Annotated in this window: 99 protein-coding genes, 3 tRNA genes, 3 rRNA genes, 1 pseudogene and 3 riboswitches (2 of these 109 running past the window's edge); of the genes and pseudogenes, 66 read left to right on the top strand and 40 right to left on the bottom strand. The window is 63.2% G+C overall.

All coding sequences use genetic code 11. The annotated features are described in order from the left end of the window. The 6 genes from HQN78_RS12500 to cheD all read left to right on the top strand — a co-directional run. Positions 1–422: the final stretch of a chemotaxis protein CheW gene (locus HQN78_RS12500; protein ID WP_235084158.1), read on the top strand. It extends 1,588 nt beyond the left edge of the window; only the last 422 of its 2,010 coding nucleotides appear in the window; its start codon lies off the left edge, out of view; the stop codon is at positions 420–422. Between the two features lie 18 nt (positions 423–440). Further along, positions 441–947: a chemotaxis protein CheW gene (locus HQN78_RS12495; RefSeq protein ID WP_227107169.1), complete on the top strand. Its 507-nt coding sequence runs from the start codon at positions 441–443 to the stop codon at positions 945–947. A 10-nt stretch (positions 948–957) separates the two neighbouring features. Continuing rightward, positions 958–3,306: a methyl-accepting chemotaxis protein gene (locus HQN78_RS25850; RefSeq protein WP_370646528.1), complete on the top strand. Its 2,349-nt coding sequence runs from the start codon at positions 958–960 to the stop codon at positions 3,304–3,306. 20 nt (positions 3,307–3,326) lie between these two features. Continuing rightward, a complete protein-coding gene (locus HQN78_RS12480; RefSeq protein WP_235084157.1) occupies positions 3,327–4,160 on the top strand; it encodes a CheR family methyltransferase in 834 nt (277 codons plus the stop codon). A gap of 75 nt (positions 4,161–4,235) precedes the next feature. Then, positions 4,236–5,309: a chemotaxis response regulator protein-glutamate methylesterase gene (locus HQN78_RS12475; protein WP_235084156.1), complete on the top strand. Its 1,074-nt coding sequence runs from the start codon at positions 4,236–4,238 to the stop codon at positions 5,307–5,309. After that, complete coding sequence (gene cheD / locus HQN78_RS12470) at positions 5,306–5,914, top strand: chemoreceptor glutamine deamidase CheD (protein ID WP_107798341.1); 609 nt, start codon at positions 5,306–5,308, stop codon at positions 5,912–5,914. Before HQN78_RS12475 ends, cheD begins: the two co-directional genes overlap by 4 nt. 103 nt (positions 5,915–6,017) lie before the next feature. On the opposite strand, the gene fdxA is transcribed toward cheD, so the two are convergent. Next, on the bottom strand, positions 6,018–6,341 hold the full coding sequence (gene fdxA / locus HQN78_RS12465) for a ferredoxin FdxA (RefSeq protein WP_235084155.1): 324 nt from the start codon (positions 6,339–6,341) through the stop codon (positions 6,018–6,020). Between the two features lie 137 nt (positions 6,342–6,478). Between fdxA and gluQRS the strand changes: the two genes are divergently transcribed. From gluQRS to HQN78_RS12450, 3 genes are all read left to right on the top strand, one after another. Continuing rightward, positions 6,479–7,366, top strand: a complete 888-nt coding sequence (gene gluQRS / locus HQN78_RS12460) for a tRNA glutamyl-Q(34) synthetase GluQRS (protein ID WP_235084154.1) — start codon at positions 6,479–6,481, stop codon at positions 7,364–7,366. Positions 7,367–7,789: 423 nt separating this feature from the next. Then, positions 7,790–9,130: an amino acid permease gene (locus HQN78_RS12455; protein ID WP_227107177.1), complete on the top strand. Its 1,341-nt coding sequence runs from the start codon at positions 7,790–7,792 to the stop codon at positions 9,128–9,130. Between the two features lie 141 nt (positions 9,131–9,271). Then, positions 9,272–10,024 carry a M15 family metallopeptidase gene (locus HQN78_RS12450; protein WP_235084153.1) on the top strand — a complete coding sequence of 251 codons (753 nt, stop codon included), beginning with the start codon at positions 9,272–9,274 and terminating at the stop codon, positions 10,022–10,024. A 43-nt stretch (positions 10,025–10,067) separates the two neighbouring features. Here HQN78_RS12450 and HQN78_RS12445 read toward each other — a convergent pair whose 3' ends face one another. Next, positions 10,068–11,750, bottom strand: coding sequence for a dihydroxyacetone kinase family protein (locus HQN78_RS12445; protein ID WP_235084152.1), 1,683 nt, complete (start codon positions 11,748–11,750; stop codon positions 10,068–10,070). A gap of 245 nt (positions 11,751–11,995) precedes the next feature. Continuing rightward, positions 11,996–12,087, top strand: a riboswitch (glycine riboswitch). A 14-nt stretch (positions 12,088–12,101) separates the two neighbouring features. Beyond that, a riboswitch (glycine riboswitch) is annotated at positions 12,102–12,198 on the top strand. A gap of 41 nt (positions 12,199–12,239) precedes the next feature. Here HQN78_RS12445 and gcvT point away from each other — a divergent pair. The 4 genes and pseudogenes from gcvT to HQN78_RS12425 all read left to right on the top strand — a co-directional run. Next, positions 12,240–13,328 carry a glycine cleavage system aminomethyltransferase GcvT gene (gcvT, locus tag HQN78_RS12440; protein WP_235084151.1) on the top strand — a complete coding sequence of 363 codons (1,089 nt, stop codon included), beginning with the start codon at positions 12,240–12,242 and terminating at the stop codon, positions 13,326–13,328. Between the two features lie 73 nt (positions 13,329–13,401). Beyond that, positions 13,402–13,788 (top strand): glycine cleavage system protein GcvH, encoded by a 387-nt coding sequence (gene gcvH / locus HQN78_RS12435; RefSeq protein WP_107798347.1) that lies wholly within the window; start codon positions 13,402–13,404, stop codon positions 13,786–13,788. A gap of 123 nt (positions 13,789–13,911) precedes the next feature. Beyond that, positions 13,912–16,764: an aminomethyl-transferring glycine dehydrogenase gene (gene gcvP / locus HQN78_RS12430; RefSeq protein ID WP_235089739.1), complete on the top strand. Its 2,853-nt coding sequence runs from the start codon at positions 13,912–13,914 to the stop codon at positions 16,762–16,764. Between the two features lie 170 nt (positions 16,765–16,934). Then, a pseudogene (locus HQN78_RS12425) lies at positions 16,935–20,297 on the top strand (EAL domain-containing protein); the annotation flags it as partial. Between the two features lie 63 nt (positions 20,298–20,360). On the opposite strand, the gene HQN78_RS25845 reads toward HQN78_RS12425, so the two are convergent. Beyond that, positions 20,361–21,137 carry a substrate-binding periplasmic protein gene (locus HQN78_RS25845; protein WP_370646609.1) on the bottom strand — a complete coding sequence of 259 codons (777 nt, stop codon included), beginning with the start codon at positions 21,135–21,137 and terminating at the stop codon, positions 20,361–20,363. 187 nt (positions 21,138–21,324) lie between these two features. Here HQN78_RS25845 and HQN78_RS12420 point away from each other — a divergent pair, with 187 nt between their 5' ends. Both HQN78_RS12420 and HQN78_RS12415 read left to right on the top strand, forming a co-directional pair. Beyond that, positions 21,325–22,908 carry an ABC transporter substrate-binding protein gene (locus tag HQN78_RS12420; RefSeq protein WP_235089736.1) on the top strand — a complete coding sequence of 528 codons (1,584 nt, stop codon included), beginning with the start codon at positions 21,325–21,327 and terminating at the stop codon, positions 22,906–22,908. 647 nt (positions 22,909–23,555) lie between these two features. After that, a complete protein-coding gene (locus HQN78_RS12415) occupies positions 23,556–24,206 on the top strand; it encodes a TetR/AcrR family transcriptional regulator (RefSeq protein ID WP_107798352.1) in 651 nt (216 codons plus the stop codon). A gap of 138 nt (positions 24,207–24,344) precedes the next feature. Here the strand turns inward: HQN78_RS12415 and HQN78_RS12410 are convergent, their stop codons facing one another. Next, positions 24,345–25,766, bottom strand: a complete 1,422-nt coding sequence (locus HQN78_RS12410; RefSeq protein ID WP_235089732.1) for a sensor histidine kinase — start codon at positions 25,764–25,766, stop codon at positions 24,345–24,347. After that, positions 25,767–26,432, bottom strand: coding sequence for a response regulator (locus HQN78_RS12405; RefSeq protein ID WP_107798354.1), 666 nt, complete (start codon positions 26,430–26,432; stop codon positions 25,767–25,769). 123 nt (positions 26,433–26,555) lie between these two features. Between HQN78_RS12405 and HQN78_RS12400 the strand changes: the two genes are divergently transcribed. From HQN78_RS12400 to HQN78_RS12390, 3 genes are all read left to right on the top strand, one after another. Continuing rightward, entirely contained in the window at positions 26,556–27,647 is a 1,092-nt protein-coding gene (locus HQN78_RS12400) for an ABC transporter substrate-binding protein (RefSeq protein ID WP_107798355.1), read from the top strand. Between the two features lie 101 nt (positions 27,648–27,748). Next, positions 27,749–29,494: an iron ABC transporter permease gene (locus HQN78_RS12395; RefSeq protein ID WP_235089731.1), complete on the top strand. Its 1,746-nt coding sequence runs from the start codon at positions 27,749–27,751 to the stop codon at positions 29,492–29,494. Further along, positions 29,487–30,557, top strand: coding sequence for an ABC transporter ATP-binding protein (locus tag HQN78_RS12390; protein WP_235089730.1), 1,071 nt, complete (start codon positions 29,487–29,489; stop codon positions 30,555–30,557). The genes HQN78_RS12395 and HQN78_RS12390 overlap by 8 nt, the downstream gene beginning before the upstream one ends. A 293-nt stretch (positions 30,558–30,850) precedes the next feature. Here HQN78_RS12390 and HQN78_RS12385 read toward each other — a convergent pair whose 3' ends face one another. After that, entirely contained in the window at positions 30,851–31,936 is a 1,086-nt protein-coding gene (locus tag HQN78_RS12385) for a porin (protein ID WP_227107201.1), read from the bottom strand. A gap of 677 nt (positions 31,937–32,613) precedes the next feature. Here HQN78_RS12385 and HQN78_RS12380 point away from each other — a divergent pair. Further along, positions 32,614–33,891 carry an O-acetylhomoserine aminocarboxypropyltransferase/cysteine synthase family protein gene (locus tag HQN78_RS12380; RefSeq protein WP_235089728.1) on the top strand — a complete coding sequence of 426 codons (1,278 nt, stop codon included), beginning with the start codon at positions 32,614–32,616 and terminating at the stop codon, positions 33,889–33,891. Positions 33,892–33,938: 47 nt separating this feature from the next. On the opposite strand, the gene HQN78_RS12375 is transcribed toward HQN78_RS12380, so the two are convergent. The 3 genes from HQN78_RS12375 to HQN78_RS12365 are packed head-to-tail and all read right to left on the bottom strand — an operon-like array spanning position 33,939 to position 35,941. Then, positions 33,939–34,391: a BLUF domain-containing protein gene (locus HQN78_RS12375; protein ID WP_235089727.1), complete on the bottom strand. Its 453-nt coding sequence runs from the start codon at positions 34,389–34,391 to the stop codon at positions 33,939–33,941. Positions 34,392–34,437: 46 nt separating this feature from the next. Further along, positions 34,438–35,367, bottom strand: coding sequence for a hypothetical protein (locus HQN78_RS12370; protein WP_235089726.1), 930 nt, complete (start codon positions 35,365–35,367; stop codon positions 34,438–34,440). A 1-nt stretch (position 35,368) separates the two neighbouring features. Next, positions 35,369–35,941, bottom strand: coding sequence for a LemA family protein (locus tag HQN78_RS12365; protein WP_235089725.1), 573 nt, complete (start codon positions 35,939–35,941; stop codon positions 35,369–35,371). A 129-nt stretch (positions 35,942–36,070) separates the two neighbouring features. On the opposite strand from HQN78_RS12365, the gene HQN78_RS12360 reads away from it, so the two are divergent. After that, on the top strand, positions 36,071–36,943 hold the full coding sequence (locus HQN78_RS12360; protein ID WP_235089724.1) for a Rossmann-like and DUF2520 domain-containing protein: 873 nt from the start codon (positions 36,071–36,073) through the stop codon (positions 36,941–36,943). On the opposite strand, the gene pncB is transcribed toward HQN78_RS12360, so the two are convergent. From pncB to HQN78_RS12345, 3 genes are read right to left on the bottom strand one after another with little or no spacing between them, the layout of a single operon-like run. Continuing rightward, entirely contained in the window at positions 36,932–38,131 is a 1,200-nt protein-coding gene (pncB, locus tag HQN78_RS12355) for a nicotinate phosphoribosyltransferase (protein ID WP_255701250.1), read from the bottom strand. The genes HQN78_RS12360 and pncB overlap by 12 nt on opposite strands. A 16-nt stretch (positions 38,132–38,147) precedes the next feature. Then, positions 38,148–38,852: an SAM-dependent methyltransferase gene (locus tag HQN78_RS12350; RefSeq protein WP_235089721.1), complete on the bottom strand. Its 705-nt coding sequence runs from the start codon at positions 38,850–38,852 to the stop codon at positions 38,148–38,150. After that, a complete protein-coding gene (locus tag HQN78_RS12345) occupies positions 38,849–39,430 on the bottom strand; it encodes a nucleoside triphosphate pyrophosphatase (RefSeq protein ID WP_235089720.1) in 582 nt (193 codons plus the stop codon). The genes HQN78_RS12350 and HQN78_RS12345 overlap by 4 nt, the downstream gene beginning before the upstream one ends. Positions 39,431–39,537: 107 nt before the next feature. On the opposite strand from HQN78_RS12345, the gene HQN78_RS12340 reads away from it, so the two are divergent. From HQN78_RS12340 to HQN78_RS12285, 12 genes are all read left to right on the top strand, one after another. Beyond that, positions 39,538–40,041, top strand: coding sequence for a DUF177 domain-containing protein (locus tag HQN78_RS12340; protein ID WP_107798365.1), 504 nt, complete (start codon positions 39,538–39,540; stop codon positions 40,039–40,041). Positions 40,042–40,087: 46 nt separating this feature from the next. Then, complete coding sequence (gene rpmF / locus HQN78_RS12335) at positions 40,088–40,267, top strand: 50S ribosomal protein L32 (protein WP_011136965.1); 180 nt, start codon at positions 40,088–40,090, stop codon at positions 40,265–40,267. Positions 40,268–40,324: 57 nt separating this feature from the next. Continuing rightward, positions 40,325–41,362 carry a phosphate acyltransferase PlsX gene (gene plsX, locus HQN78_RS12330; protein ID WP_107798366.1) on the top strand — a complete coding sequence of 346 codons (1,038 nt, stop codon included), beginning with the start codon at positions 40,325–40,327 and terminating at the stop codon, positions 41,360–41,362. A gap of 5 nt (positions 41,363–41,367) precedes the next feature. Further along, on the top strand, positions 41,368–42,327 hold the full coding sequence (locus HQN78_RS12325) for a beta-ketoacyl-ACP synthase III (RefSeq protein ID WP_107798367.1): 960 nt from the start codon (positions 41,368–41,370) through the stop codon (positions 42,325–42,327). A gap of 130 nt (positions 42,328–42,457) precedes the next feature. Continuing rightward, on the top strand, positions 42,458–43,387 hold the full coding sequence (gene fabD / locus HQN78_RS12320; RefSeq protein WP_107798368.1) for an ACP S-malonyltransferase: 930 nt from the start codon (positions 42,458–42,460) through the stop codon (positions 43,385–43,387). Between the two features lie 52 nt (positions 43,388–43,439). Further along, on the top strand, positions 43,440–44,177 hold the full coding sequence (gene fabG / locus HQN78_RS12315; RefSeq protein ID WP_107798369.1) for a 3-oxoacyl-ACP reductase FabG: 738 nt from the start codon (positions 43,440–43,442) through the stop codon (positions 44,175–44,177). 106 nt (positions 44,178–44,283) lie between these two features. Beyond that, positions 44,284–44,523, top strand: a complete 240-nt coding sequence (gene acpP, locus HQN78_RS12310) for an acyl carrier protein (protein WP_019103041.1) — start codon at positions 44,284–44,286, stop codon at positions 44,521–44,523. 177 nt (positions 44,524–44,700) lie between these two features. Next, positions 44,701–45,942 carry a beta-ketoacyl-ACP synthase II gene (gene fabF / locus HQN78_RS12305; protein WP_107798370.1) on the top strand — a complete coding sequence of 414 codons (1,242 nt, stop codon included), beginning with the start codon at positions 44,701–44,703 and terminating at the stop codon, positions 45,940–45,942. Positions 45,943–46,068: 126 nt separating this feature from the next. Beyond that, positions 46,069–47,361 carry an aminodeoxychorismate synthase component I gene (locus HQN78_RS12300; protein WP_235089719.1) on the top strand — a complete coding sequence of 431 codons (1,293 nt, stop codon included), beginning with the start codon at positions 46,069–46,071 and terminating at the stop codon, positions 47,359–47,361. Further along, positions 47,361–48,173 (top strand): aminodeoxychorismate lyase, encoded by an 813-nt coding sequence (gene pabC / locus HQN78_RS12295; protein ID WP_235089718.1) that lies wholly within the window; start codon positions 47,361–47,363, stop codon positions 48,171–48,173. The genes HQN78_RS12300 and pabC overlap by 1 nt, the downstream gene beginning before the upstream one ends. Before the next feature lie 198 nt (positions 48,174–48,371). Continuing rightward, complete coding sequence (locus tag HQN78_RS12290; protein ID WP_107798373.1) at positions 48,372–49,553, top strand: dicarboxylate/amino acid:cation symporter; 1,182 nt, start codon at positions 48,372–48,374, stop codon at positions 49,551–49,553. 258 nt (positions 49,554–49,811) lie between these two features. Next, positions 49,812–50,684, top strand: coding sequence for an EAL domain-containing protein (locus tag HQN78_RS12285; protein WP_107798374.1), 873 nt, complete (start codon positions 49,812–49,814; stop codon positions 50,682–50,684). A gap of 132 nt (positions 50,685–50,816) precedes the next feature. On the opposite strand, the gene HQN78_RS12280 is transcribed toward HQN78_RS12285, so the two are convergent. Beyond that, on the bottom strand, positions 50,817–51,086 hold the full coding sequence (locus HQN78_RS12280) for a DUF4936 family protein (protein WP_235089716.1): 270 nt from the start codon (positions 51,084–51,086) through the stop codon (positions 50,817–50,819). Positions 51,087–51,179: 93 nt separating this feature from the next. On the opposite strand from HQN78_RS12280, the gene HQN78_RS12275 reads away from it, so the two are divergent. Beyond that, complete coding sequence (locus tag HQN78_RS12275; RefSeq protein ID WP_235089714.1) at positions 51,180–52,082, top strand: prephenate dehydrogenase/arogenate dehydrogenase family protein; 903 nt, start codon at positions 51,180–51,182, stop codon at positions 52,080–52,082. A 3-nt stretch (positions 52,083–52,085) separates the two neighbouring features. Next, positions 52,086–52,838, top strand: coding sequence for an SDR family oxidoreductase (locus HQN78_RS12270; RefSeq protein WP_235089712.1), 753 nt, complete (start codon positions 52,086–52,088; stop codon positions 52,836–52,838). On the opposite strand, the gene HQN78_RS12265 is transcribed toward HQN78_RS12270, so the two are convergent. After that, positions 52,822–53,724 carry a LysR family transcriptional regulator gene (locus tag HQN78_RS12265; RefSeq protein WP_235089710.1) on the bottom strand — a complete coding sequence of 301 codons (903 nt, stop codon included), beginning with the start codon at positions 53,722–53,724 and terminating at the stop codon, positions 52,822–52,824. The genes HQN78_RS12270 and HQN78_RS12265 overlap by 17 nt on opposite strands. A gap of 101 nt (positions 53,725–53,825) precedes the next feature. Here HQN78_RS12265 and HQN78_RS12260 point away from each other — a divergent pair, with 101 nt between their 5' ends. Next, complete coding sequence (locus HQN78_RS12260) at positions 53,826–55,088, top strand: MFS transporter (protein WP_235089709.1); 1,263 nt, start codon at positions 53,826–53,828, stop codon at positions 55,086–55,088. Between the two features lie 229 nt (positions 55,089–55,317). On the opposite strand, the gene mnmA is transcribed toward HQN78_RS12260, so the two are convergent. The 3 genes from mnmA to HQN78_RS12245 are packed head-to-tail and all read right to left on the bottom strand — an operon-like array spanning position 55,318 to position 57,420. Next, a complete protein-coding gene (gene mnmA / locus HQN78_RS12255) occupies positions 55,318–56,394 on the bottom strand; it encodes a tRNA 2-thiouridine(34) synthase MnmA (protein WP_255701237.1) in 1,077 nt (358 codons plus the stop codon). Further along, positions 56,391–56,939 (bottom strand): hypothetical protein, encoded by a 549-nt coding sequence (locus HQN78_RS12250; RefSeq protein ID WP_235089708.1) that lies wholly within the window; start codon positions 56,937–56,939, stop codon positions 56,391–56,393. The genes mnmA and HQN78_RS12250 overlap by 4 nt, the downstream gene beginning before the upstream one ends. Positions 56,940–56,967: 28 nt before the next feature. Further along, positions 56,968–57,420, bottom strand: coding sequence for an NUDIX hydrolase (locus HQN78_RS12245; RefSeq protein ID WP_235089707.1), 453 nt, complete (start codon positions 57,418–57,420; stop codon positions 56,968–56,970). Positions 57,421–57,527: 107 nt separating this feature from the next. Here HQN78_RS12245 and HQN78_RS25840 point away from each other — a divergent pair, with 107 nt between their 5' ends. Then, positions 57,528–57,728, top strand: coding sequence for a bacterioferritin-associated ferredoxin (locus tag HQN78_RS25840; RefSeq protein WP_019103980.1), 201 nt, complete (start codon positions 57,528–57,530; stop codon positions 57,726–57,728). Between the two features lie 163 nt (positions 57,729–57,891). Further along, the gene (gene bfr / locus HQN78_RS12240) at positions 57,892–58,368 is read left to right on the top strand and encodes a bacterioferritin (protein ID WP_107798382.1); all 477 of its coding nucleotides are present in this window, start codon (positions 57,892–57,894) and stop codon (positions 58,366–58,368) included. A gap of 83 nt (positions 58,369–58,451) precedes the next feature. On the opposite strand, the gene HQN78_RS12235 is transcribed toward bfr, so the two are convergent. Beyond that, positions 58,452–60,068 (bottom strand): YdgA family protein, encoded by a 1,617-nt coding sequence (locus HQN78_RS12235; protein ID WP_107798383.1) that lies wholly within the window; start codon positions 60,066–60,068, stop codon positions 58,452–58,454. Between the two features lie 222 nt (positions 60,069–60,290). Between HQN78_RS12235 and HQN78_RS12230 the strand changes: the two genes are divergently transcribed. From HQN78_RS12230 to HQN78_RS12205, 6 genes are all read left to right on the top strand, one after another. Continuing rightward, on the top strand, positions 60,291–61,472 hold the full coding sequence (locus HQN78_RS12230) for a fatty acid desaturase (protein WP_107798384.1): 1,182 nt from the start codon (positions 60,291–60,293) through the stop codon (positions 61,470–61,472). Positions 61,473–61,620: 148 nt separating this feature from the next. Further along, positions 61,621–62,484, top strand: coding sequence for a class I SAM-dependent methyltransferase (locus tag HQN78_RS12225; RefSeq protein ID WP_233246648.1), 864 nt, complete (start codon positions 61,621–61,623; stop codon positions 62,482–62,484). 78 nt (positions 62,485–62,562) lie between these two features. Continuing rightward, positions 62,563–63,939: a cystathionine beta-synthase gene (locus HQN78_RS12220; protein WP_235089706.1), complete on the top strand. Its 1,377-nt coding sequence runs from the start codon at positions 62,563–62,565 to the stop codon at positions 63,937–63,939. Positions 63,940–63,998: 59 nt separating this feature from the next. Continuing rightward, on the top strand, positions 63,999–65,144 hold the full coding sequence (locus HQN78_RS12215; protein ID WP_227107242.1) for a PLP-dependent aspartate aminotransferase family protein: 1,146 nt from the start codon (positions 63,999–64,001) through the stop codon (positions 65,142–65,144). A 57-nt stretch (positions 65,145–65,201) separates the two neighbouring features. Continuing rightward, entirely contained in the window at positions 65,202–65,549 is a 348-nt protein-coding gene (locus HQN78_RS12210; protein WP_107798387.1) for a RidA family protein, read from the top strand. Positions 65,550–65,738: 189 nt separating this feature from the next. After that, positions 65,739–66,956, top strand: a complete 1,218-nt coding sequence (locus tag HQN78_RS12205) for a M23 family metallopeptidase (RefSeq protein WP_235089705.1) — start codon at positions 65,739–65,741, stop codon at positions 66,954–66,956. Between the two features lie 4 nt (positions 66,957–66,960). Here the strand turns inward: HQN78_RS12205 and miaA are convergent, their stop codons facing one another. From miaA to HQN78_RS12180, 5 genes are all read right to left on the bottom strand, one after another. Next, entirely contained in the window at positions 66,961–67,938 is a 978-nt protein-coding gene (miaA, locus tag HQN78_RS12200) for a tRNA (adenosine(37)-N6)-dimethylallyltransferase MiaA (protein WP_235089703.1), read from the bottom strand. Positions 67,939–68,153: 215 nt separating this feature from the next. Next, a complete protein-coding gene (locus HQN78_RS12195) occupies positions 68,154–68,414 on the bottom strand; it encodes a cyclic nucleotide-binding protein (protein WP_107798390.1) in 261 nt (86 codons plus the stop codon). 23 nt (positions 68,415–68,437) lie between these two features. Continuing rightward, entirely contained in the window at positions 68,438–70,147 is a 1,710-nt protein-coding gene (gene betA / locus HQN78_RS12190; RefSeq protein WP_235089700.1) for a choline dehydrogenase, read from the bottom strand. 49 nt (positions 70,148–70,196) lie between these two features. Next, entirely contained in the window at positions 70,197–71,666 is a 1,470-nt protein-coding gene (locus HQN78_RS12185; RefSeq protein WP_235089697.1) for an aldehyde dehydrogenase family protein, read from the bottom strand. Between the two features lie 55 nt (positions 71,667–71,721). Continuing rightward, positions 71,722–71,931 carry a hypothetical protein gene (locus tag HQN78_RS12180; RefSeq protein WP_235089695.1) on the bottom strand — a complete coding sequence of 70 codons (210 nt, stop codon included), beginning with the start codon at positions 71,929–71,931 and terminating at the stop codon, positions 71,722–71,724. Positions 71,932–71,991: 60 nt separating this feature from the next. Between HQN78_RS12180 and HQN78_RS12175 the strand changes: the two genes are divergently transcribed. Further along, positions 71,992–73,800, top strand: coding sequence for a PAS domain-containing protein (locus HQN78_RS12175; RefSeq protein ID WP_235089691.1), 1,809 nt, complete (start codon positions 71,992–71,994; stop codon positions 73,798–73,800). A 233-nt stretch (positions 73,801–74,033) separates the two neighbouring features. Continuing rightward, positions 74,034–75,560, top strand: coding sequence for a DMT family transporter (locus tag HQN78_RS12170; RefSeq protein WP_235089689.1), 1,527 nt, complete (start codon positions 74,034–74,036; stop codon positions 75,558–75,560). A 94-nt stretch (positions 75,561–75,654) separates the two neighbouring features. On the opposite strand, the gene sbcB is transcribed toward HQN78_RS12170, so the two are convergent. The 3 genes from sbcB to HQN78_RS12155 all read right to left on the bottom strand — a co-directional run bounded on the left by sbcB (position 75,655) and on the right by HQN78_RS12155 (position 78,759). After that, positions 75,655–77,070 carry an exodeoxyribonuclease I gene (sbcB, locus tag HQN78_RS12165; RefSeq protein WP_235089686.1) on the bottom strand — a complete coding sequence of 472 codons (1,416 nt, stop codon included), beginning with the start codon at positions 77,068–77,070 and terminating at the stop codon, positions 75,655–75,657. An 81-nt stretch (positions 77,071–77,151) separates the two neighbouring features. After that, positions 77,152–77,940, bottom strand: a complete 789-nt coding sequence (locus HQN78_RS12160) for an enoyl-CoA hydratase-related protein (protein WP_235089683.1) — start codon at positions 77,938–77,940, stop codon at positions 77,152–77,154. A 30-nt stretch (positions 77,941–77,970) separates the two neighbouring features. Continuing rightward, positions 77,971–78,759 (bottom strand): alpha/beta fold hydrolase, encoded by a 789-nt coding sequence (locus HQN78_RS12155; RefSeq protein WP_235089681.1) that lies wholly within the window; start codon positions 78,757–78,759, stop codon positions 77,971–77,973. A 648-nt stretch (positions 78,760–79,407) separates the two neighbouring features. On the opposite strand from HQN78_RS12155, the gene HQN78_RS12150 reads away from it, so the two are divergent. Then, positions 79,408–80,586, top strand: a complete 1,179-nt coding sequence (locus tag HQN78_RS12150; RefSeq protein WP_107798400.1) for an ABC transporter ATP-binding protein — start codon at positions 79,408–79,410, stop codon at positions 80,584–80,586. A gap of 115 nt (positions 80,587–80,701) precedes the next feature. Next, positions 80,702–81,991 (top strand): FAD-binding oxidoreductase, encoded by a 1,290-nt coding sequence (locus HQN78_RS12145; RefSeq protein ID WP_235089679.1) that lies wholly within the window; start codon positions 80,702–80,704, stop codon positions 81,989–81,991. A gap of 55 nt (positions 81,992–82,046) precedes the next feature. On the opposite strand, the gene HQN78_RS12140 is transcribed toward HQN78_RS12145, so the two are convergent. Further along, positions 82,047–82,298 (bottom strand): hypothetical protein, encoded by a 252-nt coding sequence (locus HQN78_RS12140; RefSeq protein WP_107798402.1) that lies wholly within the window; start codon positions 82,296–82,298, stop codon positions 82,047–82,049. 95 nt (positions 82,299–82,393) lie between these two features. On the opposite strand from HQN78_RS12140, the gene HQN78_RS12135 reads away from it, so the two are divergent. The 3 genes from HQN78_RS12135 to HQN78_RS12125 all read left to right on the top strand — a co-directional run bounded on the left by HQN78_RS12135 (position 82,394) and on the right by HQN78_RS12125 (position 85,418). Further along, on the top strand, positions 82,394–82,783 hold the full coding sequence (locus HQN78_RS12135) for a DUF1289 domain-containing protein (protein WP_107798403.1): 390 nt from the start codon (positions 82,394–82,396) through the stop codon (positions 82,781–82,783). Between the two features lie 33 nt (positions 82,784–82,816). Then, positions 82,817–83,398: a methyltransferase domain-containing protein gene (locus HQN78_RS12130; protein WP_235089677.1), complete on the top strand. Its 582-nt coding sequence runs from the start codon at positions 82,817–82,819 to the stop codon at positions 83,396–83,398. 199 nt (positions 83,399–83,597) lie between these two features. Next, the gene (locus HQN78_RS12125; RefSeq protein ID WP_235089675.1) at positions 83,598–85,418 is read left to right on the top strand and encodes a methyl-accepting chemotaxis protein; all 1,821 of its coding nucleotides are present in this window, start codon (positions 83,598–83,600) and stop codon (positions 85,416–85,418) included. A gap of 65 nt (positions 85,419–85,483) precedes the next feature. Here HQN78_RS12125 and HQN78_RS12120 read toward each other — a convergent pair whose 3' ends face one another. From HQN78_RS12120 to HQN78_RS12095, 6 genes are all read right to left on the bottom strand, one after another. After that, the gene (locus HQN78_RS12120; RefSeq protein ID WP_107798406.1) at positions 85,484–86,053 is read right to left on the bottom strand and encodes a TMEM165/GDT1 family protein; all 570 of its coding nucleotides are present in this window, start codon (positions 86,051–86,053) and stop codon (positions 85,484–85,486) included. A gap of 1 nt (position 86,054) precedes the next feature. Beyond that, a riboswitch (yybP-ykoY riboswitch) is annotated at positions 86,055–86,237 on the bottom strand. A gap of 38 nt (positions 86,238–86,275) precedes the next feature. Further along, positions 86,276–86,731 carry a large conductance mechanosensitive channel protein MscL gene (gene mscL / locus HQN78_RS12115; RefSeq protein WP_107798407.1) on the bottom strand — a complete coding sequence of 152 codons (456 nt, stop codon included), beginning with the start codon at positions 86,729–86,731 and terminating at the stop codon, positions 86,276–86,278. Between the two features lie 74 nt (positions 86,732–86,805). Next, positions 86,806–87,654: a DMT family transporter gene (locus tag HQN78_RS12110; protein WP_235089672.1), complete on the bottom strand. Its 849-nt coding sequence runs from the start codon at positions 87,652–87,654 to the stop codon at positions 86,806–86,808. Between the two features lie 89 nt (positions 87,655–87,743). Beyond that, a tRNA-Asn gene (locus tag HQN78_RS12105) sits at positions 87,744–87,819 on the bottom strand. Positions 87,820–87,846: 27 nt separating this feature from the next. Next, a tRNA-Asn gene (locus tag HQN78_RS12100) sits at positions 87,847–87,922 on the bottom strand. Between the two features lie 34 nt (positions 87,923–87,956). Then, positions 87,957–88,032, bottom strand: a tRNA-Asn gene (locus HQN78_RS12095). 195 nt (positions 88,033–88,227) lie between these two features. Between HQN78_RS12095 and HQN78_RS12090 the strand changes: the two genes are divergently transcribed. From HQN78_RS12090 to rrf, 6 genes are all read left to right on the top strand, one after another. Then, positions 88,228–89,265 (top strand): folate-binding protein YgfZ, encoded by a 1,038-nt coding sequence (locus HQN78_RS12090; protein WP_235089670.1) that lies wholly within the window; start codon positions 88,228–88,230, stop codon positions 89,263–89,265. A gap of 102 nt (positions 89,266–89,367) precedes the next feature. Continuing rightward, on the top strand, positions 89,368–89,673 hold the full coding sequence (locus HQN78_RS12085; RefSeq protein ID WP_048414938.1) for an H-NS family nucleoid-associated regulatory protein: 306 nt from the start codon (positions 89,368–89,370) through the stop codon (positions 89,671–89,673). 166 nt (positions 89,674–89,839) lie between these two features. Further along, on the top strand, positions 89,840–91,546 hold the full coding sequence (locus tag HQN78_RS12080) for a hypothetical protein (RefSeq protein ID WP_107798410.1): 1,707 nt from the start codon (positions 89,840–89,842) through the stop codon (positions 91,544–91,546). A 386-nt stretch (positions 91,547–91,932) separates the two neighbouring features. Further along, positions 91,933–93,468, top strand: a 16S ribosomal RNA gene (locus HQN78_RS12075). A gap of 304 nt (positions 93,469–93,772) precedes the next feature. Beyond that, positions 93,773–96,661 (top strand): 23S ribosomal RNA (locus HQN78_RS12070). 123 nt (positions 96,662–96,784) lie between these two features. After that, positions 96,785–96,899 (top strand): 5S ribosomal RNA (gene rrf / locus HQN78_RS12065). Together the 16S, 23S and 5S rRNA genes form the textbook arrangement of a ribosomal RNA operon. A gap of 108 nt (positions 96,900–97,007) precedes the next feature. Here the strand turns inward: rrf and HQN78_RS12060 are convergent. Continuing rightward, positions 97,008–97,325 carry a hypothetical protein gene (locus HQN78_RS12060; RefSeq protein WP_227107267.1) on the bottom strand — a complete coding sequence of 106 codons (318 nt, stop codon included), beginning with the start codon at positions 97,323–97,325 and terminating at the stop codon, positions 97,008–97,010. A 270-nt stretch (positions 97,326–97,595) separates the two neighbouring features. Here HQN78_RS12060 and HQN78_RS12055 point away from each other — a divergent pair, with 270 nt between their 5' ends. Both HQN78_RS12055 and HQN78_RS12050 read left to right on the top strand, forming a co-directional pair. Continuing rightward, entirely contained in the window at positions 97,596–98,846 is a 1,251-nt protein-coding gene (locus HQN78_RS12055; RefSeq protein WP_107799993.1) for a nitrate/nitrite transporter, read from the top strand. Between the two features lie 100 nt (positions 98,847–98,946). Further along, a complete protein-coding gene (locus HQN78_RS12050; protein WP_107799992.1) occupies positions 98,947–100,344 on the top strand; it encodes a NarK family nitrate/nitrite MFS transporter in 1,398 nt (465 codons plus the stop codon). Positions 100,345–100,469: 125 nt separating this feature from the next. Here HQN78_RS12050 and HQN78_RS12045 read toward each other — a convergent pair whose 3' ends face one another. Continuing rightward, on the bottom strand, positions 100,470–101,402 hold the full coding sequence (locus tag HQN78_RS12045; RefSeq protein WP_107799991.1) for a PAS domain-containing protein: 933 nt from the start codon (positions 101,400–101,402) through the stop codon (positions 100,470–100,472). A gap of 614 nt (positions 101,403–102,016) precedes the next feature. Between HQN78_RS12045 and HQN78_RS12040 the strand changes: the two genes are divergently transcribed. Continuing rightward, complete coding sequence (locus tag HQN78_RS12040; protein ID WP_235089667.1) at positions 102,017–103,345, top strand: sodium-dependent transporter; 1,329 nt, start codon at positions 102,017–102,019, stop codon at positions 103,343–103,345. 186 nt (positions 103,346–103,531) lie between these two features. Next, a complete protein-coding gene (locus HQN78_RS12035) occupies positions 103,532–105,376 on the top strand; it encodes a methyl-accepting chemotaxis protein (RefSeq protein WP_227107270.1) in 1,845 nt (614 codons plus the stop codon). Here HQN78_RS12035 and HQN78_RS12030 read toward each other — a convergent pair. From HQN78_RS12030 to HQN78_RS12015, 4 genes are all read right to left on the bottom strand, one after another. Beyond that, a complete protein-coding gene (locus HQN78_RS12030) occupies positions 105,373–106,377 on the bottom strand; it encodes an ABC transporter ATP-binding protein (RefSeq protein ID WP_235089665.1) in 1,005 nt (334 codons plus the stop codon). The genes HQN78_RS12035 and HQN78_RS12030 overlap by 4 nt on opposite strands. A gap of 12 nt (positions 106,378–106,389) precedes the next feature. Beyond that, positions 106,390–107,208: an ABC transporter permease gene (locus tag HQN78_RS12025; protein ID WP_235089664.1), complete on the bottom strand. Its 819-nt coding sequence runs from the start codon at positions 107,206–107,208 to the stop codon at positions 106,390–106,392. Then, positions 107,205–108,116, bottom strand: coding sequence for an ABC transporter permease subunit (locus HQN78_RS12020; RefSeq protein WP_107799987.1), 912 nt, complete (start codon positions 108,114–108,116; stop codon positions 107,205–107,207). Before HQN78_RS12020 ends, HQN78_RS12025 begins: the two co-directional genes overlap by 4 nt. A 67-nt stretch (positions 108,117–108,183) precedes the next feature. Then, positions 108,184–109,278, bottom strand: coding sequence for an ABC transporter substrate-binding protein (locus HQN78_RS12015; protein WP_235089663.1), 1,095 nt, complete (start codon positions 109,276–109,278; stop codon positions 108,184–108,186). A 209-nt stretch (positions 109,279–109,487) separates the two neighbouring features. Between HQN78_RS12015 and HQN78_RS12010 the strand changes: the two genes are divergently transcribed. Together HQN78_RS12010 and HQN78_RS12005 are read left to right on the top strand one after the other, a co-directional pair. Then, the gene (locus tag HQN78_RS12010; RefSeq protein WP_235089662.1) at positions 109,488–110,222 is read left to right on the top strand and encodes a UTRA domain-containing protein; all 735 of its coding nucleotides are present in this window, start codon (positions 109,488–109,490) and stop codon (positions 110,220–110,222) included. A gap of 40 nt (positions 110,223–110,262) precedes the next feature. Continuing rightward, positions 110,263–111,261, top strand: a complete 999-nt coding sequence (locus tag HQN78_RS12005) for an asparaginase (protein WP_227107273.1) — start codon at positions 110,263–110,265, stop codon at positions 111,259–111,261. A gap of 318 nt (positions 111,262–111,579) precedes the next feature. Here HQN78_RS12005 and HQN78_RS12000 read toward each other — a convergent pair whose 3' ends face one another. Next, positions 111,580–111,789, bottom strand: a complete 210-nt coding sequence (locus HQN78_RS12000; protein ID WP_227107275.1) for a hypothetical protein — start codon at positions 111,787–111,789, stop codon at positions 111,580–111,582. Between HQN78_RS12000 and HQN78_RS11995 the strand changes: the two genes are divergently transcribed. The 4 genes from HQN78_RS11995 to HQN78_RS11980 form a co-directional block, all read left to right on the top strand. Further along, entirely contained in the window at positions 111,776–112,315 is a 540-nt protein-coding gene (locus tag HQN78_RS11995; RefSeq protein ID WP_235089661.1) for an AAA family ATPase, read from the top strand. The two genes, HQN78_RS12000 and HQN78_RS11995, sit on opposite strands and share 14 nt — an antisense overlap. Before the next feature lie 200 nt (positions 112,316–112,515). After that, a complete protein-coding gene (locus HQN78_RS11990; protein WP_107799982.1) occupies positions 112,516–112,731 on the top strand; it encodes an RNA-binding S4 domain-containing protein in 216 nt (71 codons plus the stop codon). After that, on the top strand, positions 112,728–112,916 hold the full coding sequence (locus HQN78_RS11985) for an oxidoreductase-like domain-containing protein (protein WP_227107279.1): 189 nt from the start codon (positions 112,728–112,730) through the stop codon (positions 112,914–112,916). Before HQN78_RS11990 ends, HQN78_RS11985 begins: the two co-directional genes overlap by 4 nt. A gap of 2 nt (positions 112,917–112,918) precedes the next feature. After that, on the top strand, positions 112,919–113,089 hold the 5' end (the start) of the coding sequence (locus HQN78_RS11980) for a 3',5'-nucleoside bisphosphate phosphatase (protein ID WP_107799981.1). Its footprint extends 699 nt past the window's final position; the window shows 171 of its 870 coding nt (coding positions 1–171); it begins with the start codon at positions 112,919–112,921; its stop codon lies off the right edge, out of view.

Genomic DNA, 113,089 nt, shown 5'->3' with positions numbered 1-113,089 from the left:
TGGACGGCATGTCGGTGCGCATCGGCGCGGAAACCTATGTGATGCCCTTGGGCGCGGTATTGGAGTCCTTGCAGCCGGCGCCGAGCGAAATCAAGACAGTGGCCGCTCGCGGCCAGGTGGTGGCCATCCGCGGCGAGTACCTGCCGATTGTGCCGCTGGGCCGGTTTTTCTCCATTCCGGACGCGAGGCGGACGCCGAGCGAGGCCATTCTGGTGATCGTGGAGGCCGGTAATAGCCGGCTGGCGCTGCTGGTGGACGACCTGATCGGCCAGCAGCAGTTCGTGGTGAAGAATCTGGAAACCAATTACCGCAAGGTGGACGGCATTTCCGGCGCCACGATCCTGGGCGACGGTCAGGTGGCCATGATCTTGGACATCGCCGCGATTGCGCGGCACAACCAGCGTATGGCGCTGGACGCATGAAACAACAAGGATAAAGAAATGGTGGCGGAACGGGATGGTCCGGGCCTGGCGCAGAGACGCTCGGGCAATGAGCTGCTGGTGTTCACGCTGGGGACGGAAGAATACGGCATCGATATTTTGAAGGTGCAGGAGATCCGCGGTTACGACGCGGTGACCCGCATCGCCAACGCGCCGGACTTCATCAAGGGCGTGGTCAATCTACGCGGCCATATCGTGCCCATCGTGGATTTGCGCCTGAAGTTCGGCATAGGCGAACCGGTGTACAACGCGTTCACCGTGGTGATCGTGCTGAATGTGTGCGGGCGGGTCATCGGCGCGGTGGTGGACGGCGTGTCGGACGTGATTCAGCTGGAGAGCGATGCGCTGCGCGCCGCGCCGGAGTTTGGCGCGGCGGTGGACACCGCCTATATCGAAGGACTGGGCACGCTGGACGAGCGCATGATCATCGTGGTCGATATCGAGAGGCTGATGGGCAGCGAGGAAATGGCGTTGACTGACGCCGCGGCTCGAGTGCAAGCGAATTAGGGGGCGAAGCATGAACAATATGAAAGTGATCCATAGACTGATCCTGGGCTTCGGTCTGCTGATCCTGTTGCTGGCGGTGGCGATGACGCTGGCGGTCAGACAGCTGCAGGGACTGGCCGATGATCTGGTCAATATTTCCGGCGTGCATATCCCGCAGGTCAGCGCCGCGCACAAGATCGCCGCCAATGTCGACCTGGCGTCTCGGGACGTGCGCAATCTGCTGCTGAGCAAGGATGCCCAACTGATCAAGGAGTTCAACCAGCAGATCGACGAGAGCCTGGCCAATCTGACGCAGCGGATGACGGCTTTGGAGCCGAATGTCGGCAACGCCGGGCGGCCGCTTTTCGAGGCGATGCGCTCCGACGAGGCCAGTTTCCGCTCCGAGCTGAACGTGTTCCGGCGCATGCAGGCGCAGGGGCGCGATGTGCAGGCCCGCGATTATCTGTTCGTCACCCTGCGCGACACCCAGCTCAAATACATGGCTTCGATCGACCGCTACATCGCGTTTGAAGAGAACCTGATGCGCAAGGCGGGACAGGACGCCAGCGACAACTCCCGGCAGGCTTACAAACTGCTGTTCGCCTTTACTCTGCTGGCCCTGCTCATCGGCGTCGGCTTCGGCGTCTTCATCATCCGCTCGCTGATGCGCCAACTGGGCGGGGAGCCGGCGGAACTGGTCAAAGTGATGCGGGAGTTGACCGAAGGCCAGGTGCGCTCCGAAATCAAGGTCAAACCGGGCGACCAGCACAGCCTGTTCGCGTCGATGAGCTTGCTGGCCGAGAAGGCGATCGAGAACATCCGGGTGCGCAACGCGCTGGACAACGCCTCCACCAATGTGATGATCGCCGACAACGAGCGCAACATCATCTACACCAATCACAGCGTGCTGGAGATGATGCGTCGCGCCGAGGCCGATCTGCGCAAGGCCTTGCCCAATTTCGACGCGCGCGCGATGCTGGGCGCCAATATGGATGTTTTCCACAGCAATCCGGCGCATCAGCGCGATCTGCTGGCCAATCTGAGCGCCACTTATCGCGCGCAGATCAATATAGGCACGCGCATTTTCGGCCTGGTGGCCAATCCGGTGTTCGGCACCGACGGTTCCCGTTTGGGCACGGTGGTGGAATGGAAGGACCGTACCGGGGAGGTGGAGATAGAGAAAGAGGTGGCCAGCATCATCTCCGCCGCCGCGGCCGGCGATTTCGACCGGCGCATCAATCTGGAAGGCAAGGACGGCTTTTTCCGCCAGCTGGGCGAAAGCGTCAACCAATTGCTGGCGGTGACCAGCCAGGGCCTGGGCGATATCGCCACCGTGCTGGCGGCTCTGGCCAAGGGCGATCTCACCCATGCGATCAAGGGCGATTACCAGGGACTGTTCAGCCAGTTGCAGAACGATACCAATACCACGGTGGTGCGTTTGAAGGAAATCGTGTCCAACATCAAGGAGTCCACCGACGCGATCAACACCGCCGCGCGCGAGATCGCCTCCGGCAACGCCAATCTGTCCAGCCGCACTGAGCAGCAAGCCGCCAGCCTGGAGGAAACCGCTTCCAGCATGGAGGAAATCACCAGCACGGTGCGGCAGAACGCGGAGAACGCCAAGAAGGCCAATACGCTGGCCACCGGCGCCTCCGACATCGCCGCGCGCGGCGGCAAGGTGGTGGGCGACGTGGTGGCCACCATGAACGAGATCAACGATAGCGCGCGCAAGATCGTCGACATCATCAGCGTGATAGACGGCATCGCCTTTCAGACCAATATCCTGGCGCTCAACGCCGCGGTGGAGGCGGCGCGGGCCGGCGAGCAAGGGCGCGGCTTCGCCGTGGTGGCCAGCGAGGTGCGCAATCTGGCGCAGCGCTCCGCCGCCGCCGCCAAGGAGATCAAGGGCTTGATCGGCAACTCGGTGGCCAAGGTCGAGTCCGGCTCCAAGCTGGTGGACGAGGCCGGCAGCACCATGGACGAGATCGTGATCTCCATCCGCCGCGTCGCCGACATCATGAGCGATATCTCCGCCGCGTCGATCGAGCAGAGCTCGGGCATTGAACAGGTCAATCTGGCGGTGACGCAGATGGACGAGAACACGCAGAAGAACGCCGCGCTGGTGGAACAGGCCGCGGCGGCGGCGGAGTCGCTGGAAGAGCAGGCGCGCTATCTGGACGACGCGGTGCAGGTGTTCAAGTTGGGAGAGCATGGCCCGCGTCTGCGGCAAGCGCCGGCGCGCGTGGCGTCGGCGGCGGAGCCGGCCGCCCATGCCGGCGGCGTCAATCCGGCGCCAGCTAAGCCGGCGGGCAAGATCGTGGTGCCGGCGCGGCTGCATCCGCAGGTGGACCTGAGCGACGGCGAGTGGGAGGAGTTTTGAGGCACAGGTCCGGAGGGGCCGTGTTGGCGGGCTTGGAATTGGACATCACGTTCACGCCCGAGGATTTTCGCCGCATCCGCGACATGGTGTACCAGCGGGTCGGCATCGCCCTCAACGACAGCAAGACGCATATGGCCTACGCGCGCTTGGCCAAGCGGGTGCGGGCTTTGGGCCTGAAAAGCTTCGCCGAGTATCTGGACCGCTTGGATCAGGACGCCTTGTCGGAGGAATGGCAGAATTTCATCAACGCGCTGACCACCAATCTGACCTCGTTTTTTCGGGAGCCGCATCATTTCGACATGCTGCGCGCCCACGCCGAGCGCTGGCGCAAACGAGGCCGGCCCTACCGGGTCTGGAGCGCGGCGTCCTCGACCGGCGAGGAGCCTTACTCCATCGCCATCACCATGGCGGAGTTGACGGAGAGCTTGCGGCCCTTCCCCTGCGAGTTGCTGGCGTCCGACATCGACACCCATGTGCTGCAACAGGCGATGCGCGGCGTGTATCTGCGCGAGCGAGTCAGCCAGTTGTCGGAGCCGCAGCTGCGCCGTTTTTTCGACAAGGGCGTAGGCGCCAATGAGGGCAAGGTGCGCCTGAAGAAACGCGTGCGCGAGGCGATGACGTTTTTCCAGATGAATCTGGTGGCAGAGGAATGGCCGCCGCTGGGGGAGTTCGACGTCATTTTCTGTCGCAATGTGCTGATCTATTTTGATAAGCCGACGCAGGCGGCCATACTCAATCATATGGCGCGGCATCTGGCTCCGGACGGGCTGCTGCTGCTGGGGCATTCGGAAAACATCCTGCACCTGAGCGACGCCTTCGTCCCCTGCGGCAAGACCAGCTACCGGCTGGCCTGATCAGGCGTTCCGTGCGTCCGGCCGTCGCGCTGCGGCGCGAGTTTATGAGCCTTGTTTATCGATCCGGGAGCGTGGATGGCGCTGGAAAAGAAAATTCGGGTAATCGTGGTGGACGACTCGGCCCTGATCCGCAATCTGCTGACCTCCATCATCGACGAAGCGCCGGACATGGAAGTGGTGGCCACCGCCTCCGATCCGCTGATCGCGCGCGAGCGCATCCGCGCGCTGGATCCGGACGTGATCACGCTGGACGTTGAAATGCCGCGGATGGACGGCCTGGAGTTCCTGCGCCGGCTGATGCGGCTGCGGCCGACGCCGGTGCTGATGATCTCCTCGCTGACGCAGCAGGGTTCGGAGGCGACGCTGACGGCGCTGGAGCTGGGCGCCATCGACTTTCTGTCCAAGCCGGCGCACGATATCGCCAGGCGCATGGGCGATTACGCCGATGAGATCCGGGACAAGATACGGGCCGCGGCCGCGGCCAGGGTGCGGGCGCCGCATCGTTTTCATCGCCCGGCCGATGTTCCGCCGCCGGCGCCGCCCTTGGGCGCCGGCGCGCAGCAGGCGATGTTGTTCATCGGCGCCTCCACCGGCGGCACCGAGGCGATCCGCGCGCTGCTGAGCGGCCTGCCCGCGACATGCCCGCCCATCTTGGTGGTGCAGCATATGCCCGAGCATTTCACCGCCAGCTTCGCCGCGCGCTTGAACGCCAGCTGTCCGATGCGGGTGAAGGAGGCGGAGGCGGGCGAGCCGGTGCGGCAGGGCGTGGCCTATATCGCGCCGGGCGATTGGCATATGCGGGTGCAGGCCGCCGCGGACGGTTTTCGCATCGAATTGGATCAGAGCGACAAGGTGAACCGGCACCGGCCGTCGGTGGACGCGCTGTTCGACTCCGCCGCGCGCTGCCTGGGCAAGCGCGCCATCGGCGTGATCCTGACCGGCATGGGGCGGGACGGCGCGGACGGCCTGCGCAGGATGCGCGACGCCGGCGCGGTCACCTTCGGTCAGAACGAGGCCAGTTGCGTGGTGTACGGCATGCCGCGGGAAGCGATGAAGGCCGGCGGCGTGCAACAGGAGTGGCCGCTGGACGCGCTGCCCTCCAAAATCATGGCCTGCCTGTACGGCAAGGCGGAAAAGGCGATGTTATGAAGAACGGCGCGGTGCATTTCAGCAGCCATTCGTATTTCGACAAGCATTTTCAAAGCCAGGCGGTGAAGGTGTTTCCCGGCGGCTTCTACGTCACCGGCCAGCCGCAGCTGCTGGTGACCTTGCTGGGCTCCTGCGTGGCCGTATGCATGCTGGACCGGACAGCCAATGTGGCCGGCATGAACCATTTCCTGTTGCCCGAGGGCAGCATCGAGGTGGGCGAGGGCGCGTCCGCCGCCCGTTTCGGCGTGCACGCGATGGAGTTGATGATTACCGAAATGCAGAAACTGGGCGCGATGCGCCATCGGATGGAAGCCAAGGTCTTCGGCGGCGGCAATGTGCTGGAGGGCATGTCGGTGATGAACGTGGGCGAGCGCAATCGCCGCTTCATCCACGGCTACCTGGATGCGGAAAGGATTCCCATTCTGGCCGAGGACCTGCTGGGCGACTGCGCGCGCAAAGTGTATTTCTTCACCGACAGCGGCAAGGTGCTGGTCAAGAAGCTCAAGCGTAGCCGCAGCCTGATCAGCGAGGAGACCCGCTATCGTCAGCAGGTGATGCAGCCGGAGGTGGCCGGCAAGTCCGGCGATATCGAGCTGTTTATCTGATGCGGTTCAACGTCCGCCGCGCGTCGTGAGACGCAATGCGCTTGCCTTCCTCGTTTCCAAGCGTTTCGCCCGGTCTCGCGCTTAGCGAGACCGGGCGAGCTTCTCAGCGCTCCAGGTGTTGCAGCTTGCCTTCGACCTCCGCCCAGTCCTCATGGTCCGGCAGCGGGGCCTTCTTCTCCGTGATGGTGGGCCAGAGCCTGGACAATTCGGCGTTGAGCGCGACGAAACTCTCTTGTCCCGGCGGAACGTCGTCTTCCGCGTAGATCGCGTTCACCGGGCATTCCGCCACGCACAGCGTGCAATCGATGCATTCCTCGGGGTCGATCGCCAGAAAATTGGGGCCTTCGTGAAAGCAGTCCACCGGGCAGACATCGACGCAATCGGTGTATTTGCATTTGATGCAGGCATCGGTTACAACGTAGGCCATGTTCAGCTCCTTGGTCGTCGAAAGCCGGCCGGCGCCGTTTGGCGCGGCGGCGGGGCGATGATTCGAGCGTATCAGTCAACATTATTAGCCAGAAATTCCCTTCACAACGCATTGCCGCCGTAAATTTCCTATCCGTCATGAACTCTTCTCGCTATCGCGGGCGTTTTGCCCCCAGTCCCACCGGCTTGCTGCACGCCGGCTCCTTGTGCACCGCCGTCGGCAGTTATCTGGAGGCGCGCGCGCGCGGCGGCGAGTGGCTGCTGCGGATGGAGAATCTGGACCCGCCGCGCGAGGTGGCCGGGGCCGCCGACGCCATCCTGCGCACGCTGGACGCCTATGGCTTCGAATGGGACGGCGAAGTGGTGTATCAAAGCCGTCGCCACGAGCTGTACCGTCAAGCGCTGGAGCAGTTGATCGCTTCCGGCCACGCCTATCCGTGCAATTGCACGCGCAAGGAGATCGCCAAGACCGCGCGGCGCGGCCTGGACGGCTACGTCTATCCCGGCCATTGCCGGCGGCGGCGTCCGGAAGAGGGCGGCCGCGCCTGGCGCTTGCGGGCGGCGCCCGGCGACACCGTGGTGGCGGACCGCCTGCAAGGGCCCTACCGTCAGAATCTGACGGCCGACATCGGCGATTTCGTCTTGCTGCGCGCGGACGGCTTTTGGGCCTATCAATTGGCCGTGGTGGTGGACGACGCGGAACAAGGGGTGAACGATGTGGTGCGCGGCGCCGACCTGCTGGTGTCCACGCCGCGTCAAGTGGTGGTGCAGCAGGCGCTGGGCGTGGCGACGCCGGGTTATTGTCATCTGCCGGTGCTGGTCAACGCCGCGGGGGAGAAGCTGTCCAAGCAGACGCTGGCGCCGGCGGTGGCGGCCGAGGACGCCGTAGCGGCCTTGCGCCTGGCCTTAAGCCGCCTGGGGCATGTTCCGCCGGAGGAGTGCGGCAGCCTGGCCGAGTTGTGGCAGTGGGCGCGAGCGCATTGGTCGCTGGCGCGCGTGCCAGTCGGACCGGTGCTTGCCGGCTGAATTGCGCCGTTTTATGCCAAAATTATGCGTTTGACGTCTTTTTTTCCATCCCGGCTGGCCTATATTGGCATCTGCGCACGCGCTTGTTGCGCATCATCGGCCGCGGCAAGCGGGTCGCCATCGTCTTCTCCTTGATATGCGGAAAATGCGACATGTTTTTATGTCGAATTTGTGTTCTAATGCCGCCTTTTTTTCATGCGCGCGCACTGGCGCAAAGTCCCGCTTCAGTTGACTCCGGTCAAGCGGTTTGAAGAAAGCATGCCCAGCTTGCGGGCGAGGCCCTCTATCATGGGCGCTTTTTCAGTCGTATCAGTCTGAATGCGAACGGAACTGGCCAGGCCAATTCCGCCGGCGCCATCGCATGAACGTAAACATGCGCGCGCGGCGCGCCCGTCAATCGGCAGGCCCGATGGAGACCAAGCCTTGAGCAATACCAATTTAGACAGCAAGACCAAGACCCGGGCGCTGGGCGTATGGATGTGCACCGCCTTGGTGGTGGGCAATATGATCGGCTCCGGCGTGTTCCTGCTGCCCGCGTCGCTGGCGCCGTTCGGCGGCGTGTCGATGATAGGCTGGCTGCTCACCGCCGCCGGCGCGATCTGCCTGGCCTTGGTGTTCGCCCGGCTGGCGGCCATCCTGCCCAAGGAAGGCGGGCCGTACGCCTATATTCATGAAGCCTTCGGCGGTTTCGCCGGTTTCTGGATCGCCTGGGGCTACTGGATTGCGCTGTGGGCCGGCAATGCGGCCCTGGCGGTGGCCGCCACCAGCTATATGCAGGTATTCGTTCCGGCGCTGGGCCACAATAATGTGTTGGCCGGCGTGTTCGCCATCAGCCTGATCTGGATCGTCACCTGGATCAACAGCCGCGGCGCGCGCAGTTCCGGCCTGGTGGCGGTGACGACCACCTTGCTTAAACTGTTGCCGCTGGCCGCCGTCACCTTCATCGGCTTTTTCCACATGCAGCCGGACAATATCGTGTTTAACCCTCACGACAAGCCGCTGCTCAGTTCGGTGTCCGCCACCATGGCGCTGACCCTGTGGGCCTTCCTGGGGCTGGAATCGGCGTCGGTGCCGGCAGGCGACGTGATCGAGCCGGAAAAAAACATTCCGCGCGCCACGGTGCTGGGCACTCTGATCGCCACCGTGCTCTACATCCTGTCCACGGTGGCCTTGATGGGCTTGATGCCGCCGGCGATGCTGGCCGCCTCCCAGGCGCCCTTCGCCGACGCCGCCCGGCTGATGTGGGGCGATTGGGGCTATTATCTGGTGGGTTTCGGCGCCATCGTGTCCTGCTTCGGCGCGCTCAACGGCTGGAGCCTGATGCAGGCGCACGTGCCGGCCGCGGCCGCGCACGACGGCCTGTTTCCCCGTCGTTTCGCCCAGATGAACCGCGAAGGCGTGCCCATTTTCGGCCTGCTGCTGTCCAGCGGGCTGGTGACGGTGCTGATGGCGATGAAGTACGCCGGCGGCGACGGCGGCGTCAAGATTTTCGAGTTCATCATCCTGCTGGCCACCGCCACCACTTTGCTGCCCTACGCCTTTTGCTCGATGGCCTTGCTCGCCATCATGCTGATGCGCCCCCAGCAGTTCCAGCGCAAGGACTTCCTGGCGCCGCTGTGCTTCGCCGGCGTGGGTTTCGCCTATTCGGTCTGGGCCTTGTACGGCTCCGGCGCCGACATCGTGATGTGGGGCATGATTCTGCTGCTGCTGGGCTTGCCGGTCTATGTCTGGCAGGTGAAGGAGCGTTACGCCGATCCTTCATGAAGGAGAGGCGATGTCGGATCCCAAACGCGGCTTAGGCCGCGTTTTCTTTTTGCGCAAGCCTATCGTCATGAGTCAACGGGCTTGCCTATGCCGCCGGCTGGTGGCCTACTAGGGCGCTTTGCTTTCAGACCGGGAGTTGCCATGAGGATAAGCGCCGCCGATCACGCGCTCGTCGCCATCGATTTCACCTATCCGCTGCCGGACGCGCAGACGCTGGCGCGGATGCGGGCGGAGAACGCGCCCTGCGCGCTTGAGCGCGCGGACGGCCTGTTTCCGGAAAACAGCTATTACCGCGCCGGCCGCAAAGGCTGCGCCGAAGGCATGTCGGCGCGGTCCTTTGTCGCGAGCCGCTTGCGCGAGACGGCGGCGCGGCTGGCGCCGGAGTACGGCTTGCTGCTGTTCGACGCCTACCGCTGCCGCGAAACCCAGGCGGATCTGTTTCAGATGGTGCTGGACGATGTGCGCGCCGCGCACCCGGACTGGGACGCGGCGGCGGTGGAGCGGCAGGCGCGACTGTTCGCCGCCCACCCGGACGACACCGCCCGTTTCGCGGTGTTGCCGCACAATTCCGGCGGCGCTGTGGACCTGGCGATCTGCCGGATGGACACGGGCGAGATCTGCGATTTCGGCACGGCCTTCGACGCGGCGGAGCCGGCGTCGCGCACCGATTTCTTCGAAGCGCCGCATGATCCGGCCCTGGGTTTTTCCTCCGAGCGCTGGCTGACGGTGCGTCACAATCGCCGCGTCTTGTTCAATCTGATGAAGCAGGCCGGCTTCAGCAATTATGCCGAGGAATGGTGGCATTACGATCTGGGCGACTGCCTGTGGGGGCAGGCGCTGGGCGTGGATTGGATCTATCCGTCGATGGAGGCCGAGCCGGAGAGGCCGGCCTGATCGCCAGGGCCGCCGCGCGGGCGCGGCGGCCCATGGCCTGGCGCTAGCCGGTCAGCGCCTTCAACCAGACCAGCGCGGCGCTGGCGCCCGCGTCCGGCACGCCCAGCGCCCGTTCGCCCAGATAGCTGGCCCGGCCCAGGCGCGGCCGCATGGCGGCGGTTGCCGCGCAGCCGCGCTCCGCCGCTGTCAGCGCCGAACGCCAGGCCGTCTCCGGAGCCTGTCCGGCGTCCAGAGCGGAGGCGAAAGCGTCGGCGGCGGGGGACAAGGCGTCCAGCATGGTGCGGTCGCCCACTTGCGCGCCGCCCAGTTCCGCGACGGCGGCGACGCCGTCCAGAAAGGCGGCCGCCCAGTCCTTCGGGGTGGGCGGGGTCGTCGTGTCCAGCCGCCGCGCCGCGCGCAGCAGGGCGGTGGAGTAGAAGGGCCCGGAGCTGCCGGCGATGGCCTGGCGCAAGGCCTGGCCGACCGCGCGCAGCGCCGTGGCGGGGTCGCTCCATGCGCTGTCGGGCAAGGCCCGGATCGCGGCCGCGCCGCGCTGCATGCTGACGCCCAGATCGCCGTCCCCGGCTGCGCCGTCCAGTTCGGTCAACAGCGGCTCGGCGGCGTCCAGCGCGTCGGCCGCGGCCCAGGCCGCGGCGCGCAAACGGGGATCGGCCGCGGAGGCGGAGGGCGTGAAAGCGTCGCGCGGCGGCGCGGCGCGCAGCTGGCGTTGCGCCGGCAGACGGCCTGAACCGGGCCAGGCCGGCGCCAGGGTGGTTTGATCCAGCCAGTTGAGGCGCTGTTCGTCCAGCGCCATCAGGGACAAGGAGCAGCCGGGCATTTCCAGCGCGGTCATGAAGTTGCCGCTCCAGGCGCGTTCCACCTGTAGGCCGCGCAGGCGCAGATGAGCCAGCGCGGCGCGGGCGACGATGGCCAGCTCCATCGGCGGCGTGCCGCCCAGGCCGTTGACCAGCAGCGCCACCCTGTGTCCCGAACGCCAGCCGCGGTCTTGCAAGATGGTGTCCAGCAGCGTCGCGCACAAATCGGCGGCCGATGGCGTCGTCACGCGGCGCACGCCGGCTTCGCCGTGTATGCCCAGGCCCAGTTCCGCCTCCCCGCTGTCCAGTTGAAAACCGGGGCGGCCGGTGGCCGGCACCGTGCAGGCGCCCAGGCCCACGCCCATGGTGGCCACCTGTTCCGCAGCCTGCCGCGCCGCGGCGGCGACCTCGGCCAGGCCGGCGCCGGAGGCGGCCGCCGCGCCGGCGATCTTGTGCACCAGCACCGTGCCGGCGATGCCGCGCCTGCGCGCCGGCTCCACGATGTCGCGCAGCGCCACGTCGTCGGCCACCACCACGCTGTCGACGGCGATGCCCTCGGCGCGGGCCAGTTCCGCCGCCAGGCCGAAGTTGAGCCGGTCGCCGGTGTAGTTCTTGACGATGAGCAGCACGCCCTTGGGGCCGGCGACGGCGCGGATCGCCGCCAGCACGGTGTCTACGCTGGGCGAGGTGAACACGTCGCCCACCGCGGCGGCGTCCAGCATGCCGTGGCCGATGTAGCCGGCGTGGGCCGGTTCGTGGCCGCTGCCGCCGCCGGAAATCAGCGCCACCTTGTCGCGCAGGCCGCCGGCGGGAAGGTCCGCCCGCAGCAAGACGTTTTCTTCCTCGAGCAGCGCCAGGCCGGGCAGGGTGTCGGCCAGGCCTTCCAGCATTTCCCGCGCCACATGGCGCGGATCGTTGATCAGTTTTCGCATCGCGGTTTCCTTTCCAGATCGGATAGAGATCGTGCTTGGTCAAGATGGATGTCATCTTACGATCAGCGCCGGCGCAATGGGGCGGTCATCTATTTTTTGATCGATAAGGAAATGAAATATGTTCGTAATCGATCTTAAACGAAGCAATGCCGGTTCAATGTTTTGCGGTTTCGAATATTTTAAGTCATTGTTTAAGTTGAAGATAAACACGGCTTGCCAAGCCCCGGTCCAGCAACCATAATCTGGCTCGTCATGCAGGAGAGAGTGGCCGTCCGCGCCACCGCCGAAGGCGCAAGCGCACCCGCAATCGCTCAGGCAAAAGGACTGCATCATCGGACTGGCCGCAGCCAGTTCGCCGAATCTGGAGAGCGGCATCCGCGGATGCCCACCGAAGGGGCTAACGGCCGCAAGGCCGGAAAATCTCAGGTGCAGGGACAGAGGGGTGTAGGGAATAGAGCAACACTACACGCTTTTGCTAAGGACGCACCGATGACGGCCCCGAAACGCACCCCCCTGTTTGAATCCCATATCGCCGCCGGCGCCAAGATGGTCGATTTCGCCGGCTGGGAAATGCCCATCCATTACGGCTCCCAACTCAAGGAACATGAGATCGTGCGCAGCGACGCCGGCATGTTCGACGTTTCCCATATGACGGTGCTGGACATCAGCGGCCCGGACGCCAAGGGCTGGCTGCAGCGCTTGATCGCCAACGACGTGGCCAAGCTCGGCTTCGAAGGCAAGGCGCTGTATTCCGGCATGCTCACCCCCGACGGCACCGTGGTGGACGATCTGATCGTCTATCTGACCTCCTACGGCTACCGCATGGTGATCAACGCCGGCACCACCGACAAGGACCTGGCCTGGATGGAAGGGCGCAAGGCGGATTTCGACGTGGACATCAAGGTGCGCCGCGATCTGTCCATCCTGGCGGTGCAGGGCCCGCAGGCCATCGCCAAGGTCTGCGCGGTCAAGCCCGAGCTCGCCGACGTCATCCAGGCCTTGAAGCCCTTCCAAGGCCAGCCCGCCGGCGATTGGTTCTACGCCCGCACCGGCTACACCGGGGAAGACGGCCTGGAAGTGATGCTGCCCGGCGTCGAGGCCGCGGCCTTTTTCCAGCAACTGCAGGCCGCCGGCGTGGCGCCGATCGGTCTGGGCGCGCGCGACACCCTGCGCCTGGAAGCCGGCATGAATCTCTACGGCCACGATATGGATGAAACCGTTTCCCCGCTGGAGGCCGGCATGGGCTGGACCATCGCCTGGGAACCGGCGGAGCGCGATTTCATCGGCCGCAAGGCGCTGGAGGCGCAGAAAGCCGCCGGCCTGAAAACCAGACAAGTGGGCCTGGTGCTGGAAGGCCGCGGCGTGCTGCGCGAAGGCCTGAAAGTGGTGGTGGAAGGCGTAGGCGAGGGCGTGATCACCAGCGGCACCTTCTCGCCCACCCTCAAACACTCCATCGCGATCGCGCGCGTGCCGGCCGGCACCGGCGATACGGCGCTGGTGGACCTGCGCGGAACCTTGACCGAGGTGCGCGTGGTCAAAATGCCGTTTGTGCGCAACGGCAAAAAAGTTTTCGCCTGAGCGGCGTGCTTGGGCAGGCCGCGCGACGCGGCCGGGAATATCGTTTAAGACCTGGATTTGACTGGAGACACTCATGAGCAACATCCCCGCCGAACTCAAATACGTTGAAAGCCACGAATGGCTGCGCCTGGAAGCTGACGGCTCCGTGACCGTGGGCATTACCGAGCACGCGCAGGAACTGCTGGGCGACATCGTTTTCGTCGAATTGCCGAAAGTGGGCGCCAAGCTCGCCAAGGAAGAGCAGGCCGGCGTGGTGGAGTCGGTGAAAGCCGCTTCCGACATCTACTGTCCGATTGCCGGCGAAGTGCTGGCCATCAACGAGGAACTGGAAGCCGAACCGGAACTGGCCAACGGCGAGCCCTACGGCGCCGGCTGGTTCTTCAAGATCAAGCCGGCGGATCCGGCGGACCTGGACGCCCTGATGGACGCCGCCGCCTACGCCAAGGAAATTGGCGCCTGATGGTGAAAACCGCCTCGCAGTCCTAATCGGCCGCGAGGCGTTTTTTTCGCCCGGTTATCCAGCAACACCCGATTGGCCGCGCAAGCCGCGGCGCGGACGGCAAGCACAGAAGGTCCCGTACTCATGTCTCTCTCCGAACTTTTCAACCGCAAAGAATTCATCTCCCGCCACATCGGCCCGTCCGACGCCGAGCGCGAGCAAATGCTGGCCGCCATCGGCGTGGCCTCCATCGATGAACTGGTGGCGCAGACGCTGCCGGCCGACATTCACCTGAACCGCAAGCTGGAGCTGCCGGATCCGATGCCGGAAGCCGAGGCGCTGGCCGCGCTGAAGGCCGTCGCCGCCAAGAACGTGGTCAATAAATCCTTCATCGGCCAGGGCTATTACCCGGTGCTGACCCCGACGGTGATCCTGCGCAATCTGCTGGAAAACCCGGGCTGGTACACCGCTTACACTCCGTATCAGGCCGAGATCGCCCAGGGCCGTCTCGAAGCCTTGCTGAACTTCCAGCAAATGGTGATAGACCTGACCGGTCTGGAACTGGCCAACGCCTCCTTGCTGGACGAGGCCACCGCCGCCGCCGAGGCGATGGCGATGGCGCGCCGCGTGTCCAAGGCCAAGTCCGGCCAGTTCTTCGTAGACAGCCGCGTGCTGCCGCAAACCCTGGACGTGATGCGGACCCGCGCCAAGTACTTCGGCTTCGAGCTGGTGCAGGGCCATCCGGAAGAGGCGGGCAAGGGCGAGTACTTCGGCGCCTTGTTCCAATATCCGGGCGAAGCCGGCGATCTGATCGACCTGACCCCGCACATCGCCGCGGTCAAGGCCAAGGGTGCGGTGGCGGTGGTGGCCGCCGACATCATGGCCTTGGTGGCGTTGAAATCGCCGGGCGAGATGGGCGCGGACGTGGCCATCGGCAATACCCAGCGCTTCGGCGTGCCCATGGGCTTCGGCGGCCCGCACGCCGCTTACTTCGCCTTCAAGGACGAGATGAAGCGCTCTGCGCCGGGCCGCATCATCGGCGTGTCGGTGGACGCCAAGGGCAAGACCGCGCTGCGCATGGCGCTGCAGACCCGCGAGCAGCATATCCGCCGCGAAAAGGCCAACTCCAATATCTGCACCAGCCAGGTGCTGCTGGCCAATATCGCCGGCATGTACGCGGTGTACCACGGTCCGGAAGGCGTCAAGCGCATCGCCGCCCGCATTCACCGCCTGGCGGCCATTTTCGCCCACGCGGTCAAGGCCACCGGCGGCAAGCTGGTGTTCGACCGCTTCTTCGACACGGTGCAGGTTGAGGCGCCCAAGGCCGAGGCGGTGTATCAGGCGGCGCTGGCCGCCGGCTACAATCTGCGCCGCGCCGGCGGCAATGTGCTGGGCGTCGCCTTCCACGAGGCGGCCAGCGAGGCCGATCTGGCTCGTCTGATCGAAATCTTCACCGGCAAGAGCGCCGACATCGCCGCGCTGGACGCCGCGGCCGCCGACGCGATTCCGGCCGGACTGAAGCGCGAATCCGCCTTCATGAGCCATCCGGTGTTCAACACCCATCATAGCGAGCACGAGATGCTGCGCTATATGAAGAAGCTGGAAAGCCGCGATCTGGCGATGAATCATTCGATGATCTCGCTGGGCAGCTGCACCATGAAGCTCAACGCCACCAGCGAAATGATCCCGATCACCTGGCCGGAGTTCGCCAATATGCATCCGTTCGCCCCGCGCGAACAGACGGTGGGCTATCTGGAAATGATCGCCGGCCTGGAAACGCAGCTGCGCGCGATCACCGGTTTCGACATCATTTCGATGCAGCCCAATTCTGGGGCCCAGGGCGAGTACGCCGGCCTGCTGGCGATCAGCCGTTACCATGAGTCGCGCGGCGACGGCCAACGCAATATCTGCCTGATTCCGCGCTCCGCCCACGGCACCAACCCGGCCACCGCGCAGATGATGAATATGCAGGTGGTGGTGGTGGATTGCGACGAGGCCGGCAACGTCGACGTCGCGGATCTGAAAGCCAAGGCCGAGCAGCATTCGGCTCAGCTGGCGGCGCTGATGATCACCTATCCGTCCACCCACGGCGTGTTCGAGCAGCCTATCCGCGAAATCTGCGCGATCATCCATCAGCACGGCGGCCAAGTGTATATGGACGGCGCCAACCTCAACGCCCAGGTGGGCTTGTGCCGTCCGGCCGACATCGGCGCCGACGTGTCGCACATGAACCTGCACAAGACCTTCTGCATCCCGCACGGCGGCGGCGGCCCGGGCATGGGCCCCATTGGCCTGAAAGCGCATCTGGCGCCCTTCATCGCCAACCACGTGGTGGCCTCGGTGCCCACCGCCCAGCCGGGCCAGACCGCGGTGTCGGCGGCGCCGTTCGGCTCCGCCTCCATCCTGCCCATCTCCTATATGTATATCGCGATGATGGGCGCGGAAGGCATGAAGCAGGCCACGGAGAACGCCTTGCTGTCCGCCAACTACGTGGCGACGCGGCTGGCCGAGCATTTCCCGGTGCTGTACACCGGCGCCAACGGCCGGGTGGCTCATGAGTGCATCATCGATCTGCGTCCGCTCAAGGCCGCCAGCGGCGTGACCGAAGTGGACGTGGCCAAGCGGCTGATGGATTACGGCTTCCACGCGCCGACCATGAGCTTCCCGGTGCCGGGCACGCTGATGATTGAGCCGACCGAGTCCGAGCCCAAGGTCGAGCTGGACCGTTTCATCGCGGCGATGGCGGCTATCCGTCGGGAAATCGACCAGGTGCAGAACGGCGTGTGGCCGGCGGACAATAATCCCTTGTGCAACGCGCCGCACAGCAAGGCCGACATCGCCGGCGACTGGCAGCGTCCGTACAGCCGAGAAACCGGTCTTTTCCCGCTGGACTATGTGCTGGAAAACAAGTTCTGGCCCAGCGTCAACCGCATCGACGACGTATACGGCGACCGCAATCTGGTGTGCAGCTGCCCGTCCACCGACAGCTACGCCTGATCCGCGCAGGCGGACGCCAAACCACCCCGGCCCAGGCCGGGGTTTTTTTACGCGTCGACGCGTCGATACGGCACTGGAGTTGAGTGGATATACGACTATCATATTTAATGAGGAATATGACGGCAGTCTTGCCGCCCTTGATCCGCGAACCCCACCGATAGGAGGCTGCGTTGGCGTTGAACGCGCAGGTTGCGATTGCCGCACCGGATTTCCAGCTGCTGTTCGAACGGGCCCCCGGCCTGTATTTAGTGCTGGATACCGATTTCAACGTCATCGCCGCCAGCGATATTTACCTGCAGACGACCTTGACCCGGCGCGAGTCCATCCTGGGGCGCAATCTGTTCGACATCTTTCCGGTCAATCCCGCCGAGCCGGAAGGCGAGGGCTCGCGCAATCTGCGCATTTCTTTGCAGCGCGTGCTGGCCACCGGAGTCGAGGACAGCATGGCGATGCAGAAATACGATATCCCGCGGCCGGACGGCAGTTTCGAAGAGCGCTATTGGAGTCCGACCAACTGGCCGGTGAAGCGCGCAGACGGCAGCGTGGCCTGCATCATTCACAGCGCGCAGGACGTCAGCGAGTTCGTGCGCCTGAAACGGAGCCAGCCGCAGCAGAGTCAGCCGGCGGAATGGCGGGCAATGGACGCGGCGGCGCTAGAAGCGGAAATGGTGAACCAGCATGCGCAAATCGCCCGGGCCAACACCGATCTGAAGGAATCCAATAACGAGCTGGCCCGCTTGAATCAGCAGATGCGCGAGCTGGATCAGATGAAGACCCGCTTCTTCGCCAATGTCAGCCATGAGTTGCGCACGCCGCTGACCCTGATTCTGGGTCAGGTAGAACGCTTCCTGACAGGCCAGGCCGAGCCGGAGGAGAGCCCCAATCTGCTGATGATCCAGCGGCAGGCGCGCATGTTGCTGCAGCAGGTCAACGATTTGCTGGACGTGGCCAAGCTGGACGCGGGGGAACTGAAGCTGCGCTACGCGCAGCTGGACCTGGCCGAGCTGGTGCGTCACGTGGCCTCTTATTTTACTTCGCTGGCCAGCGACCGGCATATCGACTATCAAGTGGCGGCGCCGAAAACGGCGTCGGCGCAGGTGGACGCGATCAAATTGCAGCGCGTATTGCTGAACCTGCTGTCCAATGCCTTCAAGTTCACGCCGGACGGCGGCCGCATTCAGATTGCGCTGGAGCTGAGAGGAAGCCAGGCCGGCATCCGGGTGCAGGACAACGGGCCCGGCGTGCCGGCCGAGATGCGCGACAAGGTGTTCGAGCGCTTCGTGCAAGTGGAGGACGGCGATTACGGCCGGCACGGCGGCACCGGGCTTGGCCTGGCCATCGTCAAAGAATTCATCGAACTGCACCATGGCAATGTGAGCTTGTTCGCCGCGGAGGGCGGCGGCGCCTTGTTCCGCCTCAGCCTGCCTCTGTTGGCGCCGGCGGGTGCGCCGATAGAGTCGGAAGACTTGCGTCTGGACGATTTGCTGGCCGGCGGCGCGGTGCCCGCGCCCGCGTCGCCGCAGGCCGAGGGGGGCGCCGCGCCGGACAAGGGCGGCCAGGCGTTGGTGCTGCTGGTGGAGGACAACATCGATATGAGCGCCTTCATTGCCGGCGCGCTGAGCAAGCATTATCGGGTGATGACGGCGCCGGAGGGCGGCCGCGGCCTGCGTTTGGCGCAGAGCGAGCAGCCGGACCTGATCATCAGCGATCTGATGATGCCGGGAATGGGCGGAGAAGAGTTTGTGTCGGCTTTGCGCGGCAACCGCCAGACCGAGGACATCCCGGTGGTGATGCTGTCGGCGCGCGCCGACGATTCGCTGCGGCTGCGTATGCTGCAGAACAGCGTGCAGGAGTTCTTGTTCAAGCCGTTTTCGGTGGCGGAGCTGCTGGCGCGGGTGGGGCGCTTGATCGGCGAGCGCCGACGCTCGGCGATGCGCTTGAAGCAGGCGCTGTACGCAGCGGAACAAATCGCCTGGGAGCTGGACCTGGGCGACGGGGTCTTGCACGAAGAGGGGCCGGTGGGGCGGATTTTCGGGCGGGCCGAGGATTATCGTCACGACAGTCTGGACGCCTTGCTGGCGCAAATCCATCCGGAGGATCTGAACGAGTTGCGTCGGCGCTGGCAGGCCTTGCCGGCCGAGGCCGGAGAAAGCCTGCACGAGTGTCAGTTTCGCGTCGCCCTGCCGGAGGCGGGGCAGGTCTGGATGCAGGTGAGCGCCAGCCTGTGGCGGGACGAACAGGGGCGGCCGCGGCGCGCGATGGGCTTTGCCCGCGACGTGTCCACGCTGAAGCGTTCGCAGCTCAATATCGAGTTTCTCGCCAAGCACGACAGCCTGACTCAACTGCCCAACCGCGTGCAGTTGAACGAGCGGCTGCAATGGAGCTTGAGGAATCATCGGCGCTCAGGGCGGAGTCTGTATCTGCTTTTGGTGGACCTGGACGATTTCCGCTTCATCAACGACAACCTTGGGCATGAGGTGGGGGACCGCCTGTTGCGCATCGTGGCTGAACGCTTGCGCGCCTGCGTGAGCGGCCACGATCTTTTGTTCCGCATCGGCGGCGACGAATTCGTCGCCTTGGCCGAGAACGCCGCCGACGGCGCGGCCGACAGCCTGGCCGAGCAGGTGCTGGCGGCGCTGGCGGCGCCGTACCAGGACGGAGACCACCGCTATTTCCTGTCCGCCAGCATCGGCATCAGCTGCTATCCCTGCGACGCGGACACGCCGGAAGGGCTGATGCGCGATGCGGATATGGCGATGTACCGCGCCAAGTACGCGGGCAAGAACGGTTATTGCTTCTTCTCCGAGGATATGGCGGACGGCGTGCGCCAGCGCCTGCAAGTGGAGACCGGCTTGCGTCAGGCCTTGCAGCGACGGGAACTGCGGCTGGAGTACCAGCCGCAGATGACGCTGCGCAGCCAGGACATGCTGGGGATGGAGGCGCTGTTGCGCTGGGAGCTGGACGGGCGCAAGCAGTCGCCGGCGGAGTTTATCGCCATCGCCGAAAAAACCGGCCTGATCATCGATATCGACGAGTATGTGTTTCGCAATGTCTGCAGCCAGGTGATGGCCTGGAGAGGGCAGGGCCTGCCGCCCTGGCGCGTCAGCGTCAATCTGTCGGCGCGCTTCTTCGGCTTGCCGGACGCCGTCGCGCGTTTGCGCGCGATCGCCGAGGAAAGCGGCGCGCCGCCGGAGCAACTGTGCCTGGAAATCACTGAGGGCACGCTGATGGACGCGGACAGCGCGATGAAGGCCTTGCCGACGCTCAAGCGCATGGGCTTTCACATCAGCGTGGACGACTTCGGCACCGGTTTTTCCTCGCTGTCCTATCTCAAGCGGCTGCCCATCGATGAATTGAAGATAGATCGCAGCTTCATCATGCGGCTGGACAGCGACGAGCGCGATCTGGCCATGGTGGCGGCCATCGTGTCCATGGCGGAAAGCCTGAGCCTGCAAGTGCTGGCCGAGGGCGTGGAAACCGAATCCCAGCACGCCTTGCTGCTGGCGCGCGGCTGCCATAGCGGCCAGGGCTATCTGTATTCGCGCTCCTTGCCCCCGAGGAGCTGGTGTCCTGGTGGCGCGGCCGTTTCGAGTGTTTCACGGGGCGGGCGGATTGATGCCCGGCGCCGTTTCGCCGGGCAGCCAGCGCCGGTACAGCGCGGCGAAACTGCCGTCGCGCTTCATCTCGTCCAGCGCCTGTTGCCAGGCCTTGATCACCGCGTCAGGGGTCTGACGGGAAAAGGCGATGTAGCCGTAGGTGTGGGAAAAGGTCAGCGCCTTGCGCACTTGGGCCGGGTCGAAGCCCTGCTGGCGCAATTGATGCGGCAAGGTGGTGTTTTCGCTGACGATGACGTCGGCGCGCTTGCGCATCAACATGGTCAGCAACTGGTCCGGCGTGGCCACGGTGGCCAGGTTGGAGAAGTTCTGCGCGCTCAGCAGCTGTTGCAGATACCAGTCTCTCACCACCATGATTTGCGGCAGTTTGCGGGCGTCATCCAGCGTTTGCAGTTTGATCGGGCTGTCGCGCCTCACAAACAGGCAGCCCAGGGTTTCGGTGACCGGGCCCACCCATTTGAACATGCGCTCCCGTTCCGGGGTGCGGTTGGTGTTGAACAGCACGGTGTTCGGCTGCTGTTGCGCCTGGCGATAGCCGCGCGCCCAAGGCACCACGGCAATGGGGTCGTGGTTGCCGACGCGGCGTTGTATCCCTTGCACCACTTCCACCACCAGGCCGGCGGCCTTGCCGTCTTGCTCGAAAGTCAGCGGTGGGTCATCCTCGGTCAGGATGTCCAGCGCAGGGCCGGGCGCCGCGCGCAGCGGCGCGGCGACAAAGCTGGTCAAAAACAGGGCAAGCAGGCAGTGGCGGCGGTTCATGTCGATGGCGCTTTGTATTCTGGCTGTCCGCTTTGACTGTAGCGGCAATTTGCGCCGGGCTCAAACTCCATCCTTGGCCGCGTCGCGAATATGAATATGCATAATCGATGGTTTGTTTTTTTCGCTTATTCGCTTAACCTTCGTTTCTGATACTGAAGATGCCATGCAGTTTGATGAGGAAATGCCGATGAACAAGCAATTGACGCTGTTGGCCCTGGCCCTGGCGCCTACCCTGGCGCTGGCCGCGCGCCCGTTGACGGTGTGCACCGACGCCAATCCGGAAGGTTTCGACGTGGTGCAGTACAACTCCCTGGTCACCACCAACGCGTCGGCGGACGTGCTGATGAACCGCCTGGTCGAATACGATCCGGCCGCCCGCAAAGTGGTGCCGGGCCTGGCCGCGTCTTGGCAGGTCAGCGACGACGGCCTCGGTTACACCTTCAAGCTGCGGCCCAATGTGGCCTTTCACTCCACCGATTACTTCAAGCCTGGCCGCAAGCTGACGGCCGACGACGTGGTGTTCACTTTCGAACGCATGCTCAATCCGGCCCATCCTTGGTACAAGAGCGCGCCGAACGGCTATCCGCACGCGCAATCCATGCAGTTTCCCAAGCTGATCAAGGCGGTGCAGAAGGTGGACGCCAATACTGTGCGTTTCGAGCTCAACTATCCGGAAGCCACCTTCCTGTCCAGCCTGACCATGGGCTTCGCGTCCATCTATTCGGCCGAGTACGCCGGGCAGTTGCAGGCTGCCGGCCGCCAGGCGGACTTGAACGCCAAGCCAATCGGCACCGGGCCCTTCATCTTCCGCAGCTTCCAGAAGGACGCCGTGGTGCGCTACGCGCCTAATCCGGCTTATTGGGGAGCCAAGCCCAAGGTCGGCGCGCTGATTTACGCGATCACGCCGGATTCGGCGGTGCGCGCGCAGAAGCTGAGGGCCGGCGAATGCCAGCTGGCCTTGTCGCCCAAGCCGCAGGACGTGCTGGCGGCCAAGGCGGATCCCAAGCTGCGGGTTCTGCAAACGCCGGCCTTCATGACCGCCTTCGTCGCCTTCAACAGCCAGAAAAAACCGTTGAACAACCCCTTGGTGCGGCAAGCGCTCAACCTGGCTTTCGACAAGAACTCTTATCTGAAAACGGTGTTCGACAATACCGCCACCGCGGCGGACTTGCCTTATCCGCCGAATACCTGGAGCTACAACAAGGGGGCCAAGCCCTATCCTTACGATCCGGCGCGCGCCAAGAAACTGCTGGCCCAAGCCGGCTATCCCGACGGTTTCGAAACCACGGTGTGGGTGCGGCCCAGCGGCAGCACGCTGAATCCCAATCCCAAGGCGGGCGCGGAGCTGCTGCAGTCCGACCTGGCCAAGATCGGCGTCAAGGTGCAGATCAAGGTGATTGAGTGGGGGGAGCTGATCAAGCGCGCCAAGGCCGGCGAACATGAGCTATTGTTCATGGGCTGGGCCGGCGACAACGGCGACCCCGACAACTTCCTGACCCCGCAGTTTTCCTGCTCGGCGGTGCAGTCCGGCACCAATTTCGCGCGCTTCTGCGACGCCAAGCTGGACAAGCTGATCAGCGACGGCAAGAAGAGCAGCGATTTCGCCCAGCGCGCCAAGTTGTATCTGGCGGCGCAGAAGTTGATCCAGGAGCAGGCCTTGTGGCTGCCCTTGGCCCACCCCACGGCGTATGCCTTGGCGAGCAAGGATTTGAGCGCTTACGCCGTCAGTCCGTTCGGGCGGGTGGACTTTGGACGAGCGCAGTTGAATTGAGACCGGCGGGCCGGTTGTCGACGGCCGGCCCGTCAGGCTTTGTCAGCATAAGCGAGGAAATGCCGGTTAATGTTCGAATGCGAACTTGCCTGTGCATATTTCCCCGCTTTAAGTAATTCAACATCGTATTTTTGTTGAAATGTTGTTTTAGCGTATTTATTTTTTCGATTAGAAACTAGCTGCTTTCTAAGGGCGACATTGCTTGAGTGTCTGCTTGTTATCTTGAGGCGGGTCGTCAAGCAGAGAAGACCGACGGAGAGGGCGTGACGATGTCGATGACGGTCGCCGAGCATCGTCATTGCTATGGCGCGTTTTTGTTCACATCCGCGGCGATCTTGCCGCTATTTTCGCGCGTTGCGCGGACGCCACGCCGGCGGCGAGTCCATGCTGGGGGCGTCTGGCAAGACAGTAAGCCGCGCAAAATGTTCCAAATCATCAAAACTACGCAATTTAATAATAGTAATTTTAATATTTGCGACCTCTTTTTAAGAGTTATTGGGAAATAACTTTAAAAAGAACAGCATTTTTCCGGCTATCCCTAGTTGAAACTACTCACTGGCCTATTTAGCGTGCGCTCGCCCTCGCTTATGGCAAAAGTTTCGCGTATCATCAGACCTTGGTTGGGATAAACATGACATAAGAATATAATGCAAACTAGACGAACACAACAAAGTCGTAGGGAGTCCACCATTGGGAAACTGGTGGAAGCGGCCATCGAGTGTCTGCTGGAGTTTGGCTATCACGGTACCAGCGTGCAGCTGATCTGCAGCCGGGCCGGTGTCTCCCAGGGAGCCCTATTCCGCCATTTCGCCACCAAGAACGAACTGATGTTGCCGGTAGGGCGCAAGGTAGTCGACGATATTTTCGAGGCCGGCCTCAAGCTGGCGGCGGAAATGTCCAGCACGATGCCGGAGGAGGAACGGATCGTCGCGCTGATGAAGGCGCTGGTGCTGTCGCCGCGTCACATCGTGCTGATGGAACTGCTGATGGCGGCTCGAACCACCGCCGATCTGCGGGAAATCTTCCTGGCAAGTTCCAGCAATTACTTCCGCGACCGCTTCGTCGCCATGATGGCCTCGCTGTTTCCGCGTTACGCCATTTCCACCGGCTTCTTCGCCACCTTGCTGACCATGATGACCACCTTCCACGGCATGGCCTTGTACCGGATGCTGAACGAGCATCCCGAAGGCGACAAAATGCGGGAACAGTGGTTGCAGACCGCTCTGCGCAGCGAGCTGGAACGCATTCGCGCCGAAGGCGCGGACAGCCGCAATCCTTTATACCAACTGCCGTTCTAAGAACTTGTTCAAAGTCCGCCGCACGCTGCGAAACGCGATGCGGGGAGCGCCGTTTCGAAACGCAGATGCGCGGCATGCGCATAGCGTTTTCTCGGCGGTTTTCGTCTCCGCTCGCGAGCCCGTGAACGGGTTTCAAGCCTATCCCCTGCCGGCCGGCGGAAACTGAAGCTTGACGCTGAGGCCGCCGCCGGCGTTGCGGCTCAACTCCACGGTCGCCCCATGCCGGTGGGCGATCTCCCTGACGATGGCCAGGCCCAGGCCGCTGCCGCTGCTGGCGGCGCCGGCGATGCGGTAAAAACGCAGCCATACCTTGTCTTGTTCCGCCTCGGCGATGCCGGGGCCGTTATCGTCGACGCGCAGCCACGGCGCCGGCAGCGCCCCGGCCGCGATCGTGATCCGCGCATCGCCGTTGCCGGGATGATAGCGGATGGCGTTGTCCAGCAGATTGCCCAGCAATTCCCGCAGCAGACCGGCGTTGCCGCGCACCCATACCGTTTCCTCCCCCTCGTAACCCAGATCCGCGCCCTGGCCATGAGCCCAGGGCGCTTGTTCCAGCGCCCATTCCCTGATCCAGGCGGCCAGGTCCATATCGTCCAGTTCGATGGCCTGGCCGTTGTCCGGCTCCACCCGCGCCAGTTGCAATAGCTGATGCACGCCGTGGCTGGCGCTGTCCAGCGAGGCGAGCAATTTGTCCAGCTGCTGGCGCAATGAGGCTTCCAGTGTCTGGCGTCGCGCCAGCTCCGCCTGCGTCCGCATCACCGCCAGCGGCGTCTTCAACTGATGGGCGGCGTCGTCGATGAAGCGGCGGCGCGCCGCCTGCAATTTATGCCAGCGCACGCCCTGCTGATTCAGCGCGTCCACCAAGGGCGTCAACTCGGTGGGCAGCTCGCGGCTGGGCAGGGGGCTGAGATCGGTTTCCTTGCGCGCCACCACATTGCGCGACAAGCGGCGCAAGGGCCGCAGGCTATGGCCGACCGCCAGCAGCACGATGGCGAGCATGATGGCGCCGAGCAGCGCCTCCTGCGCCAGGGAGCCGATGAGCAGGGTGCGCGCCAGCTGCTCCCTGGACTCCGGGGTTTCCGCCACCTGTATCCACACGTCCTGGCTGCGCAGCGTGCTCATGTCGCGCACCGACAGCCTCAAGGTCAGCAAGCGCAGCGTTTCGCCGTGGTAGGAAATGTCCATGTAATCGGGCTGGTAGCGGATGGTCTCGCGCCGGCGCGGAGGCGGCAGTGGCAGATCGTCGTAACCGGTGAGCAGCGCGCCGTCCGAGCGGCTGACGCGGTAGAACACCTTGCCGGAGGCGTTGGACTCGAACATTTGCAAGGCGAAATAGGGTATGTCCACGCTGACGGCGCCGTCGTGGGCGGCGACGCCGTCGGCGATGGCGCGGCCGGAGCTGAGCAGCATGCGGTCGAAAGCGGTGTTGGCCGCCTGCAAGGCGCGGTCGTAAGTCATCCAGCCGTCCAGCGCCAACATCAGCAGCAGCGGAACGGACAGGCCGAGCAGCAATTGCTTGCGCAAGCTGGCGGGTTTGAGGCGGGAGAGGGCGAGTCGCATTTACGGTGTGGTCAATAGATAGCCCAGCCCGCGCAAGGTGACGATGGAAACCGGCTGGCCGGCCAGCTTCTTGCGCAAGCGGTGCACATAGATTTCGATGGCTTCGGCGCTGCCGCTTTCGTCCAGGCCGAAAATCTTTTCCGACAGCTGGCTTTTGCCTATGGCCTTGCCGCCTTGCAGCATCAGCACTTCCAGCACCGCGTGCTCGCGCGGCGTCAGGTGCAGCGCGTCGCCGCTCAACTGAAACTGGCGGCCGACGCTGTCGTAGCTGAGGGGGCCTAATTCCAGCTGCGGACTTTCGCGGCCGTGGCTGCGGCGGATCAGCGCGCGCACCCGCGCTTCCAGTTCGTTGAGGTCGAAGGGCTTGGCCAGATAGTCGTCGGCGCCCAGGTCCAGCCCGCGCACCCGTTCTTCCACCGAGCCGTGCGCGGTCAGGATCAGCACCGGCAGCGTTTGCTTGCGGGCGCGCAGCCGGCGCAGCACCTCCCAGCCGTTGAGCTTGGGCAGGTCCAAGTCCAGGATGGCCAGCGCGTAATCCTGGGTGCGCAGCACATGATCGGCGTCGCTGCCGTTGAGCATGCAGTCCACGGCGAAACCGGCCTGGCGCAAGGCCTGGGCCAGTGATTCGGACAGGGCCGGATTGTCTTCCACCAAGAGCAGGCGCATGGTTGGGTCACTGAAAGCGGATTGAAAGCTTTACTCTAATATCATGGCTGGGGAAGCGAAGCCAATAGAGCTGCGCGATTCGAAAGATGTCGCGAACATCTTCATCTACCTAGGAGCAACACCATGAATAGAGTCAGAAGCTTGTCCGCGCTGTGCTGTGCGCTGGGTTCCGCCGCCGCCTGGGCGGCCGTGCCCGCCGGCTATCCCGCCAGTTATCAGAATCTGGTGGACGCCGCCGTCAAGGAGGGCAAGGTGGTGGTGTATTCGGCCACCGACAGCGCCGCGGCGCGGCCCCTGATCAAGGATTTCCAGGCCTTGTACCCCGGCGTCAAGGTGGAATACCACGATATGAACAGCACCGAGATCTACAATCGCTTCATCAGCGAGAACGCCGCCAGCAGCGCCAGCGCCGACGTGGTGTGGAGCTCGGCGATGGATCTGCAAGTGAAGTTCGTCAATGACGGCTACGCCGCCAGCTACGCTTCGCCGGAGGCGGCCAATCTGCCGTCCTGGGCGCATTATCAGCAGCAGGCCTACGGCACCACTTACGAGCCGGTGGCCATCGTCTACAACAAGCGCTTGCTGAAGCCGGAGGACATCCCGCAGACCCGCGCCGATCTGGTGCGCATCCTCAAGGCGAATCCGGCTCGCTTCAAGGGCAAGGTCACCACGTACGATGTGGAGAAGTCCGGCGTCGGCTTCAACTTCCTGACCCAGGACGTCCGCCATAACGCCAACGGCGCCTGGGAACTGGCGCGCGCGCTCGGCGCCAGCGGCGTCAAGCTGCAAACCTCCACCGGCGCGATGATGGAGCGGATTTCCTCGGGCGAAAACCTGATCGGCTACAACATCCTCGGTTCCTACGCTTACGCCAAGGCGAAGAAGGACCCGGCCATCGGCTATGTCTATCCCAAGGATTACACCCAGGTGGTCAGCCGGCTGGCCATCATCTCCAAGAAGGCGCGCAATCCCGGCGCGGCGCGGCTGTGGCTGGACTATTTGCTGTCCAAGCGCGGCCAGAGCGTGCTGGCCAACCAGTCCGAGCTGTTCTCGCTGCGCAGCGACGTGAGCGGCGCGGCTTCCATCGCCGCCTTGAACCAGCAATTGGGCGGCAGCGCCAAGCCTATCCAGGTGGGCACCGGCCTGCTGGTCTATCTGGACCAGGCCAAGCGGCTGGATTTCATGCGTCAGTGGCAGCAGGCGCTGAAGAAATAGCGTCCCCTTCCGGCCATTGCGGCCGACGTTTCCAATGACTCAATCAGCCGTCCGCCGCGCGCGGACGGCGCAGAGGCCTGCGCGCAGGCCTGGGAGCAAGCATGAATTCCTCGATTAATCCGACCGCCCCCGCCGCGGCCGCCCAGCCCCGCGCGCGCGGCGGCTGGCCGCGCTGGAGCGCCGCCAGCCGCTGGCTGGTCTTGGGCGCGCTGGCCTTGCTGGTGCTGGCCCCGCTATCGCTGGTGGTCTATCAAAGCCTGCTGGATCAGCCCTTCTTCATGGCGGACAAGAATGTGGGGCTGGCCGCCTACCGCTTTGTGTTCGCCGATCCCGATTTCTGGTCCGCGCTGGGCAACTCTCTGGTGATCGCCGCCGGCATGGCGCTGATCGCCATTCCGCTGGGCGGGGTGCTGGCCTTCTTGATGGCGCGCACCGATTTGCCCGGCCGGCGCTGGCTGGAGCCCTTATTGCTGACGCCGGTGTTCGTATCGCCGATGGTATTGGCCTTCGGCTACGTGGTGGCGGCCGGACCGGTGGGGTTTTACTCCCTGTGGTTCAAGCAGTGGTTCGGCGTGGAAGAGGTGCCGTGGAATATTTATTCCCTGCTCAGCATCGCGGTGGTGGCGGGGCTGACCCATGTGCCGCATGTCTATCTGTACGCGTCGGCGGCGCTGCGCAATCTGGGCTCGGACGTGGAAGAGGCCGCGCGGGTGGCCGGGGCCGGTCCTTTTCGCGTGGCGCGCGACGTCAGCCTGCCGATGGTGATGCCCTCCATGCTGTTCGCCGGCGTGCTGGTGGTCTTTCTGGGGTTTGAAGTCTTCGGCTTGCCGCTGGTGTTGGGCGACCCGGAGGGCCATCTGGTGTTGGCCACTTATCTGTACAAGCTGACCAATAAACTCGGCGTGCCGTCCTATCACCTGATGGCGGCGGTGGCGGTGTGCCTGATCGCCATCACCTTCCCGCTGGTCCTGTTACAGCGCCGCTTATTGCGCAGCGCTCAGCGTTTCGTCGCGCTCAAGGGCAAGGCCGGCCGTCAGCATCCGCTGTCGCTGGGGCCGTGGCGCTATCTGGCGCTGGCCATCGTGCTGTTATGGCTGTTCCTCACCGTGGTGGTGCCGATTTCCGGCATCGCGCTGCGCTCGGTGGTCAGCCATTGGGGCGAGGGCGTGTCCTTGCTGGAGACTTTGACGCTGGATCATTACGCCTTGGTGTTCGAGGAGGACAACATCGTCCGCGCCATCGTCAACACCCTGGGCGTCGGCATCATCGGCGGCGCGCTGGCGGTGGGCTTTTATACCCTGGTCGGTTTCGCCGGACATCGCCGCAATGATTGGGGCGCTCGTCTGTTGGACTATCTGGTACTGCTGCCGCGCGCGGTGCCGGGCATTCTGGCAGGCCTGGCCTTCCTGTGGGTGTTCCTGTTCGTGCCCGGCCTGCAGGGCGCCAAGAACAGCATGCTGTCGATCTGGCTGGCTTACACCGTGGTCTGGCTGGCCTATGGCATGCGTCTGGTGCAGAGCGCCCTGCTGCAAGTGGGGCCGGAGCTGGAAGAGGCCGCCCGCACCGCCGGGGCCAGCCAGCGGCGGACCAGTCTGGACGTGACCTTGCCCTTGATCCGTTTCGGCCTGCTGTCCAGCTGGCTGCTGATCTTCATGATTTTCGAGCGGGAGTATTCGACCGCGGTGTATTTGCTGTCGCCGGGCACCGAAGTGATCGGTTCCTTGCTGGTGTCCTTGTGGGCCACCGGCGCGGTGGACCAGGTGGCGGCCTTGTCGGTGATCAATATTCTGATGGTGGGCGCCGGCTTGGCGCTGGCCTTGCGTCTGGGAGTGAAACTGCATGACTAAGCTGAGCGTGCGCGATCTGCATCTGAATTATGAGCAGAATCCTATTTTGAAGGGTGTTTCCTTTGATCTGGCCGCCGGCCAGGTGGTGTCCTTGCTTGGCGCTTCCGGCAGCGGCAAAACCACTTTGCTGCGCGCCATCGCCGGGCTGGAACAGCCGTCGGCCGGTCAAATCCTGCTGGACGGCCGCCCCTTGTACGACGCGTCCGCCGGCTGCAATCTGGCGGTGGAGCAGCGCTCTCTGGGCCTGGTGTTCCAGTCTTACGCCTTGTGGCCGCACCGCACCGTGGCGCAGAACGTCGGCTATGGCTTGAAGCTGCGCCAGACCCCGACGGCGGAGATCGCCGCGAGGGTGAGGCAGATCCTGGACAAGCTGGGGCTGGGGCATTTGGCCGAGCGCTATCCGCATCAATTGTCCGGCGGTCAGCAGCAGCGCGTGGCCATCGCCCGCGCGCTGGTCTACAACCCGCCGGTAATCCTGCTGGACGAGCCCTTGTCCAATCTGGACGCCAAGCTGCGCGAAGAGGCGCGCGCGTGGTTGCGCGAACTGATCGTGTCGATGAACCTGTCCGCCTTGTGCGTCACCCATGACCAGGGCGAGGCGATGGCGATGTCGGACCAGATTTTGTTGTTGAAGAACGGCCGTATCGAACAGGCCGGCAGTCCTACCGACTTGTATTCCGCGCCGGCTTCCCTTTATACCGCGCAATTCATGGGCGCCAACAATACCTTGCGGGCCAAGGTGGCGGCCAGAAACGGCGACAGCGTGACCTTGCAGGGCGAGGGCTGGCAGCTGCGCGCCACCGCGAGGCAGACGCTGGAGGTGGGGCAGCAGGCCGAGGCGGTGATCCGCTTGGAGCGGCTGAGGGTGCAAGACGAGCCCGGCGGCAACAGCTTGCCGGCGCGGCTGATCGCATCGATGTATCTGGGAGATCGCTGGGAATACCTGTTGCAGCACGGCGATCTGCGTTTGCGCGCCTTTGGTCAGCAGGCCAAGCCTAACGGTGAGTGCTGGGCGGAGTTTGGCTTGGAGGATACCTGGGCGTTCGAGGCCGCCTCGGCCTGAGAGGTTCTGTGTGCTTGTTCGGTCGGGGGCAAGCTTGGCTTGCCCTTTTTCATGGCCGCTTGTTGGGGGGAGTTGAAACCCTGCCAGGTGGGCTTCACCAGTTGTGGAGCAGAGTTGAGATTAGGGGCGGAGTTGTGGTCCCGGTTCGGTTTGGTATGGCGTTTTAGACTGTGTGCCTTTGGCCACCATTGTTTAATCTGATGGTGAATAGAACGTCTAAGCAATGAAAAAGGCCCGCTTGCGCGGGCCTTTTTCTCATTCATGTTCGTAGGTTCTTGCGTCGAACCGACAAATTAGAATGCGTGGATCATGTTCAGGCCGAAAGCCTTCAGATCCTTGTTGGCGTTGTTCACGCCGCCTTTAACGTCGATCTGACCGTATTGCGCGCCGAAGGTGGTGCGCTTGGAGATCGCGTAGTCAACACCCAGAACGTACTGGTTGTAGCCGCTGTCATTCAGCTTAGCACCGCCGATTTCAACCTTGTCGCCACGGGCGTAGGTGAATTTCGGGGTAAAGGCACCCAGAGTGTAGGCCGCGGTCAGAGCGTATTCGCGGGTCTTAACGTTTTGAGTCAGGTCAACGTTGGTCAGATTCAGGCCTTTGCTAACCAGATCGTACCAAGTGGAGCCTTTAACTACGTCCAGGCCGCCTTTTTCTTGTTGGTAACCGAAAGCAACCAGCAGGTTGTTGGCGTTGTAGCCAACTTCCAGGCGATGCTTGTCGTTACGACGGGAGCTGACGCTGTCGATAATAGCGGTGCCTTCGCGTTGGAAGCTGTACTTACCGAAGAAGCCGCTGTTTTCGTAGCCCAGACCCAGATTGTAAACTTCGCGGTCGGATTGAACTTTGCCAGTGATTGCGTCAGCAGTACCGGCTTTGTTCTCTTTGGTGCCGTATTGCAGAGCGGCGCTGAAGCCAGCGATGCTAGGCAGATCGTAACGCACGGAGTTCTTCAGACGGTTGCCGTCGCGGGTGAAGATGCCCAGACCCAGAGCGTCGTTGCGGTATTCCCAGCTGTCGACGATGCCCATGTCGCTGTCCATGAAGTTGGACACGTTGCCCAGGCGCAGAGTGCCCAGGTCGCTTTGCAGGCCGATGAAGGAGTTACGGTTAGCAAAAGTACCGCTACCGGAGCCGCTACGGGTTTGGCCGTCGATGCCAAAACCAGTTTCAACTTGCCAGATAGCCTTCAGACCGTTGCCCAGGTCTTCTTTGCCTTTGAAGCCGATACGGGAACCCAGGTCGTCGATGTTGGTTTGCTTGGTGGAACCATTGTCAACGTATTCAACGCCGCCTTTGATTTTGCCGTAGATGGTCACGTCAGCGAAAGCTGCAGCCGGCAGAGTGGCTACCAGCAGGGCGATCAGACTCTTTTTCATGGTCAAGTCATCCTTTTATATGGGTTTAGGAATGTGAGCAAATGCTATTGGCTAAGTTGTGTAAATGCAACTTTTCGGTAAATGCGGTGTTGCAAATCAACAACCAATTGTTGCTTTGTGTGTGTGGTTTTACATGGGAATGTCTGGCTAAGCCAATGAAATAAAGGGGTAAATCATGAAATAGACTCATTGCGTGCAGGTGTTGTAAAAATGCACTTGTTGGTCGAAAGCCTGATGCCATAAGGATATGGGCGGGAAGGGGAAGGGTGGAGTAATTCAGGGCGATGCAAAAAAATAAGCCCGCGGAGGGCGGGCTCAAAAATCAACGTGACTTGAAGAGAATTCACGATGCCGCAAGACGCACATCAGAATGAATTCACAATCGAATCATAATAGAAAGCGATGTCTATGTAAATAGGCTGAAGCTAGACTGATTTCTTGAGCGTTCGCTAATGGGCGTGAGCGTTAACTTGTTGTTTGTAAAATATATTTTGTTTTGTTTTGTCTGTTTTGAACCTATGCAAGGTTTACGGCCTGGACGTGCGTCCGCATAGATTGTTTGGTTTTCCGGTTTTAGATTTAGCTTCTTTCACTGGCTTCGCTTCCCGGTTAAGGTAGGCGAGTGGCATAGAGGAGCGCTGCGCGACTCGCCTTATATAGAAGGAAGGACTGACGAGATGAAACTGGAAACCCTGGCGGTGCATGCCGGCTATGCGCCGGATCCGACGACCAAGGCGGTGGCGGTGCCCTTGTACCAAACCACCAGCTACGCTTTCGACAGCACCCAGCATGGAGCGGATCTGTTCGACCTCAAGGTGCAGGGCAATATCTACACCCGCATCATGAACCCGACCACCGATGTGCTGGAGAAGCGGGTGGCGGCTTTGGAAGGCGGGATAGGCGCGCTGGCGGTGGCTTCCGGCATGGCGGCGATCACGTACGCGATACAAACCATCGCCGAGGCCGGGGACAACATCATCGCCACCAGCACCTTGTATGGCGGCACGTACAATCTGTTCGCCCACACGCTGCCGCAGCTGGGCATCGAGGTGCGTTTCGTCAGCCATCGCCACCCGGAGCGGATCGGCGACATGGCGGACGCGCGCACCAAGGCGGTGTTTTGCGAATCCATCGGCAACCCGCTGGGCAATGTGGTCGACTTCGCCGCCTTCGCCGATCACGCTCATCGTCACGGTTTGCCGCTGATCGTCGACAACACGGTGCCGTCTCCTTATCTATGCAGGCCCTTCGAGCACGGCGCCGATATCGTGGTGCACAGTCTGACCAAGTATCTGGGCGGACACGGCAATAGCATAGGCGGCGCCATTGTCGACAGCGGGCGTTTTCCCTGGGCCGAGCACGCTGAGCGCTTCGCGCGTTTGAACACGCCCGACGTCAGCTACCACGGCGTCAACTATGTGGAAGCGCTGGGCGCGGCGGCCTATATCGCGCGGGCGCGAGTGGTGCCCTTGCGCAATATGGGCGCGGCGCTGGCGCCGTTCAACGCCTTTCTTATTTTGCAGGGCATCGAGACGTTGGCGCTGCGCATGGACCGGATCTGCGCCAACGCGCTGCGCGTGGCCCAGCATCTGCGCGCGCACCCGGCGGTGGAGTGGGTCGAGTACGCCGGCCTGGAAGATCACCCGGACCATGCTCTGGCGCGGCGTTACTTCGGCGGCCGGGCTTCCGGCGTGCTGTCCTTCGGCATCCGCGGCGGCGCGGCGGCCGGCGGGCGCTTCATCGACGCTTTGCAACTGGTGACCCGGCTGGTGAATATCGGTGACGCCAAATCGCTGGCCTGCCACCCGGCCACCACCACCCACCGCCAACTGTCGGCCGATGAGCAACTGCGCGCCGGCGTGCGCCCGGAAATGGTGCGTTTGTCGATAGGCATCGAGCATATCGACGACATCCTGGCCGATATCGACCAGGCGTTGGTCGCGGCGGAACCTTGAGCGGGTCAGGCCCGCCGAAGAGGAAGCGCACTCATATATAGATAAGCTCAGCCGCGGCGCAGCACTTGCGGATTCATGCCGTTGGGCAGGTGATGATGCCATTTGCCGTCGAGAAAGCTTTGGATCACATGCTGGACCTTGCCGTGCAGGGTCCAGCCGGCGTCTCGGGCGATGGCTGAGGCGGACAGAGGCTTGCCGTCGGCCTGCGGCGCCGGGGCAAGGTATTCCAGCGGGTGATTGGCCAGCATGGGGTGGTCGATCTCCTCGCGCGACAACAGGGTCAGCTGATGGTGCTGCGGGTCGCGCGCGATGCGTTGATAGAGCGCGTCGATGGCGTCTTCCGGGCCTTCCAGGATTTGCAGGAAGTCGTCGTTCAGCATCAGCAGCACGCTGACGATGTCCTGGCTCCGGTTGTAGTCGCGGAAACGACGAATGCGGGTTTGCATGGCTTCGGCGGAAACCGGGTGATGGGCTGCGCTGCTGTAGATCAGGCGGATCATCTGCGCTCCTGCCGTGTGGCGAGTGCTTTCGCTTCAGTATAGCGCTTTAGAATCGAGCCAGCTTGAGCCAGCCCAATAGGCAGGCCAGCGCCACGGCGGCGTGAAGCCAGGCGCGGCGGCGGAACAGCCGGGCGCTTTGCCGCGGAGACAGGGTGGTGAGGATCAAGGGCGCGTCTTGATCGTCTCCCTGCAGCAATAAGGACGCCGGCTGCCGCGCCAACTCCTGCTGCAGGGCGACGACTTCGCGCTGCGCCGCCGCGCGCGCTAGCGACCATTCTTGCTCGCTGAGCTGCCCGTCTCCGTCCAGATCGAAGCGGCGCAGCAGGGCTTGTCTGTCGTTTTTCCATTCGGCCAGTTTGGCGCCGATATCCAGGCGAAGGTCCAGCGCGCTGGCGCGCGCGTCCAACCGTCGCAGCCGGCCGCGCACATAGATGGCCTCGCCTTCGTCTATCCATTCCTCTATCAGCAACATGCCGTCCTCATGCCAGCGACGCCGGCGGCGAGCGACCACTTGGGCGCCGCCGGGGAGAATGGTGGCTTCCGCGTCGCCGTCCACCAGGAGAAAGCTGTCGTCGCTGCTGACTTCCGGCGGGTTGGCGCGGGTCGCCAGCCGGTTGGAGCGTTGCATGGCCCAGGTCAGCCAGTCCTCCCAGTCCAGTTTGCCGCGCTCGTCTATGCGCCAGCAGCGGTACCAGGCGCAGCGTCGGCCGCTCAAGGGGCTGTAATTGGGCGCGTTCGGATGGCAGCGGGCCTGGCCGTACAATTCGACTTGGCCCAAGGCCGCGCTGGCCAGTTTAGATGTCGGAGTGTCCGCCACCTGGCGGTAATGGCGGTAATTCAGACGCCAGCCTATCAGCCCGACTGCCGCCGCGATCAGCAGGCCATGGCGGGCCTCGCCGCCAAGCAGCCATGAGGCGGCGGCAAGCAGGTACAGGGCCAAGCCCAGGCCCGGCAGCAGAGAGGCGAACGCCGGCATGTCAGTTGCGCGCGAACAGCGCTTTCATGTCCACGTCGCGGGTTTCCGCGGCGGCGAAGCGCAGCGGCCGGGCCGGCGGGAAATGAAACAGGCGGGCCAGCAGCACGTCGGGGAACTGCTCGATGCGGGCGTTGTGGAGTTTGACCGCCTCGTTGTACAGTTCGCGGCGATCGGCCAGCGCCTCCTCCAACTGGGTGATGCGCGCGCTCAATTGCGCGAACTGCTGGTCGGCCTGCAGCGCAGGATACGCCTCGGCCACCGCGTATAGCTGGCCGATCAGGCCGTGCAAGCGTCCTTCGGCCGCGCCGAGGGCCTCCGGATCCCGGGCTCGGGCGGAGTCGGCCACCGCGCCGCGGGCGGCCATCACTTGCGTTAGGGTTTCTTGTTCGAACTGGGCGTATTGCCGGCATACTTCGACTAGCTTGGGCAATTCGTCGTGGCGTTGTTTGAGGATGACGTCGATATTGGCCCAGCTTTGCGTTAGCTGGTGCTTCAAATTGATCAGCGCGTTGTATAGCGTGATCAAGTAGACGAGGACGACGGCGATGAGGCCGAGGAAAACGGCGAGCTTCATGATGGGGTCTCTCCGGGACAGGCGTCGCCGATGCGCGGCGTCCATGTCGGCATTATCGTGCAAGGCTGTTTTTTTGTCTGCGCCCGGATTCGCGCACGCGCGGGCGGCTTGAGGTTTTCGGGAGGAAGCGTGATTCGGATCAACATCATAGGCGCGGGGCGTCTGGGCAAGACCTTGGCGGCGCTGGCGCGGCGTTCCGGCCGCTACCGGGTGCAGGACGTGATGACGCGCGGCGCGGATTCCGCCGCCGCCGCCTGCGCCTTCATCGGCACGGGGCGTCCGGTGACCGCATGGGCGGAGTTGGCCGCCGCCGACCTGTACCTGCTGGCCGTGCCGGACGCGGCGATCGCCGACTGCGCTTTGCGGCTGGCGGAGACGGAGGTGCCGGCCGGCGCGGTGGTGTTTCACGCCAGCGGCGTCAGCGGATCCGAACTGTTGCGGCCGGCGGCGGCGCGCGGCGCGCACGTCGGCAGCCTGCATCCGGCCTTTTCCTTCGCCGATCCGGCCATCGCGCTTGAGGGGTTTTCCGACGTGCTGTGCGCGCTGGAGGGCGACGCCGAAGCGTGCCTTGTCTTGAGGGAGTTGGCGCAGGCCATAGGCGGGCGGCCGTTTCAATTGGCCGAGGGCGGCAAACCGGCCTATCACGCGGCCTTGTCGGTGGCGTCCAATTATCTGGTGACGCTGACTGCCATCGCGCGGCGGCTGGCCGGCCAGGGCGGGGTGCCCGAGGCGCTGCTGACGCCTTTGCTGGGCGGTCTGATGCGGCAAACGCTGGACAATGCCTTGGCGTTGGGGCCGCAGGCGGCTTTGACCGGGCCCATCGCGCGCGGCGACGCCTCGACGGTGGCCCTGCATTTGCAGGCGATGGACGATGCCGATTTGCGCGCCGCCTACCAGGCCTTGGGCCGGCAGACGGTGGCGCTGGCCGGCGAGCGCCTGTCCGAGCAGGCGCGCCGGCAAGTGCTGAGCGCGCTGGCACCCGCGGAGGGCTCAGGCAGCTAGCGCCACCTTGAACACCTGGCGCAGATAGGCGAGGAAGGTTTCGTCGCTGCACATGGTCTTGCCGGGGCTGTCGGACAGCTTGGCCACCGGCTGGCCGTTGCAGCTGACCAGCTTGAGCACGATTTGCAGCGGTTCCAGTCCCATGTCGTTGGTGAAATGAGTGCCGATGCCGAAGCTGACCTGGATCTGCGGGCTGAAATGGCGGTGCAGGTCCAGCGCGCTGTCCACGCTCAGGCCGTCGCTGAAGGTCAGCATCTTGGTGGCGGGATCGATGCGCAGCTTGCGGTAATGCGCGATCGCCTTTTCGCCCCATTGATAGGGATCGCCGCTGTCGTGGCGCAGACCGTCGAACAGCTTGGCGAAGTAGAGGTCGAAGTCCGCCAGGAAGGCGTCCATGCCCACTACATCGGTCAGTGCGATGCCGAGATCGCCGCGGTATTCCTGCACCCAGGATTCCAGCGCCGCTTTCTGGAAGTCGCGCAGCCGCACGCCCAGCGCCTGGAAGGCCTGGAAGAACTCGTGGGCCATGGTGCCTATCGGAGTGATGCCCAGCTTCCAGGCCAGGTAAACATTGCTGGTGCCGCGGAAAATGTCTGGCAAGGCGGTGTTCAGGCGCTCCACCACATGCTGCTGCCAGTCCCGGCTGAAACGGCGGCGGGTGCCGAAATCGGCGATCAGCAAGGGAAAGCGCTGCTGCGCGGCCTCGCTGTCGCGGAAGCGTTCCAGCACGGCGATTTTCGCTTCCAGCCGGCGCAGGCCCTCGGCGCGGACCTCAGCCGAGTCCAGGCGGCGGAAATACAATTCGTTGACGATGGCGAGCACGAAGATTTCAAAAAACATCGCCTGAACCAACGGGCCCTTGATGCGGATCGCCAGCTCCTCGTCCTGGCAGGACACGGTGATGAAGCGCCGCTGCAGATGGAATAGCTCCAGATAATCGACAAAGTCGCTCTTGATGAAGCGCAGGGTGCGCAGATGGGCCAGCTCTTCCTGGGTGAAGTGCAGCTGGCACAGCCAGTCCAATTGCGCTTCCAGCTCTTTCTTCAGCTGGGTCAAGGGCATGTCCGGGCGGTTGCGGCACTTGAACTCGTACTCGCCGTGCGAGGCCGGGAACTGGTGCAGCACCACTTGCAGCATGGTGAACTTGTAAAGGTCGGTGTCCAGCAGAGAATGGATCAGCGGCGGAATCTTGGCCATGGCGGGCTCAGGCGGCGTGAATGATGAAAATGGCCGGGCGCTTGTGCAGGTCCGGCGCGTCCTTGGGCCAGTCCTTGACCCGGCGGCTGACGATGGTCTGGCTCGGCAGGGTCAGATCGCAGGCCACCGCCAGCCGGGTGGCTGGGGACAGGGTGTCGCGCAATTGCTGCAGCAGCGTGTTGTTGCGGTACGGCGTTTCGATGAAGACCTGGGTCTCGTTGCGCTGGCGCGAACGCAGCTCCAGCTCCTTGACGATTTTTGCCTTGTCGGCGGCGTCCACCGGCAGGTAGCCGTGGAAGGCGAAGCACTGGCCGTTGGCGCCGCTGGCCATCAGGGCCAGCAGGATGGAGGACGGGCCGATCAAGGGCTCCACCCGCAAGCCGCGCTCATGCGCCAGCGCCACCAGTTGCGCGCCGGGGTCCGCCACCGCCGGGCAGCCGGCTTCGGAGATCAGGCCCAGATCGTGGCCATCCAGCAGCGGTTGCAGCAAGGCGGCGACGTCGGCGGCCGGGGTGTGTTCGTTCAGCGTGCTCATGGCGAGTTCGCGGATGGGCGCGCTGACGCCCAGCGCCTTCAGGTGTTTGCGCGCGGTTTTTTCGGCTTCCACCACGAAACGGGTCAGGTGCAGCACTTTGGCGCGCTCGGCTTCGGGCAGCCAGGCGATGGATTCGTCGCCCAAGGGGGCGGGGATCAGGAACAGGGTGCCGCTCATCGCAAAATCTCCACGCCTTCATCGGCCAGCATCGTAATCAGTTTGAACAGAGGCACGCCGATCAGCGCATTGGGATCGTCGGACTCCACGCGCTCCAGCAGCGCGCCGCCCAGGCCCTCGCTCTTGGCGCTGCCGGCGCAGTGCAGCGCGTCCGGCTCGCGTTCCAGATAGTTGCGGATCTGCGCTTCGCTCAGCGCGCGCAGGGTGACGCGGGTGATGCCCACCGCTTCTTGCAGCCGGCGCTCGGCGCTGTTGTACAAGGCCAGCGCCGAATGAAACACCACGGTCCGGCCGCTCATCCATTGCAGCATCTTGACGCCGTTTTCGAACGATCCTGGCTTGCCGATCTGCTGTCCGTCAAGCAAGGCCACTTGATCGGAGCCTATGATCAGCGCTTGCGGATGCTTGTCCGCCAGCGATTGCGCCTTGGTGCGGGCCAGCCGGACCGCGGTTTCCAGCGCGGTTTCGCTCGGCAGCGGGGTTTCGTCGCACACCGGCGGTTCGGCGTGGAAGGGCAGGCCCAGGCGGGCGATGATTTCTTGGCGGTAGCGGGAGGTGGAGGCCAGTACGATCTGCATGATGTGGACGTCGCTTGTTGCGGAGCCGGGGCGGCCTGGCGGCGCGCGCGGAGGGCTCCTTGTTTCTTTTGACAAATCAGGGGAATGGATTGTACCATGCGAGGTTTATGTCTAAACCGATTTTGATCGATCCGCTCAAGTTCGCCCGGGAAGGGCGTTCGCAGGCCGGCAAACTGCCGGTTGGCGAGCTGGATGAGCGCGTGCACAGCGACCTGTCCGACACCTCCGGGAACGTGGAATACGCCCTGGACGGTTTTCGCGACAGCTTGAACCGTTTGTCGCTGCGTCTTCATTTGTCCGGGGAACTCAAAGTGACCTGCCAGCGCTGCATGGAAAGCATGCCGTACAGCCTGGACACCGATTCGGTGGTCACCTTGTTTACCGATCCGGACAAGCTGGAAGAGGCTTGCGAGCAGGACGAGGAGCTGGACGCTATCATCGCCGAGCCGGAACTGAACCTGACGGCGTTGATCGAAGACGAAATCATTATGGGCTTGCCGCTGTCGCCGAAACACGACGACTGCGGCAGGGAAACTCTCTCGCTCGCCAAGGCTGACAAGCCCAATCCGTTTGCGGTGCTGGCGGCGCTTAAGAGACCCAAGTCCGAGTAAAACCCGGATTCGAACTGAATCTACTTGAATTTCTTAGGAGTCGACCATGGCTGTTCAACAGAACAAAAAGTCCCCGTCCAAGCGCGGCATGCATCGTGCACACGATTTTCTGACCGCTCCGGCTCTGGCAGTTGAAGCCAGCACCGGCGAAGCGCACCTGCGCCACCACATCAGCCCGAACGGTTTCTACCGCGGCCGCAAAGTTGTGAAGACCAAGGGCGAGTAATCTCCCCGTTTTCCTACTTTCCCCACTGATTAGGCAGCACTATTACCGCACTCGTTGATGACTATCACCGTCGCGGTTGATGCAATGGGCGGTGACGTTGGCCTCAAGGTTACCGTCCCTGCATCGATCCAATTCCTGCAGAACCATCCCGACACCCGTTTGATTCTTGTTGGCGACCAAGCAGCCCTAGAGGCTGAACTGGCCGCGCATCAAGGCGTCGCGCGTGAACGCATCCGCATCCAGCACGCCACCCAAGTGGTGGGCATGGATGAGGCGCCTCAGCTCGCCTTGAAGAACAAGAAAGATTCGTCGATGCGGGTGGCCATTAATCTGGTCAAAGAAGGCGAAGCTCAGGCCGCCGTGTCCGCCGGCAACACCGGCGCGCTGATGGCGACCGCGCGTTTCGTACTCAAGACCATTCCCGGCATCGACCGTCCCGCCATCGCCAAAATGCTGCCCACCGTCAAGGGCTCGTCTTGCGTGTTGGATTTGGGCGCCAACGTCGATTGCACCCCAGAACAACTGTTGCAGTTCGGCATCATGGGATCCGAACTGGTGGTGTGCCTCAGCGGCAACGCCAGCCCTAGCGTCGGCCTGCTGAACATCGGTTCGGAAGACATCAAGGGCAACGACAATATCAAGAAGACCGCCGAACTGCTGCGCCAGTCCGAGCTCAATTTCCACGGCAACGTGGAGGGCGACGACATCTGTAAAGGCACGGTGGATGTGGTAGTCTGCGACGGTTTTACCGGCAATGTGGCTTTGAAGACAGCTGAGGGGCTGGCTCACATGTTTGCCGTGTTCCTGCGCGAAGAGTTTGGCCGCAGCTGGTGGACGCGTTTGTGCGCGCTGGCCGCGCTGCCGGTGCTCAAACTGTTCAAGAGGCGCATCGATCCCCGCCGCTACAACGGCGCCAGCTTGCTGGGGCTGCGCGGCATCGTGGTGAAAAGCCACGGCGGGACCGACGTCACAGGATTCCGTTACGCGCTGGAGCAGGCTTGCGAGGAAGCCGGTTCCGACGTGATTGGTCACATCGCCGACCGGATTGCGCACCAATTAAACAATCTCAAGCAGTCCGAGGCGGAAGCGAACTGACAACCATGGGCTATTCCCGCATTCTAGGCACCGGCAGCTTTCTGCCCGAGCAGGTGCTCACCAATGCGCAGTTGGCCGAACGCGTGGATACCAGCGACGAGTGGATAGTCTCTCGCACCGGCATCCACGCGCGCCATATTGCCGCAGAGGAACACAAAACCAGCGATCTCGCGCTCAAGGCGGCGGAAGCCGCGATTCAGAGCGCGGGCATCGACAAGCACGAGATCGATCTGATCATCGTGGCCACCACCACTCCCGATATGGTCTTCCCCAGCACCGCCTGTCTGTTGCAGGAAAAGCTGGGCATTCCCGGCTGCGCGGCGTTCGACGTGCAGGCGGTGTGCGCCGGCTTCATGTTCGCGCTGGTGACCGCCAACAACTACATCAAGAGCGGCATGGCCCGCCGCGCTCTGGTGGTGGGCGCGGAAATCATGTCACGGGTGCTGGACTGGGACGACCGTCGCACCTGCGTGCTGTTCGGCGACGGCGCCGGCGCGGTGATTCTCGGCGACTCCGAGGAGCCGGGCATCCTGCACGCCAAGTTGGCGGCGGATGGCCGCTACAAGGACATTCTCAACACTCCGGCCCAGATTTCCGGCGGCAAGATTCAGGGCATGCCCTATCTGCACATGGACGGCCCGGCGGTGTTCAAATTCGCGGTCAAAGCCTTGTCCGACATCGCGGCCAAGACGCTGGCGGAAGCCGGCGTCGACAAGAGCGAAGTGGACTGGCTGGTGCCGCATCAGGCCAATCTGCGCATCATAGAATCCACCGCCAAGCATCTGGGCTTGCCGATGGAACGCGTGATCGTCACATTGCCGCAACAGGGCAATACCTCCGCCGCATCGATTCCGCTGGCCTTGGACTGCGCGGTGCGCGACGGCCGCATTCGTCCAGGCCAGACCGTATTGCTGGAAGGCATAGGCGGCGGTTTCGCCTGGGGCGCTGTATTGTTGAAGATCTGACCCGAAACATTGGCGCGCAAGCCGCCGACGGCTGACCGTGAGGTCACTAGCCTCAGCGATATTTGATCGTTAGGCTTGGCAGACGTCGCCGGTTTGCGTCATTCTTGCGTCGAATTCTCTGGAGTCGACTATGGCGTTTGCTTTTCTGTTCCCGGGCCAAGGCTCGCAAAGCTTGAAAATGATGGACGGCTTTGCCGATCTGCCCGTGGTGAAACACACTTTTGACGAAGCATCGGACGCCTTGAGCGTCGACCTGTGGGCGATGCTGCAGGCGGACTCGGCCGACGAGATCAACGCCACCGTCAATACCCAGCCCATCATGCTGGCCGCCGGCTACGCCACTTATCTGGCCTGGCAGGAGTTGAACGGCCGTCAGCCGACGCTGGTGGCAGGCCACAGCCTGGGCGAATACACCGCCCTGGTGGCGGCGGCGGCTTTGCCCTTCGCCGAAGCGGTGAAACTGGTGCGCCTGCGCGCCGAGGCGATGCAGTCCGCGGTGCCGGTGGGCGTCGGCGCGATGGCCGCCATCCTGAACCTGTCCGACGAGGACATCCGCGCCGCCTGCGCGGAAGCGGCTCAGGGCGAAGTGGTGGAAGCGGTCAATTTCAATTCGCCGGGCCAGGTGGTGATCGCCGGCCATAAGGGCGCGGTGGAGCGGGCCATGGAACAGTGCAAGGCCCGCGGCGCCAAGCGCGCGCTGCCCTTGCCGGTATCGGTGCCCTCGCATTGCGCGTTGATGCGGCCCGCGGCGGAGCAACTGGCCGCGGCGCTGGCGCAAGCGGATATCGGCGCGCCGGCCATTCCGGTGCTGCACAACGCCGACGTCGCCAGCTACAACGAGCCGGCGCAGATCCGCGACGCGCTGACCCGTCAGCTGTACATGCCGGTGCGCTGGACCGAAACCATCCAGAAGCTGGCCGCCGACGGCGTGACGCAGATGGCGGAATGCGGGCCTGGCAGAGTGCTGGCCGGCCTGGCCAAGCGCATCGACGGCAACATCAAATGCCTGGCGCTGACCGATGTGGCGGCGCTGGAAGCTGCTCGCGGCGAACTGAACTGAATGCAATGCGGCCGCGTCAAGGCGGGGCCGGAATAACGATAAGGAGACTGCAATGAGCCTGCAAGGCAAAGTGGCATTGGTCACCGGCGCATCGCGCGGCATCGGCGCGGCGATCGCCGCGGCGCTGGCGGCCGAAGGCGCCGTGGTGATCGGCACCGCGACCAGCGAGGCCGGCGCAGCGAGCATCCACGAGCGCCTGTCCGCACAGGGCGGCGCCGGCCGGGTGTTGAATGTGACCGAGGCCGGCGCGATCGACGCGCTGGTCGAATCCATCGAAAAAGAATTCGGCGCGATCGCCATCCTGGTCAATAATGCCGGCATCACCCGCGACGGCTTGCTGATGCGGATGAAGGACGAGGACTGGGACGACATCATGGACACCAATCTGAAATCGGTGTTCAAGGCGTCCAAGGCCGTGTTGCGCGGCATGATGAAGGCGCGCTTCGGCCGCATCGTCAATATCGCTTCGGTGGTGGGCGTGTCCGGCAACCCGGGCCAGACCAATTATTCGGCGGCCAAGGCCGGCATCATCGGCTTCACCAAGTCGATGGCGCGCGAGGTGGGCAGCCGCAACATCACCGTCAACTGCGTGGCCCCCGGCTTCATCGACACCGATATGACCCGCGCGCTGCCGGAAGCGCAACGCGCGGCGCTGGTCGAGCAGATCGCCCTGGGCCGCCTGGGCGACGCCAAGGATATCGCCGATGCCACCGCTTTTTTGGCGTCGGATCGCGCTGGCTATATCACCGGCCAGACGCTGCATGTCAACGGCGGCATGTTGATGCCGTGAACGAGCTTGCGGCCCGCCTGGAGATTTAGGTAGGCTGCTCTAATTTTTTTTTGTAGAATACCGGGGTTTTGTTATCCCGAATCAGAAAGGTCAAGGGTTTAAACAAATGGAAAACATCGAAGCGCGCGTTAAGAAGATCGTTGCCGAACAACTGGGCGTGAACGAAGCCGAAGTGAAAATCGAATCTTCGTTCGTGGACGATCTGGGCGCCGACTCCCTCGACACCGTTGAGCTGGTAATGGCTCTGGAAGAAGAGTTCGAGTGCGAAATTCCGGATGAAGAGGCCGAGAAGATCACCACCGTTCAGCAAGCCGTCGACTACGTCACTGCCCACCTGAACAAGTAATTCCTTCCCTTTCGAGGGGTATTAGGACCTCTGCCCGGAGCCTTCTGGTCTCTTCGCAGAGGTCTTTTGCCAAGAGGATGCCAAACGCGCGTTTGATCCCTGCCAAACCGTAGGGCATCGCAATGCGTGGACGGTCTCGTGGGGAGACTGCCCTCCCATCTCTCACGGAGATTCTTCGTGTCAAAACGCAGAGTTGTAGTAACCGGCCTGGGCCATGTGTCCCCGGTCGGCAATGATGTCGCCACCGGCTGGGCCAATTTGCTGGCCGGCAACAGCGGCATCGCCAAGATTACCCGTTTCGACGCCAGCGACATGGCTTGCCAGATCGCAGGCGAAGTGAAGGGCTTTGAGATCAGCGACTATATCTCGCCGAAGGAAGCCCGCCGCAACGACTTGTTCATCCACTACGGCATCGCCGCGGCGCTGCAAGCGGTGGCGGACGCGGGCCTGGACGACGTGCCGGGCCTGGACAAGACCCGGGTCGGCGTCAACATCGGTTCCGGCATCGGCGGCCTGCCGCTGATCGAGGAAACCGGCGTGGCCTTGATGGAGGGCGGTCCGCGCAAGATCGGCCCCTTCTTCATCCCGGGCTCGCTGATCAATCTGATCGCCGGCCAGGTGTCCATCCTGAAAGGCTATCAGGGTCCGTCCTACGGCATCGTGTCCGCCTGCACCACCGGCGCGCACTGCATCGGCGACGCGGCTAGGCTGATCCAGTACGGCGACGCCGACGTGATGGTGGCCGGCGGCGCGGAAGGCGCGGTTTCGCGCTTGGGCATCGGCGGTTTCGCCGCGATGAAGGCCTTGTCCACGCGCAACGACGATCCGGCCACGGCTTCCCGTCCCTGGGACAAGGGCCGGGACGGCTTCGTGATGGGCGAGGGCGCCGGCGTGCTGGTGCTGGAAGACTATGAGCACGCGGTCAAACGCGGCGCCAAGATCTACGCCGAGCTGATCGGCTTCGGCATGAGCTCGGACGCTCACCACATCACGGCGCCGAGCGCGGAAGGCCCGGCGCGCGGCGTGAGCAACGCGCTGCGCGACGCCGGCATCAACGCCGACCAGGTGCAGTACGTGAACGCTCACGGCACGTCCACGCCCCTGGGCGACGCCAATGAAACCACGGCGATCAAGCTGGCGTTTGGCGACCACGCCAAGAAGCTGGTGGTCAACTCCACCAAGTCGATGACCGGCCACTTGCTGGGCGGCGCCGGCGGCGTGGAGGCGATCTACACCATTCTGGCGGTGCACAACCAGGTTTCGCCGCCCACCATCAACCTGAACGATCAGGATGTGGAGGCCGGCTGCGATCTGGATTACGTGGCCAATACCGCGCGCGAGATGAAGATAGACATCGGCATCTCCAACTCCTTCGGTTTTGGCGGCACCAACGGCACGCTGGTGTTCAAGCGCGTCTGATCGTCGTCTTGTCGATTGACAGTCCGAACCGCTGCGCTACACTCGCAGCGGTTTTTCTTTGTTTTCACGCCGTCCGGGTCAAAGCGGGCGGCAAGCTGCGCCGGGCTGCCGGCCCGGGACTTCTCGATGTTCACTCAGAAACTGGATTTTGCGCCGGACCTGCTGGCGATGCATGCGGCGGATCCGCAAACCTTTCCGTATTTGATGATGTCCTCCGGCGACGCCGGCTGGGATCTGTTGCTGCTGGAAGACGGCCGCGAGCTGTTTCACGCTGGCGAGGGCGGCGATTTTCTGCGCCGCCTGGCCGAGTTCAAGCCGCAGCCGGTCGATAACCGTCATCAACTGCCTTTCGTCGGCGGGCATTTCCTTTACCTGGGCTACGATCTGCTGTCCGAATTCGAGCCCAGCGTGGCCGATGCGCTGCCGGACAGCTTTCCGCTGGCGGCGCTGGCGCGCACCCCGGCCGCGGTGCTGGTGGATCGCCGCGAGGCTTGCGGCTGGATCGTGGCGGAAAGCGCGGAGCTGTGGCAGCGTGCGCTGAGCCTGGCCCAGGCGGCGCCGGTCTTCGAGCCCTGTCCGGTGGCGTTGCGGGGCTTGGAGGAAGACCCGCCGCAGTGGTACACCGACGCGGTCGTCCGCCTCAAGCGCTACATCTACGAAGGCGATGTGTTCCAGGTGAATATTTCGCGCGGCTGGCGCGCCGAACTGGACGCCGGCGTCGCCGCGGCCGATCTCTTCGCCGCACTGCGCCGCGCCAACCCGGCGCCGTTCTCGGCCTTGGCGGATTTCGGCGGCGCGCAGATCGTCAGCTCCTCGCCGGAGCGGCTGGTGCGGGTGCGCGACGGCTGGGCGGAAACGCGGCCCATCGCCGGCACCCATCCGCGCTCGCCGGACCCGGCGGAAGACGCCGCCTTGAAGCAGCGGCTGATTTCCAGCGTCAAGGAGCGGGCCGAGCATGTGATGCTGATCGATCTGGAGCGCAACGACCTGGGCCGCATCTGCCAGCCCGGCAGCGTGGAGGTCAACGAACTGATGGCGGTGGCCAGTTACGCCTATGTCCATCATATCGAATCCAATGTCCGCGGCCGCCTGCGTCCCGGCGTCGGCCCGGTGGAAACGCTGCGCGCCTTGTTTCCCGGCGGCACCATCACCGGCTGTCCCAAGGTGCGCACCATGCAAATCATCCGCGAGCTGGAAAACAGCGCGCGCCGCGCCTATACCGGCAGCCTGGGCTATCTCAACCGCGACGGCAGCATGGACCTGAACATCCTGATCCGCACCTTCATGCAGGAGGGGAGCGCGCTGCGCTTCCGCGCAGGCGGCGGCATCGTCGCCGACTCCGATCCTGAACGCGAACTGCAGGAAACCCGCCACAAGGCGCGCGGCCTGCTGCGGGCGCTGGGCGTGGAGCAGGCCTGATGGCGATGCTGATCAACGGCGGGCCCGGCGAGCGGATCGCCGCGGCGGACCGCGGCCTGGCCTACGGCGACGGCGTGTTCCGCACGCTGGAGCTGCTGAACGGCCGGCCGCGCTTGTGGGCCTGGCAGTACGCGCGCCTGTGCGAGGACGCGCGCCGGCTGCGCCTGCCTCCGCCCGAAGAAGCGCTGTTGCTGGCCGAACTGGCCGCGGCGGCGGACGGCCTGCCGCGCGCGGCGGCCAAGATCGTGCTGACCCGCGGCGAAGGCGCGCGCGGCTACGCGATGCCGGAGGCGCCGTCTTGCATCCGCATCGTCAGCGCCGCGGCCTGGAACGGCTATCCGCCAGAGCGCGCCGAACAGGGCGTGACGGCGCGCTGGTGCGAAACCCGCTTGGCCTTGCAGCCGGCGCTGGCCGGCATCAAGCATCTGAACCGGCTGGAGAACGTGCTGGCGCGCTCGGAATGGCGAGATCCCGCCATCGCCGAAGGCCTGATGCTGGATATGGAAGGCTGGGTGGCGGAGGGCACGATGAGCAATGTCTATCTGCTGGAAGGCGAGGCCATCGTCACGCCAAGGCTGGACCGTTGCGGCGTGAACGGCGCGGTGCGGGATTGGTTGACCGCGCATTGTTTGGATATCGGACGCTCTTTTACTGAAACGCGACTTTCCGCCCCGCGCTTGATTGACGCCGATGCGGTGTTTCTCTCCAATAGCCTGATGGGTATCTGGCAGATTACCCGCCTGGGCGAGCGTAGCTGGACGCCTCATCCGCTATTGAGCGCCCTGCGACACAGCTTGTCGCTTCAAGCCTGAGGCCAGGCGCCGGGAGGGCAGTTCCCGGCCCGCAGACAGGCCTGCCCGGACCGCGTCCGTTCTCTTGTCCATGCCGCCCTCGACGGGCGGATCTCCATTCTTCCGACTGGCGCGCCGTGTCCGGACCGGGCATGGCGGCAAGCGCACGCGCGGATCGCGAACAACATTAGACCAAAGACCAAGCTCAGAGAGGTTGCCGTGAAATTGATTCTTAAACTACTGGCCGGCATGGCGGTTGGCCTGGCGCTGGGGCTATGGGCCCCGGACGGCCCGCTGGCCCTGCTGATGACTTTCAAAGCCCTGTTCGGGCAGTTCATCGGCTTCATGATTCCGCTGATCATCGTGTTCTACATCATGAGCGGCATCGCCGCGCTGGAGTCCAACTCCGGCAAGATGCTGGGCTGGACCGTGGGGCTGGCTTACTGCTCCACCATTCTGTCCGGGCTGGCGGCTTTCGCCGTCGCCTCCGGCGTTTTGCCGTCCTTGATCGCTCAGGGCGTGCACGCCACCGACAAGCCGGCGGCGATCAAGGCCTTGTTCACGCTGGAGATCAAGCCGCTGTTCGATGTGATGACCGCGCTGATGCTGGCCTTCGTGTTCGGCCTCGGCATCGCCGTCACCCGCGCGCTGCGCCTCAAGGAGGTGGTGGATCAGGGCAAGGACATCGTCGAGCTGGTCTTGGCCAAGGTGCTGATTCCGCTGCTGCCGGCCTATATCGCCTGCGTCTTCGCCGAGATGGCTGCCGACGGTTCGGTGTTTTCCACGTTGAAGACCTTCGGCGTGGTGCTGGTGCTGGCCATCGCCATGCACTGGATCTGGCTGACCCTGCTGTACACGGTGACTGGCCTCGCCAGCGGCCGCAATCCCTGGTCCTTGATCCGCAATATGTTGCCGGCCTACCTGACTGCGCTGGGCACCATGTCGTCGGCGGCGACGATTCCGGTGGCGCTGCGCTCGGCCAAGCAGATGAAAGTGTCCGGCCCGGTGGCGGATTTCGTGATGCCCTTGTGCGCCACCATCCATCTGTGCGGCTCCACCATCACCCTGGTCACCTGCGCCACCGCGGTGATGCTGATGACGGCCGGCCTGGACGTGCCGAGCTGGGATGTGATGTTCCCCTTCATCCTGCTCCTGGGCGTGACCATGGTGGCGGCGCCGGGCGCGCCGGGCGGCGCGGTGATGTCGGCGCTGGGCATTCTGGCCAGCATGCTGCACTTCCCCGAGGCCAGCCTGGCCTTGATGATTGCGCTCTACCTGGCGCAGGACAGCTTCGGCACCGCCTGCAACGTTACCGGCGACGGCGTGATCGCGCTGTGGCTGGATCGCATCATGGGCCGGCCGGCGGAAGCGGAAGGCAAGCCGGCTTCTCAGCAGGCCTAAATCCAAGTCATAGATTTATGTGAACTATACAACGAGCATTTAATTATTTTTAGAGATAAAGAGAGCCATGTATATTGAGCGGGTCTTTCTGGCGCAGTAGAGCGCTGGCGGCTTTTGGCGGCTTTGTCGTCAAAGGCAGCCTCTTACTGTTTGTCGGTTCAACAGAACCGCATGCAGGTTTCTCTCGTATCCTGTTTGGGCCGAACGATGTTCGGCCTTTTTTCTTGTTTGTTTTCTTGGCGCATGCCGGGAGGCGCAATGTCGGCGATGGCGGAGTGTGAGGTAGCGGTTCTGGACCTGGGCGCGCGGCAGGCGCGGGCGGCGTTGCCGCGTCTGAATCAGATGCTGGCGCGGCATGGCTTCGAGGCGGAGCCGCTGGCCTGGCGTGAAGAACGCGTGCGCGGCCGGCATGAGGACTGGCGCTTCCGCAGCGTCTTCCAGCCGGTGTACCGCTTGCAGGACGGGGAGCCCAAGCTGTGGTCGGTGGAGGCGCTGGCGCGGGTATCGGACCGCTTTGGCGGCCAGCTGATTCCCACCGTGCTGTTCGCCGCGGAAACCACGCCGCGCCGCACCGTGTACGTGGACCGGCAGCTGCGCTGCCTGCACCTGCTCAATTTTCTGCTGCAATCGCCGCCGCCGGGCCTGGTGCTGTCGCTCAACGTCAATGCCCAGCATCTGGTGAACGTTAGCGAGGCGCACGGACAATTCTTCGCCGAGGCCTTGCAACTGCTGGGGGTGGAACCGCGCCATGTCTGCCTGGAAATCGTGGAGGACGCGGTCAGCGATCCGGTGCGGCTGCACGGCGCGGTGCAGCGCTACCGCGATCTGGGCTTTTTGATCTCTCTGGACGACTTTGGCCAGGGCGCGTCCAATCTGGAGCGGGTGTGGCTGCTGGAGCCGGATTACGTCAAGCTGGACAAGGTGCTGATGCGGCGCGCGCTGATGCGGCCGGCGCTGCGCGACAAGCTGGCCGAGCTGGTGGCCATCCTGAAGCTGCACGGCGCCAAGGTGGTGGGCGAGGGCATTGAAAGCGAAATGCAGCTGGATATCGCTCGCGCCGCCGGCTGCGATTTCGTCCAGGGCTTTCACTTGGCGCGGCCGACGGACAGCCTCAGCTGGCCAATTTCTTAGAACCTGTTTACGAGCTCGCGAGCTAAGGCGAAAACGGCAGAGAAAGCGGAGTGTACATGCGGTACATGAGCATTTCGAAGCGCTGCTCGCCGTGTAAGGTTCCACGACGCGCGGCAGATCGTAAGCCGGTTCTTAATCCAGCGGTTGAAACCACTCCTCATGGCGGCTCAGCGCCGCCAGGCCGCATTCGGCGCTGACATCCAGCCAGAGGCGGCGGAAAGCGTCGGCATCGGCAATTCCTTCATACACTTCCATCCAGGTGCCGGCGTCGTCGCGGCGGCGCAGCAGGCGGCCGGCGACGCCGGCGCGGGCCAGGACCCCGGCTTGCAGCGTTCGCAGCTGCGCAAGCAGGGGCGCGTTGTCCGCGTCGACCTTGAAATAGCAATAAAAACTGTAGCGCATCGTATGTCCTAAGCAGGGCGCGCGGGATCGCGTCGCAACGGAGTGGTTGTCAGCCGACATTAGGCAGGTATGATAGCCGTTCTAGGTTCCGCCATGGATAGAGGAGAAGCGGTGCAGCAAGGGATGGATACCCTGGTGGTGGTGGGCGTCGGTTTGATCGGTGGCTCTTTCGCCTTGTCGCTGAAGCGCGCCGGGATGGCGCGGCATGTGATCGGCGTCGGCCGCACCCGGGAAAACCTGGAGCGGGCCTTGGAACTGGGCGTGGTGGACGAGATCAGCCAGGACTTGGCCGCCGTGGCCGAACGCGCCGATCTGGTGCTGTTGGCCTCGCCGGTGGGGCAGATGGGCGCGCTGATGGCGGCGATGGCGCCGAAGCTGAGGCCGGAGACCATTGTCACCGATGCTGGCAGCACCAAGGGCGACGTGGTGGAGTTGTACCGCCGGCATTTGCCGCGCCAACTGGCGCATTGCGTGCCGGCGCATCCCATCGCCGGTTCCGATCTGTCCGGCGCCGCCGCCGCGCAGTACGGCCTGTACGAAAACCGCAAGGTGGTGTTGACGCCGTTGCCGGAGACCCTGCCTGCCGCCGTGGAGCGAGTGGCGGCGCTATGGCGCGCCTGCGGCGCGGACATCCACAGCATGACGGCGGAGGAGCACGACGCGGTGTTCGCCACCGTCAGCCACCTGCCGCATTTGCTGGCTTTCGCCTATGTGGACATGGTGGCGGGCAAGGCCGACGCCGAGCGTTGCTTCGATTTCGCCGCCACCGGGTTTCGCGATTTCACCCGCATCGCCGGCAGCCATCCGGAAATGTGGACCGACATCAGCCTGGCCAACCGCGACGCGTTGCTGCAGGAGCTGGACCGTTACCGCGCCGGGCTGGACCAACTGCGCCAGATGCTGGACGCCGGCGACGGCGAGCGGCTGGCGGAGCGTTTCGGCGCGGCGCGCGGCGCGCGCACGCGCTGGCATCAGCAATTCATGCGCAAGGCTTGATCCATGAATGAGGGCAAGGTGGTGCTGATCACCGGCGCTTCACGCGGCATAGGCGCGGCGACGGCGCGGCTGGCGGCGGCGGAGGGCTGGCGCGTGGCCGTCAATTACCGCCGCGACCGGGCTGGGGCGGAGGCCGTGGCGGCCGAGTTGCGGCATGCGGGCGCGGACGCCGAAGCGTTTTGCGCCGATGTCTCGCTTGAGGCTGACATCGTCGGCCTGTTCGACGCGGTGGCGGGCCGCTACGGCCGCCTGGACGCCCTGGTCAACAATGCCGGCGTCACCGCGCCGATAGGCCGGTTGGAGGATTACTCGGCGCAGCGGGTGGAGCAGGTGTTGCGCAGCAATGTGCTGGGCCCCATTCTCTGCTGCCGCGAGGCGGTGCGCCGGATGTCCATCCGTCATGGCGGTGTTGGCGGAGCCATCGTCAACGTTTCTTCCGCCGCGTCGCGGCTGGGCTCGGCCGGCGAGTATGTCGATTACGCCGCCAGCAAGGGCGCCGTCGACACCCTAACCCTGGGTCTTGCGCGGGAAGTGGCCGCCGAAGGCATCCGCGTCAACGCGGTGCGCCCGGGCCTGATCCACACCGGCATTCATGCCGCCAGCGGCGAGCCGGGCAGGGTGGAGCGCCTGGCCGGCAGCGTGCCGATGGGGCGCGGCGGCGCGGCCGAGGAAGTGGCGGCCGCCATCGTCTGGCTGTTGTCCGACGCCAGCTCTTTTTGCACCGGCAGCCTGCTGGACGTCAGCGGGGGGCGTTGAGCCAGCGCTCGCGCATCAAGTTCAGAAACTGGCTGACCAGCGGCGAGTCTTCATCCAGCCGCGTGGCCAAGCCCATCGCCAGATAAGCGCCCTCGTCCAGCAGCGGCACATAGCGCACGCCGGGAAGCCGCACGCATTCCAGCGGCGAGGGCAGGATGGCGATGCCGAGTCCGGCGGCCACCAGGCCGATCTGCGTGATCGCCTCGCCGGCCTCCTGCCGCGGCCGCCAGTCCATGCCTTGCCGGCTCGCCAGCTCGCGCAGCACTGTATTCAAGCCGGTGCCGGCCTCCTGCGGGTAGCCGATCAGACTTTCCCCGCGCAATTGCTCCAAGCGCAGCGCCGGCAGGCCGGCCAGCGGATGGTCGGCGCTGATCACCACCCGCAGCGCGTCTCGCTGCAACTCCACCACCGCGATGTCCGCCATCGGTTCCAGGCCGTTGAAGCGGACGAAGCCGATATCCAACCGCCGTTGCTGCAAGGCCTGGTACTGGTCGGTGGTGAACATCTCGCGCAATTTGAGGCCGACCTCCGGGAAACGCAGACGATAGTCGTGCAGGCCGGCGTGCAGGATGGGGGACAGCGGCAGAGAAGAAGTGAAGCCTATGCTCAATTCGCCTATCTCGCCGCGCGCGGCGCGTCTGGCTTCCGCCGCGGCCAGTTCCGCGTCGGCCAGAATGCGCTGGGCCCGGCTCAGGAATTGGCGGCCGGCCTCGGTCAGCTCCACCTTGCGCTGGTGGCGGCGCAGCAGCCGCACGCCCAGCTCGGCCTCCAAGGCCTGGATCTGCTGGCTGAGCGGAGGCTGGCCGATATGCAGGCGCAGAGCGGCGCGGGTGAAATGCAGTTCTTCGGCAACGGCGACGAAGTAGCGTAGATGGCGTAGTTCCATGATTGATATTTTAAAAGTATCAAATGATGGCTAAATATATATTGGACTGCGCTTTCGGCCAAGACTAAGCTCAAAGCCATATTTCGCATTGAAAGCTTTTCATGTCCGCCGATTCCTCGTCACCCTGCCTAGGCGCCGTCGTACCGCCGCCGTCCGTCGCCCCCCTTCCGCCGGTCAAGCTGCACGCCGGCACCGCGGAATTCCGCGCCACCGCGCGCGCCATGTTCGTCGGCGGCTATTGCACTTTCGCCATGCTCTACGGCGCACAGCCGCTGATGCCGATGTTCGCGGAGGATTTCTCCTTGTCGCCGGCCGCCTCCAGCGGCGTGGTGTCGTTGGCCACCGGCAGCCTGGCCCTGAGCCTGATTCCCGCCGGCCTGCTGGCGGATCGCCTGGGCCGCCGCCCCTTGATGAACGCGGCACTGGCGCTAGGAGCGCTGCTGATGCTGTTGTCGGCGCTGGCGGACAGCTTTCAGCATCTGCTGTGGCTGCGCGCGGCTTTCGGCGTGGCGCTGGCCGGCCTGCCGGCGGTGGCGATGACGTATCTGAGCGAGGAGGTGGACGCGAAATCCCTGGGCCACTCGATGGGCTTGTACATCGCCGGCAATGCCTTGGGCGGAATGAGCGGCCGTTTCATCGCCTCCTTGCTGGCGGATCATTTCGGCTGGCGCTGGGCCTTGCTGGCTTTGGCCTTGCTGGGCACGGCCGGCGCCTGGCTGTTTTGGCGCAATCTGCCGCCTTCCCGGCATTTCCAGCCGCGTCGGCATGATCTGGGCCGCATGTGGCGGGAGGCCAAGGCCCTGTTCCAAGACGCGGGTCTGCCTTACTTGTTCATCAGCGCCTTTCTGTTGTCCGGTTGTTTCGTCAGTTTGTACAACTACCTGGGTTTCCGTCTGCTGGCCGCGCCCTTCAATATGAGCCAGAGTCTGCTGGGGCTGGTGTTTTCGCTGTATATCGTCGGCGTCTGGTCATCGGCCTGGGTCGGCAAGCTGTCGGATCGCCTGGGCCGGCGCAATATGCTGTGGCTGATGGTGCTGGCCATGCTCTTGGGGCTGGCGCTGACCTTGAGCGATCACATCGTCCTGCTGGTGGCCGGCATCGCCTTGTTCACCTTCGGGTTTTTCGCCGGTCATTCGGTAGCCAGCAGCTGGGTGGGTTTGCGGGCGCGTCAGGGGAGGGCGCTGGCTTCGGCCATTTACTTGAGCGCCTACTATCTGGGCTCCAGTCTGGTGGGGTCTTTGTCCGGGCTGATGTGGGGCCGCGGCGCTTGGCAGGGCGTGGCCGCGGTCTTGGGGGCCAGCCTGGCGGCGATGCTGGCGATCAGCCTGGGCTTGAGACGGCTGCCGCCCTTGCCGCAACCTTGAGCTTGAAAGAAAAAAGCCCTGCGGTTTGGCGCAGGGCTTTTTCATCGCATCGTCGGCGCTCAGCGGACTTTGAACCGCTGCTTAGAGCCTGTTTACGATCTGGCGAGCTAGGGCGAGACAAGGCGTTGCGGCTGAGAAAGCGGAGTGTACATACGGTACATGAGCATTTCGAAGACGGCACTCATCGCACAATCTCTCTACCGACGCGTAGCAGATCGTAAACAGGTTCTTATTGGATAATGCCGCCGCCCAGGCAGACGTCGCCGTCGTACAGCACCGTGGACTGGCCGGGGGTGACCGCCCATTGCTTGTCGCGGAACGTCAGCGTGGCCTGGCCGTCGACGATGGCGGACAGATTGCAGCCGGCGTCCGCCATGCGGTAGCGGTTCTTGGCCGCGTATTCGCCGGCCGCCGGCGGCGCCGGCAGCGTCCAGCTCAGGTCGGCCATCGCCAGCGTCGGCTTCAGCAGCAGCGGGTGGTCATGGCCTTGCACCACGATCAGCTTATTGCCGGGGATGTCCTTGCCGGCGACGAACCACGGTTCTCCGGTGCCCTCGCGCGCGCCGCCTATATTCAGCCCCTTGCGCTGGCCCAGGGTGTAATACATCAGGCCGATATGCTCGCCCACCACCTTGCCGTCCGGCAGCATCATCTCGCCGGGCTGGGTGGGCAGATAGCGCTGCAGGAAGTCGCGGAACGGACGTTCGCCGATGAAGCAGATGCCGGTGGAGTCTTTCTTGGCCGCGGTGGGCAGGCCGGCTTCCTCGGCCAGCTTGCGCACCTCGGTCTTGCGGATGTCGCCGAGCGGGAAGATGGACTTGGCCAATTGATGCTGCTGCAAACGGTAGAGGAAGTAACTCTGATCCTTGGTGTGGTCCACCGCCTTCATCAGATAGTGGGTGCCGTCCTTTTCCAGCTTGCGCGCGTAGTGGCCGGTGGCGATGCAGTCGGCGCCCAGTTCCATCGCGTAGTCGAGAAAGGCCTTGAATTTGATTTCGGCGTTGCACAACACGTCGGGATTGGGCGTGCGGCCGGCGGAGTATTCTTTCAAGAAGTAGGAGAACACGCGGTCCTTGTACTCCTTGGCGAAGTTGACGATCTCCATGTCGATGCCGACGATGTCGGCCACGCTCATCGCGTCCAGCGCGTCCTGCTTGATCGAGCAGTATTCGTCGTCGTTGTCGTCTTCCCAGTTCTGCATGAAGACGCCGATCACCTCGTGCCCCTGCTGTTTCAGCAGCGAGGCGGTCACCGAGGAGTCCACGCCGCCGGACATGCCGACGACAATTCTTTTCTTACCCGTCACGGGGAATATCCTTCCATCCAAATATCGAGGGCAAGCACCACCGGGGCTTGCCCAAAGTCCTTGAACCAGCTGTCCACCGCCCAATCCTGGCCGGAGAGCAGGTCGCGCAGCACCGCGGTGTAATGCAGGTCGAGCAGGCGCGGCGCGCGCCAGGCCGGTTTGCCCACCGTGTGGTATTGCAGCCAGCCGTGATCCTGCAGATAAGTGAGGAAGGCGGTGACATTGCTGCTGTGGTCCACGCAGTCCATGCGTCCTTCGGCGGGCCCGTCGCGGAAATTGCCGCCCTTGTCCTGCCAAATGGGCAACGTGCGCGCGGCGATGTGATAAAGCGCGGTGACGGCGTCGCTGACGGCGGAACGTTCGGTTTCCGGGCTGTTTGCGGCGGACAGGCGAGCGGCGAGCCAGGCGTCGGCTTCGGCGGAGATGCCTACGTAGGCATGTCTGGAACAGCCGTAATGGTAGCAGATATTGATGGCGCTGGCTTGTGCCGCCCATGGGACGCCGGCCAGCAGAGCCAATAGGAAAGACAATGATCTCAAGGACATGCCGGCTCCGGGCGGTGGGCTTGGGCGGTCAGCGGCCCAGATGATGGATCAGCGCCAGGGGGTGGCGTTTGCCGGCGCGATAGTCGTCCAGGCATTGCTGCACCACCGGGCTGCGATGCTGGGCGCGCAGCGCGACGATGTCCTCGTGGCTCAGCCATTGCGCGGACAGGATGCCGTCGTCCAGCCGCGGATAGTCCTCGCGGCGCAAGGGGTGGCCGTAGAAGGCGAAGCGCAGATAGGTGATGTCGCTGTTGGGCCGGTCCACCAGATAAATGCCCACCAGGCCCAAGGGCCGGAAGTGCCAGCCGGTTTCCTCCAGTACTTCGCGTTTCACCGCGTCTTCCAGCGTTTCGCCGTATTCCAGATGACCGGCGGGCTGGTTGAAGCAGATGCCGTCGCTGGTCACCTCTTCCACCATCAGGTAGCGCCCGTCCAGCTCAATGACTGCCGCAACTGTCGCATTTGGTTTCCACTGCGTCATGGTCTGCGCTTTCTTGTTGACAATGATTCTTGTTTGAATCTATATTCTTGATAACGATTCTCGATTACTTTAACTCAATCCCGTCTTCATTCACCACCGGAACTGCCATGTACGTTTGCCTGTGCCACGCTGTAACTGACAAGCAAATCCGCGAAGCGGTACACAACGGGGCAACCCGCATGTGCGATCTGAGCCGCGAGCTTGGGGTGGCGACCGATTGCGGCAAGTGCGCCTGCATGGCTAACCAACTTCGCAAGGAGGCTGTCCACGCGCTTGGTCCGGCTTCGACCGCGCGCAGCGCCGCTTAATTCCTGACCCCGTCTGTTGCTTAGTCTCGGCCAAGGCCGGACGAACTGCAAATCCCCCACGCACCGCGTCAAGCGGGGCGAAGTCCTTTATTTTGGCTGTGATAACTTGAGACTGGCGCGCGCTATGTCATAATGGAAGAATCATTTCTTCCCGGAGAGCGCGATGCAAGGCGATAAAAAAGTTATCAAGTATCTGAACCAGATCCTCAAGAACGAACTGACCGCGATCAACCAGTACTTTCTGCATGCCCGCATGTACAAGAACTGGGGCTTGAAGAAGCTGAACGAGCACGAGTATCACGAGTCCATCGACGAGATGAAGCACGCCGACGCGCTGATCGAGCGCGTGCTGTTCCTGGAAGGGCTGCCGAATCTGCAGGACCTGGGCAAGTTGCATATCGGCGAGAATCCGAAGGAAATGCTGGAGTGCGACCTGAAACTGGAAATGGACGCGCTGCCGCTGTTGCGCGAAGCCATCGCCTACTGTGAAAGCGCCAAGGACTACGTGACCCGCGACTTGCTGGAAGACATTCTGGAGAGCGAGGAAGAGCACGTGGACTGGCTGGAGACGCAGTTGGGCCTGATCGAAAGCGTGGGCCTGCAGAATTATCTGCAAAGCCAGATGCACGACGACGATTAAGCGCCGCAAGGTTTCGACCGGGTCGGAAAAGAAAAAGGGCTGTCGTATGACAGCCCTTTTTGCGTGCGGCGTCGACCGCCGTCTTACTTCTTCTTGTCGGCGCTCTTGTCCGTATGCTTGTCGGAGCCGGGCTGGGAGGCGTCGCGCGGCGCTTCCGCCTCGATCTCCTCCCAGGGCAGGGCCACCTTCTTCTTATTGATGGTCAGCACGCCGCCGCCGTAGTTGAGTTCGGTGTTGATCTGGCCTTTGTCCTCAACGATGTATTGCTCGCTCTTCCACTGCGCCAATTGGCTGTCCAGCAGGTTTTTGGCCAGGTCTTCCACTTCCTTCATATTGGGCTGGTCTTCGGCGCTCTGATCGACGGTGAACAGCGTGCGCGCCTGGGCGATCACCAGGTCTTCCAGCGTCTGGCGCGGCAGGCTGAGCTTGGCGTCCACTTCGAAGCGTCTGATGAACTGCGCGGCGTCGTTGAGATCCGCGGCTTGCAGACCCTTGACGCCCAGGCTGCCTTCCAGCTTGGCTTCGCCGTTGGGCATCTTCAGGTAGAACTCGTTGATCACCACTTTGGGATCGTTCTGCAGCAGCGGAATCCCGTTCTTCTTGATGGTGTCGATGTATTGCTTGCGCAGCAGCGCCGGGTCCACGCCTTCAAACGGGATCTGGCCGATGGCCTGATCCAGTTTGACCAGGGTCGGGCCGTGCAGATGGTTGGCTGAGATGTCCAGGCGCATCGGACCGTAGCGGTGGTCGTTGAAGTTGAACTCGGCGAAGTTGAGTTTGCCGCGAGTGTTGACGTAGTCGTCCTGCTCGCTGGTGACGATCTGGTAGCGGAAGTCCTTCAGCGTCACCGCGGACGGCTTGAATTCGCCGGACGGATTGATGAACTCGCCGACGCGCACGCGGGTCATCAGGTAGACCAGCTCGTTCAGCTTGATGCTGTAGGGCACGCTTTCGCGGGAGTTGAGCCGGACATTGCCCACGGTCAGTTCGCTGGTGCCCAGCTTGACCCCGGTGTTGCCGGGGCGGATGTCGGAGACGTAGCGCACGCCGTCGAAAGCCACGGTTCCCTTGCTGGCGGCTTCCAGCAGGAAGCCGGGCGACAGCGCCTCGCTCTTGTATTCCTTATAACCGTTGGCGTAGTCGAGCTTCAGGTCGAAGCCCTTCCATTTCATTTTCACGCCGGACAGCGCTTCTTCATAGTCGAAGGCCGGCACCTTGACGTCCAGTTCGCCGCCGCCGCCGAAGCCCAGACGGTTGAAGATGGTGATGGGTTCCTTGTCGCCGAAGAAGCTGGCCAGCGTCTTGCGGGTGGAGTCGCTCATCGCGAACTCGGTGCGCACCAGCGCGCGGCCGGGCCGGAAGTCGAAATCGCCGATGCCGGGGAGGGGGCCGTGTTTGACGTGGTTGGTGAACTTGATGGTGGCGTTCAGCAGCGGCTTCACATTGTCGGGCAGCATGTTTTCATACGGGCCGGACAAATGGCGATTGAACACCAGTTCGGTGGTTTCCGTGGAGGAGAACCAGCCGCGTTGGTAGCTGTGGGATTTGACTTTGAACAGCGGCAGGTCGGCCAGCATCTTGTGCTGTTCCTGCAAGGTCTGCTCCGCCTTGACGCCGGCCCACAGGGTCGCGCCTCCATACAGAACGAACAGGCCACCGAGGGTGGCGCCGGCAATGATCAGACGACGATTTGGCAACACTAGCGCTTTTTCTTAACTAGGATGGAATGAGGCCCTATGGTACACCATCGTCCACCGCTTGCGTTACTGCCGGCGCGTGAACCGGAGGGCGTCGGCGGGGTCCAAGTTGGGCGTTTGCGGCGGCGGGTTGCCGGCGCAAGCGCAAAACGGTCTGACATCGGCGGGCCGCTTGTATAGAATAGAGTCTTTCTTCTAGATTGCTTTACGAGGCGCGATTAGTACATGAATTGGATAAACGGCGTGCTTGACCTCCCCTGGTGGGGCTATATCGTGGTCGCTTTGGCGCTGACCCACGTCACCATCGCATCGGTCACCATCTTTCTGCATCGTCACCAAGCGCACCGCGCGCTCGATCTGCATCCCATCCCCAGCCACTTCTTCCGCTTCTGGCTGTGGCTGACCACCGGCATGGTCACCAAGCAATGGGCCGCCATCCATCGCAAACACCACGCCAAGTGCGAGACCGCGGACGATCCGCACAGCCCGCAGGTCTTGGGCATCAAGAAGGTCCTTTGGGAGGGCGCGGAACTGTACCGCGGCGCTTGCAAGGATCAGGCCATCATGGACAAGTTCGGCCACGGCACGCCGGACGATTGGCTGGAACGCAATGTCTACACCCGCCACAGCGCCAAGGGCATCGTGCTGATGCTGCTGATCAATCTGGTCTTGTTCGGGCCGGCTGGCCTGACGATCTGGGCGGTGCAGATGATCTGGATTCCGTTCTGGGCGGCCGGGGTGATCAACGGCATTGGCCACTTCTGGGGCTATCGCAATTTCGAGAACGAGGATGCGTCCACCAATATCTTCCCCTGGGGCATTCTGGTGGGCGGCGAAGAGCTGCACAACAACCACCATACCTTCGGCACCTCGGCCAAGCTGTCGTATAAATGGTACGAGTTCGACATCGGCTGGATGTATATCCGCATCCTGGAAATCCTGGGCCTGGCCAAGGTGCGCAAGGTGGCGCCGCGGCTGGCTGAGGACGCTTCGCGTCCGCAACTGGACCTGGAACATCTGCAGGCCATCATCTCTAATCGTTACGCCATCGCTTCCCGCTATGCGCGCGAGTTGAAAGAGGTGTACCGCAGCGAGCTGGACAAGATCAATCTGCCGGACTTTTCCGGCAGCAAGCTGAGCGGCAAGATGAAGGTGTGGCTGAAGCAGGACGCCAAGGACACGCCGGAAACCGAGCGCATGCAGTTGGCCACCTTGCTGGAGCACAGCCAGGTGCTGGCCACCGTGTATTCGATGCGCCAGGAGCTGACCCGCCTGTGGGAGCGTTCCACGCTGAGCCGCGAGCAACTGCTCAAGGAACTGCAGGACTGGTGCACCCGCGCCGAGGCCTCCGGCATCGCCGCCTTGCAGCGCTTCTCGATCAGCCTGCGTCAGGCGGCCATGGTTTAAGCCTGTCCGACTCGATGAAAACCCGCGGCGCGCCGCGGGTTTTTTTGCGTCCGCGCAGGCTTGTGGCGGGGTGGATAGACTCGTTTTTTATATGAAAATAAGAAATAAAATTTATATTTGTAATAATAATTGGAAATATAATGTGGCCATGTTGATGCAACTCTGCGAGATGGACATGGCCACATTGCAACTGACCGACGGGGCGAGCGAGCTGCCCTATATTCATGGTTTCTCCGCCGCCGAACAGGCGCGCCTGGTGCGCCAGGCGCGCTTCTCCGAGTCCGTGGTCTACCGGGACATCGATTTCTCCGGCGTCGGCCAGCTGCTGGAGGTGGGGTGCGGGGTGGGCGCGCAGACAGAGATCCTGTTGCGGCGTTATCCGGACCTGGAGGTCACCGGCGTCGACTTCAGCCAGCGTCAGCTGGCGGTGGCGCGTCAGCGTTTGCAGGGCAGCCCCTGGCAGGACCGCGCCCGGCTGCTGCATATGGACGCCGAGGATCTGGATTTCCAGCCGGCCAGTTTCGACGCCGCCTTTCTGTGCTGGGTGCTGGAGCATGTCTTGTCGCCGGAGCGGGTGTTGGCCGAAGTGCGGCGCGTGCTGAAGCCGGGCGCGCGGCTGTACGCCACCGAGGCGATGAACGCGTCCTTCTTTCTATCGCCTTATTCCTCGAACCTGCAGCAGTACTGGCTGGCTTTCAATGACCATCAACTGGCGGTGGGCGGCGATCCCTTCGTCGGCGCCAAGCTGGGCAATATGCTGCTGCGCCTGGGCTTTCGCCATGTGGAGACCCAGGTCAAGACCTGGCATCTGGACAGCCGCGATCCGCATCGTCGCCAGCAAGTGCTGGATTACTGGACCGAGCTCTTGCTGTCGGCCGCGGATCAGCTGATCGAGGCGAAACGGGTGGACGCCGCGCTGGTGGCGGCGATGACGCGGGAGCTGCGCCAATTGCGCAGCAATCCGGAACTGGTGTTTTTCTATAGTTTTCTGCAAGCCACCGCCGTGGTGTGAAGCGGCGTTTTTTTATTTTCGATATAACTACAAGTTGTTAAAAACAATATTTATATGCGGTAGCTAGGAGATTTCAATATGCAAGACCAATCCGTTTTGTCCTTGATCGGCAATACGCCGCTGGTGAAGGTGACGCATCTGGACACCGGCCTGTGCGAGCTGTATCTGAAACTGGAAAGCCACAATCCGGGCGGCTCGATCAAGGATAGGGTGGCGCTGTCCATGATTGCCGCGGCCGAGCGCGGAGGCAAGCTGAAGCCGGGCGGCACCATCGTCGAGGCCACCGCCGGCAACACCGGCCTGGGGCTGGCGCTGGTGGCTTCGCAAAAAGGCTATCGGCTGGTGTTGGTGGTGCCGGACAAAATGAGCCGGGAGAAGATTCTGCATCTGCAGGCGCTGGGCGCGGAAGTGGTGTTGACCCGCTCCGACGTGGGCAAGGGGCATCCGGAGTATTACCAGGACCTCGCCGCGCGCATCGCCAAGGAAACGCCGGACGCTTACTACATCGACCAATTCAACAACCCGGCCAATCCGCTGGCGCATGAAACCGGCACTGGTCCGGAAATCTGGGAGCAGACGCGCCATGAACTGGACGCGGTGGTGGTGGGCGTGGGCTCCAGCGGCACGCTGACCGGGCTGACGCGTTTCTTCAGCCGGGAGGCGCCGCGGGTGGAAATCGTGCTGGCGGACCCGGTGGGCTCGGTGCTGGCGGATCATGTCGAGACCGGACGCCACGGCGAGGCCGGCAGCTGGCTGATCGAAGGCATAGGCGAGGACTTCATCCCGCCGCAAACCGACTTCAGCCTGGTCAAGCGCGCCTACCGCATCAGCGATCAGGAAAGCTTCGACAGCGCCCGCCTGCTGCTGAGCCGGGAAGGCATTCTGGCGGGCTCCTCCTCCGGCGCGCTGCTGGCGGCGGCCTTGCGCTATTGCCGCGCCCAGACCGAGCCCAAGCGCGTGGTGACGCTGGTCTGCGACAGCGGCAACAAGTATCTGTCCAAGATGTACAACGACGATTGGCTGGTGGACAACGGTCTGGTGGAGCTGCCGCGGCTGGGCGATCTGACCGATCTGATCGTGCGTCGCCACGCCGACGGCAGCACCGTCTCTTGCCACCCGGACGAGCCCTTGAACGTGGTCTATCAGCGCATGCGCCTGCACGATGTGTCGCAGTTGCCGGTGCTGGCCGACGATAAGGTGGTCGGCATCCTAGACGAATGGGACTTGCTGCTGTCGGTGCACGGCGAGCCGGAAAACTTCCGCCAGAACGTGCGCAGCGCGATGACCAGCGAGGTGAGGACCCTGTCGCCGCGCGCTTCGCTGCAAGACCTGCTGCATATTTTCAACGACGGCCACGTCGCCTTGATGGTGGACGGCGAGCGCTACCTGGGTCTGATCACCCAGGCCGATCTGCTGGCCTTCTGGCGCCGTCAGCCGCGCTCGCGCTCCATTTAGCCCCACCTCATCCCGGCCGGTCCAAGCGGGGCCGGCCCTCCGCATTGCGAGAAAACGCCATGACTGATTTCAATACTTTGTCCATCACCGCCGGTCTGCATCAAGACGCCTTCGGCGCGGTGATTCCGCCCATTTACGCCACCTCCACCTACCGGCAGCACGCGCCGGGCGAGCACAGCGGCTACGAGTATTCCCGCTCGCAGAACCCGACGCGCGAGGCCTTGGAGCGGGCTTTGGCGGAGCTGGAGGACGGCGCGCGCGGCTACGCCTTCCCCTCCGGCCTGGCGGCCATCGCCACGGTGCTGGAGCTGCTGCCGGCCGGCAGCCACCTGATCGCGGTCAACGATCTGTACGGCGGCACTTACCGATTGTTCGAACAGGTGCGCAAGCAAAGCGCGCAGCTGGAGATCAGCTATGTGGCGTCGGAAGACCTCGCCGCCTTGCAGGCGGCGATCCGGCCGAATACCCGGATGATCTGGGTGGAAACCCCGTCCAATCCGCTGAACCAACTGGTGGACCTGGCGGCGGTGGCCGATCTGGGGCGGCGGCATGGCCTGATCACGGTGGCGGACAACACCTTCGCCTCGCCGGTGGTGCAGCGCCCGCTGGCCTTCGGTTTCGACATCGTCGTGCATTCCGCCACCAAATACCTGAACGGTCATTCCGATGTGATCGCCGGCGCGGCGGTGGTCAGCCGCCGGCGGCCGGAGCTGGCCGAGCAACTGGCCTTCCTGCACAACGCGGTGGGCGCGGTGCTGGACCCGTTCGCCAGTTTCCTGGTGCTGCGCGGCCTGCGCACGCTGGCCTTGAGGGTGGAGCGCCACAACAGCAACGCGCTGGCGGTGGCGCGTTGGCTGGAAACCCAGCCGCAGGTGGAGCGGGTCTTGTATCCGGGCCTGTCCAGCCATCCGCAACATGAGCTGGCGCGCAGCCAGATGCGGGGTTACGGCGGGGTGGTGTCCTTTTATCTGAAAGGCGACGCCGAAGAAACGCGGCGGGTGCTGGCGCGGCTGAAGCTGTTCACGCTGGCGGAGAGCCTGGGCGGGGTGGAGAGCCTGGTCTGCCTGCCGGCGGCGATGACGCATGCGTCGATTCCGCTTGAACGTCGGCGCGAGCTGGGCATCGCCGACAACCTGATCCGCTTGTCGGTGGGCATCGAGGGCGAGGCGGCGCTGATCGAGGACTTGCGCCAGGCATGGCAATAGCCGGCGCGGCCGGGTTAGAATCTTCGTCTTGTTCCGACTCACCCAAGGGGAATCCGCATGAGCATTTATCGTCACAAGCAGGGCGCGCGTCTGGCAGAGGCCGTGGTCACCAACGGCCTGATCTTCCTGGCCGGCCAGGTGCCGGAAAACACCGAGGCCGACGCCAAGGCGCAAACTGAAAACGTGCTGGGCCAGATCGACGCGCTGTTGGCGGAGCTGGATTCGGACAAGAGCAAGATCGTCGACGTCACCATCTTCCTGGCCAGCCTGGCCGATTACGACGCGATGAACGCCGCCTGGGACGCCTGGGTGCCGGCCGGCCATGTGCCGGCGCGCGCCACGGTGGAGGCCAAACTGGCCAACCCGGCCTGGAAGGTGGAAATCAAGCTGGTGGCCGCGCGCTGACATCGCCTCGCCGCCGCTACCGCCCACGTCCTGCGACGTGGGCTTTTTTTATCGATTTTTGCCGGCTGTCTGCTGAGCCAAAGGCCAGCAGGAAATAAGGATGGGGCTTTCTATAACCCTATGGTTTGCGGCGCAATGCTATTGGCATTGCGTCGCTTTGGTTTTTCCCAACCAGGAATGGAGCCCGAAATGAAACAAGCAGCTCTGATGATGGCCGTATTGGCGGCCTTGGCCGGCGGCGCGCAGGCGGAATCGAAGCAGCCGGACCCCTTATTGCGCCAGGCAGCGGTCAAGGCCTTGCAGCCCATGCTGCCGCTGGCCAAGGGGGAGATGCTGGACATGCTGGTGGAGGTCAACCGCGACAGCGCCGACGGCGGCTGGGTGCTGGGATCGGTGACCCAGCCGCTGCCGACGATGACCACGATCGCGGCGATGGATCATGTGCCGGTGTCCAGGCTGTTCCTGGCGCGCCGCGACGCGCAGGGCTGGACGCTGGAACTGGAAGGCAGTCCGGGCTTCGCCGCGATGCTGAGCCTGGCGCCGGCCGATTGGCTCAACGCGGACGAGCGCCGCGCCTGGGGCAGCCAGTCGGCCAGGCCGGGCTTGCCGTTCGCGCCCAACGCCACCGGTCTGGGCCTGCCGTGGCGGCAAGGCGCGGCCTGGCGCATGACCGGCGGCCCGCACGGCTATAGCGGGGAAAGCCAGCCTTACGATTCCATCGACTTCGCCGGCGGCGACGGCAGGGTGTTGGCGCCGCAGGCCGGGGTGATCTACAAGAGCTGCGTGCGCGGCGGCAGCGGCCTGGTCAAGCTGGTGCACGACAACGGCTTCTCGTCCACTTACTACCATATGATCAATCTGAACACGCTGGCGGACGGGACGCGGGTCAATCCGGGCGCGTATCTCGGCACCATAGGCAACGGCCTGCCGTGCGGCGGCAGCACCACCGGCCCGCATGTGCATTTCTCCCTCTTGTATCAGGGCCGGGCCGAGCCGGTGAACGGCAAGCTGTTCGGCGGCTGGCAGTTCTTCGCCGGCAACCGCGCCTATCAGGGCTATGCCTTGCGCAACGGGACGCGGGTCAATGTCGGCGGCCTGCTGAACAATTACGGCGGCGGAGGCGCGCCGGCCGGCGCCAGCGGCGTGGCGACGCCGGCGAAGGGCGAGGGAAGGGTGAACCTGCGCAGCGCGCCCAGCCTGAGCGCCGGCATCACCGGCGCGGTCAGCCGCGGCGACAGCGTCGCCTTGCAGTGCCATGTGCGCGCCGAGGCGGTGGAGGGGGTGTGGGGCCGCACCGATGTGTGGAACCGCACCCGCGGCGGCGACTGGATCAGCGACGGCTTCCTGGACACCGGCAGCAACGGGCCGGTGGTGCCGCTGTGCGCGTCGGCCAGCCGGCCTTGGTGAGCGATTAATACACGCCGTCGAAACGCAGGCCGGCGGGCAGGGGCTCGTCGGCCTGGAAGGCGGCGACGGCGGCGCCCAGCTGTTCGGCCAGGCCGTCCCGCTGGGCGTTGACCGGCACCAGATCCAGGCTGCGCATCCAGGTCAGCTGGCGCTTGGCCAGCTGGCGGGTGGCGGCGACGCCTTTGTCGATGAAGGTCTGCTCGTCGCCGACGCCGTCCAGGTATTCCCAGGCCTGGCGATAACCGACGCAGCGCATCGACGGCAGCTCCAGCGTCAGCGCCGGATAGGCGGCGCGCAAACGCCGCACTTCGGCCAGGAAATCCTGTTCCAGCATCAGTTCGAAACGCTGCGCGATGCGTTGGTGCAGCCAGCCGCGCTCCGCCGGCACCAGGCCCAGCGACAGCAGGCGAAAATCCGCCGCGGCTTCCTTGCCGCGTGCCAGCAGCCGCGACATCGGCTCGCCGCTGAGCAGGCAGACTTCCAGCGCGCGGTGGATGCGCTGCGAATCATTGGGATTGAGGCGGGCGGCGGTGTCCGGGTCCAGTTGCGCCAGCCGCGCGTGCATCGCCGGCCAGCCGGCCTGGGCCGCGTCGGCGTCCAGCTGAGCGCGCAGCGCCGCGTCGGCGCGCGGCAGGTCGGACAAGCCCTCCAGCAAGGCCTTGTAATACAGCATGGTGCCGCCCACCAGCAGCGGCAGCCGGCCGCGGCCGTTGATCTCGCGGATCAGCCGGTTGGCGTCGGCGTGGAACTGGGCGGCGGAATAGCTTTGCAGCGGGCTGATGATGTCGATCAGATGGTGCGGGCATTGCGCCATTTCCGCCGCGCTGGGCTTGGCGGTGCCGATGTCCATGTCGCGATAGACCAGCGCGGAGTCCACGCTGATGATCTCCACCGGAAAATGGCGGGCCAGCTCCAGCGCCAGGCCGGTTTTGCCGGAGGCGGTGGGGCCCATCAGCAGGATGGCGTGCGGGGTATCGTTCATGGGCGGGTCTTGCGGTTCAATCGACGGATTGTCGCATAAGCGGCCCCTGGGCGGACAGTGCCGCCCAGGACACGCAAGGTGTCGACGATGGGCTGCGCGTCGACGGGATGGCGTGGGCGTGGGCCTTGGAACCGTCTGCAAAATGCCCGTGCGCCATGTGTGGCTTCCGGTTTTCCCGCCGCAAGGCCTGGTCTCGCTAGAGGGTAAACACGCTTTCAGGCCCCGGATTCGGGCGCCGGCAGCGCCCGGCGGCGGCTGGCGCGCCACCAGCCGCCCAGGGTGATCAGGAACCACATGCACTGATTGACGAAGGACGCCAGGTTGAAGTGGTTGGACAGCGAAATCAGGATGCAGACCGGCCCGATCAGGTTCAAGGCGAAGTAGCGAGGGTCCGAGGTGCGCAGGCCCAATAGCTGGTTGCCCAAGTAGGCGCCCAGATAGCTGATGACGCCGATCAGGCCGATGAGGTCGTACATATGGGCTCCTTGGGCCGTGGCGTTTACAAGGGGGCGGTTTGCGCCGCGGCCGTTTCGGCGACGGGGTCTTGATCCCCGCCGGCCTGGTAGAACGGCGCGTTCGAGCGCGGCAGCGGCGGCAGTTGGCGGATCAGGTCGGCGATCTTCTCCGCCATCATGATGGTGGGCGCGTTCAGATTGCCGGTGACGATGCGCGGCATGATGGACGCGTCCACCACGCGCAGGCCGGTCAGGCCGTGCACGCGGCCCTGATGATCCACCACCGCCGTCGGATCGGCGGCGCTGCCCATCTTGCAGGTGCCGGACGGATGCAGCGCGGTTTCGGCGTGGGTTTTGACGAAGCGGTCGATCTCGCTGTCGCTGGCGACCTTGTCGCCCGGCTGGATTTCCCGGCCGCGGAAGGCGGAAAGCGCGCGCTGGCCGACGATCTCGCGCGTCAGCCGCACCGCGGCGCGGAACTCCCGCCAGTCGGTGTCGTGCGCCATATAGTTGAATTGCAGCAGCGGCTTGTCGTGCGGGTCGCGGCTGGCCAGCTTGACGTGGCCGACGCTGGGCGAGCGCATCGAGCCGACGTGGCATTGGAAGCCGTGCATCTTGACGGCGTGGCTGCCGTCGTAATTCACCGCCAGCGGCAGGAAGTGGTATTGCAGATTGGGGAAGGCGAAGCGTTCGTCGCTGCGGATGAAGCCGCCGGCCTCGAAGTGATTGCTGGCGCCCGGGCCGCTGCCGTTCAGATACCACTGAGCGCCGATGCGGGCCTTGTTCCACCAGCGCAAGGACGGGTATAGCGACACCGGACGCAGGCATTCGTACTGCAGATACATTTCCAGATGGTCCTGCAGATTGGCGCCCACGCCGGGCAGGTGGGCGACCACGCCGATGTCGTGTCGGCCGAGTTCGGCGGCGTCGCCGACGCCGGAGCGCAGCAACAACTGCGGCGAGGCGATCGCGCCGTTGCAGACGATGACTTCGCGCAGGGCGCGAACGCGATGGCTGCGGCCGCCCTGCAGGTATTGCACGCCGACGGCGCGCGCGCCGTCGAACAGGATGCGGTCCGCCAGCGCGCGGGTCCGCACGGAGAAGTTGGCGCGGTCGCGAGCGGCGTCCAGATAGGCCAGCGACACGCTGCAGCGCCGCCCCTGGGCGGTGGTGGTGCGGTCCATGGGGCCGAAGCCTTCCTGACGATAGCCGTTCAGATCGTCGGTGCGGGCGTAGCCGGCTTGTTCGCCGGCCTGGATGAAGGCTTCGAACAAGGGGCTGATGCCGGCCTTGGGCGTGGTGACGTGCAGCGGCCCGTCGCCGCCGTGGTAGTCGTTTGCGCCCTTGTCGTAGCTTTCCGCCTTGCGGAAATAGGGCAGGCAGTCGGCGTAGCTCCAGTCGCCCAGCCCGGGCAACTCGGCCCAGCCCTGGTAGTCCAGCGCGTTGCCGCGGATATAGACCATGCCGTTGATCAGCGAGGAGCCGCCCAGGCCCTTGCCGCGCGCCTGGGCCATGCGGCGTCCGCCCATATGCGGCTCAGGTTCGGTCAGATAGGCCCAGTTATAGGTGCGGCCTTGCAAGGGGTAGGCGAGGGCCGCCGGCATCTGGGTGCGCCAGTCCAGACGCCAGTCCGGGCCGCCTGCCTCCAGCAGCAGCACCTTGACGCCGCTGTCTTCGCTCAGCCGCGCCGCCAGCACGCCGCCGGCGGAGCCGGCGCCGACGATGATGTAGTCGAATTCCTGAGTGGTGCTCATCTTGATTCTCCTTATCGGTGAACGAAGGCGGTACCGGGTGAATGGACCCTCAGGCGCCAAACCACCCCATCGGCTTGGGCGCCAGATTGATGTAGCTGTGCTTGAGCTCGGTGTACTCGTCCAGACCGATGCGCGACAGCTCGCGGCCGATGCCGCTGGATTTGAAGCCGCCCCAGGGGGCTTCGGGGAAATAGGGGTGGTAGTCGTTGACCCAGACGGTGCCGAAGCGCAGCGCGCGGCTCATGCGGTTGGCGCGGGCCAGATCCCGCGTCCATACCGCCGCCGCCAGGCCGTAGGGTGTGTCGTTGGCCAGGCGCAGCGCTTCGGCCTCATCGCGGAAGCGCTCCACGGTGATGACCGGGCCGAAAATCTCCTCTTTGGCGATGCGCATGTCGGCGTGGACGTCGACCAGCAGCGTGGGCTGCAGCCAATAGCCTTTGCGATAGCGTTCGCCGTCCGGACGGCCGCCGCCGTAGACCAGGCGGGCGCCTTCCTCCACGCCGGCGGAGATCAGGCTCAGGATCTTGTCGTGCTGCTGGGCGGACTGCACCGGCCCCATCTGAGTGTCCGGCTGCTGGCCGGGGCCGACGACGATGTGCGGCAGCCGTTCCGCCAGCCGGTTCACGAAGTCGTCGTGAATCTCGTTTTGCAGCAGCAGCCGCGAACCGGCCGAGCAGACCTGGCCGGCGTGGAAGAAGGCGGCGTTCAGCGCGTAGTCGACGGCGGCGTCGAGGTCGGCGTCGGCGCAGACGATGTTGGGGTTCTTGCCGCCCAGCTCCAGGCCGATGCGTTTGAAGTTGGCGCTGGCGGCGCGCATGATGCTGGCCCCCGCCTGAGCGCCGCCGGTGAAGGACAGCAGATCCACGTCGGGATGCTCCGCCAGTTCGGCGCCGGCCTCGGCGCCGCCGCTGACCAGGTTGAACACGCCCGGCGGCAAATCCAGCTCGGTCAGCAGCTGGGTGAAGCGCCAGCTGCTGAGCGGGGTCAGGCTGCTGGGCTTGAGCACGACGCAATTGCCGGCGCCCAGCGCCGGCGCGATCTTCCAGGCCGCTTGCAGCAAGGGGTAGTTCCACGGGGTGATCAGGCCGCAGACGCCCACCGGCTCGTGCAGGGTGCGGCTGATCACCTGCTCGGGCGCCGGGTTGACCTGGCCGCTTTCGGTGGCCACCAGGCCGGCGAAATAGCGGAAGGTGGCGGCGATGTCGCCCATGTCGGTGCGGCTCTCGCTCAGGGTTTTGCCGGTGTTCAGCGTCTCCAGCTCGGCGAGGCGCTCGCTGTCGCGCTCCACCAGTTGGGCGATGTCCAGCAGCAGGCGGCTGCGTTGGCGCTGGGTGACGAGCCGCCAGGGACCGTGATCGAACGCCGCGCGGGCGGCGGCGATGGCGGCCTGCGCATCGGCGCGGCCGCCGTCCGCGGCGACCGCGATCTCGTTTTCGTCGCAGGGATTGAGAATCTGACGGGTTTGCCCCTTGGCGGCGTCGCGCCATTGGCCATCGATGAAGAGCTGGGTAGAGATCATGGCAGCCTCACGCAAGAGATGAAATTAACCATTGGTAAATAAATTTACCTTTGGTTTAATTGTAGTGTCGATTCGGCGCGGCCGGCAATCCGTAATCGGCTATGGTAATGATGGATGTATTGAGTTTGGCTATATTGGCGAGGTTCAAGCCGGGCCGGAGGCCGGCCTGGCTTGCTTGGCTGTCGGGCTTTTGCTTCGCTTCGGGATTTTTCCGGCCTGAGTTAACATGGCCGGCTGACAGCCGCAGGCTGTGGCGCGCGCGCATCGGCGCGCCGTGTTCGCATTCAATTACCCAGGAGGCGCGGCCGTCGCCGCGACCAGTTGCGTGTCGTCAAATCAAGTCAGCCAAACCCTTGTTCCCACCGGGGATGAAACCTTCGCCACCCGCCTGAAGGAGGTGCTGGGGCGCAAGCGCGTCATGCTTAAACAGGTGGCGGAAGCCCTGGGCGTATCGTCCGCCGCCGTGCACAAATGGACGCGCGGCGGGGAAATCGAATATCGCAAACTGCGGGTGTTGGCGGATTTTCTGGGCGTGAACTGGATCTGGCTGCGCTACGGCGAGCAGGCGGTGCTGGATCTGGCGACGGCGACGACGACGGATGCGCAATTGACCGAGATCCGCCGCAAGCATCTGGCGGAGATCATGGAAAGCGAAGCGCGGATGAAGTTCGCGCAGAAGGTGTCCGGCATCGTTACCTGGGAGTGGAACATCCTGAGCGACGCGGTGGCTTACTCCGCCAACGCCGAGCACTTGTTTGGCCGCCCGGTGCGCCTGCTGTCCGATTTCTGGCTGGCGCTGGATCCGGCCGACGCGCCGGCCTTGCGCGCCAAACTGGAGGCGTGCCTGAACTCCGGCGCGGCTTACGAGGCCGAGTTCCGCGTGCGCTGGCCGGCGGGCGACACGAGATGGATCGCCTCGCGCGCCACTTGTGTGCTGGACGCCGACCGCCGTCCGGTGAAGATGATAGGCGTCAGTTTCGACATCACCCAGCGTTGCCTGGCCGAGCAGGCCTTGCGTCAGAACCAGGCCATCCTGGACAAGGCGCAGTCAATTGCCCATTTGGGCAGTTGGTTCTGGGATGTGCGCAAGGACGACTGCATCTGGTCGGATGAGGCTTACCGGATTTTCGGCTGGCAGCCGCAGGCCTTCAAGGTGACGATGGAGCGTTACTTCGCCGCGATGGCGCCGGAGGACCGGGATCGCATCGATCGAGCCATCCGGCGGGCGATCGATGAGCGCCAGCCCTATTGCGTGGAGTACAGCATCCTGCTGCCGGACGGCCGCCGCCGCCAGATTCACGAGGAGGGCGAGGTTCTATACGGGGAAGGGCGGGCCGAGGCCATGATAGGCGCGGCTCAGGACGTCACCGACAGCCGGCAAGCCGCGGTGGCCTATAGCGAAAGCGAGGAGCGTTTCCGCGAGGTCTTCGAGCAGGCGGCGCTGGGCCTGGCGCATCTGGGTCTGGATGGTCGATGGCTCAAGGTGAATCGCCGTCTGGCCGAGATGACGGGCTACGCGCCGTGGGAGATGGAGGGGATGAGCTTCCAGCAACTGACCCACCCCGACGACCTGGAGGACAATCTGCTGCGGCTGGATCAGCTGCTGAGCGGAGAGGTCGCCAGTTTTTCGCTGGAGAAACGCTTGCTGCGCAAACAGGGCGGCCATGTCTGGGTGAACGTCAGCGCCTCGCTGAGCCGTCACCCGGTGAGCGGCGAGCCCTGGCATTTGATCGCCGCGGTGGAGGAGGTGGCCGCGCGGCGCGAGGCGCGCCGCGCGCAGGAGGAGGCCCGGTTGCGCAGCGAATTGGCGCTGCAGTCCATCGGCATGGCCAGTTGGGAATGGGATCTGGGCGCCGGGCGGCTGCGCTTGTCGCCGCAGGCCGCGCGGCTATTGTTCGGCGAGGCTTTGGAGGAGACGACGGAGCAGCGCTTTCTGGACGGTTTGCGCATCGCCTCGCGGCAGGGATGGCTGGACAGCCTGGAGGCGATTTTCAATATTTCCAGCCGCGCGCAGCTGGATGTGTCGTGGCACGGCGAGGGCGGCAAGACTTTGCCGCTGGTCTTGTCGCTGGTGGCGCAGCGCGGGAGCGACGGCGCGCTCAGCCGCCTGATCGGCGCTTTGGGCGCGCGCTGATCTCGGCCGCGGCCGGGTGTGGACTAATTGACTGTTGGTGAAAAAATTAACTTATGGTAATTTTTGGCCCTCGTCTGGCAAGGCAGATGGATTTCGTCTTGTTGCGTTCGAACCCAGAATAGGCGCCGCTGGAAGCTTGGGCGGCGTCCGACAACAGGAGCTGACGCGCTATGAACAGCATGCACAGACAGTGGTATCTTCGCCGCCGAACCCGCTGGGGTTATGGCTGGGCCTTGTGGGCGGCGGTGTTGTGGGGCGCATGGTATGTGCCCGGCGCCGCGGTGTGGCACGAGGCGCCGCTGGCCGGGCTGACGCGGGGGCGGCCCGAGTGGTTTCTGATGGCGGCCGCGGTGTTGACGGCCTTTCACGCCTGCCTGGTGGCGGCGTTTCAATTGTTGTGGCTGGCGGCCTTGGGCAAGCTGGCCGACTTCTTCCGCACGCTATGGCGCTTCGGCGGCATTTCCAAGTGGTATTTCCTGGCCGCGGTCTTGGGCGGCCTGATGGCCAATTTCGGCTCATATCTGGCGATGGGTTACGTGGGCGCGGTGTTCGCCGCGGTGGCGGGCCTGTTGTATCCGGTGGTGGGCGCGGCCTTGGCGCGTTTGTGGTACCGCGAGCGGATAGGTCGGCGCGCGGCGCTGGGCATCGCGGTCATCGTGCTGGGCGGAGCGGCGATTTACGCGCCGGGCCTGCTTGGGGACCTGAGCGGCGACGGCGACGCGCGCTGGCTGGGCTATCTGGGCGGCGCGCTGGCGGCGCTGGGCTGGGGGCTGGAGGGCGCCATCGTCGGACGGGCGATGGATGTGGCCGATCCCGATTGCGGGGTGGCGATCCGCTATCTTGCCGAGGCCCTGTATTGGCTGCTGCTGATTCTGCCGGCGCTGGCCTGGCTGACGCCCTTGCCGGTGTATGCGCTGGCCGGCGAGCTGTGGTCGTGGCGGCCTATGCTCTATCTGACGGTGGGCGGGCTCAGTTTCGCTTTCTGCGCCGTGGCCTGGTACAAATCCTTTCCCTTGATCGGCGTTGGGCGCGGCCAGGCGATCGGCGCTTTCTACGCGCTGTTCGCCACCTTGTTCACCGCCGCGTTCACTTTGAATTTTCCCGAGTGGCATTTTCTGATCGGCTTGGCCCTGGTGATTCTGGCGGCTTCGTCATGGTGTCGGACAGCGAGCGCCATCCCGGCGCGGTGCGCAATGTGGAGGGCAGGGCGTGAAGGTGCACATCAAGGGTTTTATCCTGCAGGCTTTGGCCAGGCAGCCGGGCTTGTGGGACGTGGATCTGGCCCGGCGCATTTGCCGGGAGTACCACAAACCGGAAGACGCCTACTGGCTGGGCATGGTGAGGGCCTGCCTGGCGGATTTGAGCGCCAGCGGTCTGGTGGTGGCCTTATGCGAGCGTTGGCAGGAGGAGGGCGCGCGCCTGCTGTTCAATTATCGGGTCAGCGAGTTCGGGCTGGAGCGCATGCGGCAGACCGGTTTGGTCTAGATGCCCGCGCAAAGCCTCGCGAGCAAGAGCGAGACAAGACGATAACGGCTAGAAGGCGGAATGTACTCGTGGCGCATGAGCATGTCGAAGACGGGTTCAAGGCCCGGTTCTGGCCATCTCGCCGACGCGCGGCAGGCATTGAACCGCTTTTGAAGGAGAAGGGCATGTCCGACTATTGGGGTTATGAAGGCGCATCCACGCTGGCGATGGTTGTGATTGTGGGTTTGAGCCTGGCGGCTTTGTTCGTCGCCAGGCGTTATGTGAGAACGCTATAGCTGCTGAAGGCAGGCCCTGCGCCGCGCGCGCATTCCGTTTTCTCCGCCGCAAGGGCTTGTCCCGCCCTTGCTCTCAGGCTTTGAACCGACTTTTTTACAGTTGCGCGGCGTAGGCTTCCAGCTGCGCCAGCACGTCTTGCGCTTTTTCGCTTAGCTCGCCGGCGCGGGCTTCCTCCAGTTCCTGGCGGAATTGCCGGACATCGCGGCCGGGTCCGCCGTTGAGCTTGGCTTGACGCCATGTCTGCCAGCGTTCTTGCTCTTCGCCGGACAGGGAGCGCGGGAAGTTGCGCGCGCGGTAGCGGAACAAGAGTTCGGCCAGCTGCGGGTCTTCGAAGAAGGCCATCTCGCCGGTCAACTGGTCGGCCGACATGCGGCGCAGCTTGGTCAGCACTTTGCGATCGTTGTTGGAGACGAAGCCGCCGTAGAGATTTTCGTCGACGTCGCGCGGCTCGCCGGTTTCGCGCTTATACACCTTGCGCCAGACCGGGCTCAGATCCGGCAGCGCGCCGGCGTAGTCGGCGTGGCGCTGAACCTGCTCCATGTCCACGCCCCAGTGCGCGGCGCGCTCCGGGCTCAACACCTTGAGGTTGGCGACCACGAACGGCGATTTATTGATGTGCACGGTTTTGAGCGGCAAACGCTGCACGCCTTCCGGCAAATCTTCACTGCGGGTGTACAAGCGCTCTCGGATGGCGTCCGGGCCCAGGCCTTGCAGTTCGCGGGGGTCCTGGGCCAAGTCCCAGACAATCACCTCGTTGGCGTTGTAGGGGTGGGCCGCCAGCGGCCAGACCACGGCCATATTGCCGCGCTCGGCGCCGTACATGCCGGAAACGTGCAACACGGGTTTGGGCGCGTGGAGGCTGAGCTGGACCTTGACCGCGTCTTTCTTGCGCAGCGACAGGTAGAAGTCGAACAGCTTGGGCTGGTGCTGTTTGATCAGGCGCGCCAGCGCGATGGTGGCGCGCACGTCGGAGAGGGCGTCGTGGGCGGCTTCGTGCGCCAGGCCGTTGGCGGCGCTCAAATGCTCCAGTTTGAAGCTGGGGCGTCCATCCTCGTGCTGCGGCCATTGGATGCCGTCCGGGCGCAGCGCGAAGGTGGCGCGGACCAGGTCCAGCAGATCCCAGCGGCCGCATTGGTTCTGCCATTCGCGCGCATAGGGGTCCATCAGATTGCGCCAGAACAGGAAGCGGGTGACTTCGTCGTCGAAGCGGATAGAGTTGTAGCCGACGCCTATGGTGCCCGGCGTCGCCAGCTCGCGTTCGATCACGCCGGCGAATTCGTGCTCGGCCACGCCGTGCTGCAAACACCATTGCGGGGTGATGCCGGTCAGCAGGCAGGCCACCGGAGACGGCAGGTAATCGGGCGCGGGCCGGGCGTAGAGCATGACCGGTTCGCCGATTTCATTCAGCTCGGCGTCGGTGCGGATGCCGGCGAACTGCGAGGGGCGATCCTGGCGCGGCACGGCGCCGAAGGTTTCGTAATCGTGCCAGAAGAAGCTGTGGTTGGACATGGCGGCAACAATGCGGTGAAGTTGGCCGCATTGTCGCACCCATGGCGCGGCAGGGCCAGCCGCGCCGTTCCCCGCCGCTTGTTAATCCATCCACGAGGGCTTGCGCGTTTCCAGCATGGCCTGAACGCCCTCGCGGCCTTCCTCGCTCAGGCGGATGGCGACAATGCGCTGGATGCAGATTTCCATGCCGTCTTCTCCGACGCCCAGGCCGGCGATGTCGGCCAGCAGCCGCTTGGCTTCCAGCATCGCCGCCGGGCTGTTGATCAGCAGATGGTTGATCAGGAAGTCCACCGCCATGTCGAGCTCATCGCTTTCCACCACCTGATGCACCAGCCCCAGGCGTTTGGCCTTGCCGGCGTTGAAACGCTCCGCGGTCATGAAGTAGCGGCGCGTCGAGCGCTCGCCGATGGCGCGGACCATATAGGGCGCCACCAGCGCGGGGATCACGCCCAGCTTGACGTCGGAGAAGCTGAACAGCGCTTCGGAGCTGGCGATGGACACGTCGCAGCAGGCGACCAGCCCCGCGCCCAAGCCGAAGGCGGAGCCCTGTATCTTGGCGATGGTGGGCTTGGGCAAGGTGTCCAGCGTGCGCAGCAGCTTGGCCAGCAGGCGGGCGTGGCGCTCCAGCTCCTCGCGGCCGAAACCGGCCATCCGTCGCATCCAGTCGATATCGTGGCCGGCGGAAAAGCTGATGCCGCTGCCGGTCAGCACCACGGCGCGCACGCTAGTGTCTTCGGCCAGGGTTTCCAGCATCGCGGTCAGCAGGCCGACGCTGCTGTCGTCCAGCGCGTTCAGCAGTTCCGCGCGGTTGAGGGTGATGGTGGCGATTCCCTTTGAATCAACGGCAAGCAAAACGGACTCGGCGGTCATTCGGTTCTCCTTGTTCTGATGATGGGCGTTTCAGCCGTGGCCAAAACGGATAATGCTGCGGACAAAGGCGTCCGCGGCCTCGATGTGCAATACATGGCCGGTGCCCGGCAGAATTTCCAGCTGCGCGCCGGGCAGCCGTTCGCGCAATAGTTCGGCTTGATACAAGGGCGTCAGGCGGTCTTCGTCGCCAACCAGTATATGGCAGGGCATGCTCAGCTCGTGCAGCCAGGTGCGCGCGTCGTGCTCGGTGACGCCGGCGATCAGACGTATCACCGCGTCCCAGTCCACCATGCCGGCGATCAGCTTCATATCGTCGAGCATGGCGGCGTTGCTGGCGAGAAATCGGCTGGAAAACAGCCAGGGCACGCTGACCGCGTAACGCAAATCCAGCCCGCCGCTGCGGTTGGCCGCAACCCAGCTGTCGCTGATATGGTTGTTGACGCTGTCGGCCCAGGCCAGCGTGGCGGCCAGCAGCAGCCGCGACACGCGCTCGGGATGACGATGGGCGAAGTGCTGCGCCACCATGCCGCCGTAAGACAAGCCGGTGAGATAGACCTCCGCAATGCCCAAATGATTCAACAGACCGGCGGCGAGGTCGGCTTGTTCGCTGAGCGGATATTTGTCGCCGCCGGGTCGGTCGCTTTGGCCTTGGCCGAGAAAGTCGAAGCGCAATAGCTGGAAGTGCGGTTCCAGTTGCGGCTGCAGCAGGGCCCAGGCGGCGGTGGACATGGTGATGCCGTTGAATAGCGCCAGAACTTGGGCGCCCTGTCCGCTGAGTTCGTAATAGACCTTGTGTCCGGCGATTTCGGCATAGGGCATGGCGGTATTCCTTTGGTCAGGCGTTGCGCGGCGTCAACATGCATGCTTCATTCTAGAGCGCGTCGGCGTTTGCGGGGCAATTTGCTGGCGACGCGGACGCCTGGCGAGGACGCGGCGCCGCGCGCGCCGGTCTGCCTGCGGTGGAAAAGGGTAAAGTGTTTGACGAATTAAACAATGATGGTGGGGTTTTCGCCGCCGGCGTCTTAGGGGAAAGGGCCGGGTTTTCGGGTTTGACCGGCCAGCCTGGGTGAGGCGCGCGCGCCACAGAGGCGATAAATTTTCGAGAGCGTTTGCACTAGATATTGTCAAATTTATTAAACGTGGCATAGGCTTCTGTTCAAGACTAAAACGACAAAGGCGCTCGCCGTCGTCGCGGCCGCCGGGCCGTGTTCGCATTAAGCGCCGTACAGAGGAGACATCATGTTGGCAATAGGCACGGCGGTGGCGGCATGGCCACGCGCTCTCGCGGCGGGACCGCCGGCCGGCGCGGGACGCCGGACGGATTCTTGAACCCATGCGCGCGGGCCCAGGCCGGCGCGATCATCCAGCAAGGCATTCGATTGCCGCCGCGCCGCCTCGAGACGAGGCCCGCGCGGCGGACGCAGCCGGCCCGCGCCGCTGCGGAATTGCAATAGAGGGAACGACTCAATGACGCAAGCTATTGCCGCCAAACCGGCCCAGGCCGCTTTTTCCGCCCACAACGCCCAGGCCGCCGGAACCCAGGCCGACGCCGACAAGGCTTATCTGCGCATTGCCGGCGTACTGAAAAAGTTCGGCGATCATGTCGCGGTGGATCATGTGGATCTGGATATCCGCAGAAATGAAATCTTCGCCCTGCTAGGCAGCTCCGGCTGCGGCAAGTCCACCTTGCTGCGCATGCTGGCGGGCATGGAGACGCCGACTTCTGGCCGCATCATCCTGGACGGGGAGGACATGCAGGGCCTGCAGCCGTACGAGCGGCCGGTGAACATGATGTTCCAGAGCTACGCCTTGTTTCCGCATATGACGGTGGAGCAGAACGTGGCGTTTGGCCTGAAACAGGACAAGGTGCCGCGCGAGGAGATCGCGGAGCGGGTGGGCAAGATGCTGGATCTGGTGCAGATGCGCAAGTACGCCAACCGCAAGCCGCATCAATTGTCTGGTGGTCAGCAGCAGCGGGTGGCGCTGGCGCGCAGCCTGGTCAAGCGGCCCAAGCTCTTGCTGCTGGACGAACCTCTGGGCGCTCTGGACAAGAAGCTGCGCCAGCAGACCCAGCTGGAGCTGGTCAATACCATCGAACAGGTGGGCGTGACCTGCATCATGGTGACCCATGATCAGGAAGAGGCGATGACCATGGCCAGCCGCATCGGCATCATGAGCGAAGGCTCCTTGCTGCAGGTGGGCACCCCGTCCGAAATTTACGATTACCCCAGCTGTCGCTTCACCGCGGAATTCATCGGCGAGAGCAATATTTTCGAGGGCGCGGTGGTGGTGGACGAGCCGGACCTGGTCGAAGTGCGCTCGCCGGAGCTGGGCGGGGACATCCGCATCGACCACGGGATTACCGGCCCCAAGGGCATGCACGTCTGGGCCAGCATTCGGCCGGAAGACGTGAGGCTGGACATCAAGCCGTTGCCGGCGGGCCCCAATGTCGCCGCCGGCGTGGTGGAGGACATCGCCTATCTGGGCAGTTATTCCATCTATCACGTGAAACTGGCCAGCGGCAAGGTCGTCAAATCAGTGGTGCCGTCTTCGCGCTGGTATGATGCGGGCGAAACCGCGCCGACCTGGGGAGATCCGGTCTTCGTCAGTTGGCGCCAGGATGTACCGGTGGTGTTGACGCGCTAGCGCCCACGCACGCGCCGCAGCGGATGCCGCATGGCATCCGCTTTTTCTTCTCTTTCCCGAGGCGTTTGGTCCGCCCGGCTTTGGCCGCCATTCCTGTTTTCATTGAGAGGTCTTCATGCTTAGCTTTGCCCATCAGGCTCACGCTCCATCCTATTACGCCGCCACCGCTCTGCCCTGGGAGCCCGGGGCGGCGCTGGAAGGCGTCGTCGACTGCGATGTCTGCGTGGTGGGCGGCGGGCTGGCGGGCTTGTCGGCGGCGCTGAATCTGCGCGAGCGCGGATTCTCCGTGGCGCTGCTGGAGGGGGCGCAAATCGGCTTCGGCGCCTCGGGGCGCAACGGCGGACAGGTGATTTCCGGATTCGCTTGCGGCGTCGACACGCTGCGCGCGCAATTGGGCGACAGCCTGGCCAAGCAGATGTGGGACATGTCGGTGGAGGCGGTGGACATCATCGAACAACGGGTGAACCGGCACGGCATCGATTGCGATTGGCGGCGCGGCTATGTCAGCGTGGCGGTCAAGCCGCGGCATATGCAGGAGTTGGAGGACTGGCAGCGAGAGGCGGCGCAGGCCTATGACTATGGCGGCATGCAGCTGTGGGACCGGGACGAACTCAGGACCCGGCTGGCCAGCGATCGCTACCAGGGCGGGCTGTACGACCCGCGCTCCGGCCATCTGCACCCATTGAACTACACGCTGGGCCTGGCCCGCGCCGCGCGCGAGGCGGGGGTGGCCATTTACGAGCAAAGCCCGGCGCTGCGTCTGAAGCGGGGGGCGCGGCCGCAAGTGGCGACGGAGCGGGGCGTGGTCAATTGCGACCAGCTGGTGTTGGCCTGCAATTCCTACATCGGCGCGCTGGTGCCTGAGCTGGAACGGCGTATCATGCCGGCCGGCACTTATGTGATCGCCACCGAGCCCTTGGGGAAGGAGCGGGCCGAGGCCTTGATCGCCAACGATATGGCGGTGTGCGACACCAATTTCGTGCTGGATTACTATCGTCTGTCCGCCGACCACCGCTTATTGTTCGGCGGCAAGGTCAGTTACTCCGGACGCGAGCCAGCCCATTTGGCCGACGGCATGCGCAGCGATATGCTGCGGGTGTTTCCGCAACTGGCCGACGTCAAGATCGACTATGCCTGGGGCGGTTTTTGCGACATCACGGTGAACCGCGCCCCTGACTTTGGCCGTTTGGACGGCAATGTCTATTATCTGCAAGGCTTTTCCGGGCACGGCGTCAACATCACCGGCCTGGCCGGCAAAGTGGTGGCGGAGGCGGTGGCCGGAGACGCTTCGCGCTTCGACCTGTTCGCCAAGATTCGTCATAATCCCTTCCCCGGCGGCAAATGGCTGCGCACGCCGGCCTTGGTGCTGGGCATGGCTTATTTCCGGATGCGGGATTATTTATAAGCGGGCGTCGCCGTGCCGCGGACCCTGGGCAGCCTTCGCGCTGCCTTTTTATTTTTCAGGTGGGGTCCAGATAATCGTAGCCGCCCCAATCCAGCGCGTAGGCGGTATGGTTGTCCGCGGTGCGGACGGGTTTGAGCAAGCCGTTTTGCTGCATGTAGACTAGGTGCTCGTGAACGTCGGCCGCGCTGTATTCGCCGCCGGATTCGCGCGAGAGCGCCTGAAACAGTTTGTGTTCGTCCAGATACTGGATGTGCATGGTCTGCAGCAGGCGTAAGGTGCGGAAAATCAAGGTTTCATTGCGGGTCATGACAGCGGATATTTTATTTTTATGACTATTCATTTATCTGACACTTTAGTTTGGCGCGTCAAGAAATATGACATTATTGTTTCAAGGGCCGGGGCATGACGACGGAGCGCCCTGATTCGCCTTGCATCGCCGTGTGTTCCACCGCGGTGGGCGACGATATCTGCCGCGGCTGCGCGCGCAGCTTCGACGAGATCTCGCAGTGGTGCTTCATGGACGCGGAGGAGCGGGAGCGGGTGTGGTTGCAGCTGCCGCTGCGTCAGCGCGGATTGAAGATCGCCGCGGTGTTCTCCTGCCTGCCGGAGCTTCATCAGGGCGAGGACGGGGGCGAGTGGATGAGCGTGCCCTGCCTGCCCTTGTGGTTCCGCATGGAGGGGAACTGCCTGCGCTGGCTGCGGGCGGGAGAGCCGGCGTGTCAGCGCGATTGCGCCGGCTGGAGTCCGGCGCAGGTGGCCGCCTTTTTGCGCGAGCAGGCGGGCGTTGAATAGAACGAGGGGAAGGCGATGGCGCAGGACAGTTCTTTGACCGAGTTTTGGGATGTGCGTTATCGCGACGGCGTGACGCCTTGGGAGGGCGCGCGGCTGAGTCCGGAGGCCCTGGCGTTTTTCCAAGCTCAGCCTGCCAGTCGAATCTTGCTGCCCGGCTGCGGCAGCGCCGGAGACTTGCCTCTGTTGCTGGACTGCGGCCATCAGGTGCTGGCCGTCGATTTCAGCGCGCAGGCGGTGGAGATCGCTCGCGCGCAGTGGCCGCAGGCGGCCGCCCATATCCAGCAGGCGGACTTTTTCGCCGTTGAGGAAACGCCGTCTTTCGACATGGTGTTCGAGCGGGCCTTTCTCTGCGCGTTGCCGCCCCGCCTGCATGCCCGCTATGCGGAAAAGATGGCGCGCTTGTTGCGCCCCGGCGGCGCGCTGCTTGGAGTGTTCTTTATCGCGGACACGCCGCGGGGCCCGCCGTTCGGCTTGGGCATGTCGGCCTTGAGCGCTTTGCTGGAGCCGGCTTTCGTGTTGGAGAGTTGCGCGCCGCAGGCGGAGGGCGTGCCGGTGTTTGGCGGTCGGGAGTGCTGGATGGTGTGGAGAAGGCAACACGGAAACGGGGATTTGTAATACATTGACATGGCCTATTTGATGATAATCAATAGTCAGCCAACTATTCCAAAAACAAGGCCGCTATCGCTTAGCATGGCTGACTGAAGTCAATAAACAACAATAATTCTAGATAACAGCGACGGGCGGGCCCGAAGCGCCGGAGGGCGCGGGGCCGGCACCAGCCGCTGAACGGGATTGCGGAGCAAGAGGAGAAGTCATGCAGTGGTTCTGGCGCGTGTATACCCTGGTGGAAAAGACTTTCTGGGATACGTTGACCAAGAAATTGTGCAGTTTCTTTTTCATCAGCGTGTTTCAGCTGGGCATGGTGGCTTATGTTTATTATGTGCTGGAAAACATACGGAGTTCGCTGAAAGGGCAAGTCGCTTCGCCCCAGGTGTTGGCCGGCATCGAGTCCAGCATCGACGGCGCGCTGTTTTGGACGATGGCGCTGTGGGTGGTCAGCGTCGCTTTCATCGCCTTCATGGTCTGGTATCTGCGCTTCCTCATCGTCAGACCGCTGAAAATGATTATCCGGATTTTCAATGAAATCGGCGCCGGTGAGGGGGATCTGTCCAGAGACATTCCCACCATCACCCATGACGAAATCCGCGAATTGTCGCTGTCGTATAACCGTTTCCTGCTGAAAATGCGCGAGATCATCAGCAATGTGCGGCTGATGACGGTGCGGATCGCGATGGATTCGGCGCGCACCCGCAAGAACGTGGTCGAATCGCTGGAGGGCGCGCGCAAGCAGGATCAGCTGGCGACGCAGGTCCGGGCCGCCAGCGATCAGAGCACCGAGGGCGTGGGCCAGGTCACTGAGCAAACCCAGGCGATCTCGTCCACTACGCTGGCCAATCTGGATGTGGCGCGGGAATCCTACGCCGAACTCAAATCCGTGGCGGAGAGCATCTACGGCATCAACCAGAAAGTGGGGCATTTCAATCACACGGTGGATGATCTGAGTCAGCGCTCCTCCAGCATCAAGACCATTGTCGATCTGATCAAGGACGTGTCGGACCAGACCAATCTGCTGGCCTTGAACGCCGCGATAGAGGCGGCGCGGGCCGGCGAGAGCGGACGCGGTTTCGCCGTGGTGGCCGATGAGGTGCGCAAACTGGCCGAGCGGGTTAAAAAGGCCACCGACGAGATTTCGCATAATATCGACGGCATGTTGGGGCTGGTGTCGGAAACCCAGGTGGAAACCGCGCAGATCACCGAGGACACCAAGTCGGCGCGGGAGATCGTCTCCAAGGCGTCCGACCATTTCAGCAAGATGATGGGAGACTTCGAAACCACGGCGAGCAGTCTCAGCCAGATCGCCGCCACCATGTCGGAGTTCGTCGCCTCCAATGGCCAGGTCAATCTGCATGTGGCGGAAATCCACGAACTGGGCCATCAGGTGACGGACCGTCTGAACCATACCGAAGACTCGGCCACCAAATTATCCGGCGCGGCGGAGCAGGTGCAGCAACTGGTGGCGCGCTTCATTCTGGGCGAGGGCGAGTTCGACCAGATCATGCAAACGGCCCGCGAGGCGCGGGATGAATTGCAAACCATGATGGCCGCGCAACTGGCCGCGGGCGTGGCGCTGTTCGATCAGAACTACCAGCCCATCGCCGGCGCCAAGCCGGCCAAGTTCCGCACTCAGTACGACGCCAAGCTGGAAAAACTGATGCAGCCGGTGTATGACCGCGCCGCCAAGTCCGTGCCCGGCGGCGTGTTCTGTCTGGCGGTGGACACCAACGGCTACGCGCCGACCCACAATAGCTGGTATAGCCAGCCCTTGAGCGGAGATGCGGCCAAGGACCTGATCAACAGCCGCGACAAGCGCAAGTTCGCCGATGCCGCCGGTTTGCGGGCCGCGCGCAGCACGCAGTCTTTCCTGCTGCAGACGTATACCCGCGACACCGGGGAGGTGCTGTCGGAAGTGGTGCTGCCCATCATGTTGTCCGGCAAGCATTGGGGCGGCTTCCGCCTGGGCTTCAACCCGGAGCAGCTGTTGGAGGCGCTTGGGCGCGGAGCTACCCGGACTTGAAGCGGCGCAGGTCGGCAGGAAAGCAAAACGGAGGCCGCGGCCTCCGTTTTGTTTTGAGCGTCGCCTCAGATCTGCAACGGGCTTAGCAGGGTGATAATGCCCAGGCCGGCGAACAAGAGCGCGGCAACGGTGTGCACCAGTTTTTGCGGCAGCTTCTTCGCGGCCACCTCGCCCAAGAGCACCGCGGGCACATTGGCCAGCATCATGCCCAGCGTCGTGCCGGCCACCACCAACAGCAAGGCCTCGGGAAAGCGCGCGGACAGCGCGACGGTGGCCAGCTGCGTCTTGTCGCCCATTTCCGCGATAAAGAAAGCGATACAGGTGGTGCCGAACACGCCGAAGCGCTCCATGAGCCGGCTGTCTTCATCCAGCTTGTCCGGAATCAGCATCCAGCCCGCCATGGCGAGAAAGGAAAGACCCAAGCCCCAACGCATGAAGTCCGGTCCTATCTTGCTCATCAGCCAGTGACCCACCGCGGCGGCGGCGAAATGATTGAGCAAGGTGGCGACGAAGATGCCCAGAACGATGGGCATGGGTTTGCGGTAGCGGCCGGCCAGCATCAGGGCGAGCAATTGGGTTTTGTCGCCGATTTCAGCCAAAGCGACGATGCCGGTGGAAATAAGGAAGGCTTCCATGAAAACTCCGGGGGCTGCGCATACGCCATGACAAGCCCGCGCCGCAGCCCCGCGTTGCGCAGACATGTCATGGGTCTTGCCAAACGGAAGTTTTCGTCGCATGCGCCATGGCCGTGATGGCCAAGCCTGTTGACGCATGCCGGCGCTGAAAACCGCGCCGAGGCTACTCCCCCAGAACCAGCCGATTCTAAATCAGTTGGCGTAGCGGGGCAATCTCCGCTCTTAGAGTTGGGACGTGCACTGCGGGCATCGAGAAGCTTTTTCCGGAATGCTGGACACGCAGAACGGGCATTCCTTGGTGGCGGGGGCCGGCGCGGCGGCCGGTTCTTCGCGCTTCAGCCGATTGATGGCCTTGACCAGCATGAAGATGGCGAAAGCCACGATGGTGAAGCTGACCATGGCATTGATGAACAGGCCGATATTCAGCGTGACGGCGCCGGCCTGTTTGGCCGCGGCCACGGACACATAAGGCCCAAGCTGTTTGCTGCCTTCTTTTAGCACGAAGAACATATTGGAGAAATCGACGTTGCCGATCAACAGGCCGATTGGGGGCATGATCACATCGTCGACCAGCGATTTGACGATGGCGCCGAAAGCGCCGCCGATGACGACGCCGACCGCCAGATCGATGACATTGCCTTTCATGGCAAATTCTTTGAATTCTTTAATAATGGACATGGTTGGCCTCTGTTTAAATAGCGTTAAGCATTATAGGACATTCGGCCGCCGTCGCTCCACCGCGGGTCTTTCTTTCAGGCGGCTGAGCGTGAGCGGACGGGCAGGCTGCCAAGCAAGGCGCCGCCAAGAATGAGCACGATGGCGGTCAGAGCGACGGCGTTCAATTGACCCTGGCCGCTGCCTATCAGCAGCAAGGTGGACAGCAGCGGCGTGGCGTAGGACAGGGAGCCGATCTGCCTGGGGTCGCCTTCCTTCAGCGCGCGGTCCCATAGAAAGAAGGCGCCGCCCATCGGCCCGATGCCGAGCAGGATCAGGGCCAGCCATTGGCCGGCGCTGGGGGCGACGCTGGGTTCGAACAGGGCGTGACACAGCAAGGAGAGCAGGCCGGACAGCAGGCAGAAGCCGCCCACCGCGCTATTGGGAAAGCTGGGCAGTCTGCGGGTCAGCAGGCTGAAGGTGGACCACACCACGGCGGCGCCGATGGCGAGCAGATAGCCGGCGAGATGGCTGCTGGACAAGGCGAGCTTGCCCCCGCTGACAATCAGCGCCGCGCCGCTGAAGCCCAGCGCGCCGGCCAGGATGTGGCGGCCATGCAGCACGGTGCCCGGCACCAGGATGGGGGAGAGCATGACGATCAGCAGCGGCCACAGGTAATTCAGCAGATTGGCTTCCATCGCCGGCGCGTGCCGAAACGCGAAGAACAGCAGGAAGTGATAGCCGAACAAGCCGTAGATCCCCACCAGCAGGGTGGGCATCGGGACTTTCCAGTCGCGGTAATGGCGCAGGCTGAGCAGGCTGCCGATCAGCAGACAGACGCCAACGACGAAGAAAGGGGGAAGCGAGCGTGTTTGAGCGCCAAGCGCGGCCAGAGAGGCCCAGAGCAGGATGGCGCCCCCGGCAAAGGCAATCGGTCTGGGAATCATTATTATTCCAATGGGGAGGGTGGGCCGATTGTAAAACGGAAGCGAAAATGGAAAAAGCCACAATCCGGAGATTGTGGCTTTTGAAATTTTGGCTCCCCGAGCAGGGCTCGAACCTGCGACCTGCGGATTAACAGTCCGTCGCTCTACCAACTGAGCTATCAGGGATCATAATGCGGTGATGCGGGCTTGTTTTGGCTCCCCGAGCAGGGCTCGAACCTGCGACCTGCGGATTAACAGTCCGTCGCTCTACCAACTGAGCTATCAGGGAATGGAAAACAAGCAATTCTCAAACTGGGCCGGAGTGGCTCCCCGAGCAGGGCTCGAACCTGCGACCTGCGGATTAACAGTCCGTCGCTCTACCAACTGAGCTATCAGGGATTTGAGTGAGGGCGAACTATAGCTTCAGCCTGTCGGGCTGTCAACACTTGCGCGGCTGAAAATCGCTTGCGTCCGTCGGGCGGCTTGGACGCGGCGTTGACGCCCGCAATTCACCGCTGGCGAAGGGAGGCGGCGGCGCGTTAAAATTTCGTTTGTTGACAATGCGGGAATAGCCGCGTTTTTGAGGTGGGTTAAATGAATCTGGACGGTAAGCTCAGGCTGGATGCGCGCGCAGAGCGGGCAAATAAAGATGCGGCGGAAATGAATGTTCATTTGCGGCAGTTGGAGTCTTTGCGCGCAGGCGCCGCAATATCGGTTCTGGATAAGCATAAAATCATCCAGGTGGCGGGAGAGGACGCGGAGGCCTTTTTGCAAGGGCAGCTTTCCAGCGATGTGCGGGAGTTGTCGGACGAAAGCCATGCCCAGTACAGCAGTTACTCTTCAGCCAAAGGGCGAATGCTGGCCAGCTTCCTGGTTTGGCGGAGCGACGGCGTTTATTGCCTGGCGGTGTCGGCGGATCTGGCCGAATACGTGGCCAAGCGCCTGAGCATGTTTGTCTTGCGCTCCAAGGTGAAGGTATCCATTGCGGATAATCTGACCTTGATTGGCCTTGCGGGCGCGACGGCGCTGAATACGCTGGCCATTGAGCCGGCATTGGCGGCAAGCGTTGGGCCGCGTGAAATGATTCGAGTGGAATTGGGCCTGTTGATAGGCCTGCCCGGGGCGGGCTGGGTGCTGGCGGTGGATGAAGCCGGCGCAGAGCAGCTTGGCGCAAGGCTGACGGAGGCGGCGAGCCTGGTGTCCTCCAGCGTTTGGGACTGGCGGGATATTGACGCGGGCATCCCTTGGATCAGTCTGGCGACTCAGGAGCAGTTTGTGCCGCAAATGGCGAATATGGAATTGATTGGCGGGGTAAGCTTTAAGAAAGGCTGTTACCCGGGGCAGGAAATCGTCGCCAGATCGCAGTATTTGGGGAAAATGAAGCGCCGCATGTTCAAAGTGGCATTTAAACGGCCGCTCGCCATCGGCGCCAAACTCTATAGCCCGTCCGTGGCGGGGCAGTCGATTGGCATGGTGGCTGCGGTTTGCCAAGTGGCACCGGATCAATATGAAGGCTTGGCCGTGGTTCAATTTCAAGCCTGGGAAGAAGGTATTTACGCTGACGAGGCGTACACAATAAGGCTTCAACAACTGGAGCTGCCCTATTCCTTGAATGAGGGGGCTGAGAATTAATTGATAATTTCTGTTTTGTTTCCTTGACTTGAGTGGAAAGGCTTGGCTACATTATCATCTGTAACGCACCACTACTCTTACAATATATTTGGGAACATGCTAATGGAACTGTCGAAATTGGATTTTACTCAGCTGGTGGCTCTGCGCGCCGATGTCGAAGCTGAAATCAAGCGCCGCGAAAGCGAAGAAAAGTCCAAAGCCAAGAAACAAATCATTGAACTTGCTCGCGCTTATGGTCTGAGCGTGGAGGAAGTGCTGGGCAAAACCGGCGGCGTGCGCAAGCCGGTGGAAGCCAAGTATCGTCACCCGGCCAGCCCGGAACTGACTTGGACCGGCCGCGGCCGTAAGCCGGTGTGGGTACAAGAGTGGATCTCCAGCGGCAAAGCCCTGGACGCTCTGGCTATCTAAGCAAACTGCGGGTTTGCAATGAATTTCGAAAGCGCCTGTCATGGGCGCTTTTTCTTTGTCCGACGGCCAGCGGGCCGGCTTGCGGCTTGCTATAAATGGATGTAGCGTTCAAGCTGTTTCGCGTAGTGATTGAAATGTGCTGACATTGTCTTGAGAGTGGGCGGCTATGCTGGATTTTTTTTCAAGAGGGGCTAAAGGTCGCTCCGACCCGTTGGCCAGCGCGGAAGCGGCCAGGGAGTTCGTGGCGGCTTTGAAGAAGGAGCATGGGGCGGCCGCGCATGAGCGCGTGGTGGCCTTGCTGTCGCCATTGGAGTTGGATTGGCACAATATCTCGGTGGATCGCGTCGAAGCGCTGCTGGCGCTCAATCAAGAGACCGAATCGCTGCACGAAAACCTCTGCGCGCAATACTTGCTGAATACGCGCATGCCCAAGGCGCTGGAAGCGCAATTGCGAAGCCAGATACTGGCGTACGGCAAATGCTTCATCGATAGTTATCAGCATGTGCTGACGGTCGACGCCGATTCCGTTGAAGGCGCCAAGGTGCTGACGCTGCTGCCCATCGTGCTGTCGCGGATGATGTTCTATCTTGGCGAGCATGCGCGTTGGCATTGGGTTCGAAGCTTTAATCCGGAAGAGGCGTTTTGGCTGGGGGTCAACCAGCTATATTGGTTCGCCGAGCATCATGGTTGCGATTCCGTGCCGGTGTTTCTGTTCGGCGATGGTCAGCCTGCGACGACGGTTCAGGATCAATTCCTCATCTTGCATATGCTCGCCGTGCTGACCGGGGGCAATCTCAGCGCCAGGCAATTGCACTTCGCCTATCAATTGCTGCAAGTGCTTAGCAACCGTATGTCATTAACCCGGGCTTGCGCGGAACATTCGAGTTTTGTGGTCTCTTTAAAAGGACCGCATCCCGCGGCAAGAGCGTCGGGCGGCCTGGTGGACGAAGCCGCGCGCTACTGGGGGACAACGGATCTGGTCGAAATTCTGCACGGCTGGAGCATTGTATTGGACGCCGGCAGAGTGCCGCCTGAAATTAAACGCATGATGGAGCCGGGCATAGACGCCAATACCTTGCGCGCTTTGATGCGGGAGTGGGCCCCCCAGCAAATGCGTTTTGAAAGGGCGGAGCGGGTGCCCGTTTCCGGGCAGAGCATAGAAGTGGCGTATCGCCTGCCCGTGCTGCACCGTTTGATTCGGGTCGTGGACGAGGCCAAGCAAACGGGCGCGCTGGAAGACGGTAATTTCGATGATGCGGCCAATATCCGTATTTATGGCTTTGTTACCACCAGGAAGCGGGACAAGGGCGCGCCGATGCCTGGGCTTGCCTTGGGCGGGGAGGCTGTTTCTCAGCCGGCAAAAGAAGAGTTTTCGCGCTGGGAAGTCGACAACGTCAGCCAAACCGGACTGGGTGTGACTTTGGGGGCGATGGGGAACGAATGGGTGGGCCTGGGCGCCTTGATCGGTTTTCGCGAGAAATCGGTGGATGGCTGGAGTCTGGGAGTGGTGCGCCGAGTGAAGCGTAATTCGGCGGATCAGATCTACCTCGGGGTTGAAACCCTGAGTAGAAGACCAGTGGCGGCTTCGCTGCGGCCAACCGATGTGAGGCTGATCGATCCCACGCTGCCGCCTGAACAGGTTTGGCTGGCCGGGCATATCGCCTTGTTCGTGCCATGCCAGCGCTCGGGCAAGGTAGTGAACGCCTTATTGCTGCCGTTATCCTTATATGTGTTGGGCAAGGAATTCTACATGACGGCCAAGGGCAAGCATTTCCAGCTTTCTCTGGGCAAGGTGATGGATAAGGGCAGCGATTGGTGCTTGATCGAGGTGGAATTGGTCCAGGCTTTGGAAAAGTTGCCGGTTATGCCGTGACTTTCCATCATTAAAGGTGAGATTGAGAACGGGCCGAAGCTAAGCTTCGGCCCGTTTTTCATGGTTCGGCGGGGCGGTTGAGGTGTGTCGGCAAATACCCCTTTTGGATATTGCTTGTCGCATCAATGGTTTGCCCTGTGAGACCCGCTTTTGTTGAGGTTTTTCTCGCAAAAGGTGTTGACGGGTTTAGGGGGCTGACGTATAGTTCGCCTCCTCAGCAGACAACGCAGCGACGGAAACGAAACGCAGCGACCTGCACCGATCTTTAACAGAACGAATAACCGATAGGTGTAAGTGCTCGGTCGATGACCAAACACTTGCACTGCAAGACGAGAAATGTCTCGATGTTTCTTTGATCTTGCGTGCCAGAAAATTTGCTTGGAATTGAACTGAAGAGTTTGATCCTGGCTCAGATTGAACGCTGGCGGCATGCTTTACACATGCAAGTCGAACGGTAACAGGGTGCTTGCACCGCTGACGAGTGGCGAACGGGTGAGTAATGCATCGGAATGTACCGTGTAATGGGGGATAGCTCGGCGAAAGCCGGATTAATACCGCATACGCCCTGAGGGGGAAAGTGGGGGACCGAAAGGCCTCACGTTATACGAGCAGCCGATGTCTGATTAGCTAGTTGGTGAGGTAAAGGCTCACCAAGGCGTCGATCAGTAGCGGGTCTGAGAGGATGATCCGCCACACTGGGACTGAGACACGGCCCAGACTCCTACGGGAGGCAGCAGTGGGGAATTTTGGACAATGGGCGCAAGCCTGATCCAGCCATGCCGCGTGTCTGAAGAAGGCCTTCGGGTTGTAAAGGACTTTTGTCCGGGAGCAAATCCTAGTGGTTAATAACCGCTGGGTCTGAGAGTACCGGAAGAATAAGCACCGGCTAACTACGTGCCAGCAGCCGCGGTAATACGTAGGGTGCAAGCGTTAATCGGAATTACTGGGCGTAAAGCGTGCGCAGGCGGTTGTGCAAGTCTGATGTGAAAGCCCCGGGCTTAACCTGGGAACGGCATTGGAGACTGCACGACTAGAGTGCGTCAGAGGGGGGTAGAATTCCGCGTGTAGCAGTGAAATGCGTAGAGATGCGGAGGAATACCGATGGCGAAGGCAGCCCCCTGGGATGACACTGACGCTCATGCACGAAAGCGTGGGGAGCAAACAGGATTAGATACCCTGGTAGTCCACGCCCTAAACGATGTCAACTAGCTGTTGGGGGTTTGAATCCTTGGTAGCGTAGCTAACGCGAGAAGTTGACCGCCTGGGGAGTACGGCCGCAAGGTTAAAACTCAAAGGAATTGACGGGGACCCGCACAAGCGGTGGATGATGTGGATTAATTCGATGCAACGCGAAAAACCTTACCTGGTCTTGACATGTAACGAACGCCGCAGAGATGTGGTGGTGCCCGAAAGGGAGCGTTAACACAGGTGCTGCATGGCTGTCGTCAGCTCGTGTCGTGAGATGTTGGGTTAAGTCCCGCAACGAGCGCAACCCTTGCCATTAGTTGCCATCATTAAGTTGGGCACTCTAATGGGACTGCCGGTGACAAACCGGAGGAAGGTGGGGATGACGTCAAGTCCTCATGGCCCTTATGACCAGGGCTTCACACGTCATACAATGGTCGGTACAGAGGGTCGCGAAGCCGCGAGGTGGAGCCAATCTCATAAAACCGATCGTAGTCCGGATCGCACTCTGCAACTCGAGTGCGTGAAGTCGGAATCGCTAGTAATCGCAGATCAGCATGCTGCGGTGAATACGTTCCCGGGTCTTGTACACACCGCCCGTCACACCATGGGAGTGAGTTTCACCAGAAGTGGGTAGGCTAACCGTAAGGAGGCCGCTTACCACGGTGGGATTCATGACTGGGGTGAAGTCGTAACAAGGTAGCCGTAGGGGAACCTGCGGCTGGATCACCTCCTTTCTAGAGAAGGTTGTTGATCGAGTACTTACAGCCTATCGGTTATTCGCGAGTTTGAGTCTCGCGATCAGAGTGCTTGGATGAGTACTGTGATCGCGTTGTTTGAACGCACTGATCTTTAACAAACTGAAGAAGCCGAATATATAAAGACGGCGAGAAGGAAGCGTAGAGTTAACTCTTTACGCGGACGGATCGTCATCTTGGGTATTTGATTGTATCTAGGCTACGTCGCCATATCAAAAGGGGCGGTGTAGTCGTCGCACAAACACACTTGTTGTTTTGGTGATCTAGGTTACTGAAATGATAGGGTCAAGCGACTAAGTGCATCTGGTGGATGCCTTGGCGATCATAGGCGAAGAAGGACGTGTAAGCCTGCGAAAAGCGCGGGGGAGCTGGCAATAGAGCTTTGATCCCGCGATGTCCGAATGGGGAAACCCCTCCGCAAGGAGATCCCAGACTGAATCCATAGGTCTGAGGAGGCGAACGCAGCGAACTGAAACATCTAAGTAGCTGCAGGAAAAGAAATCAACCGAGATTCCGTTAGTAGTGGCGAGCGAACGCGGAAGAGCCTGTACGTGTTATGGATTGTGTTAGTGGAAGGTTCATGGAAAGGACCGCCATAGTGGGTGATAGCCCCGTACACGAAAACGCATTCCAAGGACTAGGCGTACGATAAGTAGGGCGGGACACGAGAAATCCTGTCTGAAGATGGGGGGACCATCCTCCAAGGCTAAATACTCATGATCGACCGATAGTGAACCAGTACCGTGAGGGAAAGGCGAAAAGAACCCCGGGAGGGGAGTGAAATAGAACCTGAAACCGGATGCATACAAACAGTGGGAGCGGACTTGTTCCGTGACTGCGTACCTTTTGTATAATGGGTCAGCGACTTACGTTCAGTAGCGAGCTTAACCGAATAGGGGAGGCGTAGGGAAACCGAGTCCGAATAGGGCGCTTTAGTTGCTGGGCGTAGACCCGAAACCGAGTGATCTATCCATGGCCAGGATGAAGGTGCGGTAACACGCACTGGAGGTCCGAACCCACTAGTGTTGCAAAACTAGGGGATGAGCTGTGGATAGGGGTGAAAGGCTAAACAAACTCGGAGATAGCTGGTTCTCCCCGAAAACTATTTAGGTAGTGCCTCATGTATCACTTCCGGGGGTAAAGCACTGTTATGGCTAGGGGGTCATTGCGATTTACCAAACCATGGCAAACTCTGAATACCGGAAAGTGCGAGCATGGGAGACAGACGGTGGGTGCTAACGTCCATCGTCAAGAGGGAAACAACCCAGACCGCCAGCTAAGGTCCCAAATGATCAGTTAAGTGGTAAACGAGGTGGGAAGGCATAGACAGCCAGGATGTTGGCTTAGAAGCAGCCATCATTTAAAGAAAGCGTAATAGCTCACTGGTCGAGTCGTCCTGCGCGGAAGATGTAACGGGGCTCAAACTGATAACCGAAGCTGCGGATTTGCACGTAAGTGCAGATGGTAGGGGAGCGTTCTGTAGGTCTGTGAAGGTGTCTCGTAAGGGATGCTGGAGATATCAGAAGTGCGAATGCTGACATGAGTAGCGATAAAGCGGGTGAAAAGCCCGCTCGCCGAAAGCCCAAGGTTTCCTACGCAACGTTCATCGGCGTAGGGTGAGTCGGCCCCTAAGGCGAGGCTGAAAAGCGTAGTCGATGGGAAACGGGTTAAAATTCCCGTACTTTTATGCAGTGCGATGTGGGGACGGAGAAGGTTAGGTCATCAGACTGTTGGAATAGTCTGTTTAAGCCGGTAGGCTGGGGAGGTAGGCAAATCCGCCTTCCCTTAAGGCCGAGACGTGATGACGAGGGTCTACGGACCTGAAGTGACTGATACCACGCTTCCAGGAAAAGCCACTAAGCTTCAGCTGCATAAGAACCGTACCGCAAACCGACACAGGTGGGCAGGATGAGAATTCTAAGGCGCTTGAGAGAACTCAGGAGAAGGAACTCGGCAAATTGATACCGTAACTTCGGGAGAAGGTATGCCTCTTAGAGTGAATCCCCTGCGGGAGGAGCTTTGAGAGGTCGCAGAGAATCGGTGGCTGCGACTGTTTAACAAAAACACAGCACTGTGCCAACACGAAAGTGGACGTATACGGTGTGACGCCTGCCCGGTGCTGGAAGGTTAAGTGATGGGGTGCAAGCTCTTGATCGAAGCCCCAGTAAACGGCGGCCGTAACTATAACGGTCCTAAGGTAGCGAAATTCCTTGTCGGGTAAGTTCCGACCCGCACGAATGGCGTAACGATGGCCACACTGTCTCCTCCTGAGACTCAGCGAAGTTGAAGTGTTTGTGAAGATGCAATCTCCCCGCTGCTAGACGGAAAGACCCCGTGAACCTTTACTGTAGCTTTGCATTGGACTTTGAACAGACTTGTGTAGGATAGGTGGGAGGCTATGAAGTGGGAACGCTAGTTCTCATGGAGCCGTCCTTGAAATACCACCCTGGTGTGTTTGAGGTTCTAACCTTGGTCCGTGATCCGGATTGGGGACAGTGCATGGTAGGCAGTTTGACTGGGGCGGTCTCCTCCCAAAGTGTAACGGAGGAGTTCGAAGGTTACCTAGGTACGGTCGGAAATCGTGCTGATAGTGCAATGGCAAAAGGTAGCTTAACTGCGAGACCGACAAGTCGAGCAGGTGCGAAAGCAGGACATAGTGATCCGGTGGTTCTGAATGGAAGGGCCATCGCTCAACGGATAAAAGGTACTCCGGGGATAACAGGCTGATACCGCCCAAGAGTTCACATCGACGGCGGTGTTTGGCACCTCGATGTCGGCTCATCACATCCTGGGGCTGTAGCCGGTCCCAAGGGTATGGCTGTTCGCCATTTAAAGTGGTACGTGAGCTGGGTTCAAAACGTCGTGAGACAGTTTGGTCCCTATCTGCAGTGGGCGTTGGAAGTTTGACGGGGGCTGCTCCTAGTACGAGAGGACCGGAGTGGACGCACCTCTGGTGTACCGGTTGTGACGCCAGTCGCATTGCCGGGTAGCTAAGTGCGGAAGAGATAACCGCTGAAAGCATCTAAGCGGGAAACTCGCCTGAAGATGAGACTTCCCTGAGGGCTTGACCCTCCTGAAGAGTCGTTCGAGACCAGGACGTTGATAGGTCGGGTGTGGAAGCGCTGTGAGGCGTTAAGCTAACCGATACTAATTGCTCGTGAGGCTTGATCCTATCATTTGAGTGGCTTGGGAAACCGAGTGACGAGATAGTGGTTGTGCGACACAATTGAATACCGAATATATGTGGGTTGATCCAGGATCGACCTAGGCTTCTTCAAGTTTGTACCAGTTTATGTCTGGTGGCCATAGCGAGGTGGTCCCACGCCTTCCCATCCCGAACAGGACCGTGAAACGCCTTAGCGCCGATGATAGTGTGGCATTCGCCATGTGAAAGTAGGACACCGCCAGACGCCCCATTGCAAAGCCCAGCTCAAACGAGCTGGGCTTTATGCATTATGCTGTTGAACGGCGACACAGAAGCCTCCCCAAAGGGAGGCTTTGTTGCGTCCGCTGTCCGCTTACTTTTTGAGTTTGGCGGCTTTGCTCGCCGCCGGTTTGACTGCTGGGGCTTCCTGCGCTTTCGCCTGTCTGTCCGGTGCGATCTCGGTCAGCAACTGCTCCAGCAGCTTGCTGCGAGAGGCGATGTGATGGTCGAAGCGCCAATCTTTCAGCAGATCGATGGCGACGTCGAAGTAGCGCATGTCGATATCGTAGAGCAGGCTGAGGTCGAAAGAGCGGCCCATTTCCAGTGCGGTCGCCAGTTCCTTGAGCACTTGCATTTGTTGCGGGTCATGTCCTTCTTCGATGAAACGGCGAATCTTCTTGGCGGCATTCATGGGGGAGGCTCCCTTGTTGGCAATGCGCCTATCTTAGCCAATGTCGCCGGGGCTGTAACTTGCATTGGCGCAAAGCCGGACGGCTACGCCGCCTTCCCTCCCTTCTGCGGCGTCGCCGCTGTCCTGAATACCACCCAAAAGAACTATTTCGATTAGATCGTTTTTCCTCGGTCTTGCCCACGTCTGGCGAATGGGTTTCCCGGCGCGCGAGCAGTATGGTGTGAGTATGGAGTTGGACTGACCGGCCGCCAGGCCGCTGAGGGAGGAAAGATGACATCCGCGGCGTACAAGCAGTATTCAGTGCTGGCCGTCAGCACTTTTGCTTTCACCGTCTGTTTCATGGTGTGGATGATGATGGGCGTGGTGGGCATTCCGGTGAAGCAGCAACTGGGGCTGAACGAGACCGAGTTCGGCATTCTGGTGGCGATGCCGGTGTTGTCGGGTTCGCTGGTGCGGGTGCCCTTGGGGATCTGGACCGACCGCTATGGCGGCCGCATCGTTTTGTTTTGCCTGATGCTGAGCGCGGTGCTGCCGATTTATCTGATGGAGTTCGCCTCCCAGTATTGGCATTTCTTGCTGATTGGGCTGTTCATCGGCTTGGCGGGCGGCAGTTTTTCGGTGGGCACGCCCTATGTGGCGCGCTGGTTCGACGCGCGGCATCAGGGTATGGCGATGGGCGTGTTCGGCGCGGGCAATTCCGGCGCGGCGGTGAATAAATTCGTGGCGCCGGCCTTGATCGCGCTGGGCGGCTGGACGCTGGTGCCTCAGGTGTACGCCGGGGTGATGCTGGCTGCGGCGCTGTTGTTTTGGTTTTGCAGTTATCACAATCCGGCGCACTTGAGCGGAGGGAGCCAGCGTTTCGTCGATCAACTGCGGGTGATGCGCGATCCCCGGGTTTGGCGCTACTCGCAGTATTACTCGGTGGTGTTTGGCGGCTATGTGGGCTTGTCGCTGTGGCTGACCAAGTATTTTGTCGGCGAGTACGGTTTTGATATGAAAACCGCGGCTTTTCTCGCCGCCTGTTTTTCCTTGCCGGGCGGCGTACTGCGCGCGATTGGCGGCTGGATGTCGGATCGCTTCGGCGCGTACCGGACCACCTGGTGGGTGATGTGGGTGTTATGGGTGTGCTTCTTCGTCTTGTCCTATCCGCAGACCGAGATGGTGGTGGCCACCGTCAAGGGACCGTGGAGCCTGCATATCGGTTTGAACTCGGTGCTGTTCACTGCGGTGTTGTTCATCGCCGGCGTGGCGATGGCGGTGGGCAAGGCTTCGGTGTTCAAGTTCATCGCCAATGATTTTCCCGACAATATCGGCGCGGTGTCCGGCGTGGTGGGCCTGGCCGGCGGACTGGCCGGTTTCGTGTTGCCGATTTTGTTCGGCGCGCTGGTGGACCTCGCCGGGGTGCGTTCCAGCTGTTTCATGCTGCTGTACGGCACGGTCTGCGTCAGCCTGGTCTGGATGCATTACTCGTTCAAGCCGGTGGCCGCGGAGCGTTTGCGTCTGGCCACCGCCAGTCGTTGAGTTTGAGTTGCATGGCGGCGCCTTGACGCGCGCCGCCTTTAAAAGATTGTCAAATAGCGCTGGTCTGGCCATGACTCGGGCCGGCGGGGAGGGTTGAGTCATGTCTTATGTCATCAAACGGTGGGAGCCGGAAAGCGCCGAGTTCTGGCAACAAGAAGGCCAGAGCATTGCGCGGCGCAATTTGTGGATTTCGATTCCGTGTCTGACGCTGGCTTTCGTCATTTCGGTATTGTGGAGCGTGGTGACCTTGAACCTGCCGAACGCGGGTTTCAATTACACCAAGGATCAGCTGTTTTTGCTGACGGCGCTGCCGGCGCTGTCCGGCGCGACCTTGCGCATTTTTTATTCCTTCATGCCGTCCATTGTGGGCGGGCGCAAATGGACGACCTTGTCCACCGCCTCGCTGTTGATTCCGGCGATATGGCTGGGCTTTGCGGTGCAGGATCCCACGACGTCTTATCCGGTGATGCTGGCGATCGCCTTGCTGTGCGGGCTGGGCAGCGGCAATTTCGCCAGCTCCATGGCCAATATCGCTTACTTTTTCCCCAAGGCGCAGAAGGGCGCGGCCAACGGCTTGAACGCGGGTTTCGGCAACCTCGGCGTGTCCTTGGCCCAGTTCGTGATTCCGCTGGTGGTGACCGGCGGCATGTTCGGCGCCTTTGGTGGCGATGCGCAGCATTATGTCAAGGATGGGGTGGAAAAGAGCTTGTGGCTGCAGAACGCCGGCTTCGTCTGGGTGCCGTTCATTGTTTTGGCCACGGCGGCGGCCTGGTTCGGCATGAACGATCTGGCGGACGCCAAAGCCTCATTTACAGAGCAGGCGGTGATTTTCCGCCGCAAGCATAATTGGCTGATGTGCTGGCTGTACATCGGCACTTTCGGCAGCTTCATCGGTTTTGCCGGTGCTTTCGCCCTGTTGACCAAGACGCAGTTTCCGGAGGTGCCGGTGGCCAAGTTCGCCTTTATCGGCCCCTTGCTTGGCGCCCTGGTGCGCCCGATAGGCGGCGTGATCTCGGACAAGCTCGGCGGCGCGCGGGTGACCATGTGGGTGTTCGCGGTGATGGCCTTGGCGGTGGTGGGGGTGTTGCACTTCCTGCCGGCGCATGACGCGGCCGGGCAGTTGAGCGGCGGCAGCTTTGCCGGCTTCTTCGCCATGTTCCTCTTGCTGTTCACCATGGCCGGCGTGGGCAATGGTTCGACTTACCGAATGATTCCGACCATCTTCACCACCGGGCGGCTGCGCGCGGCGGCCGGTCGCGGCGAAGACGCGCGCAAGCAGGCTGAGGCGGACGGGGTCAAGGAGTCGGCCGCGGCTGGCGGCTTCATCAGCGCCATTGGCGCTTACGGCGGCTATTTCATTCCGCAGAGCTTTGGCGCGTCCATGAAGGCGACCGGCGGCGCGGAGCCGGCGCTGTTGTGCTTCATTGTTTTCTATATCAGCTGCATCGCCTTGTGCTGGTGGTTCTATGCGCGCAAGAACGCGGAAGTGAGTTGCTGACAGGCTAAACGGCCGATGGAAACGAAACCGGCGAGGCGTCAAGACGATGCCTCGCCGGTTTGTCTTTTATCGGGCTGAAGCCGTTTGGCTGGAGCGCGGCGCTCCTGCCTAGCCGGACAGACGCTTCAGGGCAGTTTGACGATGTAGTTGGGACCGCCTTCCCGCGCTTTTTGCAGCGCTTCGTTCAAGCGTTCCAGCATGGGTTTGGGCGTGTTTTCGCTGCCGCGCAGAGCGCTCAGCCCGACGCAGGCGGCCGCCTTGCGCTCTTCTCCCTGGTAGACGAAGCTGAGCTGGCGCAGCGATTTGATCAGCCTGCGCGCCAGTTCGTTGGCGCCGCTTACGCCGGTGTTGGGCAGCAGAATGATGAAGGCGTCGTCTTCGCGCTGGGCCACCAGATCGCTGTCGCGCGTGCTTTGCAGGCACAGGCTGCCGGCCAGGCGCAGCAAGTGGCGGTGCGCCGAGCCCTCGTCAAGCTCCGGCATCGGCTCGGGCACGTTCATCAGGCTGAGGATCAGGCCGGAGACGGCGCCGCCGTAGCGGCGCGCGCGGCCGGTTTCGGCATGGGCGGCGGAGAGCAGGCGGTGCATGCCGGCCACGCCGGTCAATTTGTCGTCGTCGGCTTGCTTGTCTTCCGCGCGCAGGCTTTTCATCAGGCTGATCGAGCGCTCCACCAGATTGCGCTCAAAATCCAGCAGCTGGCTCATGACCTTGGTTTCCGTCCGGTCGCTGAAGCTGTAGACCAGCATGAGCGCGCCTTCCAGCTCCACCTCGCGCAGCGACATCTGAACCTCGAAGCGGCGTCCGCCGCTGGCTTGCAAGGAGAGCGAGCGGTTGTAGATCATGCTGGTGCGGCGCAGTTCGCCGGCCAGCAGTTCGCTGTCCGCGGGGTCCGGCAGAAAGCGGGAGAAGGGCTGGCCAATCAGATCGCCGTGCGGAGTGGCCAGCAGGATGGCGGCCAACTGGTTGGCGCTGACGATCTGGCCGTCTGCGGGAAGCGCGATGATCAAGGCGCCCTGTACGGTGTCGATCAGCGATTGGAAGGCTTGCAGTATCGCCATAGGGGCTCTCCGTAAGTCGCGTGAGGCCGGCGAGTTCGCTCCTGGGGTGGCCAGGCGCGTAGCAGTGGGGCCGCTGGTCTTAAAGCGGCTGACAAACTCCAGGCGCCGCGTGGCATCGACTCGCCGTCTTGCTTGCGCTGTCCGGCCGGCGCGCCTTGCTTGCCGCGTGGAACTGTTTTTTGTCCGCCGCTCTAAGTGTATTCCCTGAGTACAGATATTTCATGCTCAACTTAATTGAGAGTGGATTGTCATGCCCATCTTTGCCGGGAAATGACCGTACTTGCGCTGGGAGTCGGAATTAATTGCCTGCGTACGCTGGAAATTGCCATCAATCATGGTAAATTCGTGTTTGTACGCAAAATACACTAGCGAGAACCGTAGCCCGTCGCCACCCCTGACGCGGCTTTCGGTCCGCCCACACGGCGGTTTTCTCTCCCTTGCCCGGCTTGCCGGGTCCCTTCCGTTCGCTCCCGGGCTTCATGATCTGGCCTGGCGCGAGCCGCGCCTTACCGGCGCAAAACAGCACCTTTGCCGCTGCGGCGATCGCGTTTGGGCGCGGGCGTCGATCTCGGCGATTCAAAAACAAATATTCGGACAAAGAAGCAGACTGCATCATGGCAAGATCACAATGGGGCTCGCGCCTCGGTTTCATCCTCGCTGCCGCCGGCTCGGCCATTGGGCTGGGGGCGATCTGGAAATTTCCCTATGTCGCCGCCACCAATGGCGGCGGCGCCTTCCTGTTTATTTACCTGGGCATTTGCCTGACGCTGGGCCTGGCCCTGATGCTGGCCGAGATGGCCTTGGGGCGCGCGTCCAAGGCCGGCGCCGTCGGCGCTTTCCGGCAGTTGGCCGGCGGCGGCTGGCCCGTCATTGGTTATATGAGCGTCTTGGTGTGTTTCCTGATCCTGTCCTTCTACAGCGTGGTGGGCGGCTGGACCATCGCCTACATCGTCAAGGCGCTGGGCGGCGGCATCATGACGTCGGACGCCAAGACTCTGGGCGCCATCTTCAGCGGCTTCATCAGCGATCCGCTGGAGCCCATCGCCTACCATGCCGGCTTCGCCTTGCTGACGGTGTGGGTGGTGGCCGGCGGCGTGCAGAAGGGCATTGAAAACCTGTCCAAGTTCCTGATGCCGGCCTTGTTCGTGCTGATGCTGGTGCTGATCGCACGCGGCCTGACGCTGCCGGGCGCCTGGGAAGGCGTGAAGTATTTCGTGGCGCCGGATTTCTCCAAGGTCAGCAGCGCCATGCTGGTGGACGCCTTGGGGCTGGCCTTCTTTTCGCTGTCGCTGGGCCTGGGCATCATGATCACCTACGGTTCTTACGTCAGCAAAGAGTCCAATCTGCTAGGCTCGGCCCTATGGGTGATCGCCTTGACGGTGGCCACTTGCTTCCTGGCCGGCCTGATGGTGCTGCCGGCGGTGTTCGCCTTCGGCTTCGACCCCTCGGCGGGTCCGGGCCTGACCTTCATCACTATGCCGGCGGTGTTCGCCCACCTGCCGCTGGGGCAGGTGTTCGCGGTGATGTTCTTCTGCCTGCTGCTGCTGGCGGCGCTGACGTCTTCGGTGTCCTTGCTGGAGGTGGTGACCAGTTTCGCGATGGACGAGTTCGGCCTCAAGCGCACGCAATCCGCCTGGGTGATGACGCTGGGCATTTTCCTGCTGGGCATTCCCGCTTCGCTGTCGCTGGGCGTGTGGAGCGATTACCTGCTGTTCGGCATGAGCTTTTTCGATTTTCTGGATTACCTCACTTCCAAGCTGCTGATGCCGGTGGGCGAGCTGTTGCTGGCCTTGTTCGTGGGCTGGAAGGCTTGGCCTGTGGTGCGCCGCGAGTTGAGCGGCGACGGCGCCGGCCGCGGCATGCGCCTGATGCGCGGCTTCTGCATGGCGATGGCGCCGGCCTTGATAGGCTGGATCATGATCGCCAGCCTGCGCGCGGCCTGATCGCCGCCGCCCTGCAACCCGCCGCTTTCGCGGCGGGTTTTTCTTTGCGCGTTCGCTCTGCCTGCGCGCGTCTCATGCCACTGTGTTTGCCTTGTCCAGCCATTGCCTATAGTTAGAGCGGTTGGCCGCTGCGTCAGGGTTGGGCTCCGGCGGTCCTTGGTCCATGGCTTGCGAACAGGATACCCGATGCACTTCCGTCTGAAGCTGGTGCACAAGCTGGCCTTGTTGATCGCTCCGCTGGTGCTGCTCTTGCTGTGCGGGGCCTTGTGGTTTGCCTTTACGCAGTGGCGGACGGTACAGGCTTTGCAGCGCGACCAGGCGCTGGTGGACGATGTGCAGCAAGTGGGGGCGCTGATTCACGCCTTGCAGATCGAGCGCGGCCTGAGCAACCGCTATCTGAACGAGCATAAGCCGATGCCGGCCGCCTTGCCGCGGCAAAAGGCGCAGGCCGACGCGCTGTTGACCCGCTTGCGCCAGCCGCCGGGCGACGAGTTGTCGCGCAAGGCCGGCCTGTTTCTTTCCCAGCAACTGCCGGCGGCGGAGCTGCTCTCGACCTTGCGCCGCGATGTGGCGCAGCGCCATATTTCGCCGCTGCCGGCGTTTGAACGCTACACCGAAATCATCGAGCGGCTCTCCAAGGTCATCACCCTGTTCTATTCGCAAAGCGAGGACGTGCGCGCCTTGGTGCAGCAATGGTCCGCCTTGCATTGCCAGACGGAGTACACCGGCCGCGCCCGCGGCTTGATCGGCGGAGTGCTGGCGGTGGGCAGTTTCAATATCAACGAGTTCCGCCTGGCCAGCGGCATGGTGTCGCAGGAGGCGCTGTGCCGCAGCCTGTACCGGCAGAACGACGGCGACGAACGTCTGCTGGCCCAGGCGATGGACGCGAGCGGGGCGTACGAGTCGCTGCGCGACGCGGTGCTGGCGCGCGGCCCGGGTGCGATGCAGAGCTTGTCCAGCGAAGAGTGGTTCGACGTGGCCAGCCGGCGCATCGACGCTTTGCTGGAGGTGCAGAACGCGGTGTTGATCCGGATTCGCGACGCGCTGGCGGCGCAGCAGTCCGCCGCGCGCTGGCAAAGCTGGCTGGCGTTGGCGGTGTTGGCCGGGGTGTTGCTGCCCATCGCCGCCGCGCTGCTGCTGGCGCGCAGCATCCTGCGGACCTTGGGCGCGGAGCCGGATGAGGTGGCGCAGGGCATGCGGGAGCTGGCCGGCGGTCAACTGGACTTCCGGCTGAGGCTGGCTTCGTCTGACGACAACAGCCTGGCCGCGCACATCCGCCAGATGGGGCGGAAGCTGAGCGGGGTGATTCTACAGGTGCAGCAGGACGCGGACGCGGTGGCCAACGCCTCGCTGCAATTGAACAGCGCATCGCAGGGCCTGTCCGACAGCGCCTGCCGCACTTCTTCCGACATCGAGCAAACCAGCCACGCGGTGGACGAGATCGCCGGGCAGATGTTCGCGATGGCTCGCGACGCCAGCCGCAGCGGCGATGTCGCCAGCGAAGCCGCGCGTCAGGCCGAGGAGGGCAGGCGGGTTGTCGGCGAAACCATAGAGGCGATGCATGTGATCGCCCAGCGTACCGACATCATCGACGACATCGCCTATCAGACCAATTTGCTGGCGCTCAACGCCGCCATTGAGGCGGCGCGCGCCGGCGAGCTGGGCCGCGGCTTCGCCGTGGTGGCGGACGAGGTGCGTAAGCTGGCGATGCGCAGCCAGACCGCGGCCAAGGAGATCGGCCAGGTGGCGGCCGGCAGCGTGAGGCTGGCGGAAGAGGCCGGCAAGAGCCTGAGCGCCATCGTCGAATCCAGCCAGCAAACCCGGCAGCTGGTGCGGGACATCTCCAAGGAGGCCGTGGCCCAGGCGCAGCACGTGGGCGGCATCAATCAGGTGATGCAGGGCCTGAGCCAGCTGTCCCAGGGCAACGCCGCCGCCAGCGAGCAATTGTCGGCGGCGGCGCAGGAAGTGTCGCAGCGGGCCGGCAGCCTGCGCCGGCAAATGGCCTATTTCCGGCGGCCGACCGACGTTTAGCGCACTTCGCGCATATCGTCGCGCTGGACGCGCAGCCGCGCCGGCGCGCCGTCGGCCAGCAAATCAGCCGGGTTGCGGTTCAGCCGGTCCACCTGCAGCAGCGCGCCGGCGCTTTCCACCTGATAACGGACGACATTGCCCAGCAACTGGCGCTGCTTCACCACCGCCGGCAGGCTGTCCGTTTCCGCGCTGTCGCCGGGCAGCAATTGAATGGACTCCGGGCGGATCGCCAGATGGCCCTGGATGTCCAGGCCGAACAGCGCCCGGCTGTCGCCGGCGGACAGCAGATTGTAATTGCCCATGAAGCGGGCGACGAACTCGGTGGCCGGCTGGGTGTAGATGGTTTCGGCGGCGCCCTCCTGCTCCACCTTGCCCTGATTCATCACGAAGATGCGGTCGGACAGGGTCAGCGCTTCTTCCTGGTCGTGGGTCACGAAAATAGTGGTCAGTCCCAGCCGGCGCTGAATGTCGCGGATCTGCTCGCGCAGATTCTTGCGGATGCGCGCGTCCAGCGCAGACAGCGGCTCGTCCAGCAGCAGAATGCGCGGCTCCACCACCAGCGCGCGCGCCAGCGCCACCCGCTGGCGTTGGCCGCCGGAGAGCTGATGCGGGTAGTGGCCCTCCTTGCCGGACAGCTCCACCAGGGCCAGCGCGTCCGCCACCTTGCGGCGGATATCGGCGGCCGGCCGCTTCTGCATCTTCAAGCCGAAGGCGATGTTTTCGCCGGCGTTCATATTGGGAAACAGCGCATAGCTCTGAAACACCATGCCGATGCCGCGTTTTTGCGGCGCGCAGGCGGTGATGTCCTCGCCCTGCAGGCGGATGGCGCCGCCGCTGGGGGTTTCGAAGCCGGCGATCATGCGCAGCACCGTGGTTTTGCCGCAGCCGGACGGGCCGAGGAAGGTGACGAACTCGCCGGCCTCCACCCGCATATTGAAGTCGTGCACCACCGTGTGCTGGCCGTAGCGCTTGTTGAGGTGCCGGATGTCCAGGTATGCCATATGGGGTCTCTCTTATTCTGTCGCCGTCGCCTCGCGCAGCGCGCGACGGTGACGGCCGGCCACCTGCAGCAGGCCCATGGCCGCCCAGGTGATCAAAAAGGCGATGATGGCCAGCGCCGCCGGCTCGTAGGCGCGGTTGGCGCCGATCAATTGCAGATAAGGGCCGAAGGCCGGCCGCGCCAGCAAGCTGGCCATGGTGAATTCGCCGATGACGATGGCGAAGGTCAGAAAAGCGCCGGACAGCAGCGCGGATTGGATATTGGGGAAGATCACCCGCAGCAGAATCACCCGCCAGCCGCCGCCCAGGCTTTGCGCCGCCTCGGCCAGCGAACGCACGTCGATGGCGGACAGGCCGGCGTCGATGGAACGGTATAGATAGGGCAGGGCCAGCGTCACATAGCTGCAGACCAGCAAGAGATCGGTGCCGCGCTCGCTGCCGGTCAGGGGCAGCCAGGCGTCGCTGCCGAACAGGCGCAGATAGCCGAACACGATGACGATGGCCGGAATCACCAGCGGCAGCAAGGTGATGAACTCCACCAGCGGACGCAGCCGCGGCAGGCGGAGCTGGATCCAGAACGCGGTGGGCGCCACCAGCAGGAGGCCGATGACGATGGTGAACACGGCCATCAGCGCGGAATAGGCGAAGCTTTGCTGAAAGCCGGGGTCTTGCAGCACCAGCTTGTAGGCTTCGAAGCTATAGCCTTCGCGCAGCATCTTCAGGCTGAACTCGAAGGTGGCCAACAACGGCAGCAAGAAGTACAGGCCGCCGGCGGCGACGGCGATCCAGGCGCCCAGCCGCGACGACGGTTTGTGGACAGGCTGGCGTTTCATGCCCGGCTCCTTTCCGCGCGGCCGCGCAGCCAGATGTAGGCGGCGTTGGACAGGCCGGTCACCACGATCATGCCCAAGGCCAGCGCGTAGCCCAGGTTCTGGTCGTGCAGCACATCGCCGCGGATTTGCGCGTACAGCAGGATGGTGACGATGTTGAGCGAGCTGCCGGTCAGCGCGTAGGCGGTGGCCACCGCGCCGAAGGCGTTGGCGAACAGCAGCAGCGCCGCGCCCAGGATGCTGGGCCATAGCACCGGCAGCGCGATGCGGCTCCAGTAGGCGAAGGCGGAACCGCCCAGGCTGTCGCAGGCCTCGCGCCATTCGGTTTTAAGGCCGTCTATGGCCGGGCTGACGATCAGCACCATCAGCGGAATCTGGAAATACAGATAGGTCAGCGTCAGGCCGCTGAAGCTGAGAATGCTGAAGCCGCCGGCGTAGAGATCGAAGTCCAGATAGCGGCGCAGCAACACCGTCACCAGGCCCATGCGGCCCAGCGTGGCCAGGAAGGCGAAGGCCAGCGGCACGCCGGCGAAGTTGGACGCCACGCCGGAAAAGGTGGCCAGCGTCGGGCGGATCCAGTCCGGCAGCCGGCCGCGGATCGCCGCCAGGGCCAGCAACAGACCGAAGGCCGCGCCCAAGAGCGCGGAGGCGGCGCTGATCTGCAAGCTGATCTTGTAGGCGTCGAGAATCGCCGGCTCGAACAGCCGGGCGATATTGTTCAGCGTGAAATGGCCGTCGGCGTCCTGGAAGGCGCCCAGCAGCAGTCGGGCGGTGGGCAGCAGCAGGAAGAGCAGCGCAAACAGGAAGAACGGCGCCACGCCCAGCCAGGACAGCGAGACGAAGCCGCCGCCGGCGCGGCGCGGCGACGCCGGGCCGGAACGGCCGGCGAGAGAGTCGGAAGATGCGGACATGAGGGCGTGTTTCCAAAGAGAGCCCGCGCGCGGCGACAGCGCCGCGCGCCAAGGGGATGAGGCCGGCTTACTTGACGTTGCTGCCCACCACGCCGTCCCACTGCTTGGTGATCACCGCCTTGTAAGCCTCTTGCTGTTCCAGCGTGGGGAACAGGGCCTTCTTATAGGCGGCGGCGTCCGGCATCCGGCTCAGCAAGTCCTGCGGGATTTTCTTGCGCGCGGCCAGATCGTTGAAGCGGGTGGGGTGGCAATAGCCCTTGAGCCAGGCCAGTTGGCCTTCGTCGGAGAACAGGTATTCCTGCCACAGCTTGGCGGCGTTGGGGTGCGGCGCGTAAGCGCTGATGCCCTGGGCGTAAACGCCGGCCACCACGCCGCTCTTGGGCACCACCACTTCCACCTTGGGGTTGCCCTTCAAGGTGTCGCGGTCGGCCAGCGCGTTGTAGTCCCAGCGGATCACGATGGGGGTGCTGCCCTGGGCCAGCGAAGCCGCCTTGCCGATCACCGGCACGAAATTGCCGCTCTTGTTTAACTGCGCGAAAAACTTGAGGCCGGCGTCGGCGGCCTTGGCCACATTGCCCTTGGACTGGGACAGGCCGGCGGCGAACACGCCCTGGATCGCCTGGTTGGCGGCGCGCGGGTCGCCGGCCAGCGCCACCGCGTTCTTGTACTCCGGCTTCAGCAGGTCGCTCCAGTCGGTCGGCGTCTTGGCGACCAGATCCTTGTTCACCTCGAAGGCCAGCACGCCGTAGTAATCGCCGTACCAATAGCCGTCCTTGTCCTTGACGCTGTCCGGAATGGTTTTCCAGTTGGAGACTTTGTACGGCTGCAACAGGCCGGCGGCCTTGGCTTGCGGGCCGAAGGACAGGCCCACGTCGATCACGTCCGGCGCCTGCGGGCCCTTATTGCTCTTGTTGGCCTTGATCGCCTCCAGTTCGTCGGCGGAGCCGGCGTCCGGATTGAGTTCGTTCACCTTGATGCCGTACTTGGCCTTGAAGCCGGCGATCACGCCGCCGTAGCCGCACCAGTCGTGGGGCAGGGCGATCACGTTCAGTTCGCCCTCTTTCTTGGCGGCCTGGATCAGCGCGCTCAGATTATCGGCGAAAGCGGTGTTGGCCAGCAGGGCCAGCGCGCCCAGAACGGCGCAGCGCAACGGTGTATTCATGGCATCCATCCCTTTGGACTAGGTCAAATAAAAGCGATGCTGATGGTATTCCGTGTAGATGACATTCCGGTTTAGCTCGCATGGCAGTTTGATTGCATGTCGGTGACAAATCGGCGCAAGGCCGGCCGGCGGCGCTGGCGGTCAGTCATTTCCTTGTCATTTTTTCTTGGTAAAAAGCCGGCGGAGACCTGATTGTTGGACTAGTCCTGATGCCTGAATCGAAACCGCTTTCCCAGGCCGCGCGCATCCGCGCCGCCTTATTGCAGCAAATCGACGGCGGCCTGCTGCGGCCGGGCGGCCGCCTGCCGTCGGAGCGCGCGCTGGCGGAGTTGTTCGCCACCACCCGCATCACCTTGAAGGAGGCCTTGGGCGTGCTGGAGGCCGAAGGGCGGGTCTACCGCGAAGAACGGCGCGGCTGGTTTCTCGCGTTTCCGCGGCTGGAATACGCGCCGCTTTACGGCAATCATTTCCAGCGCATGGCCGACGCCCAGCAGCGCGCGGCGGAAACCCGGCTCTTGAGCGTGGAAACCGTGCTGGCCTCGCCCGAGCTGTGCCGGGCGCTGGCCGTGCCGCCGCTCAGCTCCTTGTGGAAAATCTGCCGTCAACGCAGCCTGGACGGCCGGGTGGCGCTATACGTGGAGCACTTCCTGAGACCGGAGCGCTTCCCGGACATCCAGGAGCTGGATTTGAGTCAATCGCTGACCGGTTTGTACCGCCGCCATTACGGCATCGAATACGCGGCGGCGGCTTTCGACATCCTGCCGGCGGCGGCGCAAGGCCGCGTGGCGCAAGCGCTGATGCTGGCCGAGGGCAGCCCCGTTCTGCTGGTGCGCCGGGTCAATCGAGACGCCGCCGGCGAGACGCTGGACTGCGATTACGAGTACTGGCGGCACGACGCGGTGCGTCTGCGCGTGGACAGTCCTGCCGCGGTCGCGGCGAATTGAGCTACCATCGCGGCATTGGACACTGTTTGCAGGAGATCGCATGAGCCGCGTTTTAGTGTTGTACACCGGTGGCACCATAGGCATGACCGAAACCCCGGACGGCCTGGCGCCGTCTCCAGGCCTGTTGCCCGGCCTGCTGGAGCGTTTCCGCCGGCCCGGCCTGGATTTCGACGTGGTCGAGTTCGACGAGTTGATCGACTCCTCCGCCATCGAGCCGCGCCACTGGAACCGCATCATCGCCGCGTTGGCCGAGCGTTACGGCGACTACGACGGCTTCGTCGTCATCCACGGCACCGACACCATGGCCTATACCGCCGGCGTGCTGGCCTTCGCTCTGCGCGGGCTGGGCAAGCCGGTGGTGCTGACCGGCGCGCAGCTGCCGCTGCTGCACCCGCGCTCCGACGGCTGGAACAATGTCGCCGACGCGCTGGAGGCTGCCTGCCAGCCTGAGCTGCGCGAAGTCGTCATCGCCTTCGACCGCCTGCTGCTGCGCGGCAGCCGCGCCCGCAAGCTGGATGTGGAGCATTTCGCCGGCTTCGGCTCGCCCAACGCCGAACCGCTGGCCCGCTTCGCCATCCATCCGCACTGGAACAAGGCCGCCTGGTTGCCGGGGCAGGGCGAATTCCAGCCCAAGGCGCTGCGCGAAGACCTGAGCATCGCCTGCCTGTTCCTGAGCCCGGGGCAGGGCGCGGCGCTGGCCGGCCGCCTGATGGCGGACCCGATGTTGGACGCGGCGGTGCTGATGAGCTACGGCAGCGGCAACGCGCCGGCCGATCCGGCGCTGCTGGACGGGGTGAAGGCCCTGACCGCGCGCGGCGGCGCCGTGCTCAACATCACCCAGGCGCCGCGCGGCGCGGTGGAGGTGGGCGCTTACGCCGCCAGCCAGCCGCTGGCGCGCGCCGGCGCGGTGGCCGGGGCGGACCTCACGCCGGAAGCGGCGCTGGCCAAGCTGCACGTGCTGCTGTCCGCCGGTCTCAGCGGACAGCAACTGGCGGCGCAATTGGCTAAGCCCTTGCGCGGCGAGATGAGCGCGCATTAAGACGCCGTGCGCGACCCGGGCTGCTCATTTTTTGAGCGGCCTTTTTTTGTGCCGGTTTTTCAGGGCTTTGCCGCGCTTGTCCACAACTCGCCCACACGGCTTTGCACCTTGGGTGTGGGCAAACGGGAAAATGGGCGCGACGGGGCCGGGCCGGCGATGGAAGGCGTGCGGCGCATGCCGCCGTCTTGAGTTTGCGCTGATTTTTGCTTAAAAAATAAGCAAAAGAAAATGCGCTTGGCGGAACAAGGACTTGGCGGCTTTATCCACAATTGTCCCACATGGCTTTTCACGCTGGATGTGGGTAATCCATCGGTCTGCCTATTTTTTGATCTTCACGGTCAAATCCATTTTGCGGCAAGGGCTTAGCTTCCTTGTCCACAGCTGGCGCACAGGGCTGTCCCCTTTGCTTGTTGAGAACAGCGGCCCGGCTGTTGATAGCGCGGCAAGCGGCGTATAATTGACCGCTTTTCCGTATTTTGAGAGCAGCCGGATGTCAGAAGGCGCGGCGCGGCCGTTGAAGATCGCCATCGTGGGGCCGGAGTCCTGCGGCAAGACCACGCTGGCGCGCGCGCTGGCGGCGGCGCTGAACGAGGCGGGCATCGCCGCCGCCTGGGTGCCGGAATACGCGCGCGATTATTTCGCCGCGCGGCCGTACCGCTCCACGCCGGAAATCATAGAGGAAGTGGCGCGTGGACAGTTGGCGGCGGAACAGTCCTTGGCCGGCGGCGTCCAAGTTTTGTTGTGCGACACCACCGCCTTGAATTGCAAGATCTGGAGCGAAGTGGCGCACGGGCATTGCAGCCCCGGCTTGCTCGCGCTGTGTCGGCCCGGCGATTACGCCTTGACCCTGCTGGCCGAGCCGGACATCCCCTGGGAGCCGGACCCGCTGCGCAGCCACCCGACCCAGCGCGATTGGCTGTTCGGCCTCTACCGGCAGGCGCTGCAAGACGCGGGCGTTGACGCGACGCGGGTGAGCGGCGCGCATGAAAGGCGCATGGCCCAGGCGCGGGCGGCGTTGGCCGCCCTCTGGCCGGGCGAGTTGCCTAAATTTTGAGCGCAAAGAATAAAGCGCTGGAAATTCAGCAAATTGCCGCAATTATCCACAACAGGCCCACAAGCTTGTCCTGCCATGGCGTGGATAGTTGTCGGCGATAGATTAAAAAATAAGCGACAGTAAAAAGGCGTGAAAAATGAAGGCGCTGCGGTTCTTGTCCACAGCCCGCTCACAGCCCTGTCCCAATCGAGTGTGCAAAAATGAACGAAACCTTTGAATTGAGCGGCGAATACATCGCCTTGTGCGACCTGCTGAAAATCTGCAATGTCTGCGATTCCGGCGGCGCCGCCAAACATTTCATCGCCGAAGGCAATGTGCGAGTGGACGGCCAGGAGGAACTGCGCAAGACCTGCAAGATCCGCGCCGGCCAGCAGGTCAGCGGCGAAGGCTTTTCCATCCGCGTCGTGGCGGCATGAACGACGACGACTTCGACCCGCCGCCGGACGCGCCCGAGCCCCCGCCGGACGACGCTTGCTGCGGCAGCGGCTGCGACCCGTGCATCTGGGACAGCTATAACGCCTTGATGACGGAATACCGCGCCAAACTGGCCGCCTGGGAGTTGCGCGAAGCCGCGCGCCAGGCCGCCGCCAACGGACAATAAGCATGGCCAGCATCGATCTGCATTTCCACTCCCACGCCTCCGACGGCGCTTTGCCGCCGGAGCAGGTGATCGCGCGCGCCGCCGAGCGCGAAGCCACCCTGGTGGCGCTGACCGACCACGACTGCACCCACGGCCTGGCCGCGGCGCGGGCCGAGGCGGCGCGCCAGGGCCTG

The organism is Chromobacterium sp. Beijing (assembly GCF_021496765.1).
Classification (GTDB): Bacteria; Pseudomonadota; Gammaproteobacteria; order Burkholderiales; family Chromobacteriaceae; genus Chromobacterium.
Note: the sequence above shows the minus strand (reverse complement) of the source record. Positions and strands in the feature narration are given on the sequence as shown.

Coding starts and splice junctions, on each gene's coding strand:
- HQN78_RS12495 (WP_227107169.1), top strand. CDS start 441: ATGGTGGCGGAACGGGATGGTCCGGGCCTGGCGCAGAGACGCTCGGGC.
- HQN78_RS25850 (WP_370646528.1), top strand. CDS start 958: ATGAACAATATGAAAGTGATCCATAGACTGATCCTGGGCTTCGGTCTG.
- HQN78_RS12475 (WP_235084156.1), top strand. CDS start 4,236: ATGGCGCTGGAAAAGAAAATTCGGGTAATCGTGGTGGACGACTCGGCC.
- cheD (WP_107798341.1), top strand. CDS start 5,306: ATGAAGAACGGCGCGGTGCATTTCAGCAGCCATTCGTATTTCGACAAG.
- fdxA (WP_235084155.1), bottom strand. CDS start 6,341: ATGGCCTACGTTGTAACCGATGCCTGCATCAAATGCAAATACACCGAT.
- gluQRS (WP_235084154.1), top strand. CDS start 6,479: ATGAACTCTTCTCGCTATCGCGGGCGTTTTGCCCCCAGTCCCACCGGC.
- HQN78_RS12450 (WP_235084153.1), top strand. CDS start 9,272: ATGAGGATAAGCGCCGCCGATCACGCGCTCGTCGCCATCGATTTCACC.
- HQN78_RS12445 (WP_235084152.1), bottom strand. CDS start 11,750: ATGCGAAAACTGATCAACGATCCGCGCCATGTGGCGCGGGAAATGCTG.
- gcvT (WP_235084151.1), top strand. CDS start 12,240: ATGACGGCCCCGAAACGCACCCCCCTGTTTGAATCCCATATCGCCGCC.
- gcvH (WP_107798347.1), top strand. CDS start 13,402: ATGAGCAACATCCCCGCCGAACTCAAATACGTTGAAAGCCACGAATGG.
- gcvP (WP_235089739.1), top strand. CDS start 13,912: ATGTCTCTCTCCGAACTTTTCAACCGCAAAGAATTCATCTCCCGCCAC.
- HQN78_RS25845 (WP_370646609.1), bottom strand. CDS start 21,137: ATGAACCGCCGCCACTGCCTGCTTGCCCTGTTTTTGACCAGCTTTGTC.
- HQN78_RS12420 (WP_235089736.1), top strand. CDS start 21,325: ATGAACAAGCAATTGACGCTGTTGGCCCTGGCCCTGGCGCCTACCCTG.
- HQN78_RS12415 (WP_107798352.1), top strand. CDS start 23,556: ATGCAAACTAGACGAACACAACAAAGTCGTAGGGAGTCCACCATTGGG.
- HQN78_RS12410 (WP_235089732.1), bottom strand. CDS start 25,766: ATGCGACTCGCCCTCTCCCGCCTCAAACCCGCCAGCTTGCGCAAGCAA.
- HQN78_RS12405 (WP_107798354.1), bottom strand. CDS start 26,432: ATGCGCCTGCTCTTGGTGGAAGACAATCCGGCCCTGTCCGAATCACTG.
- HQN78_RS12400 (WP_107798355.1), top strand. CDS start 26,556: ATGAATAGAGTCAGAAGCTTGTCCGCGCTGTGCTGTGCGCTGGGTTCC.
- HQN78_RS12395 (WP_235089731.1), top strand. CDS start 27,749: ATGAATTCCTCGATTAATCCGACCGCCCCCGCCGCGGCCGCCCAGCCC.
- HQN78_RS12390 (WP_235089730.1), top strand. CDS start 29,487: ATGACTAAGCTGAGCGTGCGCGATCTGCATCTGAATTATGAGCAGAAT.
- HQN78_RS12385 (WP_227107201.1), bottom strand. CDS start 31,936: ATGAAAAAGAGTCTGATCGCCCTGCTGGTAGCCACTCTGCCGGCTGCA.
- HQN78_RS12380 (WP_235089728.1), top strand. CDS start 32,614: ATGAAACTGGAAACCCTGGCGGTGCATGCCGGCTATGCGCCGGATCCG.
- HQN78_RS12375 (WP_235089727.1), bottom strand. CDS start 34,391: ATGATCCGCCTGATCTACAGCAGCGCAGCCCATCACCCGGTTTCCGCC.
- HQN78_RS12370 (WP_235089726.1), bottom strand. CDS start 35,367: ATGCCGGCGTTCGCCTCTCTGCTGCCGGGCCTGGGCTTGGCCCTGTAC.
- HQN78_RS12365 (WP_235089725.1), bottom strand. CDS start 35,941: ATGAAGCTCGCCGTTTTCCTCGGCCTCATCGCCGTCGTCCTCGTCTAC.
- HQN78_RS12350 (WP_235089721.1), bottom strand. CDS start 38,852: ATGAGCGGCACCCTGTTCCTGATCCCCGCCCCCTTGGGCGACGAATCC.
- HQN78_RS12345 (WP_235089720.1), bottom strand. CDS start 39,430: ATGCAGATCGTACTGGCCTCCACCTCCCGCTACCGCCAAGAAATCATC.
- HQN78_RS12340 (WP_107798365.1), top strand. CDS start 39,538: ATGTCTAAACCGATTTTGATCGATCCGCTCAAGTTCGCCCGGGAAGGG.
- rpmF (WP_011136965.1), top strand. CDS start 40,088: ATGGCTGTTCAACAGAACAAAAAGTCCCCGTCCAAGCGCGGCATGCAT.
- plsX (WP_107798366.1), top strand. CDS start 40,325: ATGACTATCACCGTCGCGGTTGATGCAATGGGCGGTGACGTTGGCCTC.
- HQN78_RS12325 (WP_107798367.1), top strand. CDS start 41,368: ATGGGCTATTCCCGCATTCTAGGCACCGGCAGCTTTCTGCCCGAGCAG.
- fabD (WP_107798368.1), top strand. CDS start 42,458: ATGGCGTTTGCTTTTCTGTTCCCGGGCCAAGGCTCGCAAAGCTTGAAA.
- fabG (WP_107798369.1), top strand. CDS start 43,440: ATGAGCCTGCAAGGCAAAGTGGCATTGGTCACCGGCGCATCGCGCGGC.
- acpP (WP_019103041.1), top strand. CDS start 44,284: ATGGAAAACATCGAAGCGCGCGTTAAGAAGATCGTTGCCGAACAACTG.
- HQN78_RS12300 (WP_235089719.1), top strand. CDS start 46,069: ATGTTCACTCAGAAACTGGATTTTGCGCCGGACCTGCTGGCGATGCAT.
- pabC (WP_235089718.1), top strand. CDS start 47,361: ATGGCGATGCTGATCAACGGCGGGCCCGGCGAGCGGATCGCCGCGGCG.
- HQN78_RS12285 (WP_107798374.1), top strand. CDS start 49,812: ATGTCGGCGATGGCGGAGTGTGAGGTAGCGGTTCTGGACCTGGGCGCG.
- HQN78_RS12280 (WP_235089716.1), bottom strand. CDS start 51,086: ATGCGCTACAGTTTTTATTGCTATTTCAAGGTCGACGCGGACAACGCG.
- HQN78_RS12275 (WP_235089714.1), top strand. CDS start 51,180: ATGGATAGAGGAGAAGCGGTGCAGCAAGGGATGGATACCCTGGTGGTG.
- HQN78_RS12270 (WP_235089712.1), top strand. CDS start 52,086: ATGAATGAGGGCAAGGTGGTGCTGATCACCGGCGCTTCACGCGGCATA.
- HQN78_RS12265 (WP_235089710.1), bottom strand. CDS start 53,724: ATGGAACTACGCCATCTACGCTACTTCGTCGCCGTTGCCGAAGAACTG.
- HQN78_RS12260 (WP_235089709.1), top strand. CDS start 53,826: ATGTCCGCCGATTCCTCGTCACCCTGCCTAGGCGCCGTCGTACCGCCG.
- HQN78_RS12250 (WP_235089708.1), bottom strand. CDS start 56,939: ATGTCCTTGAGATCATTGTCTTTCCTATTGGCTCTGCTGGCCGGCGTC.
- HQN78_RS12245 (WP_235089707.1), bottom strand. CDS start 57,420: ATGACGCAGTGGAAACCAAATGCGACAGTTGCGGCAGTCATTGAGCTG.
- HQN78_RS25840 (WP_019103980.1), top strand. CDS start 57,528: ATGTACGTTTGCCTGTGCCACGCTGTAACTGACAAGCAAATCCGCGAA.
- bfr (WP_107798382.1), top strand. CDS start 57,892: ATGCAAGGCGATAAAAAAGTTATCAAGTATCTGAACCAGATCCTCAAG.
- HQN78_RS12230 (WP_107798384.1), top strand. CDS start 60,291: ATGAATTGGATAAACGGCGTGCTTGACCTCCCCTGGTGGGGCTATATC.
- HQN78_RS12225 (WP_233246648.1), top strand. CDS start 61,621: ATGTTGATGCAACTCTGCGAGATGGACATGGCCACATTGCAACTGACC.
- HQN78_RS12220 (WP_235089706.1), top strand. CDS start 62,563: ATGCAAGACCAATCCGTTTTGTCCTTGATCGGCAATACGCCGCTGGTG.
- HQN78_RS12215 (WP_227107242.1), top strand. CDS start 63,999: ATGACTGATTTCAATACTTTGTCCATCACCGCCGGTCTGCATCAAGAC.
- HQN78_RS12210 (WP_107798387.1), top strand. CDS start 65,202: ATGAGCATTTATCGTCACAAGCAGGGCGCGCGTCTGGCAGAGGCCGTG.
- HQN78_RS12205 (WP_235089705.1), top strand. CDS start 65,739: ATGAAACAAGCAGCTCTGATGATGGCCGTATTGGCGGCCTTGGCCGGC.
- miaA (WP_235089703.1), bottom strand. CDS start 67,938: ATGAACGATACCCCGCACGCCATCCTGCTGATGGGCCCCACCGCCTCC.
- HQN78_RS12195 (WP_107798390.1), bottom strand. CDS start 68,414: ATGTACGACCTCATCGGCCTGATCGGCGTCATCAGCTATCTGGGCGCC.
- betA (WP_235089700.1), bottom strand. CDS start 70,147: ATGAGCACCACTCAGGAATTCGACTACATCATCGTCGGCGCCGGCTCC.
- HQN78_RS12185 (WP_235089697.1), bottom strand. CDS start 71,666: ATGATCTCTACCCAGCTCTTCATCGATGGCCAATGGCGCGACGCCGCC.
- HQN78_RS12180 (WP_235089695.1), bottom strand. CDS start 71,931: ATGCGCGCGCGCCACAGCCTGCGGCTGTCAGCCGGCCATGTTAACTCA.
- sbcB (WP_235089686.1), bottom strand. CDS start 77,070: ATGTCCAACCACAGCTTCTTCTGGCACGATTACGAAACCTTCGGCGCC.
- HQN78_RS12160 (WP_235089683.1), bottom strand. CDS start 77,940: ATGACCGCCGAGTCCGTTTTGCTTGCCGTTGATTCAAAGGGAATCGCC.
- HQN78_RS12155 (WP_235089681.1), bottom strand. CDS start 78,759: ATGCCCTATGCCGAAATCGCCGGACACAAGGTCTATTACGAACTCAGC.
- HQN78_RS12150 (WP_107798400.1), top strand. CDS start 79,408: ATGACGCAAGCTATTGCCGCCAAACCGGCCCAGGCCGCTTTTTCCGCC.
- HQN78_RS12145 (WP_235089679.1), top strand. CDS start 80,702: ATGCTTAGCTTTGCCCATCAGGCTCACGCTCCATCCTATTACGCCGCC.
- HQN78_RS12140 (WP_107798402.1), bottom strand. CDS start 82,298: ATGACCCGCAATGAAACCTTGATTTTCCGCACCTTACGCCTGCTGCAG.
- HQN78_RS12135 (WP_107798403.1), top strand. CDS start 82,394: ATGACGACGGAGCGCCCTGATTCGCCTTGCATCGCCGTGTGTTCCACC.
- HQN78_RS12125 (WP_235089675.1), top strand. CDS start 83,598: ATGCAGTGGTTCTGGCGCGTGTATACCCTGGTGGAAAAGACTTTCTGG.
- HQN78_RS12120 (WP_107798406.1), bottom strand. CDS start 86,053: ATGGAAGCCTTCCTTATTTCCACCGGCATCGTCGCTTTGGCTGAAATC.
- mscL (WP_107798407.1), bottom strand. CDS start 86,731: ATGTCCATTATTAAAGAATTCAAAGAATTTGCCATGAAAGGCAATGTC.
- HQN78_RS12110 (WP_235089672.1), bottom strand. CDS start 87,654: ATGATTCCCAGACCGATTGCCTTTGCCGGGGGCGCCATCCTGCTCTGG.
- HQN78_RS12090 (WP_235089670.1), top strand. CDS start 88,228: ATGAATCTGGACGGTAAGCTCAGGCTGGATGCGCGCGCAGAGCGGGCA.
- HQN78_RS12085 (WP_048414938.1), top strand. CDS start 89,368: ATGGAACTGTCGAAATTGGATTTTACTCAGCTGGTGGCTCTGCGCGCC.
- HQN78_RS12080 (WP_107798410.1), top strand. CDS start 89,840: ATGCTGGATTTTTTTTCAAGAGGGGCTAAAGGTCGCTCCGACCCGTTG.
- HQN78_RS12060 (WP_227107267.1), bottom strand. CDS start 97,325: ATGAATGCCGCCAAGAAGATTCGCCGTTTCATCGAAGAAGGACATGAC.
- HQN78_RS12055 (WP_107799993.1), top strand. CDS start 97,596: ATGACATCCGCGGCGTACAAGCAGTATTCAGTGCTGGCCGTCAGCACT.
- HQN78_RS12050 (WP_107799992.1), top strand. CDS start 98,947: ATGTCTTATGTCATCAAACGGTGGGAGCCGGAAAGCGCCGAGTTCTGG.
- HQN78_RS12045 (WP_107799991.1), bottom strand. CDS start 101,402: ATGGCGATACTGCAAGCCTTCCAATCGCTGATCGACACCGTACAGGGC.
- HQN78_RS12040 (WP_235089667.1), top strand. CDS start 102,017: ATGGCAAGATCACAATGGGGCTCGCGCCTCGGTTTCATCCTCGCTGCC.
- HQN78_RS12035 (WP_227107270.1), top strand. CDS start 103,532: ATGCACTTCCGTCTGAAGCTGGTGCACAAGCTGGCCTTGTTGATCGCT.
- HQN78_RS12030 (WP_235089665.1), bottom strand. CDS start 106,377: ATGGCATACCTGGACATCCGGCACCTCAACAAGCGCTACGGCCAGCAC.
- HQN78_RS12025 (WP_235089664.1), bottom strand. CDS start 107,208: ATGAAACGCCAGCCTGTCCACAAACCGTCGTCGCGGCTGGGCGCCTGG.
- HQN78_RS12020 (WP_107799987.1), bottom strand. CDS start 108,116: ATGTCCGCATCTTCCGACTCTCTCGCCGGCCGTTCCGGCCCGGCGTCG.
- HQN78_RS12015 (WP_235089663.1), bottom strand. CDS start 109,278: ATGAATACACCGTTGCGCTGCGCCGTTCTGGGCGCGCTGGCCCTGCTG.
- HQN78_RS12010 (WP_235089662.1), top strand. CDS start 109,488: ATGCCTGAATCGAAACCGCTTTCCCAGGCCGCGCGCATCCGCGCCGCC.
- HQN78_RS12005 (WP_227107273.1), top strand. CDS start 110,263: ATGAGCCGCGTTTTAGTGTTGTACACCGGTGGCACCATAGGCATGACC.
- HQN78_RS12000 (WP_227107275.1), bottom strand. CDS start 111,789: ATGGCGATCTTCAACGGCCGCGCCGCGCCTTCTGACATCCGGCTGCTC.
- HQN78_RS11990 (WP_107799982.1), top strand. CDS start 112,516: ATGAACGAAACCTTTGAATTGAGCGGCGAATACATCGCCTTGTGCGAC.
- HQN78_RS11985 (WP_227107279.1), top strand. CDS start 112,728: ATGAACGACGACGACTTCGACCCGCCGCCGGACGCGCCCGAGCCCCCG.